85 protein-coding genes and 5 pseudogenes (2 of these 90 cut by a window edge) are annotated in these 115,343 nt (G+C 72.6%); 44 read left to right on the plus strand and 46 right to left on the minus strand.

Annotated features, from left to right (window positions below):
* On the minus strand, positions 1-497 hold the 5' portion of the coding sequence (locus tag AB0F01_RS20180; protein WP_362097330.1) for a LysR substrate-binding domain-containing protein. Its footprint begins 418 nt before the window's first position; the window shows 497 of its 915 coding nt (coding positions 1-497); the start codon lies at positions 495-497; its stop codon lies off the left edge, out of view.
* A gap of 96 nt (positions 498-593) precedes the next feature.
* On the opposite strand from AB0F01_RS20180, the gene AB0F01_RS20185 reads away from it, so the two are divergent.
* Genes AB0F01_RS20185 through AB0F01_RS20195 form a run of 3 tightly spaced genes read left to right on the plus strand, consistent with a single transcriptional unit; the run spans position 594 to position 3,129 of the window.
* Positions 594-1,820, plus strand: a complete 1,227-nt coding sequence (locus AB0F01_RS20185; protein ID WP_362097333.1) for an acetyl-CoA C-acetyltransferase — start codon at positions 594-596, stop codon at positions 1,818-1,820.
* Positions 1,820-2,488: a 3-oxoacid CoA-transferase subunit A gene (locus AB0F01_RS20190; RefSeq protein ID WP_362097336.1), complete on the plus strand. Its 669-nt coding sequence runs from the start codon at positions 1,820-1,822 to the stop codon at positions 2,486-2,488. Before AB0F01_RS20185 ends, AB0F01_RS20190 begins: the two co-directional genes overlap by 1 nt.
* Positions 2,485-3,129 carry a 3-oxoacid CoA-transferase subunit B gene (locus AB0F01_RS20195; RefSeq protein WP_362097339.1) on the plus strand — a complete coding sequence of 215 codons (645 nt, stop codon included), beginning with the start codon at positions 2,485-2,487 and terminating at the stop codon, positions 3,127-3,129. The genes AB0F01_RS20190 and AB0F01_RS20195 overlap by 4 nt, the downstream gene beginning before the upstream one ends.
* Before the next feature lie 243 nt (positions 3,130-3,372).
* On the opposite strand, the gene AB0F01_RS20200 is transcribed toward AB0F01_RS20195, so the two are convergent.
* Together AB0F01_RS20200 and AB0F01_RS20205 are read right to left on the minus strand one after the other, a co-directional pair.
* Positions 3,373-4,995 (minus strand): transporter, encoded by a 1,623-nt coding sequence (locus tag AB0F01_RS20200; RefSeq protein ID WP_362097342.1) that lies wholly within the window; start codon positions 4,993-4,995, stop codon positions 3,373-3,375.
* Positions 4,992-5,360, minus strand: a complete 369-nt coding sequence (locus AB0F01_RS20205) for a hypothetical protein (RefSeq protein WP_362097345.1) — start codon at positions 5,358-5,360, stop codon at positions 4,992-4,994. The genes AB0F01_RS20200 and AB0F01_RS20205 overlap by 4 nt, the downstream gene beginning before the upstream one ends.
* Before the next feature lie 821 nt (positions 5,361-6,181).
* Between AB0F01_RS20205 and AB0F01_RS20210 the strand changes: the two genes are divergently transcribed.
* From AB0F01_RS20210 to AB0F01_RS20235, 6 genes and pseudogenes are all read left to right on the plus strand, one after another.
* A complete protein-coding gene (locus AB0F01_RS20210; RefSeq protein ID WP_362097347.1) occupies positions 6,182-9,859 on the plus strand; it encodes a LamG domain-containing protein in 3,678 nt (1,225 codons plus the stop codon).
* A 125-nt stretch (positions 9,860-9,984) separates the two neighbouring features.
* On the plus strand, positions 9,985-16,971 hold the full coding sequence (locus AB0F01_RS20215; protein ID WP_362097350.1) for a polymorphic toxin-type HINT domain-containing protein: 6,987 nt from the start codon (positions 9,985-9,987) through the stop codon (positions 16,969-16,971).
* Positions 16,853-17,362 carry a DUF5958 family protein gene (locus tag AB0F01_RS20220; RefSeq protein WP_362097352.1) on the plus strand — a complete coding sequence of 170 codons (510 nt, stop codon included), beginning with the start codon at positions 16,853-16,855 and terminating at the stop codon, positions 17,360-17,362. Before AB0F01_RS20215 ends, AB0F01_RS20220 begins: the two co-directional genes overlap by 119 nt.
* Before the next feature lie 678 nt (positions 17,363-18,040).
* Positions 18,041-19,242, plus strand: a pseudogene (locus tag AB0F01_RS20225) (IS3 family transposase).
* Positions 19,243-19,273: 31 nt separating this feature from the next.
* Positions 19,274-20,067 (plus strand): annotated as a pseudogene (locus AB0F01_RS20230) ((Fe-S)-binding protein); the annotation flags it as partial.
* Between the two features lie 63 nt (positions 20,068-20,130).
* Complete coding sequence (locus AB0F01_RS20235; protein WP_362097355.1) at positions 20,131-20,484, plus strand: hypothetical protein; 354 nt, start codon at positions 20,131-20,133, stop codon at positions 20,482-20,484.
* 355 nt (positions 20,485-20,839) lie between these two features.
* Here the strand turns inward: AB0F01_RS20235 and AB0F01_RS20240 are convergent, their stop codons facing one another.
* Positions 20,840-22,369, minus strand: coding sequence for a UDP-N-acetylglucosamine 1-carboxyvinyltransferase (locus AB0F01_RS20240; protein WP_362097356.1), 1,530 nt, complete (start codon positions 22,367-22,369; stop codon positions 20,840-20,842).
* Positions 22,370-22,434: 65 nt separating this feature from the next.
* Positions 22,435-22,632, minus strand: coding sequence for a DUF4236 domain-containing protein (locus AB0F01_RS20245; RefSeq protein WP_362097359.1), 198 nt, complete (start codon positions 22,630-22,632; stop codon positions 22,435-22,437).
* Between the two features lie 837 nt (positions 22,633-23,469).
* On the opposite strand from AB0F01_RS20245, the gene acnA reads away from it, so the two are divergent.
* Complete coding sequence (acnA, locus tag AB0F01_RS20250) at positions 23,470-26,193, plus strand: aconitate hydratase AcnA (protein ID WP_362097362.1); 2,724 nt, start codon at positions 23,470-23,472, stop codon at positions 26,191-26,193.
* 598 nt (positions 26,194-26,791) lie between these two features.
* Here the strand turns inward: acnA and AB0F01_RS20255 are convergent.
* Positions 26,792-30,598, minus strand: a complete 3,807-nt coding sequence (locus tag AB0F01_RS20255) for a GH92 family glycosyl hydrolase (protein WP_362097365.1) — start codon at positions 30,596-30,598, stop codon at positions 26,792-26,794.
* 722 nt (positions 30,599-31,320) lie between these two features.
* On the opposite strand from AB0F01_RS20255, the gene ngcE reads away from it, so the two are divergent.
* From ngcE to AB0F01_RS20300, 9 genes are all read left to right on the plus strand, one after another.
* The gene (gene ngcE / locus AB0F01_RS20260; protein ID WP_362097667.1) at positions 31,321-32,661 is read left to right on the plus strand and encodes an N-acetylglucosamine/diacetylchitobiose ABC transporter substrate-binding protein; all 1,341 of its coding nucleotides are present in this window, start codon (positions 31,321-31,323) and stop codon (positions 32,659-32,661) included.
* Between the two features lie 7 nt (positions 32,662-32,668).
* Positions 32,669-33,730, plus strand: coding sequence for a sugar ABC transporter permease (locus AB0F01_RS20265; RefSeq protein WP_362097368.1), 1,062 nt, complete (start codon positions 32,669-32,671; stop codon positions 33,728-33,730).
* Complete coding sequence (locus AB0F01_RS20270) at positions 33,727-34,635, plus strand: carbohydrate ABC transporter permease (protein WP_362097370.1); 909 nt, start codon at positions 33,727-33,729, stop codon at positions 34,633-34,635. Before AB0F01_RS20265 ends, AB0F01_RS20270 begins: the two co-directional genes overlap by 4 nt.
* A gap of 211 nt (positions 34,636-34,846) precedes the next feature.
* Positions 34,847-36,058 (plus strand): ROK family transcriptional regulator, encoded by a 1,212-nt coding sequence (locus AB0F01_RS20275; RefSeq protein ID WP_362097670.1) that lies wholly within the window; start codon positions 34,847-34,849, stop codon positions 36,056-36,058.
* A gap of 134 nt (positions 36,059-36,192) precedes the next feature.
* Positions 36,193-37,296: a substrate-binding domain-containing protein gene (locus tag AB0F01_RS20280; RefSeq protein WP_362097672.1), complete on the plus strand. Its 1,104-nt coding sequence runs from the start codon at positions 36,193-36,195 to the stop codon at positions 37,294-37,296.
* A 173-nt stretch (positions 37,297-37,469) separates the two neighbouring features.
* Positions 37,470-38,261 (plus strand): ATP-binding cassette domain-containing protein, encoded by a 792-nt coding sequence (locus tag AB0F01_RS20285; RefSeq protein WP_362097373.1) that lies wholly within the window; start codon positions 37,470-37,472, stop codon positions 38,259-38,261.
* Positions 38,258-39,547: a sugar ABC transporter permease gene (locus AB0F01_RS20290; RefSeq protein ID WP_362097376.1), complete on the plus strand. Its 1,290-nt coding sequence runs from the start codon at positions 38,258-38,260 to the stop codon at positions 39,545-39,547. Before AB0F01_RS20285 ends, AB0F01_RS20290 begins: the two co-directional genes overlap by 4 nt.
* A gap of 210 nt (positions 39,548-39,757) precedes the next feature.
* On the plus strand, positions 39,758-41,683 hold the full coding sequence (dxs, locus tag AB0F01_RS20295; RefSeq protein WP_362097379.1) for a 1-deoxy-D-xylulose-5-phosphate synthase: 1,926 nt from the start codon (positions 39,758-39,760) through the stop codon (positions 41,681-41,683).
* A gap of 144 nt (positions 41,684-41,827) precedes the next feature.
* Positions 41,828-43,354: an amino acid permease gene (locus tag AB0F01_RS20300; protein WP_362097381.1), complete on the plus strand. Its 1,527-nt coding sequence runs from the start codon at positions 41,828-41,830 to the stop codon at positions 43,352-43,354.
* 161 nt (positions 43,355-43,515) lie between these two features.
* On the opposite strand, the gene AB0F01_RS20305 is transcribed toward AB0F01_RS20300, so the two are convergent.
* The 6 genes from AB0F01_RS20305 to AB0F01_RS20330 all read right to left on the minus strand — a co-directional run bounded on the left by AB0F01_RS20305 (position 43,516) and on the right by AB0F01_RS20330 (position 49,833).
* A complete protein-coding gene (locus tag AB0F01_RS20305; RefSeq protein ID WP_362097383.1) occupies positions 43,516-44,742 on the minus strand; it encodes a beta-ketoacyl-[acyl-carrier-protein] synthase family protein in 1,227 nt (408 codons plus the stop codon).
* Positions 44,739-45,029 (minus strand): acyl carrier protein, encoded by a 291-nt coding sequence (locus AB0F01_RS20310; protein ID WP_362097386.1) that lies wholly within the window; start codon positions 45,027-45,029, stop codon positions 44,739-44,741. The genes AB0F01_RS20305 and AB0F01_RS20310 overlap by 4 nt, the downstream gene beginning before the upstream one ends.
* On the minus strand, positions 44,993-46,069 hold the full coding sequence (locus tag AB0F01_RS20315) for an NAD-dependent epimerase/dehydratase family protein (RefSeq protein WP_362097388.1): 1,077 nt from the start codon (positions 46,067-46,069) through the stop codon (positions 44,993-44,995). The genes AB0F01_RS20310 and AB0F01_RS20315 overlap by 37 nt, the downstream gene beginning before the upstream one ends.
* Before the next feature lie 223 nt (positions 46,070-46,292).
* Entirely contained in the window at positions 46,293-47,870 is a 1,578-nt protein-coding gene (locus AB0F01_RS20320; protein ID WP_362097391.1) for an AMP-binding protein, read from the minus strand.
* Positions 47,867-48,808, minus strand: coding sequence for an alpha/beta fold hydrolase (locus AB0F01_RS20325; protein WP_362097394.1), 942 nt, complete (start codon positions 48,806-48,808; stop codon positions 47,867-47,869). The genes AB0F01_RS20320 and AB0F01_RS20325 overlap by 4 nt, the downstream gene beginning before the upstream one ends.
* The gene (locus tag AB0F01_RS20330) at positions 48,805-49,833 is read right to left on the minus strand and encodes a 3-oxoacyl-[acyl-carrier-protein] synthase III C-terminal domain-containing protein (RefSeq protein ID WP_362097396.1); all 1,029 of its coding nucleotides are present in this window, start codon (positions 49,831-49,833) and stop codon (positions 48,805-48,807) included. Before AB0F01_RS20330 ends, AB0F01_RS20325 begins: the two co-directional genes overlap by 4 nt.
* A gap of 153 nt (positions 49,834-49,986) precedes the next feature.
* On the opposite strand from AB0F01_RS20330, the gene AB0F01_RS20335 reads away from it, so the two are divergent.
* The gene (locus AB0F01_RS20335) at positions 49,987-57,357 is read left to right on the plus strand and encodes an SDR family NAD(P)-dependent oxidoreductase (protein WP_362097399.1); all 7,371 of its coding nucleotides are present in this window, start codon (positions 49,987-49,989) and stop codon (positions 57,355-57,357) included.
* A 205-nt stretch (positions 57,358-57,562) separates the two neighbouring features.
* Here AB0F01_RS20335 and AB0F01_RS20340 read toward each other — a convergent pair whose 3' ends face one another.
* On the minus strand, positions 57,563-57,934 hold the full coding sequence (locus AB0F01_RS20340) for an NTP pyrophosphohydrolase (protein WP_362097401.1): 372 nt from the start codon (positions 57,932-57,934) through the stop codon (positions 57,563-57,565).
* Positions 57,935-58,014: 80 nt separating this feature from the next.
* Between AB0F01_RS20340 and AB0F01_RS20345 the strand changes: the two genes are divergently transcribed.
* On the plus strand, positions 58,015-59,100 hold the full coding sequence (locus tag AB0F01_RS20345) for a hypothetical protein (RefSeq protein WP_362097404.1): 1,086 nt from the start codon (positions 58,015-58,017) through the stop codon (positions 59,098-59,100).
* 146 nt (positions 59,101-59,246) lie between these two features.
* On the opposite strand, the gene AB0F01_RS20350 is transcribed toward AB0F01_RS20345, so the two are convergent.
* The 5 genes from AB0F01_RS20350 to AB0F01_RS20370 all read right to left on the minus strand — a co-directional run bounded on the left by AB0F01_RS20350 (position 59,247) and on the right by AB0F01_RS20370 (position 66,227).
* Entirely contained in the window at positions 59,247-61,376 is a 2,130-nt protein-coding gene (locus AB0F01_RS20350; protein ID WP_362097406.1) for a 3-hydroxyacyl-CoA dehydrogenase NAD-binding domain-containing protein, read from the minus strand.
* On the minus strand, positions 61,373-62,590 hold the full coding sequence (locus AB0F01_RS20355; protein ID WP_362097409.1) for an acetyl-CoA C-acyltransferase: 1,218 nt from the start codon (positions 62,588-62,590) through the stop codon (positions 61,373-61,375). Before AB0F01_RS20355 ends, AB0F01_RS20350 begins: the two co-directional genes overlap by 4 nt.
* Before the next feature lie 232 nt (positions 62,591-62,822).
* Positions 62,823-64,112 carry a ribonuclease D gene (locus AB0F01_RS20360; protein ID WP_362097412.1) on the minus strand — a complete coding sequence of 430 codons (1,290 nt, stop codon included), beginning with the start codon at positions 64,110-64,112 and terminating at the stop codon, positions 62,823-62,825.
* Between the two features lie 209 nt (positions 64,113-64,321).
* The gene (locus tag AB0F01_RS20365) at positions 64,322-64,984 is read right to left on the minus strand and encodes a response regulator transcription factor (protein WP_006130493.1); all 663 of its coding nucleotides are present in this window, start codon (positions 64,982-64,984) and stop codon (positions 64,322-64,324) included.
* A gap of 568 nt (positions 64,985-65,552) precedes the next feature.
* Positions 65,553-66,227, minus strand: coding sequence for a DUF3000 domain-containing protein (locus AB0F01_RS20370; protein WP_362097415.1), 675 nt, complete (start codon positions 66,225-66,227; stop codon positions 65,553-65,555).
* A 179-nt stretch (positions 66,228-66,406) separates the two neighbouring features.
* On the opposite strand from AB0F01_RS20370, the gene hemE reads away from it, so the two are divergent.
* The 8 genes and pseudogenes from hemE to AB0F01_RS20410 all read left to right on the plus strand — a co-directional run bounded on the left by hemE (position 66,407) and on the right by AB0F01_RS20410 (position 72,107).
* Complete coding sequence (gene hemE / locus AB0F01_RS20375; RefSeq protein ID WP_362097418.1) at positions 66,407-67,474, plus strand: uroporphyrinogen decarboxylase; 1,068 nt, start codon at positions 66,407-66,409, stop codon at positions 67,472-67,474.
* A gap of 230 nt (positions 67,475-67,704) precedes the next feature.
* Positions 67,705-68,157, plus strand: coding sequence for a nitroreductase family deazaflavin-dependent oxidoreductase (locus AB0F01_RS20380; protein WP_362097421.1), 453 nt, complete (start codon positions 67,705-67,707; stop codon positions 68,155-68,157).
* 293 nt (positions 68,158-68,450) lie between these two features.
* Positions 68,451-69,011 carry a PadR family transcriptional regulator gene (locus AB0F01_RS20385; RefSeq protein ID WP_362097424.1) on the plus strand — a complete coding sequence of 187 codons (561 nt, stop codon included), beginning with the start codon at positions 68,451-68,453 and terminating at the stop codon, positions 69,009-69,011.
* A 193-nt stretch (positions 69,012-69,204) separates the two neighbouring features.
* Positions 69,205-70,191: pseudogene (locus tag AB0F01_RS20390) on the plus strand (ATP-binding cassette domain-containing protein).
* A complete protein-coding gene (locus AB0F01_RS20395; protein WP_362097426.1) occupies positions 70,188-71,018 on the plus strand; it encodes an ABC transporter permease in 831 nt (276 codons plus the stop codon). Before AB0F01_RS20390 ends, AB0F01_RS20395 begins: the two are co-directional and overlap by 4 nt.
* Before the next feature lie 349 nt (positions 71,019-71,367).
* Positions 71,368-71,490, plus strand: a complete 123-nt coding sequence (locus AB0F01_RS20400) for a hypothetical protein (protein ID WP_362097429.1) — start codon at positions 71,368-71,370, stop codon at positions 71,488-71,490.
* Between the two features lie 52 nt (positions 71,491-71,542).
* Positions 71,543-71,902: pseudogene (locus AB0F01_RS20405) on the plus strand (excinuclease ABC subunit UvrA); the annotation flags it as partial.
* 55 nt (positions 71,903-71,957) lie between these two features.
* Positions 71,958-72,107 carry an excinuclease ABC, A subunit gene (locus AB0F01_RS20410; RefSeq protein WP_362097431.1) on the plus strand — a complete coding sequence of 50 codons (150 nt, stop codon included), beginning with the start codon at positions 71,958-71,960 and terminating at the stop codon, positions 72,105-72,107.
* On the opposite strand, the gene AB0F01_RS20415 is transcribed toward AB0F01_RS20410, so the two are convergent.
* Positions 72,092-72,934 carry a rhomboid family intramembrane serine protease gene (locus AB0F01_RS20415; RefSeq protein WP_362097434.1) on the minus strand — a complete coding sequence of 281 codons (843 nt, stop codon included), beginning with the start codon at positions 72,932-72,934 and terminating at the stop codon, positions 72,092-72,094. The two genes, AB0F01_RS20410 and AB0F01_RS20415, sit on opposite strands and share 16 nt — an antisense overlap.
* Positions 72,935-73,074: 140 nt before the next feature.
* On the opposite strand from AB0F01_RS20415, the gene AB0F01_RS20420 reads away from it, so the two are divergent.
* Positions 73,075-73,431 carry a hypothetical protein gene (locus AB0F01_RS20420; RefSeq protein WP_362097437.1) on the plus strand — a complete coding sequence of 119 codons (357 nt, stop codon included), beginning with the start codon at positions 73,075-73,077 and terminating at the stop codon, positions 73,429-73,431.
* Between the two features lie 350 nt (positions 73,432-73,781).
* On the opposite strand, the gene AB0F01_RS20425 is transcribed toward AB0F01_RS20420, so the two are convergent.
* Both AB0F01_RS20425 and AB0F01_RS20430 read right to left on the minus strand, forming a co-directional pair.
* Complete coding sequence (locus AB0F01_RS20425) at positions 73,782-75,182, minus strand: FAD-dependent oxidoreductase (protein WP_362097440.1); 1,401 nt, start codon at positions 75,180-75,182, stop codon at positions 73,782-73,784.
* Between the two features lie 248 nt (positions 75,183-75,430).
* Positions 75,431-76,489: a DUF4349 domain-containing protein gene (locus AB0F01_RS20430; RefSeq protein ID WP_362097442.1), complete on the minus strand. Its 1,059-nt coding sequence runs from the start codon at positions 76,487-76,489 to the stop codon at positions 75,431-75,433.
* Between the two features lie 155 nt (positions 76,490-76,644).
* Between AB0F01_RS20430 and hemG the strand changes: the two genes are divergently transcribed.
* Together hemG and hemQ are read left to right on the plus strand one after the other, a co-directional pair.
* Entirely contained in the window at positions 76,645-78,102 is a 1,458-nt protein-coding gene (gene hemG, locus AB0F01_RS20435) for a protoporphyrinogen oxidase (RefSeq protein WP_362097445.1), read from the plus strand.
* 5 nt (positions 78,103-78,107) lie between these two features.
* Positions 78,108-78,836 (plus strand): hydrogen peroxide-dependent heme synthase, encoded by a 729-nt coding sequence (gene hemQ, locus AB0F01_RS20440; protein ID WP_362097675.1) that lies wholly within the window; start codon positions 78,108-78,110, stop codon positions 78,834-78,836.
* Here the strand turns inward: hemQ and AB0F01_RS20445 are convergent, their stop codons facing one another.
* The 15 genes and pseudogenes from AB0F01_RS20445 to AB0F01_RS20515 all read right to left on the minus strand — a co-directional run bounded on the left by AB0F01_RS20445 (position 78,837) and on the right by AB0F01_RS20515 (position 92,313).
* A complete protein-coding gene (locus tag AB0F01_RS20445; protein ID WP_362097446.1) occupies positions 78,837-80,474 on the minus strand; it encodes an alpha/beta hydrolase in 1,638 nt (545 codons plus the stop codon).
* A 305-nt stretch (positions 80,475-80,779) separates the two neighbouring features.
* A pseudogene (locus AB0F01_RS20450) lies at positions 80,780-82,149 on the minus strand (DUF692 domain-containing protein).
* 306 nt (positions 82,150-82,455) lie between these two features.
* Positions 82,456-83,754, minus strand: a complete 1,299-nt coding sequence (locus tag AB0F01_RS20455; RefSeq protein ID WP_362097448.1) for an ArsB/NhaD family transporter — start codon at positions 83,752-83,754, stop codon at positions 82,456-82,458.
* A gap of 494 nt (positions 83,755-84,248) precedes the next feature.
* Positions 84,249-84,545: a gas vesicle protein K gene (locus AB0F01_RS20460; protein ID WP_362097450.1), complete on the minus strand. Its 297-nt coding sequence runs from the start codon at positions 84,543-84,545 to the stop codon at positions 84,249-84,251.
* Positions 84,542-84,751 (minus strand): gas vesicle protein, encoded by a 210-nt coding sequence (locus tag AB0F01_RS20465; protein ID WP_362097677.1) that lies wholly within the window; start codon positions 84,749-84,751, stop codon positions 84,542-84,544. Before AB0F01_RS20465 ends, AB0F01_RS20460 begins: the two co-directional genes overlap by 4 nt.
* 74 nt (positions 84,752-84,825) lie before the next feature.
* Complete coding sequence (locus tag AB0F01_RS20470) at positions 84,826-85,725, minus strand: GvpL/GvpF family gas vesicle protein (protein ID WP_362097453.1); 900 nt, start codon at positions 85,723-85,725, stop codon at positions 84,826-84,828.
* On the minus strand, positions 85,718-86,065 hold the full coding sequence (locus AB0F01_RS20475) for a gas vesicle protein (RefSeq protein WP_362097456.1): 348 nt from the start codon (positions 86,063-86,065) through the stop codon (positions 85,718-85,720). Before AB0F01_RS20475 ends, AB0F01_RS20470 begins: the two co-directional genes overlap by 8 nt.
* Positions 86,062-86,379, minus strand: coding sequence for a gas vesicle protein GvpG (locus tag AB0F01_RS20480; RefSeq protein ID WP_362097458.1), 318 nt, complete (start codon positions 86,377-86,379; stop codon positions 86,062-86,064). Before AB0F01_RS20480 ends, AB0F01_RS20475 begins: the two co-directional genes overlap by 4 nt.
* Before the next feature lie 4 nt (positions 86,380-86,383).
* Positions 86,384-87,139 carry a GvpL/GvpF family gas vesicle protein gene (locus AB0F01_RS20485; RefSeq protein WP_362097460.1) on the minus strand — a complete coding sequence of 252 codons (756 nt, stop codon included), beginning with the start codon at positions 87,137-87,139 and terminating at the stop codon, positions 86,384-86,386.
* A gap of 2 nt (positions 87,140-87,141) precedes the next feature.
* On the minus strand, positions 87,142-87,732 hold the full coding sequence (gene gvpJ / locus AB0F01_RS20490) for a gas vesicle protein GvpJ (RefSeq protein WP_362097462.1): 591 nt from the start codon (positions 87,730-87,732) through the stop codon (positions 87,142-87,144).
* 35 nt (positions 87,733-87,767) lie between these two features.
* Positions 87,768-88,088: a gas vesicle protein gene (locus AB0F01_RS20495; protein ID WP_362097465.1), complete on the minus strand. Its 321-nt coding sequence runs from the start codon at positions 88,086-88,088 to the stop codon at positions 87,768-87,770.
* A 482-nt stretch (positions 88,089-88,570) separates the two neighbouring features.
* Positions 88,571-89,284 (minus strand): peptidyl-tRNA hydrolase, encoded by a 714-nt coding sequence (locus AB0F01_RS20500; protein ID WP_362097468.1) that lies wholly within the window; start codon positions 89,282-89,284, stop codon positions 88,571-88,573.
* A 33-nt stretch (positions 89,285-89,317) separates the two neighbouring features.
* On the minus strand, positions 89,318-89,542 hold the full coding sequence (locus tag AB0F01_RS20505; RefSeq protein WP_362097471.1) for a hypothetical protein: 225 nt from the start codon (positions 89,540-89,542) through the stop codon (positions 89,318-89,320).
* Between the two features lie 17 nt (positions 89,543-89,559).
* Complete coding sequence (locus AB0F01_RS20510; protein ID WP_362097473.1) at positions 89,560-90,441, minus strand: polysaccharide deacetylase family protein; 882 nt, start codon at positions 90,439-90,441, stop codon at positions 89,560-89,562.
* A gap of 348 nt (positions 90,442-90,789) precedes the next feature.
* Positions 90,790-92,313 carry an FAD-dependent oxidoreductase gene (locus tag AB0F01_RS20515; RefSeq protein WP_362097475.1) on the minus strand — a complete coding sequence of 508 codons (1,524 nt, stop codon included), beginning with the start codon at positions 92,311-92,313 and terminating at the stop codon, positions 90,790-90,792.
* Between the two features lie 146 nt (positions 92,314-92,459).
* Between AB0F01_RS20515 and AB0F01_RS20520 the strand changes: the two genes are divergently transcribed.
* Positions 92,460-92,630 carry a hypothetical protein gene (locus AB0F01_RS20520; RefSeq protein WP_362097478.1) on the plus strand — a complete coding sequence of 57 codons (171 nt, stop codon included), beginning with the start codon at positions 92,460-92,462 and terminating at the stop codon, positions 92,628-92,630.
* 86 nt (positions 92,631-92,716) lie between these two features.
* Here AB0F01_RS20520 and AB0F01_RS20525 read toward each other — a convergent pair whose 3' ends face one another.
* The 3 genes from AB0F01_RS20525 to zapE form a co-directional block, all read right to left on the minus strand.
* A complete protein-coding gene (locus AB0F01_RS20525; RefSeq protein WP_362097481.1) occupies positions 92,717-94,141 on the minus strand; it encodes a PhoX family protein in 1,425 nt (474 codons plus the stop codon).
* A 91-nt stretch (positions 94,142-94,232) separates the two neighbouring features.
* A complete protein-coding gene (locus tag AB0F01_RS20530) occupies positions 94,233-95,021 on the minus strand; it encodes a slipin family protein (RefSeq protein ID WP_362097484.1) in 789 nt (262 codons plus the stop codon).
* A gap of 421 nt (positions 95,022-95,442) precedes the next feature.
* Positions 95,443-96,597, minus strand: coding sequence for a cell division protein ZapE (zapE, locus tag AB0F01_RS20535; protein WP_362097487.1), 1,155 nt, complete (start codon positions 96,595-96,597; stop codon positions 95,443-95,445).
* Between zapE and AB0F01_RS20540 the strand changes: the two genes are divergently transcribed.
* The 4 genes from AB0F01_RS20540 (at position 96,596) to msrB (ending at position 100,355) form a co-directional block, all read left to right on the plus strand.
* Entirely contained in the window at positions 96,596-97,444 is an 849-nt protein-coding gene (locus AB0F01_RS20540; RefSeq protein ID WP_362097490.1) for a pyrimidine reductase family protein, read from the plus strand. The genes zapE and AB0F01_RS20540 overlap by 2 nt on opposite strands.
* Before the next feature lie 516 nt (positions 97,445-97,960).
* Positions 97,961-98,434, plus strand: a complete 474-nt coding sequence (locus AB0F01_RS20545; RefSeq protein WP_362097494.1) for an indole-3-glycerol phosphate synthase — start codon at positions 97,961-97,963, stop codon at positions 98,432-98,434.
* A gap of 110 nt (positions 98,435-98,544) precedes the next feature.
* Complete coding sequence (gene murC, locus AB0F01_RS20550) at positions 98,545-99,933, plus strand: UDP-N-acetylmuramate--L-alanine ligase (RefSeq protein ID WP_362097497.1); 1,389 nt, start codon at positions 98,545-98,547, stop codon at positions 99,931-99,933.
* Positions 99,934-99,947: 14 nt separating this feature from the next.
* Positions 99,948-100,355: a peptide-methionine (R)-S-oxide reductase MsrB gene (gene msrB, locus AB0F01_RS20555; RefSeq protein WP_362097500.1), complete on the plus strand. Its 408-nt coding sequence runs from the start codon at positions 99,948-99,950 to the stop codon at positions 100,353-100,355.
* A gap of 53 nt (positions 100,356-100,408) precedes the next feature.
* Here the strand turns inward: msrB and AB0F01_RS20560 are convergent, their stop codons facing one another.
* Positions 100,409-101,866: a HAMP domain-containing sensor histidine kinase gene (locus AB0F01_RS20560; protein ID WP_362097503.1), complete on the minus strand. Its 1,458-nt coding sequence runs from the start codon at positions 101,864-101,866 to the stop codon at positions 100,409-100,411.
* Complete coding sequence (locus tag AB0F01_RS20565; protein ID WP_362097505.1) at positions 101,863-102,552, minus strand: response regulator transcription factor; 690 nt, start codon at positions 102,550-102,552, stop codon at positions 101,863-101,865. The genes AB0F01_RS20560 and AB0F01_RS20565 overlap by 4 nt, the downstream gene beginning before the upstream one ends.
* 499 nt (positions 102,553-103,051) lie before the next feature.
* Here AB0F01_RS20565 and AB0F01_RS20570 point away from each other — a divergent pair, with 499 nt between their 5' ends.
* The 4 genes from AB0F01_RS20570 to AB0F01_RS20585 all read left to right on the plus strand — a co-directional run bounded on the left by AB0F01_RS20570 (position 103,052) and on the right by AB0F01_RS20585 (position 106,702).
* Entirely contained in the window at positions 103,052-104,203 is a 1,152-nt protein-coding gene (locus AB0F01_RS20570; protein ID WP_362097507.1) for an ABC transporter ATP-binding protein, read from the plus strand.
* The gene (locus AB0F01_RS20575) at positions 104,200-104,925 is read left to right on the plus strand and encodes an ABC transporter permease subunit (RefSeq protein WP_362097510.1); all 726 of its coding nucleotides are present in this window, start codon (positions 104,200-104,202) and stop codon (positions 104,923-104,925) included. The genes AB0F01_RS20570 and AB0F01_RS20575 overlap by 4 nt, the downstream gene beginning before the upstream one ends.
* Positions 104,922-105,587 (plus strand): ABC transporter permease, encoded by a 666-nt coding sequence (locus tag AB0F01_RS20580; RefSeq protein WP_362097513.1) that lies wholly within the window; start codon positions 104,922-104,924, stop codon positions 105,585-105,587. Before AB0F01_RS20575 ends, AB0F01_RS20580 begins: the two co-directional genes overlap by 4 nt.
* Before the next feature lie 158 nt (positions 105,588-105,745).
* The gene (locus AB0F01_RS20585) at positions 105,746-106,702 is read left to right on the plus strand and encodes an ABC transporter substrate-binding protein (RefSeq protein ID WP_362097516.1); all 957 of its coding nucleotides are present in this window, start codon (positions 105,746-105,748) and stop codon (positions 106,700-106,702) included.
* Between the two features lie 53 nt (positions 106,703-106,755).
* On the opposite strand, the gene AB0F01_RS20590 is transcribed toward AB0F01_RS20585, so the two are convergent.
* The 5 genes from AB0F01_RS20590 to AB0F01_RS20610 all read right to left on the minus strand — a co-directional run bounded on the left by AB0F01_RS20590 (position 106,756) and on the right by AB0F01_RS20610 (position 111,914).
* Complete coding sequence (locus AB0F01_RS20590; protein WP_362097519.1) at positions 106,756-107,352, minus strand: ATP/GTP-binding protein; 597 nt, start codon at positions 107,350-107,352, stop codon at positions 106,756-106,758.
* Positions 107,339-107,698 (minus strand): DUF742 domain-containing protein, encoded by a 360-nt coding sequence (locus AB0F01_RS20595; protein ID WP_362097522.1) that lies wholly within the window; start codon positions 107,696-107,698, stop codon positions 107,339-107,341. The genes AB0F01_RS20590 and AB0F01_RS20595 overlap by 14 nt, the downstream gene beginning before the upstream one ends.
* 1 nt (position 107,699) lies before the next feature.
* Entirely contained in the window at positions 107,700-108,131 is a 432-nt protein-coding gene (locus AB0F01_RS20600) for a roadblock/LC7 domain-containing protein (protein ID WP_362097525.1), read from the minus strand.
* Positions 108,132-108,170: 39 nt separating this feature from the next.
* A complete protein-coding gene (locus AB0F01_RS20605; protein WP_362097528.1) occupies positions 108,171-110,780 on the minus strand; it encodes a nitrate- and nitrite sensing domain-containing protein in 2,610 nt (869 codons plus the stop codon).
* A gap of 123 nt (positions 110,781-110,903) precedes the next feature.
* Positions 110,904-111,914: a substrate-binding domain-containing protein gene (locus AB0F01_RS20610; RefSeq protein WP_362097531.1), complete on the minus strand. Its 1,011-nt coding sequence runs from the start codon at positions 111,912-111,914 to the stop codon at positions 110,904-110,906.
* Between the two features lie 780 nt (positions 111,915-112,694).
* Here AB0F01_RS20610 and AB0F01_RS20615 point away from each other — a divergent pair.
* From AB0F01_RS20615 to cyc2, 3 genes are all read left to right on the plus strand, one after another.
* The gene (locus AB0F01_RS20615) at positions 112,695-113,342 is read left to right on the plus strand and encodes a ScbR family autoregulator-binding transcription factor (RefSeq protein ID WP_362097533.1); all 648 of its coding nucleotides are present in this window, start codon (positions 112,695-112,697) and stop codon (positions 113,340-113,342) included.
* Between the two features lie 47 nt (positions 113,343-113,389).
* Positions 113,390-114,571, plus strand: a complete 1,182-nt coding sequence (locus AB0F01_RS20620) for a damage-control phosphatase ARMT1 family protein (protein ID WP_362097535.1) — start codon at positions 113,390-113,392, stop codon at positions 114,569-114,571.
* A 137-nt stretch (positions 114,572-114,708) separates the two neighbouring features.
* Positions 114,709-115,343 carry the 5' end (the start) of a germacradienol/geosmin synthase Cyc2 gene (gene cyc2, locus AB0F01_RS20625; RefSeq protein WP_362097538.1) on the plus strand. The gene runs 1,663 nt beyond the window's last position, so the window shows 635 of its 2,298 coding nt (coding positions 1-635); its start codon is at positions 114,709-114,711; its stop codon lies off the right edge, out of view.

Here is a 115,343-nt window from a genome sequence, read left to right on the forward strand (position 1 = left end):
TCGGACCGCAGCCGGGTGACGACGACACCCGCCCGGTCGGCGGGGGGCCGCATCAGCCCCAGGTCGACGGTGCCGTCCCGCAGCGCAGCGATCTGGTCCGCGGTGAGCATCTCGCCGCGCACGGCCAGATCGACCGAGGTCAGCTCGGCCCGCAGGGCACGCGCGAAACGCGGCAGCAGCGAATACGTGGCCGACCCGACGCAGCCGACCACCAGACGCCCCTCCAGCCCCGCCTCGATGCGGCGCGCGTCCCGCTTCGCCCGCTCCACGCGCGCCAGCACGTCCCGCGCGTGCCGCAGGTACGCCTCTCCGGCCGCGGTCAGCGCCACCCGCCGGGTCGTACGCTCCAGCAGCCGGGCCCCCACCGACTCCTCCAGCCCCCGGACGGCCTGGCTGAGCGGCGGCTGCGCCATGTGCAGCCGCTCGGCGGCCCGCCCGAAGTGCAGTTCCTCCGCGACGGTCACGAAGTAGCGCATGCGCCGCAGCTCATCGGTCATGTCCGCCAGGATAGCCACCACTCATATCCAGGCAGATATCAATCAACGCGATTTTGATATTTCCCCTACCGATGGCCGCTGACTACCGTTCCCGGTATGAAGTCTGCTTCCGACGTGGTCGTCTGCCACCCGCTGCGCACCCCGGTGGGCCGCTTCGGCGGCGCGTTCGCCGGACTCCCCGCGACCGAACTGGCCCGGCAACTGCTCCGCGCCCTCGCCGACCGCGCCGGACTCGGCGAGGGCGACGTCGACGACGTGGTGCTCGGCAACTGCTACCCCAGCGGCGAGAACCCCGCCATCGGCCGCATCGCCGCCCTCGACGCCGGACTCGGCACCGCGGTCACCGGACTCCAGCTCGACCGCCGCTGCGGATCCGGCCTCCAGGCCGTCCTGTACGCGGCCGGAACCGTCGCCACCGGCGCCGCCACCACGGTGGTCGCCGGGGGAGTGGAGTCGATGAGCCAGGTCGAGCACTACGCGCTCGGCGTCCGCCAGGGCGTCAAGGCCGGCAGCCTCGAACTGTGGGACCGGCTCGACCGGGCCCGCCAGACCGCGGGCGGACGCGACCACCCCGTCCCCGGCGGCATGATCGAGACGGCGGAGAACCTGCGCCGCGAGTACGGTCTCACCCGCGAGGAACAGGACGCCCTCGCCCTCGCCTCGCAGACCCGCGTCGGCCGCGCGCAGGCCGAGGGCCGGTTCGCCGACGAGATCGTGCCGGTCACCGTGCCCGCCACCCGCCGCACCCCGGAGCGGGTCGTCGACACCGACGAGCACCCGCGCCCCGGCACCACCGCCGAGGACCTGGCGAAGCTGCGCCCCGTGCGGGCGAAACTGGACCCCGACGCGACCGTGACCGCGGGCAACTCCAGCGGCCAGAACGACGGCGCCGCGATGTGCCTGGTCACCACCCGCGCCGAGGCCGAACGCCGCGGCTGGGAACCCCTGCTCGCGCTGCGCGCCTGGGCGGTCGCCGGCGTCGGCCCGGAACGGATGGGCATCGGCCCCGTCCCGGCCACCGCCGCCGCGCTCCGACGCGCCGGACTCACCCTGAACGACCTGGACCTCATCGAGCTGAACGAGGCGTTCGCCGCCCAGGTGCTCGCCTGCCTGCGCGAGTGGGACATCCCGGCGACGGACGAGCGGCTCAACCCCAACGGCTCCGGCATCTCCCTCGGCCACCCGGTCGGGGCCACCGGCGCCCGCATCCTGGCCACGCTGGCGCACCAGCTGCGCCGCAGCGGCGGCCGGTACGCGCTGGAGACGATGTGCATCGGAGGCGGTCAGGGCCTGGCCGCCGTGTTCGAAAGGGCTGACGCGTGATGCCGACCTTCCACACCGACCCGGCCGAGGCCGTCCGCTGCGTCCGCGACGGCGACGTCGTCATGGTCGGCGGGTTCGGCGCCGCCGGACAGCCCGTCGAACTCATCGACGCGCTCATCGCCTCCGGCGTCGGCGACCTCACCATCGTCAACAACAACGCGGGCAACGGCGACATCGGCCTGGCCGCGCTGATCGCCAAGGGCAGGGTCCGCAAGGTCGTCTGCTCCTTCCCCCGCCAGCACGACTCCTGGCACTTCGACGCCGCCTACCGGGCCGGCACCATCGAACTCGAACTGGTCCCGCAGGGCACCCTCGCCGAACGCATCCGCGCCGGCGGCGCCGGCATCGGCGGCTTCTTCACCCGCACCGGCTACGGCACCGTCCTCGCCGAGGGCAAGGAGACCCGCGTCATCGACGGCGTGGGATACGTCCTGGAACAGCCGCTCACCGCCGACGTCGCCCTCGTCAAGGCCGACACCGCCGACCGCACCGGCAACCTCGTCTACCGCAAGACCGCCCGCAACTTCGGCCCCGTGATGGCCACCGCGGCCGCCACCACCGCCGTCCAGGTCCGCACCGTCGTCGACACCGGGGCCCTCGACCCCGAGCACGTCGTGACCCCCGGCATCTTCACCGACCACGTCGTCACCCTCGGAGGCCCGGCATGAGCAGCACCGCACCCCTGCGCGACCGCGACGCGCTCGCCGCGCTGATCGCGGCCGACATCCCCGCCGGCTCGTTCGTCAACCTCGGCATCGGGGCGCCGACCCTCATCTCCAACCACCTGCGTCCCGAGCAGCGCGTCACCCTGCACACCGAGAACGGCATGCTCGGCATGGGCCCGCTCGCCGCCGACGACGAGGTCGACGCCGACCTCATCAACGCCGGCAAGCAGCCCGTCACCGAACTCCCCGGCGCCTCCTACTTCCACCACGCGGACAGCTTCGCCATGATGCGCGGCGGCCACCTCGACTACTGCGTCCTCGGCGCCTATCAGGTCTCCGTCCGCGGTGACCTCGCCAACTGGTCGACGGGCGCCCCGGGTTCCATCCCGGCCGTCGGCGGCGCCATGGACCTCGCGGTCGGCGCCCGCCGCACCTTCGTGATGATGGACCTCTTCGCCAAGGACGGCCCCCCCAAGCTGGTCGAGGAGTGCACCTACCCCCTCACCGGCCTGGCCTGCGTCTCCCGCATCTACACCGACCACGGCATCTTCGACATCGACACCGACGGCGTCCGTGTCCGCGACCTCTTCGGCACGAACCGCGAGGACCTGGAGGAGCGGCTGGGGCTGCGGTTCGTGGGGTGAGTGCGGAGAGGCAGAGGTCGGGGGCAGGGACCGGGACCGGGACTGAGGACCGGGGGTCGGGGGAGGGGGCGCGAAGGGGGCGGGGATGGCTCCGACGTCCCCGCCCCCTCACGCAACGAGCCCCCTCACGCAACGAGCCCCCTCGCGCACGCCGGCACCGACCGCGCGGCCACCCGGCCGACCGGCCGAACGGCCCGACCCGGGGGCGGCCGGGGCGGGACGGACCGGCCCGCAGCGTCGGCCTCAGCCGGCGGCGCGCGTCCGAGCGGGACGCTCCGCGTGGGGTTGCCGGCCCTCTGCCTCCCCCTGCTGTCCGCCCCGTCCCGAGCCACCCGGAGCCCGCCGCCGGTCCGTGACGCTGCCCAGCCAGCCCAGCAGGAACCCGGCCGGCACCGTCACCAGGCCGGGGATCGTCACGTCCCACACCCTGAAGTCGTAGGCGGGGAACAGCGATTCGGGCGTGCCGGAGGTGTACGGCGACAGCCCGAGCGCCGCGACGCACACCGCCGCCGCGCCCCACAGGCACCACAGCGCACCGCGGGCGGTGAACCCCGGCCAGTACAGGGCGTACAGCAGTACGGGAGCCAGGGCGGCACCGCAGATGGCCAGCCAGAGCGTGGAGAGGACCACGAGGTTCCAGTCGGCGGCGACGACCGAGGCGAGCGTGGCGACCACGCCGGTGGCCGCCGCGGCCCACCGCGAGGCGGAACCGTCCGCCCGGCCCGTCGGGCGGGTCCCCGCGAGTTCGCCGTACGCGCCCCGCACGTCCCGGCCCAGGGCGATGCCGGCGGCGAGCGTCACGTCCACCACGGCCGCGAGCGCGGTGAGGAAGAGGACGCAGGCCAGGGCGGCGACGAGCACCCCACCGCCGTCGAGGACCTGCCCCAGCAGCAACGGCGTGGACACCTGCGCCGCCGGACCGGCCTCCCGCAGCACCTCACCCACCAGCGCCGCCGCCCCCACGCCCACCACGGCCAACGCGGCGTACAGCAAGGTCAGTTCGCCGAGCATCCACCGCCCGGCCGTACGGGCACCGCGCGGGCTCTTCGTCGAGATCACCCGCATCAGCACGGCGGGCATCGCCAGGGTCGCCATCGACATCCCGAAGGTCTGCCCGATCCGGTTCACGGCCCCCACCCACCCGTCACCGGTGTAGCCACCGGGCCGCAGGTACGCCTCACCCAGCCCCGAGCCGTGCGCGGCGGCGCCGAGCAGCCGCCCCAGGTCCCCGTCGAACCGGTGCAGCACCAGCAGGGCGGCGATCACCAGCACGGGCAGGGCGATCACCGACTTGGCGATCATCACCACGCCGGTTCCCCGGATGCCGCCGCTGACGGCCAGCGCCGTCATCACGCACCCGAACACCACGATGCAGCCGGCCCGGATGCCGGGCTGCCCGACCAGCGCGGCGGTGACGTTGCCGACCACCACCAACTGCACGACGAGCAAGGGGAAACAGACGAGCAGGGTCACTGCGCCCCACGACAGCCGCACGGCCGGCCCGCCGCTGCCCCGCGCGTCGAGCAGGTCCACCGCCGTCACCGAGGAGTGCCGCCGCAGCGGCTCCACGACCAGCACGAGGAGCAGCACCACCCCGATCAGGCTGCCCAGCATCACGCCCAGCCCGTCGAAGCCGGACACGGCCACCATGCCCACCAGTACGGTGACCGTCGCCACCGTGGTGGTGTCGCCGCCCATCGCGATGCCCTGCTGCCAGGACCGCAGCCGACGGCTGTCGGACCGCACCAGCGCCCGGTCGTCCTCGTCGGCCCCCGTGATCACGCACAGCATCAGGCAGACGACGACGAACACGGAGACCACGGCGAACACCAGGGACCGCGACGAGGTGTCGAGCAACCCGTTCACGACCACCTCCGCGCACCCGGCCGCCGCCCGGCCACGTCGACCCGCCGCCCATACACCACCAGCGCGTGCACCCCGACGGCGAACGGCACCACGGCCAGCACCACCCCCAGGCTCAGCGCCCCGGCGACACGCACCCCGTACACGTCCGGCCCGAACGCCCCCACCAGCACGAACGCCAGCCAGACACCGACGACCCGCCCTCCGACCCGCAACCCGACACCCAGGGACGTCGACTCGTCGACGGGTCCGGACGCCTCCGCCCCGGGCTCGGACACCGGCGGGGGCGGCGGCGGTGACGGTGGCGCGTCGGCAGCGGGTACGGCGGGGTAGGGCGCCCCGTGCCAGGGCTGTGGTCCGAAGGACATCCGAGCGGCTCCACTCACGTTGGCCCGACACCACGAGCAGGCGGCGCGGGGCGGATGTGGGGGGTGGGTGACTGACCGCGGAGTCAACCAGACCTCCGCGGGACCACGGCTCAGCCGGGCGCAACTCTGTTCCGCCGCCCAATCCGAAGCCGCCCGGACGGTGACCGGGCACTGCGCGATGGTGAGCGGGTGCGGTCGGGACCTTGCGGTCGTGAGCGCGCGCCGGGGACCGACGGCCGGTCACGGCGAGCGCTCCACCGTGCCTGCCCGGTGGGCGTCCGGGCCGCCCACCAGTGGCCGGAGAACGGGGACGACGCGACGCCGCACCACCTGGTTGCCCATGCGCGAGGACCGGTCGAGTCCGCTCGTGCGCTCCTCCTACCAGCGCGCATTCCGCAGGTTCCACCTCGTGAAACACATCACACTGCGGTGCACAGGTCGGAAGGTGAAGGTCAGAGCACAACTGCGTGTTGCACAGCGTCACTTCACCGGAAGTGGAGGCCGTGCCTCACCTGGCCGAGCACAGGTTCGGTCCGGCTTTGCGATGTTATTTCCACGGTGCGGAACGTGCTCGTGGGACGTTCGTGTCTGCCGGTTCCGGCCGGCCGGTGACGCAGAGCTTCCCTTGGGGTGCGGGTGGGGGCGGCGTCAAACCGCACAAACGTACGTGAACTCGTCCGGCCGAGGTCGGGAGGTGCGAGGCCCGGGGTGCGCCAAAGCGCTTGACTCCAAGGAGTGAAACAGCTTTGACTCTGCGCCACTTGTGCAAATTTTGAAACTCTGGGGTAGAGGCTGTGGATTCTAGGGCGGGGGGCACAGTCATGCCCAAACGTCGTCGCGGGAGACGGATGTACCGCGGGGTGTCGGTCATAGGTGCGTCTGTTCTGGCGCTGTTGGCGACGGCGCTGGTGCACCCGCCCACGGCCCGGGCATCGGCGTCGACGGCGGACGCCGTACAGCTGTCAGCGGGGCAGAAGGCGCTCGCGGAGGCCCAGAAGTCCGGTAGCCGGGTCGAGGTGACGGAGCAGCGCTCCGAACGCACCACGGTCTTCGCCAATGCGGACGGACACACCTTCACCTTGCAGGAATCATCGGTTCCGGTACGTGTCTCCCGGCCCGGGGGTGGCTGGGAGAAGCCGGATGCGACGCTGGAGAAGCGCGCGGACGGATCGATCGCTCCGAAGGCCGCGGCTCCGCAGATCGTGTTCTCCAGCGGTGGCGGCAAGGATCCGCTGGCGCGGATCGCCAGCCAGGGCCGCTCGATCGAGCTGAGCTGGCCCGGCAGCCTGCCCGAGCCGCAGCTCGACGGTGCACGTGCCGTGTATGCCGAGGTGCTGCCCGATGTGGACCTGAAGGTCACCGCGACGGTGGAGAGCTTCCAGCACGTCCTGGTGGTCAAGACCCCTGAGGCGGCGGCCGGCGAGGAGCTGAGAAAGCTCACCTTCGGCCTGAAGACGAAAGGGCTCGAGGTCCGGGAAGGCGCATCGGGAAGCCTCGCCGCGGTCGATCCGAATGGCCAGACGGTGTTCAAGGCACCGCCCGCCCGTATGTGGAACTCGGCGGGCCAGGCGCACGCGCAGCCGTCCGCGCTTCACATGACGCGTGCGGCGGCGGACGAGACGGCATCGTCCGACGCGGGCCCGTCCGACCCCGCTGAGTCGGCCCCGTCCGGTTCCGGCCTGGAGCCGGGCCAGGGTGACCAGGTGGCGACGATGGATGTGGAGGTCGGCAAGGGAACTCTGTCGATCACCCCGGACAGCACACTGCTCGCCGAGAAGGACCCTTCTGCCTTTCCGCTCTTCATCGACCCGTCGGTGACCTGGGGCGAGGCGGAACGGACGCTGCTGCGGTCGGACGGCTACGAGTCCTACGGCTGGGGCAACGGCGATGACGGCATGGGCAAGGGCGCCGGCAAGTGCGGTACCTGGAACGGCTACTACTGCGGTCCGGGGTACGTGCAGAGGCTGTACTTCGAGTTCTCGCCCGCGAGCCTCAAGGGCAAGCACGTCCTGGACGCGACCTTCCGGGTCACCGAACCGTGGGCGTTCCAGTGCGCCCCGCGCTGGGTGGATCTGGTCCGCACCAACAACATCTCCTCCTCCACCACGTGGTCCTCGCGCCCCAAGGCGCTGGATCTGATGGGCGATCGGCATGTCTCGGCAGGGCGGGGCGACCTGTGCAGCCCGGGACTGCCGGATGCGGCGATCGAGTTCAACGACAACCCGGAGGAGACGAACGAGAACCTCACCCCGACCGTGAAGAACTTTGCGGCGGGCAAGTTCTCCCGGCTCACGCTGGAGATCCGGGCGCACGACGAGTCGGACACCTCGGCGTGGAAGCGGTTCAAGAACGACGCCGTGCTGGAGGTGAAGTACGTGGCCAAGCCGGCCACGCCCACGCAGGTGGGCATGGTCTCCGGCTCCGGTTACGTCTGCTCCACGGACGCGGCCAACCCCAGCATCGTGTCCGACCCGACCCCGCAGGTGCAGGGGCGCCCCCGGACTGCGGCCGGCGGTGAGAAGGGAGCGAGCCTGCGCATCCGGTGGCGCACCGAAAAGTACAGTGGCTCGGCGTGGACGGTTGCCCACACCGATGTGGACGGCCCGTCCACCGGGTACGTCGGGAATCTGGTCAAGCAGACGCGCAGCCTGCCCACTCTCCAAGAGGGCGTGAAGTACCGGCTGAAGGCCCTGACCCTCTCCTATTACGAGAACGGTGGCCATCGGCAGAACACCGGCTACACCAGCCCGTGCTATTTCGTGATCGACTCGAGCGCGCCCAAGGCTCCGCAGATCACCGTGGGCAGTCCCTACACCGTGTGCACGGCCAACGCCTGCGTGGCCGGTGGTGGCCCGGGGGTGAAGGGCACCTTCACCTTCAAACCCGCCTCGGGGGACACCGGCGTGGTCTCGTATCAGTACACGCTGTCGGGCATGACGACGTGGCCGACGGCCAACGGATCGTCCGCGACGGTGCAGTTGACTCCTCCGCAGACGGGAACGTACACGCTGTGGGCCCGGGCGAAGGACGGCGTCGGCCGTTACGGAGCCTGGACCGCGGTCGACTTCCTGGTCGCCGCCGGGGCGGGGCCGATCGCGCGGTACCACTTCGACGAGACCGAGGGCGTCGCGATCGACGCGGCCACCGAGGACGGCAAGGACGACGCTGTCCTGAGTGCCGGGGCGAGCCGGCCCAACTACGGGCGGCGCGGTCTGATCACGCATGACGCGCAGGGGCAGCCGCTGGAGACTCCGGCCGACGACAGGGGCCTGATGCTGGACGGTGCCGGCGGTCATGCGGCGACCAGCGACCCTGTGGTGGAGACCCGGTCCTCGTACACCATCTCCGCATGGGCACGGGTGACACCGGGGGCGAAGGGAACCCGGACCGTACTGAGCCAGGACGGCGGCAACATCAGCCCGTTCTACGTCTCCTACGGCGCGGACGGGATCAAGGACTGGAGTCTGCGGGTGCTGACCGTGAAGGACGGCTCCTACACCTGGAACAAGGCTCGTGCCAAGCAGACCAGCCCCACCGGTGTCTGGACGCATGTGACGGCGAGCTTCGACGCCGACGCCAACAAGGTCCGCCTCTACGTCAACGGAGTGTTCCAGTCCGAGGTGGACGCCGGCGCACCGTGGTCGGCCACGGGCGGCCTGCAGATCGGCAGGGCGAAGTGGAGTGGCAACTACGTCGACCACTTCGACGGCGTGGTGGACGAGGTCACGGTCTGGCAGCGCACGCTCACACCGGAGGAGATCGCCGATGACGCCAGAGTCCTGGTTTCGGAACAGTTCGCCGGCGTGGAACTGATCGCGGACTGGAACCCCACCCGCGGCGTCGACGGCACCACGGTCAAGGACACCGTCTCCTCCTACGGGAAGAGTCTCACGCTGGCCGGAGGCGCTTCGGTCACCGACGACGAGATCGTCCTCGACGGTGTCGACGACGCCGCCACGGCCGCAGGCCCCGTGGTGGACGGCAGCGGTTCCTTCACGGTGACCACCGGTGCGACCCTCGACGGAGCGAAGCTGCTGACCAAGGACGTCGGTTACATCGGGCAGATCACGGGCCAGCGCACCGCGGACGGCTCCGCATGGGGCCTGTGGTTCGAGCTCACGGGCAAGAAGACCGTGATGGACGAGGACACCATGGAGGAGATCACGGTGCCGGAGGGCAAGTGGCACTTCGGCCGTCTCGAGTCCGACGGCACGTTCTCCTCCGTCACCTCCGAAGAGACCGCGAGCGTGGACAGTGTCGCACGGCTGACGGGCGTCCACGATTCGGTGGCCGGCACGATCAGTCTCTACGTCGGCTACAGCCAGAACGGCGATGCCACGGCGTACACGGCACAGATCGGCAGTGGCGAGTTCGCTCTCGGCAAGGCGTATGCGAGCGGGGGCTGGAAGCACTTCCTGCCCGCTCGGATCTCCGAGGTGCGTCTGTGGGTCGGCGCGATGGCCAGTGCCGAGCAGGTCGAGGCCGCGGTGGGCGACTGACCCGCAATGGACGGTCGGGCAGCCGGTCATGGCGGCTGCCCGACCACCGCGCGGCCGCACAGCGCGGCCGCTGCCCCAGCTTGATTGTTACTCCAGCTCTCGTGAACCGGGTGGGTACGAAACTCATGACATTTGGCATAGGCACCTCAAGAAGAGGTGCGGGTGGTGCTCGGCGGTGGGGGCGGCGCCTTGTCGTACCCGCGGTGGCCCTGGCGCTGCTGGCCCCGGTCGGTCAACTGCCGGTCGCGACGGCCGGGGAGCAGGCCTTGGGGCGCCCTGCGGTGCCCGAACCCCGCGTGAGCAAGGTCGACGAAGTCAAGAGCCTGGGTGCGAAGAAGGCACGCCACCAGGTCTCCGAAACCAAGAAGGCCGGAGAGCAGCGAGCACGCAAGGCCAAGCAGGAACAGACAGCCGCCTGGCCCGAGCCCGACACGGCCTCCACGACACTCTCCGCCGACAAGGCGGCCGAGGTGGACCTCGCGGGAGTCCCCGTCACCGCACAGCCGGTGAAGACCCGGAGCAACGCGGCGGCCGCGGGGCCCGTTGACTTCACGGTCCTCGACCAGAAGGCCGCCCGCAGGACCGGGATCACCGGCGTGCTCTTCACCGCCGGCGCCGACACCGCCGGGACGGCGCAAGTCAGCGTCGACTACCGCACCTTCGGCTCCATGATCGGTGGTGGCTGGTCGGAACGCCTGCGCCTGGTGCAGCTCCCGGCCTGCGCGCTCACGACCCCGCACAAGGCCGAGTGCCGCGAGCAGACCCCGCTCGCCTCGACGAACGACCCCACGCAGCAGACCGTCTCTGCTCAGGTCCGGCTGGCCGAGACGACGTCGGGTACGACCACGCAGCTTGCCTCGGCGAGCGGACCCGCCGGAGCCACCGTGTTCGCGGTGACCGCGCTTGCGGCAGGGGCTGGGGAGTCGCCCAACGGGACCGGTGACTACTCCGCGACCGGACTCGCCGCGTCGTCGTCGTGGGCGGCGGGCGGCAGTTCGGGCTCGTTCACCTGGACGTACGGCCTCACCGTGCCACCGGCCGCGGCCGGTCCCACACCGAGCCTGAGCCTGTCGTACGACTCGGGCAGCATCGACGGACGCACCGCCTCCACGAACAACCAGGGAACCACGGTCGGGGAAGGGTTCACCCTCACCGAGTCCTACATCGAGCGCACCTACGGCAGCTGCGACGACGACGGCCACGACAAGGTCTTCGACCGCTGCTGGAAGTACGACAACGCCCTCCTGGTCCTGAACGGCCAGTCCAGTCGCATCATCAAGGACAACACCACCGGTACCCACCGCCTGGAGAACGACGACGCCTCCACGGTGAAGCGCTCGAGCGGCGCGGACAACGGGGACGACAACGGCGAGTACTGGACCGTCATCACCGGAGACGGTACGAAGTACGTGTTCGGCCTGAACAAACTGGACGGGTCCGCTGACCAGCGCACCAACTCCACCTGGACGACACCGGTCTTCGGCGACGACTCCGGCGAACCCGGCTACGACAAGGGCAGCACCTTCGCCGACCGGTCACTGACCCAGGCATGGCGGTGGAACCTCGACTACGTCGAGGACACCCGGGGCAACGCCTCGACCTACTGGTACGCGAAGGAATCCAACCACTACCCGAAGAACAAGGCCGCCACCGCCAACGCCTCCTACACACGCGGTGGTTATCTGAAGGAGATCAAGTACGGGCTGCGCAAGGGCGCGCTGTTCACCGATGACGCCGATGGGAAGGTGACCTTCTCCCACGCCGAACGCTGCACCGTCGCGGACTGCTCGGAACTGACCGAGGACACGGCCAAGCACTGGCCCGACGTTCCCTTCGACAGCCTCTGCACCAGTGGCGACACCGACTGCAATGCCGCAGGACCGACCTTCTTCTCCCGTAAGCGGCTCACCGGGATCCACACCTACTCCTGGAACGCCTCGGCCCGCACGTACGACCCGGTCGACTCGTGGGCGCTGACCCAGGAGTACCAGGACGCCGGCGACATCGGGGACACCACCGACCACGTCCTGGTCCTCAAGTCGATCAAGCGCACGGGCAAGGCCGGCACAGCGATCGACGTGGACCCGGTGGTGTTCACCTACCAGCTGCGCCCCAACCGGGTCGACGGCACGGACGACATCCTGCCGCTCAAGCGCCATCGCATCGCGACGATCACCTCGGAGACGGGGGCCATCACGACCGTGACGCTGTCGGCGCCGGAGTGCAGGCGCAGCGAGGTGCTCGGCGCCGCACAGGACTCCAACACCCGGTCCTGCTACCCGCAGTACTGGAACATCAACGGTGCCACGGAAGCGTCGGTGGACTGGTTCCACAAATACCGCGTACTCGCGGTCGGTGTCGCCGACCCGACCGGGCAGAACGAGACGGTCGAGAACGCCTACGACTACTCGGGCGCCGCATGGCACTACGCCGACGACCCGTTCACGCCGAAGGACGAGCGGACCTGGTCCCAGTGGCGTGGATACCGTGATGTCACCGTGTACGCCGGTGCGCTGGACATCACTCGTTCCAAGACGGTCTCGCGCTACCTGCAGGGCATGCACGGCGACAGGAAGAAGGACGGCACCACCAGGACCGTCAGTGTCGAACCGCTGATGGACACCGACGTCACCTTCCCCGCCGTGACCGACAGCGACCAGTATGCGGGCCAGTTGCTGCAGAAGGTCGCCTACGACGGCAGCCGGACCGTCTCGGCGTCGTACACCAACTACACATCCAGGACCACCGCCACGCAGACGGTGCCCGGAGCGGCCGCTCACGTCGCACGCTGGACGCGGCCCAACACCTCGTACGCGAGCACCTACCTGACCGCGTCGAAGTCCTGGCGCACCCACGTCGTCACCAACCGCTACGACGACCTGGGCATGGTCAGGGAGGTCGACGACTACGGACAAAAAGGGCTGGGAGGCGACGAGACCTGCACCCGCACCTGGTACGCCCGCAACGCGGACGCCGGCATCAACAGCCTCGTCTCGCGCACCCGGACCGTCGGCAGGGAATGCTCCGTCGCCGACACCGCACTCGACCTGCCCGCCGACGACAAGCGCCGCGGTGACGTCCTGGCCGACTCAGCGGTCGGCTATGACGGTGCGAGCACGTGGTCGGAGTCGATGAAGCCGGCCAAGGGCCTGGTCACCTGGACCGGCCGTGCCAAGAGCTACGCCTCCGGCAGCCCGAGCTGGCAGACGATGACCAGCAGCGCGGTCACGGATTTCGACACACTCGGCCGCCCCACCAAGGTGAGCGACACGGACGGCCAGGCCATCACCACTGCCTACACCCCGGCCGCCGCCGGGCCACTCACCAAGACCATCAGCACCAACCCACTGGGGCACAAAGCCACCAGCTTCCTCGACCCGCGCCGGGGCCAGCCGTTGCGTCTGTACGACGCCAACCTGAAGAAGACCGAACTCGCCTACGACGCCCTCGGCCGGCTCACGTCCGTGTGGCTCCCCAACCGCTCGAGCGCCAGCCAGAGCCCCAGCTCCAAGTTCGCCTACCACATGGACAACAAGAAGCAGTCCTGGGTGTCCTCCTCCACCCTGAGGAGGGACGGCGAGACCTACACCACCAACTACGCCATCTTCGACGCGCTGCTGCGCCCCCTGCAGACCCAGTCGCCGACACCCCAGGGCGGCCGTCTGCTGACCGACACCCGCTACGACACCCGCGGCCTCCCCTACGAGTCCTACGCGGACATCTTCGACACCACCAGCAGCCCCAACGGCACCTACACCCGCGCCGAGTACGGCGAGGCACCCAAACAGACCGGAACGGTCTTCGACGGGGCCGGCCGGGCCACCAGGACCACCCTGCACGTCTTCGGCGTCGAGAAGTGGTCCACCACCACCACCTACACCGGTGACTCCACCGCCACCACGGCCCTGGACGGCGGCACGGCCACCCGCACCATCACCGACATCCGGGGCCACACACTCGAAACCCGTGAGTACGCCGGTGCCACCCCGGCCGACCCCCAGTACGGCGACGGCCCCGGCACCAGCTACGCGTCCACCAGGTTCGACTACACCCGGGACGGGCTGCAGACCCGCATCACCGGCCCGGACGACGCCAAGTGGTCCTACGGTTACGACCTGTTCGGCCGGCAGATCACGGCGACCGACCCCGACCGGGGCAAGAGCACCACCGAGTACGACGCGCTCGACCGGGCCGTCAGGTCCACCGACTCCCGCGGCAAGGCGATCCTGACCGCCTACGACGTCCTCGGCCGTTCGACCGGGACCTGGACCGGGTCCAGGAGCGACGCCAACCAGCTCACCGCCACCAGCTACGACTCCCTGCTCAAGGGGATGCCGGACAGCAGCACCCGTTACGTGGGCGGGAAGAACGGCCGGGCGTACACCGACACGGTCACCGAGTACGACACGTTGTCCCGCCCGGTGGTCAGCACCCTGCGTCTCCCCGCCGACGATCCGTTCGTGAAGGCCGGTGCGCCGGCGACGCTTGAGTTCGAGACCGCCTACAACCTCGACGGCACCCTCAAGCACACCAAGGAACCGGCTCTGGGAGGCCTGCCCTCCGAGATCGTCGACTACGGCTACAACAAGCTCGGGCAGGTCACCTCGGTCGGCGGTTCCACCGGATACCTCCTGAACGCCGACTACTCGGCGATCGGCCAGCCCACCCAGCTCACCCTGGGCACCGCCAACACGGCCGACCACAAGAAGTCCTACCTCAACAACCGCTACGAGCAGGGCACCGACCGTCTGATCCGCAGCTTCGTCACGGACGACACCCACGGCTACATGCTGCAGGACCTCAACTACGGCTACGACGAGGCCGGCAACGTCACCTCCATCGCCGACCCCACGACACTGGGCGGCACCAGTAGCGCCGAGACCCAGTGCTTCGCCTACGACGGCCACCGCCGGCTCATCGAAGCCTGGACGCCCAGCTCCCAGAAGTGCTCCGACCCCCGTAGCGCGGGCAGCCTGTCCGGCCCGGCGCCGTACTGGAACAGCTACACCTACAACGACGCGGGCCAGCGCACCACGGAAACCACGCACGAGCCCGCCGGCGACACGAAGACGACCTACTGCTACACCAGAACCGATCAACCACACTTCCTGACCGGCACCACCACCAAGGGCGACTGCGCCGGCCCGGAGAAGACCTACACCCCCGACGCGACCGGGAACACCGTCAAGCGCCCCGGCGCCACGGCGGTTCAGGACCTCGCGTGGTCCGAGGAGGGCAGGCTCGCCAAACTCACCGAGAGCGGCAAGGCCACCGAATACCTCTACGACGCCTCGGGCGAACTCCTGATCCGCAACACCGCCGGAGGGGAGAGGGTGCTGTACGCCGGCGCCACCGAACTTCACCTGCGCGCCGACGGCACCACCTGGGCCCAGCGTCATTACACCGCCGGTGGCCAGACCATCGCCGTCCGCTCCAACGAAGACCTCAGCAACAGACTCACCTACCTGGCCGGCGACCGCCACGGCACGATGTCCCTGGCCATCAACGCCGACGCCGCCCAGACCCACAGCAAGCGCTACACAGGCCCCTTCGGCGCCGAACGGGGCAAGCCCACCGGTGCCCCCTGGCCCGACGACAAGGGATTCCTCGGCAAGACCGACGACAGAACCACCGGACTCACCCACATCGGCGCTCGTGAGTACGACCCGGCCATCGGTCAGTTCGTCAGCGTCGACCCCCTCCTCAGCCTCGACCAGCCGCAGTCCCTCAACGGCTACAGCTACGCCAACCAGCACCCCGCCACGGCCTCGGACCCGACGGGCCTGCGAGAAGGCTGCGGCGCCACCTATGTCACCAGCACCTGCGCATCACCGGTGACGTCGGGAGTCAACAACGCGGTCAGCGGCGGCAACCCCGGAAGCCCCGGGAACTCCGGCAGCAAGAAGCCGTACGGCGGCGCGATCGGCGGATACCACGACGTCGGATACGGCCCTTCACAGGTGCGGCATAAGTCGCCCTACACGCCGCCCCCGCCGTCCTACTTCGAAGTCCTTGCCGCACCGGGGCCCGAGCCCGATCAGTTCGAGAAGGCGTTCTCCACAGCCCTCGCGTATCTGCAGGACGACCGGATGTACAACTACCTGCCGACCAGCGAGCTCATGGCACTGGCCGGCGCGGCGGTGTGCGAGCAATACATCGACTGCTCTGAGGAGCTGCACAGCTACTTCGTCTGGGACCTCAAGTTCTCGCCGGAGTACATGGAATCAGTGGGCCCCCTGATCGGAAGCATGGGCGGAAGCCCGTACAGCCTCCGGGGCAAGGGCAACCCTCCGGCGAGCGGGCCGTGGAAGGAGATGCGCGGCATCGGGTGCAAGAGATGCTTCCTCGCCGGAACCGACGTTCTCATGGCGGACGGCTCCACGAAGAACATCGAGGACGTGGAGCTGGGCGACGAGGTACTGGCCGCCGACCCACTGACCGGCGAGCTGGGCCCGCGTGAGGTGACTCGCCTCATCCGCACCGAGGACGACAAGCATTTCAACACGCTCTCCCTCGTCACCGAGGACGGCACGGAAGAGCTCACGGCGACACACGAGCACCCGTTCTGGTCGCCCTCCCAGCAGAGCTGGATAGCAGCCGGCGACCTCGCCTCGGGCATGACCCTGCTCACCGACGACGGCCACACGGTCATCGTCACAGCCAACAAGCCCTTCACCCGGCACGCTCGCACGTACAACCTCACTGTCGACGAACTCCACACTTACTATGTGCTGGCGGGCGGGACGCCGGTACTCGTTCACAACTCCAACGGGTGGTGTGGGCCTGGCCTGAGAACGGCATCGGAAGCTGGTATCAGCCCGAATGATGCCAAGCGAATTCAGAATGCCGCCGATAAGGCGGGGCAGCCAATCATCGTGGTCGGAAGCCGCGCAAACGGAACCCCCAACCCGACGTCAGACTGGGACTACATCCTGTCTGGCCCGTCCAGAACTCGTCACAGCGTCAAGAATTCACTGCCAAGAGGGACGGGTGATGGTGAAGGGAGCGGGCGCGGTCGAGACTTCTGGCAAAGCTATAATTCGAACCGCCCCGACTACGCAGAGCTGGATCGGAATAGGCCGTACGTGGTATTCGAGCCCCGGAGCAGGTGAGGACTTGAGAGCGTCAGAGCGCGTCATCAACGAGGTCGCTCAAGGGCTCCGCGCCCTGGACGATGCTGTGGCCTGGTTCTCCTCGTTGGAGCAGGCGCAGCAGAAGGCGGTACTGCACGAGGTTGTTCGTTACGCCATGCAGGCCCACACAACGGTGAACGACGCGCGTGAGGGGCTACCGCGATCAGGTGTCAAGCCGACCATGACCCCGGCAGTGCTGATTGTGCGGGAACCGATTCTCGAACAGATGGGAAAGATCATAAATCTGCCTCCCAGTGAGTACGTGAAATCATTTCGCGTACTATTGTCCGTGTTCGCAGTAGCTGACACGCGACGAAGAGAAACGGAGTGCCGAGGAGCTTGTAGCCACGCCTGGCACAACCTGTCGTAAGCGTCGACGCCACCGGCGCACCGAGGGGTAGATTGCCAAGGGTTTCAGAGTTCACTTGGGCGCACATTGGGAGCCCCCGCCGAGTTGGTAATCGGCGGGGGCTCTCGGGCGTTTGACGGCAACGTTATCGGACGAGCGTTGCGGCAGGCAGTTCGTCAGGGGGTTCCTCGGCGTGGCCGCCTGACGTGCTCTGAGACGTCTCGGAAGAGACCAGGCAACCCCGTGGCCTGCCACGAAGGGGAGCTGCGAGCCTTTGACCCGGGCAGATGGTGTTTCGGCTCTTTCTCGGTCATGCCCGTTGATGCGGCCGGAAGTCCCAGAGAAGTCCCAGAGGGATCCCACAGGGGATGGTCACCAGGATCTTTGAGAAGTGCCGAGGTGGGCGGGTTCGCCTGCTGAGTGTCGGATGTGGCGGCTTGTCGACTTCTGTCGGCGGCGACCCTGGACGCAGAACAGGCATGGCCGCTGGTGATCATGTGGGTGTCGAGTCCGTATGAGCACCGAGCGAGTCCATGCCTGCGAACCCATCTTCCCGCATGCCGTCATGCCTCCGGCAACTGGGGGACGCTTCCGGCCCAGCCTTGCTGGAGACAGCCGCTGACCTGCGGAGTTGGGTCTTGACCCTTGATCCTGGACACACGAGACACTGGATCCTGAGGATCTGAGAACGGACATCTCGTGGTCATGAAGGACTATCCGCCGCAGTTCAAAGCGGACGCGGTCGCGCTGTACCAGTCGCGGCCCGAGGCGACGATCCGGCAGGTCGCCGCCGATTTGGGGATCAACCCCGAGACCCTACGGAACTGGGTCCGGGCGGCCGGTGCGAGCCGGCCCCGGGGGCGCCGGGCGGAGGTGCCTGCCGAGCCGCCGACACCGTAGGAGGCGGAGAACGCCGCTCTGCGGAAGAAGGTCCGTGAGCTGGAGGAAGAGCGCGAAATCCTGCGGAAGGCGGCGAAGTATTTCGCCGGGGAGACGCGCTGGTGAACCGCTTCCAGTTCGTCGCCGACCATCAGCGCCGTTACGGCGTGAAGCGGCTGTGCACCATCGTGGGCATCGCCCGCTCCAGCTTCTATTACTGGCGTCGGACGGCCGCGGACCGGGCCGTCCGGCAGGCGGCCGACGCCCGCCTCGCCGCACGGATACGGGCCGTGCACCGCGAGTCGGACGGCACCTACGGCGTTCCCAGGATCACGGCCGAGCTCCGCGAGTCGGGCGAGCGCGTCAACCACAAGCGGATCGCGCGGTTGATGCGGGCCGCCGGACTGGCGGGCGTGCGCTTGCGCCGCAGGCACCGCACCACGGTCGCGGACCCAGCCGCGGCGAAGGCCCCGGACCTCATCGGCCGCGACTTCACCGCGCGTGAGCCGAATACGAAGTACGTCGGCGACATTACCTATCTCCCGCTGGACGGCGGGAAGTTCCTCTATCTGGCCACCGTCATCGACCTCGCCTCACGCCGCCTGGCCGGCTGGTCGATCGCGGACCACATGCGCACCGACCTCGTCACCGACGCCCTGTCCGCCGCCGAACAGACCCGCGGCGGCCTCGCCGGGGCGGTCCTGCACACCGATCACGGAGCCCAGTACACCAGCCGGGCCTTCGCCGACGCCTGCCGCAAGGCCGGCGTCCGCCAGTCCATGAGCGCGATCGGCAGCTCGGCGGACAACGCGCTCGCCGAGTCCTTCAACGCGACGTTCAAACGCGAGACTCTTCAGGGCCGAAAGCACTGGTCCAGCGAACACGAGGCCCGTCTCGACACGTTCCGCTGGCTGCACCGCTACAACACCCGACGCCGTCATTCCCACCTCGGGCAACGGAGTCCCATCGCCTACGAGGCAGCACTCGACACAACTTCAACTACCCTGGCCCAAGCCGCATAGCCCGTGTCCAACATTCCGGGTCAAGGCCCCCAAGGCCTTCGCCGAGCTGCTGCACATCGCGGGCGTCAAGTTCGCGATCATGGGCGGCGACGAGAAGTGCACCGGTGACTCCGCCCGCCGCCTCGGCAACGAGCCCCTCTTCCAGGAGCTCGGCATGGAGAACGTCACCGCGCTGAACATGCCTTCGGCGAGGAGATCGACGACGAGGGCAACGTCACGCCCGAGTCGAAGAAGCCCAAGTCGGCGAAGAAGATCGTCGCCACCTGCCCGCACTGCCTCAACACCCTCGCCAACGAGTACCCGCAGCTCGGCGGCGACTACGAGGTCATCCACCACACCCAGCTGCTCCAGCACCTGGTGGACGAGGGCAAGCTCATCCCGGTCACCCCGGTCGAGGGCCTCATCACCTACCACGACCCGTGCTACCTGGGCCGCCACAACAAGATCTACACGCCCCCGCGCGAGATCATCGGCAAGGTCCCGGGCCTGCGCAACGAGGAGATGCACCGCCACAAGGAACGCGGCTTCTGCTGCGGCGCCGGCGGCGCCCGGATGTGGATGGAGGAGCGGATCGGCAAGCGCATCAACAACGAGCGCGTCGACGAGGCCCTCGCCCTCAACCCGGACATCGTCTCCACCGCCTGCCCGTTCTGCCTCGTCATGCTCACCGACTCGGTGAACGGCAAGAAGAACGACGGCAAGGCCAAGGAGTCCATCCAGGTCGTCGACGTCTCCCAGCTCCTGCTGGAGTCCGTCAAGACCACGGTCGACCCGGCGGGCGAGGCGGAGCAGGAGAGCACCCCCGAGTCGGAGCCGGTGCAGTAGGCAGCTGTCCGGGCTACGTCCAGTGGTCCAACTGGGCGTAGCCCGTAAGGAAAAGAGGAGTCGATGTCCCGGGCCCCCGAACGGTCGAAGCGGACCCGAAGTGGATATGCGCAGGACTGGATCGTCTGGTCGAGATTCTGCGCCGAGACCGACCTGCCTCAGCTGTCCGTGACGTCGGGTGCCCTGGTCCGGTTCGTGGAGTGGCTGTGGGTGCAGCCGGGCTGGAAGAAGGGCACCCGGGCGGCCCCGTCGACCATCGACCGCCGTATCTGGGGGACCGTGGTAACCGCCCGCACCGAGCACGGACTCGTGCTGGACAGGAGCGTCGCGCGTGGGGCCCGGGAGCGGCTGAAGCAGTTGGTGGAGCTGACCGGGGATGACATCGAGACGCGCGGTCGCGGACCGTGGCCCGCGTAGCCGCGCGGGTACGAGTCGTCGGACCATCAGGAACATACGGACGCCGCCGGCTCAAGTTGCAGCCGATGTGCGCGATGACCGAGATGGCACCGCAGTGGTCGAGGAACTGATGGCCGACGCCCTGTTGGCAGATCAGATGAAGTGACTCGGTAGGGACGCTGTTCTGACGGGTCGTGACGCTCCGAGCGCCCGAAGGGGCCCCTCGGCGGAGTCCCAAGTATGGAGTGCGTGGCGACCGGAAGTCTTCGGTCCCAGCCGAAAGTCCCAGAAAAGTCCCACAGGCGCCGCCACGCCCCCTCTCGCCTTGCATTCATACAGGTCAGGAGGGGTGCGACGGCAGTTTTTCTGAAGGCGCTCAGATGTCCCGGAAGATCTCGATCTGCGCCCCGATCGAGTTCAGCCGTTCCGCCAGGTCCTCGTAACCCCGGTTGATGACGTAGACGTTGCGCAGGACCGACGTGCCGTCCGCCGCCATCATCGCCAGCAGGACGACCACGGCGGGGCGCAGGGCCGGCGGGCACATCATTTCGGCGGCGCGCCAGCGGGTGGGGCCCTCGACCAGGACGCGGTGCGGGTCGAGCAACTGGAGCCGTCCACCGAGGCGGTTGAGGTCGGTCAGGTAGATGGCCCGGTTGTCGTAGACCCAGTCGTGGATGAGGGTCTGGCCCTGGGCGGACGCCGCGATGGCCGCGAAGAACGGGACGTTGTCGATGTTCAGGCCGGGGAACGGCATCGGGTGGATCTTGTCGATCGGCGCCTCCAGCTTGGAGGGGCGCACGGTCAGGTCCACCAGGCGGGTACGGCCGTTGTCGGCGAAGTACTCCGGGGTGCGGTCGTGGTCGAGGCCCATCTCCTCCAGGACCGCGAGTTCGATCTCCAGGAACTCGATGGGGACGCGGCGGACGGTGAGTTCCGACTCCGTCACGACGGCGGCGGCCACCAGGCTCATGGCCTCGACCGGGTCCTCGGAGGGGGAGTAGTCCACGTCGACGTCGATGGTGGGCATGCCGTGGACGGTGAGGGTGGTGGTGCCGATGCCCTCGACCTTGACGCCCAGGGCTTCCAGGAAGAAGCACAGGTCCTGGACCATGTAGTTGGAGGAGGCGTTGCGGATGACGGTGACGCCGTCGTGCCGAGCAGCGGCGAGCAGCGCGTTCTCGGTGACCGTGTCCCCGCGCTCGGTCAGCACGATCGGGCGGCCGGGGCGGACGGACCGGTCCACCACCGCGTGGTACTGGCCCTCGGTGGCCGCGACGTCCAGGCCGAAGCGGCGCAGGGCGATCATGTGCGGCTCGATGGTGCGCGTGCCGAGGTCGCAGCCGCCCGCGTAGGGCAGCTTGAAGCGGTCCATGCGGTGCAGCAGCGGGCCGAGGAACATGATGATGGAGCGGGTGCGGCGGGCGGCGTCCGCGTCGATGGCGTCCAGGTCCAGCGCGGCCGGTGGCACGATCTCCAGGTCGACGCCGTCGTTGATCCAACGGGTGCGCACGCCGATGGAGTTCAGGACCTCCAGCAGGCGGTAGACCTCCTCGATGCGGGCGACGCGACGCAGCACCGTGCGCCCCTTGTTCAGCAGCGAGGCGCACAGCAGGGCCACGCACGCGTTCTTGCTCGTCTTCACGTCGATGGCGCCCGACAGGCGCCGCCCGCCCACCACGCGCAGATGCATCGGACCGGCGTAGCCCAGAGAGACGATCTCGCTGTCGAGGGCTTCGCCGATCCGGGCGATCATCTCAAGGCTGATGTTCTGGTTGCCGCGCTCGATGCGGTTGACGGCGCTCTGGCTGGTGCCGAGCGCCTCGGCCAGCTGCGCCTGCGTCCAGCCACGGTGTTGCCGTGCGTCGCGGATGAGCTTGCCGATGCGTACGAGGTAGTCGTCTGCCATGAGGTTGAGGCTATCTCAGATATGAGATGGCACCTCCTGGGGGGGTCCATCCGGGTGATGTGGCGTCAGTGTCGCCTGCTCCGGCTGGTGCGACGCCACCCGAAGGGTCCGGGCAAATCCATCGATGTCGTACGGCGTCCGGTGCTGCTCCGCGTGTACCGCGGGCCCTTCGAGCTGCCCGTGGTGATGGACCAGGACTTCTTGTTGATGTTCAGCCGCACCCCCGGAAGGATCCGAAAGCTCTTGCGAAAGGTAAGCGGCATGCCTGCCTCCGTTCAAGTCGGGGGAGTTGAGCGCCTTCCCGGCTCGGATACCCCGAGGAGGCTTCCTGATGGCTTTCGTTGGGCTCCGGGAGGTCGTTTCGCCCGTTCCGCTCGGTTCATCCCATTCATTCCGTCCCGTCTCCGTCTCCGTCCCGCTCTCCGTCCCGTTCGTCGCTGCTTGGCCTGTTCGCCTGTTCGTCTTGGTTGGCGTGGTCGGTATCGCTCGGCGTCACCGCAGGCGCGCTGCCGCCACCGGGCCACGCACTGCCGCAGCGTCCGACGGCTCGGTGTCTCTCCTGTGGAGGTGGCGCCTGCGGTGGCCGTGGGCCCGGCCCTGCCGACCCCGGCCGGGCTTCGCTCGGGCGGCGTCCGGCCGGTCGCCGGACGGAGGCCGGCGAGGGTCGGCGGCCCGGTCGGTGCCTGGGCCAGGCTCAGGCCCGGGCGATGGCCGGGAAATGCCTCCGGAGCCCCCGGTGCCCGGCGCCCGGCGCCCGGCGACGCGGAAGCTGCCGCCAGGGAGGGTGGGATGCCTCCGCTGTGCGGCGGCTGTCCGAATGTCGGCCCCGCAGTGCGGTGGGGGCCGCCCGATGGGGGCACTCGGATCGGAGCGTATGAGAGGGCGCGCCGGGGCCCGCGCATGACCATTCGGCCCCGGTGTACTAGAGTTATCTCGACATCGAGATATCTGCCGAGGAGCACTGCACCCGCCGTGGCGGTAAGGCGTACCTAACTTAGCCTTACCTTAGCGGATTGGTCGAGACGTCGTGGCGGCGCCACGCGGCGGCAGCCGCGGGGAGTCGCGGTGTGGTGGTACGCACATCAATGAAGGAGACTGTCGTGTCGGCGAACAGCTTCGACGCCCGCAGCACGCTGCAGGTGGGCGACGAGTCGTACGAGATCTTCCGGCTGGACAAGGTCGAGGGCTCCGCGCGCCTTCCCTACAGCCTGAAGGTCCTGCTGGAGAACCTGCTCCGTACCGAGGACGGCGCGAACATCACCGCCGACCACATCCGCGCGCTCGGCTCCTGGGACTCCCAGGCGCAGCCGTCGCAGGAGATCCAGTTCACGCCGGCCCGCGTGATCATGCAGGACTTCACCGGCGTGCCCTGCGTGGTCGACCTCGCCACCATGCGTGAGGCCGTCAAGGAGCTGGGCGGCGACCCGGCCAAGATCAACCCGCTGGCCCCGGCCGAGCTGGTCATCGACCACTCCGTGATCGCCGACAAGTTCGGCACCCCCGACGCCTTCAAGCAGAACGTCGACCTGGAGTACGGCCGCAACCGCGAGCGCTACCAGTTCCTGCGCTGGGGCCAGACCGCCTTCGACGAGTTCAAGGTCGTCCCCCCGGGCACCGGCATCGTCCACCAGGTGAACATCGAGCACCTGGCCCGCGTCGTGATGACCCGCGAGGGCAAGGCGTACCCCGACACCCTGGTCGGCACCGACTCGCACACCACCATGGTGAACGGCCTCGGCGTCCTCGGCTGGGGCGTCGGCGGCATCGAGGCCGAGGCCGCGATGCTCGGCCAGCCGGTCTCCATGCTGATCCCGCGCGTGGTCGGCTTCAAGCTGACCGGCGAGCTGAACCCCGGCACCACCGCCACCGACCTGGTGCTCACCATCACCGAGATGCTGCGCAAGCACGGCGTCGTCGGCAAGTTCGTCGAGTTCTACGGTGAGGGCGTCGCCGCCACGAGCCTCGCCAACCGCGCCACCATCGGCAACATGTCGCCGGAGTTCGGCTCCACCGCCGCGATCTTCCCGATCGACGGCGAGACGCTCAACTACATGCGTCTGACCGGCCGTTCCGCCGAGCAGGTCGCGCTGGTCGAGGCCTACGCCAAGGAGCAGGGCCTCTGGCTGGACCCGAAGGCCGAGCCGGACTTCTCCGAGAAGCTGGAGCTGGACCTCTCCACGGTCGTCCCGTCCATCGCCGGCCCGAAGCGTCCGCAGGACCGCATCGTCCTCGCCGAGGCCAAGCAGCAGTTCGGCCAGGACGTGCGCAACTACGTCAAGGACGGCGGTGACGTCGACGAGGCCAGCAAGGAGTCCTTCCCGGCCTCCGACGCCCCGGCCATCTCCAACGGCGCCCCGTCCCACAAGGTGCAGGTCACCGCCGCCGACGGCACCGAGTACGAACTCGACCACGGCCACGTCACCGTCGCCGCGATCACCTCCTGCACCAACACCTCCAACCCGTACGTCATGGTCGCCGCCGCCCTGGTGGCCAAGAAGGCGGTGGAGAAGGGCCTGACCCGCAAGCCGTGGGTCAAGACCACCCTCGCCCCGGGCTCCAAGGTCGTCACCGACTACTTCGAGAAGGCGGGCCTGACCCCCTACCTCGACAAGGTCGGCTTCAACCTGGTCGGTTACGGCTGCACCACCTGCATCGGCAACTCCGGCCCGCTGCCGGAGGAGGTCTCCCAGGCGGTCAACGAGCACGACCTCGCGGTCACCTCGGTCCTCTCCGGCAACCGCAACTTCGAGGGCCGGATCAACCCCGACGTCAAGATGAACTACCTGGCGTCCCCGCCGCTGGTCGTCGCCTACGCGATCGCCGGTTCCATGAAGGTGGACATCACCCGCGAGGCCCTCGGCTACGACCAGGACAACAACCCGGTCTTCCTGAAGGACATCTGGCCCTCCGAGGCCGAGGTGAACGACGTCGTGGCGAACGCCATCGGCGAGGACATGTTCTCCAAGTCCTACTCCGACGTCTTCGCCGGTGACGCCCAGTGGCAGGCGCTGCCCATCCCGACCGGCGACACCTTCGAGTGGGACGCCGAGTCCACCTACGTCCGCAAGCCCCCGTACTTCGAGGGCATGCAGATGGAGCCGACCCCGGTCGAGGACATCTCCGGCGCCCGCGTGCTGGCCAAGCTGGGCGACTCGGTCACCACGGACCACATCTCCCCGGCCGGTGCCATCAAGGCCGACACCCCGGCCGGCAAGTACCTCACGGAGCACGGCATCGAGCGCCGCGACTTCAACAGCTACGGCTCGCGCCGCGGCAACCACGAGGTCATGATCCGCGGCACGTTCGCCAACATCCGCCTGCGCAACCAGATCGCGCCGGGCACCGAGGGCGGCTACACCCGCGACTTCACGCAGGACGGCGGCCCGGTCTCCTTCATCTACGACGCCTCGCAGAACTACCAGGCCGCCGGTATCCCGCTGGTCGTCCTGGCGGGCAAGGAGTACGGTTCCGGCTCGTCCCGCGACTGGGCGGCCAAGGGCACCGCGCTGCTCGGCGTCAAGGCCGTCATCGCCGAGTCCTACGAGCGCATCCACCGCTCCAACCTCATCGGCATGGGCGTCCTGCCGCTGCAGTTCCCGGAGGGCCACACCGCCGACTCCCTCGGCCTGACCGGCGAGGAGACCTTCTCCGTGACCGGCGTGACCGAGCTGAACGACGGCACCACCCCCAGCACGGTGAAGGTCACCACCGACACCGGTGTCGAGTTCGACGCGGTCGTCCGCATCGACACCCCGGGTGAGGCCGACTACTACCGCAACGGCGGCATCCTGCAGTACGTGCTGCGCGGCCTGATCCGTAAGTAGTCAGGCAGTGCTCCGGCGGTAGCCCGGCGGTAGTCCGCCGAGTCCGGCGCCCGGCCCGCGAGGGCCGGCGCACGGCGGGCCGATCGAGGGCCGCATCCCCGCACCGGGGATGCGGCCCTTGCCGTCGGCGGACGGAGGACGGACGGCACGCATGGACGCGGGCGGACGGACGAACGGACGGACGCGGGCGGTGCGTTCGCCATGCGACGGACGGACGTGGGCGGTGCGTTCGCCATGCGACGGATGGACGGCGTGCGGTGCGTTCGCCGTGCGGCGGGCGGGCGGACGGACACGGGCATGCGACGGGTATCCCCGACGCCTCGCCGATGTACAACCCGGCCGCCCGGCGCTATCGTCGCCTCACGGGGTGTGGGAGCGCTCCCAGTGTCCGCGGTGTCTCGCAGCCCCGCGGCACGGCGGACCGGAACCCGCCACGGGGGCGCTCCCGCCCACCGGTCGCCGCACTGCGGTCCCCCGCTCCGGCCCGCCGGTCTCCCGCCCCCCGACCCCACCGCGAGCAACCGAGAGGGCGGGCCCCGGCCCCAGGCCCGAACCCGCCCCCGAACGTGCCCCGCGCCTGTCACCGGCGCCGGCGCCGTCAGCCGAGCAGCTCCACCTCCGTCAGCGCTGCCTCACCCGAGAGGACCAGCCGGTAGCGTTCGTACCCGCCCGGCTCGGCCACCGTGAAGGCCCGGGTCTGGCGGTCCCAGCGGAAGGACTCGCCCGAACGCCGGTCCAGGTCGGTCCACTCGGTGCCGTCCCTCGACCCCTGGAGCACCCAGCCGGTGGGCGCGTCGGCGTGCTCGCCCGAGGTGAGCGTGTACTGCACCGCCCTGGTCCTTCCGTCGACCGGCAGGTCGACCTCGGTGACCGTGGCCCCGGTCGCCGACGTGTCGTCGAAGAGGGCGCCGTCGCCCTTCAACACGTCCTTGCGCGGCGAGGGCACCTTGTCGTCCTGGGTGATCGACACCGGCGCGGCGTTCTTCCCGGTGCCCCAGGTCGAGGGCCGCGGGCCCATGTCGAACTCCAGGACCCCGCCCCGGGCGATCGCCGAGTGCGGCAGCGCCGTGGAGTTCCACTTCTTGCCGTTCACCTTCAGCCCCTGGACGTAGACGTTCTTCGCGCTGTTCTTCGGCGCCTTGACGACCAGCTTGCGGCCGTTCTCCAGCTCCACGGTCGCCTTGGTGAACAGCGGGGAGCCGATGGCGTACTCGCCGCTGCCCATCACCAGCGGGTAGAAGCCGAGCGCGGAGAAGAGGTACCAGGCCGACTGCTCGCCGTTGTCCTCGTCGCCGTGGTAGCCCTGCCCGATCTCGCTGCCGGTGTAGAGGCGGGAGAGGACCTCGCGCACGTTCACTTGTGTCTTCCAGGGTTGTCCGGCCGCGTCGTACATGTACAGCGCGTGGTGGGCGACCTGGTTGGAGTGGCCGTACATGCCCATCCGGACGTCCCGTGCCTCGGTCATCTCGTGGATGACGCCGCCGTAGGAGCCCTTGAACTCGGGGGAGGCGGTCTCCGGGGTGGCCAGGTACTCGTCGAGCTTGTCCGCGAGGCCCTTGCGTCCGCCGTAGAGGTTGGCCAGGCCGCGGCTGTCCTGGGGGGCGGTGAAGGCGTAGCCCCAGCCGTTGGTCTCGGTGTAGTCGTGGCCCCACACGCGCGGGTCGTACGTCGAGGACTCGACGCGCCAGTCGCCCTCGAGGTTCCGTCCCTGGAAGAAGCCGGCCTCGGAGTCGAAGAGGTTGACGTAGTCGCGGGCGCGGTTCAGGAAGTAGGCGGACTCCTCCTGGTACCGCTTCTCGCCGGTCTTCTTGTACAGGGCCTCGCCCATCTTCGCGATGCCGTAGTCGTTGAGGTAACCCTCCAGGGCCCAGGACAGGCCCTCGTGGGTCTCGGTGCTGGTGTAGCCGAGGAACGGGGAGGTGGCCATGCCCTTGCGGCCGACGCCGGAGGACGGGGGCACCACGGTGGCGTTCTTCACGGCGGCGTCGTAGGCGGCCTTCGCGTCGAAGCCGTCGACGCCCTTGACGTAGGCGTCCGCGAAGGCGACGTCCGAGGAGGTGCCGGTCATCAGGTCGGCGTAGCCGGGGGAGGACCAGCGGGAGGTCCAGCCGCCGTCCTTGTAGTGCTGCACGAACCCGTCGACCAGCTCACCGGCCTTGGAGGGGGTCAGGAAGGAGTAGGCGGGCCAGGTGGTCCGGTAGGTGTCCCAGAAGCCGTTGTTGACGTACACCTTGCCGTCGACGATCTTCGCGCCCGTGTGCGTCGGCGTGTCCGGCTTCGGCATCTTCGAGAAGGGGGAGGCGTACTTGTACGTCCCGTCGACCTTCTCGAAGCCCGAGTTGGGGTACAGGTACAGGCGGTACAGGTTGGAGTAGAGGGTGGTCAGCTGGTCGGGAGTGGCGCCCTCGACCTTCACCTTGCCGAGGATGCGGTCCCACTGGCGCTGCGCGCTCTTCCGCACGGCGTCGAAGGAGCGGCCGGCGGGGATCTCCTGGCGCAGGTTGTCCTTCGCCTGGTCGACGCCGATCAGGGAGGTGGCCAGGCGGAGGGTGACGGTCCGGTCCTTGCCCGCGTCGAAGCGCAGGTGGCCCCGGACGCCCTCGGCACCGCCGCCGGTCACCGGCTTGTCGAACTCGCCGTACACGAACAGCCGGGTGGCGCCCGTGGACAGACCCGACTTGACGTCGGAGTAGCCGGTGAAGGTGCCGTTCTCCTGGTCGAGGGTCAGCCCGGCCTGGTCGGTGACGTTGTCGAACAGCACGCTCGCGTCGTCGCCGGGGAAGGTGAAGCGCATCGCCGCCGCGTGGTCCGTGGGCGTCATCTCGGCCTTGAGGCCGTTCTCGAAGCGCACCCCGTAGTAGTACGGCCGCGCGGTCTCGTTCTCGTGCCGGAAGGCGAGTTCCCGTGCCTCACGGCCCAGGTCCGGGTCCCCGGAGGCGGCGGACGGCATCACCTGGAAGGTCTGCCGGTCACCCATCCACGGGCTCGGCTCGTGGCTGGCGCTGAACGCCTGGAGGGTCGGCAGGTTGTCCGCGTTGTTGCCGCGCGCGTAGTCGTAGAGCCAGCTCAGCGAGCCCGCGTCGGTCACCGGGGTCCAGAAGTTGAAGCCGTGCGGCACGGCGGTCGCGGGGAAGGTGTTGCCGCGCGAGAAGCCGCTGCTGGAGTTGGTGCCCCGGGTGGTCACCGCGTAGTCCGACAGGTGCGCCTTGGGCCGCTCGGGCGCGACCTGCTTCAGGGCGACGTCGTCCAGCCAGCCCCGGAACTTCGCCGGGCCCTTGGGGGAGTCGTACGCCACCAGGATGCGGTCGACGGTCTTGCCGCGGGCCACCGAGCCGATCCGGGAGACCACGTTGTTCCACTGGTTGACGTAGAGGACCTTGGAGTCGCCCTGCCCGCGCGGGGTGAGCGGGAAGCCGTGCTGGTCGGTGGCGTGGAGGTCGCTCAGGTAGGTGCCGTCGGTGAAGGCCAGGTCGACCGAGACGTGGGTGGCGTCGTAGTCGAGGTCGTCGTTGGCCATGGAGGGGAAGACGCGGTACGACAGCTGGGTGTCGCGGCCGACGGCCACGTCGACGTCGAAGATCTTGTTGTACGAGTAGGCGCGCCCGTCGGCGGTGTGGCGTCCGGCGTACCGCAGGGCGCGCTTCCCGGTGAACCCGGCGCCCGCCTTCGCCGTGGGCGAGCCGCTGGGACCGCGGTCGACCAGGGAGAGCATGTCCTCGGGGACGGGCGTCTCGGTGTCCCCGGTGGAGAACTGGACGTCGGCCAGCTGGAGGATGCTGCCGCTGCCGTTCCTGGTGAACTCGATGCGGAAGTGCCGGTACCCGGCGACCACGGACGCGTCGAGGTCGTAGGTCTTCGTCTGGAAGCGTTCGGTGAACGACTCGCCCGAACGGGTGTCGAGGGTGGTCCACTCCTCGCCGTCGGCGGAGCCCTTCAGGGTCCAGTCCCGCGGGTCCCGTTCGGCGTGGTCGTTGGCCGAGGTGAGGGCGTAGCGCACCGCCTTCACCGGCTCGTCCAGGTCGAACTCGGCCCAGCCGGTGGGTTGGAAGGCCAGCCACTTGGTGGTCGGTTCGACGTCGACGAGGTTCTCCTTCACCTCCCCGCCCGCGGTGTTCTCCGCGCTGACGCGGACGTCGGTGATCCGGTGGGTGACGTTGCCCGGTATGCCGTTGCTGTACCCGCCGTCGACGCCCTGGGCGCGCTTGCCGCCGCCCGGGGCGGTGTCGACGGTGCTGACCCAGTCCGGGGCGGGCTCCCCGGACTCGAACGACGAGGTGAACTCCCGGTCCGCCTTCGACGGCGCGCCCGGCAGGGCGACCGCGACACCCGGCGAGCCCGCTGCCAAGGCGAGGGCGGTCGCCGTGACGACCGCCCTTCCCCATCCGTGCCGAACTCCGTGCTGCATGCGCGAGCACCCTCCTGCGCTTGGACAACGTTGTCAATTGCGTGGCGCAAGGACCAGTAGTGGGTCAAGTGGCCTGTGGTGTCAAGGGTGTTGAATGCGGCATTCGAGTTCAACGGAGCGGATTTCCACCATCCGACAACGTGTCGGGGGCATGTATTTCCGTGAGGTCTCAACATGGAAAAGACCGAAGAGGAACCTTGCATTCGATCTTGCTCCGTCGGCGGGAAGTGGACTATACCTGTCGGCACTCCGGGGCATCTTCACCGCTCCCGACCATCACCGACGCAGTACCGAGAACGTCCCGCACACCACTGATGCACCCGCATCGGCAGCACTTCCTGCACGACCCAGCTTGACCCGAACGCGGTGCCGGCAAGGATCCGGTTCACCGCCTGAGTCCTGGAGAAGGCGAGGACTTGAGCATGGGATCCACCACCGGCGTACGCCATCGCGATCTGTTCTGGCGGAGTGCGACCGCCGCTCCGGCCCCGGCGACTGTTGTGCCGGCATCGCTCAGCTGATCATCGGCGCCGCACCGCGGCTCCGAGACGACGGCGACAACGCCCGATGCGCGGCCGGCGCAGGACCGGTCCGGTCGCAGCGGGCGCCCACGCAGCACACCCGTACAGAGCTCATCGATCAGTGAGGATGCAGAGATGACCATTCGTGCCGGTTCTCTTGACAGGCGGACGCTCCTGCGCGGGGCCATCGCCACCGCGGCGGTGGGCTCGTTCGCGGTAGCGTGCAGCTCTCCCTCCGGCAAGGACAGCGGCGGCAGCGGCCCGAAGGGCGAGAAGAGCGCCACGAACCCGTTCGGCGTCGCCGCGAACTCCACGGTCGAAGCAGCCATCTTCGACGGCGGCTACGGCACCGACTACGTCGACTACACCAACCAGGTGCTGGGCAGCCAGGTCAAGGGCCTCAAGGTCAAGGTCGACCCGGTCGTCGACATCGCCCCCCAGCTCCAGCCCCGCTTCGTGGGCGGCAACCCGCCGGACCTCATCGACAACTCCGGTGAGGACCAGATCGGCTTCCTGGGCATCCTCGACCAGCTGGAGGAACTCGACGACCTCTTCGAGGCCAACACCTACGAAGGCAAGAAGATCGCCGACATCGTCTACCCCGGTGTCAAGGCCCCCGGCACGTTCAGGGACAAGTTCGTCGCGCTCAACTACGTGATGACCGTGTACGGCGTCTGGTACTCGAAGACGCTCTTCGAGGAGAACGGCTGGGCCCCGCCGAAGACCTGGGACGAGGCGCTCGACCTCGGCCAGGAGGCGAAGAAGAAGGGCAAGTACCTCTTCGTCCACGGCAAGGAGGCGGCGACCTACTACCGCACGCTGTTGATCGACTCGGCGATCAAGGAGGGCGGCGACGAGGTCCGGCTCGCCCTGGAGAACCTGGAGAAGGGCTGCTGGTCGCACCCGGCCATCCAGGGAGTGATCAAGGTCATGGAGACCATGGTCAGGCAGAAGATGTTCGTCCCCGGCGGCTCCGGCACCCAGTTCCAGAAGGCGCAGGCGATCTGGAGCAACGACCAGAAGGCGCTGCTCTACCCGTCCGGTGGCTGGATCGAGAACGAGATGAAGAAGGCCACGAAGGCGGACTTCCAGATGACCGGATTCCCGTCGATGACGCTCACCGACAAGCCGGCGCTGCCCTGGGAGTCGCTCCGCGCGGCAGCCGGTGAGCCGTTCATCGTGCCCAAGCAGGGCAAGAACCCGGCCGGCGGCAAGGAAGTGCTGCGGGCGATGCTGTCGGAGAAGGCGGCCGCCAACTTCTCGAAGTCGAAGCTGGCCCCGACGATCGTCAAGGGCACCGTGCCCGCCGACGGTTACGGATCGACGGCCCTCGTCTCGCAGACGACGATGCTGGAGGCCGCGGGCACCAACATCTTCAACTACATGTTCGTCGAGACCTACGGGATGAACACCGACCAGCTGGTGCCGTGGAACTCCTTCCTCGCCGGTGACCTCGACGGCAAGGGGCTGACCTCGGCCCTGCAGAAGATCTCCGACAAGGTCCGCGAGGACGACTCCGTCGACAAGGTCAAGGTCAGCTAGCAACGCGATGAAGGACACGACCCCCACTGCCGGAACCGCGAGCCGCCGGCCCGAGCCGGCCGCTCGCGGCGGGCGGCCACGGCGCCGCAAGCTCACGTTCGACCGGGCGACGTTCTTCCTCGCGTTCCTCGGTGTCCCGCTGGCCATCTTCGTGATCTTCGTCCTGATCCCGTTCGGCCAGGCGATCTTCTGGGCGATGACCGACTGGCGCGGCTTCAGCCCGGACTACAACTTCGTCGGCTTCGACAACTTCACGAAGATGTTCCAGGACGACATCTTCCTGAAGGCGTTGCGCAACGTCGCACTCCTCGCGCTCTTCGTGCCGCTGGTGACGCTGACGCTCGCGCTCGGGGTCGCCGTGGCCATCACCCTGGGCGGGCCCGGCAAGGGCCCCGTCCGGGGGATCCGGGGAGCGTCGTTCTACCGGATCATCTCGTTCTTCCCCTACGTCGTGCCGGCGATCATCGTCGGTCTGATCTGGGCCCAGATGTACGACCCGAACGCCGGGCTGCTCAACGGCGTCCTCACGGGTCTCGGTCTCGACCGGTTCGAGACGTTCGCGTGGCTGGGCGAGAAGACGACGGCGATGCCGTCCCTGATGTTCGTCATCGTCTGGGGGCTCGTCGGCTTCTACGCGGTGCTCTTCATCGCCGCGATCAAGGGCGTCCCCGCCGAGCTGTACGAGGCGGCGAGGATCGACGGAGCCGGCCGGCTGCGCACCACGGTCTCGATCACCCTGCCGGCGATCCGGGACAGCGTGCAGACGGCGTACATCTACCTGGGCATCGCCGCCCTCGACGCGTTCGTCTACGTCCAGGCGATGGTGCCGAACGGCGGCCCCGACAACTCGACCCTGACGATCAGCCAGCGTCTGTTCAACGTCGCCTTCGCCAAGCAGCAGTTCGGCTACGCCACCGCGATGGGCGTCGTCCTCGCCGTCGTCACCCTGGTGTTCGCGGCGCTGGTGTTCCTCGTCAACCGCCTCACGGGCGGCGGCGAGGGCGAGGGCAGGAGGAAAGCACCTGGGTCCAGAGCTCGGCGTGCCGCAGCCGAAGGAGGTGCCGGGTGAGCGTCATCACCGCCGACCGGAAGACGGCCAGTGACCGTGAACCGGCGAGAGACCGGAAGCTGACGCGCGTCGCCGTGAGCAGCGACCGCAGATTCGCGACGATCTCGCACTTCCTGCTGATCCTGTGGTCCGTGATCGTGATCGTGCCCATGCTGTGGGTGCTGATGTCGTCGTTCAAATCGACCGGCGAGATCCTTTCGTCGCCGTTCTCGCTGCCGGAGCACTGGCGGTTCGAGAACTACGCGAACGCGTGGACCGACGCGAACATCGGAAGATATTTCCTGAATTCCGTGATCGTCGTGGTCTCGGCACTGATCCTGGTGATGCTGCTCGGCTCGATGTGCGCCTACATTCTCGCCCGGTTCGAATTCCCCGGCCGTCGGCTGATCTACTACGTCATGCTCGCCGGGCTGACGTTCCCGGTCTTCCTGGCGATCGTTCCGCTTTTCTTCCAGTTGCAGAACTTCGGGCTCCTGAACACGCGTCCCGGGCTGATCCTCACCTATGTCGCGTTCGCGCTGCCGTTCACGATGTTCTTCCTCTACTCGTTCTTCCGGTCGCTGCCGCACGACGTGTACGAGGCGGCGCTGATCGACGGTGCCGGGGACTGGCGGGCGTTCTTCCAGGTGATGCTGCCGATGGCCAGTCCCGGCATGGCGGCGGTGGCGATCTTCAACTTCCTGGGCCTGTGGAACCAGTTCCTGCTGCCGGTGGCGCTCAACACCGACCAGGACATGTGGGTCCTCACCCAGGGCATGGCCGCGTACGCGTCCTCGCAGGTCTACGACATCGACTACGGCGCGCTGTTCGCGGCTATCGTGATCACGGTGGTGCCCGTACTGATCGTGTACTGCGTCTTCCAGCGGCGGATCGCCGGTTCGGTGTCGCAGGGCACCTTCCGCTGACGCCGACCGCCGCTCCACCCGTCGTACGCAGGGGTCCGGCCCCGGAGGGACAGCTCTCCGGGGCCGGACCCCTGCGGCGTACGTGCGTGTGTTCCTGCCCCCGGAAACCGTTCAACCTCTTGACGGGAGCGGACCCGAACGGCTCAGCTTAGAGTTCACTAGTTGGATGGACGGGGTCTCGCCGAAGCGGCCCCGCGCGCAGGAGGTCGTCGTGGAGACTCCGGGGTCGCAGTCGTCGCTGCACCGAGCCAACCTGGAGCGGGTCGTCCGGGCAGTACGTCTTGCGGGTTCGCTCACGCAGGCGGAGATCGCCAGGACGACGGGTCTGTCCGCGGCGACGGTCTCCAACATCGTCCGGGAACTGAAGGAGGCCGGCACCGTCGAGGTCACCCCCACCTCGGCGGGCGGACGCCGGGCCCGCAGCGTCTCGCTCAGCGAGGACGCCGGCATCGTCATAGGGGTGGACTTCGGGCATACGCACCTGCGCGTGGCCGTCGGCAACCTCGCCCACCAGGTGCTGGCCGAGGAGTCCGAGCCGCTGGACGTGGACGCCTCCGCGACCCAGGGCTTCGACCGGGCGGAACAGCTGGTCAACCGGCTGATCGAGGAGACCGGCGTGGACCGCTCCAAGATCACCGGGATCGGGCTCGGCGTGCCCGGGCCGATCGACGTGGAGTCGGGCAGTCTCGGGTCGACCTCGATCCTGCCGGGCTGGACGGGCACCAAGCCCGCCGAGGAGCTGCGGGGGCGGCTCGGCGTGCCGGTGCAGGTGGACAACGACGCCAACCTCGGCGCCCTCGGCGAGATGGTCTGGGGCAGCGGCCGGGGCGTGCGCGACCTGGCCTACATCAAGGTCGCCAGCGGTGTCGGCGCGGGGCTGGTGATCAGCGGGAACATCTACCGCGGCCCCGGCGGCACCGCCGGGGAGATCGGGCACATCACGCTGGACGAGTCGGGGCCCGTCTGCCGCTGCGGCAACCGCGGCTGCCTGGAGACCTTCACGGCGGCCCGCTACGTGCTGCCGCTGCTGCAGTCCAGTCACGGCACCGATCTGACCATGGAGGGCGTGGTGCGGCTCGCCCGGGAGGGCGACCCGGGCTGCCGCCGGGTCATCGCCGACGTCGGCCGCCACATCGGCAGCGGTGTCGCCAACCTCTGCAACCTCCTGAACCCCAGCCGGGTGGTCCTCGGCGGGGATCTGGCGGAGGCCGGAGAGCTGGTCCTGGGGCCCATCAGGGAGTCCGTGGGGCGCTATGCGATCCCCAGCGCCGCCCGCCAACTCTCCGTGCTTCCAGGGGCCCTTGGGAGCCGCGCGGAGGTGCTGGGGGCGCTCGCCCTCGCGCTGAGCGAAATGGGCGATTCGACCCTGCTTGACGGTGCCGCCGCACGCCGTCCGGCCGTGGCCACCCCTGCCTTCACTTAGAGAACGGATGACACCGTTGCCATCTCGTTAAGGATTTACTCCTTGACGTCGCACGCGTGGCCGAGTTGACTTCCAGCCACCTCGGCCGCAGCGACGCGGCCTCGTCAGGGAGGTTTCTGAAAGTGAACACGCGTATGCGTCGAGCCGCTGTTGCCATCGCCGCCGGTGCGATGGCCGTCTCGCTGGCCGCCTGCGGCAGTGCCGCGGAGTCGGGCGACAAGAAGGACGACGGCGGTTCGGCCGCCGCCAAGGGTGACGACATCAAGGTCGGTCTGCTCCTGCCGGAGAACCAGACCGCGCGCTACGAGAAGTTCGACAAGCCGCTGATCGAGAAGAAGATCAAGGAGCTGACGAACAACAAGGCCGAGGTCGTCTACGCCAACGCCAAGCAGGACGCCAGCCTGCAGAACCAGCAGGTCGACACGATGATCACCAACAAGGTGGACGTCCTGATCGTCGACGCGGTGGACGCCAAGGCGATCGCCGGCTCGGTCAAGAAGGCCAAGGACGCCGACATCCCCGTCGTCGCCTACGACCGCCTCGCCGAGGGCCCGATCGACGCCTACACCTCGTTCGACAACGTGACCGTCGGCAAGACGCAGGGCGAGGCCCTGCTGAAGGCGCTGGGCGACAAGGCCAAGGACGGCCAGATCGTCATGATGAACGGTTCCTCCACGGACCCGAACGCCGCCCAGTTCAAGGAAGGCGCCCACTCCGTCCTCGACGGCAAGGTCAAGATCGGCCGCGAGTACGACACCAAGGAGTGGAAGCCGGAGAACGCCAACGCCAACATGGAGGGCGCCATCTCCGCCCTCGGCAAGGACAAGATCGTCGGCGTCTACTCCGCCAACGACGGCATGGCGGGCGGCATCATCACCGCCCTGAAGTCCGCCGGCATCGACGACATCCCGGTCACCGGCCAGGACGCCGAGCTCGCGGGTGTGCAGCGCATCGTCACCGGTGAGCAGTACATGAGCGTCTACAAGCCGTACGCCCCGGAGGCCGACGCCGCCGCGGAGATGGCCGTCGCGCTCGCCCAGGGCAAGTCGCTCGACTCCATCGCCAAGGACAAGGTCGACAGCCCGACCACCAAGGGTGTTCCCGCCGTGCTCGTCCCGGTCGTCTCGCTGACCCAGGACAACATCGCCGACACCGTCGTCAAGGACGGCGTCTACACCGTCCAGGAGATCTGCGCCGGCAAGTACAAGGCCGCCTGCGACAAGATCGGTCTGAAGTAAGCAGCACCCAGGTCCTGAGGTACGGGAGCCCGCACCGGGCCCCCGTACCGGACCGGCTGCCATGAGCTCCGCCGGCGCCCCGCACACCGACAGCCCCGCAAGCTACGCGGGGCGCCGGCGGAACACCCCCCAATCTGCTGCACAACCTCCCGCCGGGTCAGGCGGCGAAGGAGATGGTTCTTGTGTCCGCTACGCCCGTGCTGGCGTTGCGCGGGGTCTCCAAGCGGTTCGGTGCCGTCCAGGCGCTCACCGACGTAGAGCTTGAGGTCCACGCCGGTGAGGTGGTCGCCCTGGTCGGCGACAACGGTGCCGGAAAGTCCACGCTGGTCAAGACGATCGCCGGCGTGCACCCCATCGATGAAGGCGCCATCGAGTGGGAAGGCCGTCGCGTGACGATCAGCCGCCCCCACGACGCCCAGAGCCTGGGCATCGCGACGGTCTACCAGGACCTCGCGCTGTGCGACAACATCGACGTCGTCGGCAACCTCTACCTGGGACGGGAACTGCGCAAGCGCGGCGTCCTGGACGAGGTGGAGATGGAGCGCCGCTCCCGCGAGCTCCTCGACACCCTGTCGATCCGCATCCCCAGCGTCCGCATCCCGATCGCCTCGCTCTCCGGCGGTCAGCGCCAGGTCGTGGCGATCGCCCGTTCCATGCTCGGCGAGCCCAAGCTGGTCATCCTCGACGAGCCGACCGCCGCCCTCGGCGTCGAGCAGACCGCCCAGGTCCTCGACCTGGTCGAGCGGCTGCGCGAGCGCGGCCACGCGGTCATCCTCATCAGCCACAACATGGCCGACGTCAAGGCCGTGGCGGACAAGGTGGCCGTCCTGCGCCTGGGACGCAACAACGGCGTCTTCGAGGTCAAGTCGACCTCCCAGGAAGAGATCATCTCCGCGATCACGGGCGCCACGGACAACGCCGTGACCCGTCGTGCGGCGCGCACCAATGGGGAGATCAACAAGTGAGCACCGACAAGACCTCCACCACCAAGACCGACGCCGTCGACAACACCGAGGCGGCCGCCGCCGCGGTGACCGTGGTCGACCCGCGGCTGCTGGTGCGCGAGCAGGGCCTGGCCGGCTACGTCGGCGAGTTCAAGCGGAAGATGAAGGCCGGTGACCTCGGCTCCATCCCCGTGGTCGTCGGCCTGCTGGTCATCTGGGCCATCTTCACCGGCCTGAACTCCAACTTCCTGACCGCCGGCAACTTCTCCGACATGTCCGTCGCCATGGTCGGCACCGGCATGATCGCCGTCGGCATCGTGTTCGTCCTGCTGCTCGGCGAGATCGACCTGTCGGTCGGCTCGGTCAGCGGTGTCGCGGGCGCCACCTTCGCGGTGCTCAGCGTCACCCACGGCATGAACGAGATCCTGGCCCTGGTGCTGGCGATCCTCACCGGCACCGCGGCCGGTGCCATCCACGGCTTCTTCTTCGCCCGCATCGGCGTCCCGGCCTTCGCCGTGACCCTCGCCGGACTGCTGTTCTGGCAGGGCTTCATGCTGCAGATCCTCGGCAGCAACGGCACGATCAACCTCGACTCCGACGGCCTGGTCGTCAAGCTGACCAGCCACTACTTCACGGACGTGGCCGCCGCCTACGGCCTGGCCGTCGTGGTGACCGCCGTGTACTTCCTCACGGCGTTCTTCGACAACCGCCGCCGCGAGGCCGCCGGGGTCCCCTCCCGGCCGCTGAACGAGATCATCGTGCGGACCGTGCTGCTCGCGATCCTGGCGTTCGCCGTCGCGATCGTGTTCAACCAGTACAAGGGCCTCCCGCTGGCCGTCGTGATCTTCCTGGCCTTCCTGGTGCTCACGGACTTCGTCCTGCGCCGCACCGCGTACGGCCGCAAGGTCTTCGCGCTCGGCGGCAGCGTCGAGGCCTCCCGGCGCGCCGGCATCAACGTCGAGCTGGTCCGGATCTCGGTCTTCGCGATCGCCGGCACCTTCGCCGCGATCGGCGGCCTCTTCGTCGCCTCGAAGATCGCCTCCGCCAACCAGGGCGCGGGCACCGGTGAGTTCCTGATGAACGTCATCGCCGCCGCCGTCATCGGTGGTACGTCCCTCTTCGGTGGCCGCGGCCGCACGTGGGACGCCCTGCTCGGTGTGATGGTCATCGTGTCCATCCAGTACGGCCTCGCGCTGGAGGGCATCGCCTCCCCGGTGCAGTACATGATCACCGGTGGCGTGCTGCTGGCGACCGTCGTCATCGACGCCGTCACCCGCAAGACGCAGAAGACGGCCGGGCGCGCCTGACACCCCGCCCCCGTCCCCAGCCGTTGCCCGGTACCGCTCGGCGGTGCCGGGCAACGGTCGTGCGGACGGGCTGTCGTAGGACCCCCCGATCCTGGGTACAGCCGATCGCGTGACCCATCACGCACCGCCCGGAGTCCGCGGGCCCGAACGGAACATTAGACTCGACGAGCCCGGCAACAGCTCGATCAGCTCTACTGCAAGGAGGCACGGGTGCCGCTGCTGACCCGTATCGGGGGACCGCGCGATCTGGACCGGCTCACCCTGGAGGAGCTGAACCAGCTGGCCGAGGAGATCCGGACCTTCCTGGTCGACGCGGTCTCCAAGACCGGCGGCCACCTCGGCCCCAACCTGGGCGTCGTGGAACTCACCATCGCCCTCCACCGCGTGTTCGAATCGCCCCGGGACAAAGTCCTGTGGGACACCGGACACCAGTCGTACGTGCACAAACTGCTGACCGGCCGGCAGGACTTCTCCAAGCTCAAGATGAAGGGCGGCCTGTCCGGCTACCCCTCGCAGGCCGAGTCCGAGCACGACGTCATCGAGAACAGCCACGCCTCCACGGTGCTCGGCTGGGCCGACGGCATCGCCAAGGCCAACCAGATCATGAAGCGGGACGACAGCCACGTCGTCGCCGTCATCGGCGACGGCGCGCTGACCGGCGGCATGGCCTGGGAGGCGCTGAACAACATCGCCGCCGCCAAGGACCGCCCGCTGGTCATCGTCGTCAACGACAACGAGCGCTCCTACGCGCCGACCATCGGCGGCCTCGCCGACCACCTGGCGACCCTGCGCACCACCGACGGCTACGAGCGCTTCCTGGCCCGCACCAAGGAGGTCCTGGAGCGCACCCCGGTCGTCGGCCAGGCCCTCTACGACACCCTGCACGGCGCCAAGAAGGGCCTGAAGGACTTCATCGCCCCGCAGGGCATGTTCGAGGACCTCGGCCTGAAGTACGTCGGCCCCATCGACGGCCACGACATCGAGGCCCTGGAGTCGGCCCTGGCCCGCGCCAAGCGCTTCGGCGGCCCGGTGATCGTGCACTGCCTCACCGAGAAGGGCCGCGGCTACCAGCCCGCCCTCGCCGACGAGGCCGACCGCTTCCACGCCGTCGGCAAGATCCACCCCGACACCGGCCTGCCCATCGCGTCCTCGGGCGCCGACTGGACCAGCGTCTTCGGCGAGGAGATGGTCAAGCTCGGCGAGGAGCGCGAGGACCTCGTCGCCATCACCGCCGCCATGCTCCAGCCGGTCGGCCTCGACAAGTTCGCCAAGCGCTTCCCCGACCGGGTCTACGACGTCGGCATCGCCGAACAGCACGGCGCCGTCTCCGCGGCCGGCCTCGCGCACGCCGGGGTGCACCCGGTCTTCGCGGTGTACGCCACCTTCCTCAACCGCGCCTTCGACCAGGTCCTGATGGACGTGGCCCTGCACAAGTGCGGCGTCACCTTCGTCCTGGACCGGGCCGGGGTCACCGGCACCGACGGCGCCTCCCACAACGGCATGTGGGACATGTCGATCCTCCAGGTCGTCCCCGGCCTGAGGCTCGCCGCCCCGCGCGACGCCGACCAGGTCCGCGCCCAGCTGCGCGAGGCCGTCGCCGTCGACGACGCGCCGACCGTGGTCCGCTTCTCCAAGGGCGCCGTCGGCCCGGCCGTGCCCGCCGTGGGCCGGGTGGGCGGCATGGACGTGCTGCGTGAACCCGGCACCGACACCCCGGACGTGCTCCTGGTCTCCGTCGGCGCGCTGGCCCCCATGTGCCTGGAGATCGCCTCGCTCCTCGACCGGCAGGGCATCTCCACCACCGTCGTCGACCCGCGCTGGGTCAAGCCGGTGGACGAGGCGATGGCACCGCTCGCCGACAAGCACCGGGTGGTCGTCACCGTCGAGGACAACTCGCGCGTCGGCGGGGTCGGCTCCGCGATCGCCCAGGCCCTGCGCGACGCCGGGGTGGACGTGCCGCTGCGCGACTTCGGCATCCCGCCCCGCTTCCTGGACCACGCCTCCCGCGCCGAGGTGCTGGCCGAGATCGGGCTGACCGCCCCCGACATCGCCCGCCAGGTGACCGGCCTGGTCGCCCGGCTGGACGGCCGGTACGAGCGCTCCGCCGTCGGCCCGGTCGAGGCGGCACGCGACTGACCGGTCCGGGTACCGGACACGGGCCGCCCCCGCCACCGCGACGAGTGGCGGGGGCGGCCCGTCCGCGTGAAGATGCCCACGCCGGGGCATACGACCTACGCCCCCTCTCGAGCAGGTCGAGGACACCATGCGTGGGAGGTACCCGTGAGCAGCTCTCTCTTCCGGACGAAGAACGTGGAGCAGTCCATCCGCGACACCGAGGAACCCGAGCACTCGCTCAAGAAGTCCCTCTCCGCGCTGGACCTCACCGTCTTCGGTGTCGGTGTCATCATCGGTACCGGCATCTTCGTCCTCACCGGTACGGTCGCCAAGGACAACGCCGGACCGGCCACGGCCCTGGCGTTCGTGGTGGCCGGTGTGGTCTGCGCGCTCGCCGCGCTCTGTTACGCCGAGTTCGCCTCCACCGTGCCGGTGGCGGGCTCCGCCTACACCTTCTCCTACGCCTCCCTGGGCGAGCTGCCGGCCTGGATCATCGGCTGGGACCTGGTCCTGGAGTTCGCGCTCGGCACGGCGGTGGTGGCCGTCGGCTGGTCGGGCTACATCCAGTCGCTCATGGACAACGCGGGCTGGCAGCTGCCCGCGGCCCTGGGCAGCCGTGAGGGCTCCGACGTCCTCGGGTTCGACATCCTCGCCGCCGTCCTGGTGCTGGTGCTCACCGGCATCCTCGTCCTCGGCATGAAGCTGTCCGCCCGCGTCACCTCGGTCGTCGTCGCCATCAAGGTGACCGTGGTCCTCGTCGTCATCATCGCGGGGGCCTTCTTCATCACGGCCGACAACTACGACCCGTTCATCCCCGAGTCCCAGCCCGTACCGGCGGGGGACAGCCTCGACTCCCCGCTCATCCAGCTGATGTTCGGCTGGGCCCCGGCCAACTTCGGCGTGATGGGCATCTTCACGGCGGCCTCGGTGGTGTTCTTCGCCTTCATCGGCTTCGACATCGTCGCCACCGCCGCCGAGGAGACCCGCAACCCGCAGCGGGACATGCCGCGCGGCATCCTCGGCTCGCTGTTCATCTGCACCGTGCTGTACGTCGGCGTCTCCATCGTCGTCACCGGAATGCAGCACTACAGCGAACTCTCCGTGGACGCCCCGCTGGCCGACGCCTTCAAGGCCACCGGACACCCGTGGTTCGCGGGCTTCATCAGCTTCGGGGCCGCCGTCGGCCTGACGACCGTGTGCATGATCCTGCTGCTCGGCCAGACCCGCGTCTTCTTCGCGATGAGCCGCGACGGACTGCTGCCGCGGTTCTTCTCCCAGGTCCACCCCCGGTTCAGGACCCCGCACCGGCCGACGATCCTGCTCGGCGTCGTCATCGCGGTCCTCGCGGGCTTCACCCCGCTGAACGAGCTCGCGGCGCTGGTGAACATCGGCACCCTGTTCGCCTTCGTCGTCGTCGCGATCAGCGTCCTCATCCTGCGCCGGACCCGGCCCGACCTGCCCCGGGCCTTCCGCACCCCCTGGGTGCCCGTCCTGCCGATCGTGTCGGTCGCCGCGTCCCTGTGGCTCATGCTCAACCTGCCCGCCGAGACCTGGATCCGCTTCGGCATCTGGATGGCGGCCGGCATCGCCGTCTACTTCCTCTACAGCCGCAGGAACAGCCGGCTGGCACAGGAGGGCGGAAGGGAGCCCGGGGCGCCCCTCGGACGGTCCGGCGGCACGGGTTCCGGCTGAACCGGCCGGGTCCGTCCGCCCGGGTGCGGCCCGCACCGGGGCCGCGGCCGGGGGCGACCCGGGGGCCGGTCTCCCGGCGGGTGCCGGCCCGCTCCCTCACGGGCCCCCTGCGAGCAGCCCCGGCTGCCGGCAGGGGGCCCGTCGCGTGGCCCGGCGAGCCGTCAGCCCGCCCGGGTCAGGGCGAGGACGACGTTGTGCCCGCCGAAGCCGAAGGAGTGGCTGACGGCGACCCGCACGTCCTGTCGCCGGGGGCTCTTGGTGACGCAGTCGATGTCGAGACCGGGCGCCGGTGCGTCCAGGTTCGCGACCGGCGGCACCGTGCCGTGCTGAAGGGTGAGCACGGTCAGCGCCGCCTCCACGGCGCCCGCCGCACCGAGGCTGTGGCCGAGCACGCCCTTGGGCGCGGTCACACTGGGCCGGTGCGGCAGCACCCGGGCGATCAGGGCCGCCTCGCCCGCGTCGCCCAGCGCTGTCGAGGTGCCGTGGGCGTCGACGTGGTCGACGTCCGACGGGGCCAGGCCCGCGTCCGCCAGGGCGGTGCGCAGGGCGGCCTCCGCGCCCCGGCCGTCCGGGGCGGGCGCGGTCGGGTGGTGGGCGTCGGAGGTGCTGCCGCAGCCCACCAGCCGGGCCCGTACCCGCGCACCCCGGGCCGCCGCGTCCCCGGTGCGTTCCAGCACGAGGACGCCCGCACCCTCCGCCATGACGAAGCCGTCACGGTCGGCGGCGAACGGCCGGGACGCCTCGGCGGGCGCGTCGGCGCGCCGGGACAGGGCGCCCGCGCGCCAGAAGCCGGTCGTCGTCAGCGGGGTGACGGCGGCTTCGGTGGCCCCCGCCACGGCGATGTCGCACTGCCCGGAGGCGAGGAGGTCGCGGGCCACGGCGACGGCGGTGGCACCGGAGGCGCAGGCGGTGGCCGGGGCGAGGCCGGGCCCGCGCGCCCCGAGGTCGATGGACACCTCACCCGCCGCCATGTTCGGGATGAGCTGGGGGATGGTGAGCGCCGAGACCGTGTCGGCACCCCGTTCCGCCAGCCGTCCGGCCTGTTCCTCACGCATCGCGTCCGCGCCGAGCCCGCAGCCGATGACGACCGCGACCCGGTCGCCGTCCCACGTGTGCGGATCGAGGCCGGCGTCGCGCACCGCCTCCCGGGCGGCGAGCACCGCCAGCGCGGCATTGCGCGCCATGCGCCAGGCGGCGCGTCCCACGCGCCGGCCGAGGGCGTCGGGGGACAGCGGGACCCGGCAGGAGAAGTCCACCGGCAGCCCGGCCAGTGCCGGATCGCGGGTCGCGGTGCCCGTGCCGCGGCAGACGGTGTCCCAGGTGGTGGCGGCGTCCTCCCCGGCGGGGGTGAGCAGACCGAGGCCGGTCACGGCGACGGGTGCGGTCACGAGTGTGCCGCCGTCACCGGGCCGCCCGTGGCGCCCGGTGCCCCGTCCGCGGCGTTCGCCCGCAGGGCGTCGAGGTGCTCGACGATCCGCGCGAGGGTCGTCTCGCGGGAGGCGTGCTCGCCGTCGATCCGCACTCCGAGGCGTTCGTGGAGGACGAGCACCAGCTCCGTCAGGGCCAGCGAGTCCAGGTCCAGCTGGGCCAGGGTGAGTTCGGGCCGGATCTCCTCCTCCGGGACGCGGAACGCGCCGGTCAGGACGGAACGGAGGGTGTCGTAGGTGTCGGGCACGGCTTCTCCTCGCAGTCGTTCGGGTCGTTCGGGTCGTTCGGGTCGTTCGGGGCGGCCGCGGCGGGACGGGCGAGCTCCGCGATCCCGGCGTCGAACCCGACCGGTGGTTCGAAGCCCAGGTCGCGGCGGGCCGCGGTGAGGTCGAAGTGGTGCGGGTGCAGCAGCTCCGCGACCAGGAAGCGGCTCAGGGCATGGGTGCGGGCACTGCGGACCGCGCGCAGCAGGGTCTCGACGACCGCGGCTCCGGCGATGGCCGGCCGGGGCGGTACCGGGCACCAGCGGGCGTCGATACCGGCGGCCCGCAGGAAGTGGCGGGTGATCTCGCGCAGCGGGCGGGGGTCGCCCTGGGCGATGAAGTAGGCGCGGCCGCCCGCGGTCCGAGGTGACTGCCGCAGCCGGTCCAGGGCCAGCAGGTGGGCGTGGGCGGCGGTACGCACGTGGGTGGTGTCGACGAGGTTGCCGCCGTCCCCGGGCATCGGCAGCAGGCCCGCCCGCACGGTGCGCGCGAGGGCGGGGGCGAAGTGCGGGTCCCCGGGCCCCCAGATGATGTGCGGGCGCAGTGCGACCGTGGCCAGCTCCGGACCGTGGGCGGCCAGCACCAGGGCCTCGGCGCGGGCCTTCGTGGCGGGGTAGGCGGCCAGATGGCAGGGTGCGGGGGGCAGGCCCTCGTCGACCCCCTCCAGGCCGCCGGGCCGGAAGACGACGCTGGCGGTCGAGGTGTACACGAGCGTGCGGACGGCGTGCGCACGGCACTGCTCGATCACATGGCGGGTGCCGACGACGTTGGTGACCCAGTAGGGCCGCGGCGGGCCGCTGACCCCGGCCAGGGCGGCGTTGTGCACCACCGCATCGCACCCGGCCACGGCACGGGAGACCGCGGCGGGGTCGGCGAGGTCCCCCAGGTGCTGGCGGACGCCCAGCGCGGCCAGCGCGGTGCTGGGACGGCGGCCCAGGGAGCAGACGACGTGGCCGCGCGCGCTCAGCTGCCGGCAGATCTCCAGACCGAGGAAGCCGCTCCCTCCCGTGACCAGTACGTTCATCGGAGCCGGCCTTTCCTGCGGGTGCGCTGCGTGTGCTCTTGGGGCGTTCTCGGGGCGTTCTGGGGGCGTTTCGTGCGGGGTGCGGCGGACCGGGTGCGGTCGCCGGGGGCGGCTGTGGTCGGGGGCGGGTGCGCCCGGTGCCGGGGGCGCGGGGGGCGGGTGACGGACGCCCCGGTGCGGGCCGCCGCTCCGACCGGTGAGCGGTGACCGGTGACCGGTGCCGTCACCGGGTCCGCCCGCGCAGGCGTTTCGCCGCCCAGCCGGCCAGCCGCATGCGGTCGATCTTCGAGTTGTGCCGGGGGTCGGTGGGGAAGCCGCCGCGGATCAGCACGGCACCGACGCGGTGCCCGTCCGGGTGGTCCCTCAGGACCGCCCGCACCGCCGCCAGCGCGGCGGCGCGGGGCGTGGAGGGGAGGGGTTCCACGCACAGCACGGGCAGTTGGCACACCGCCGTGCCGACCCCGACGAGGGCGGTGCGGCGGACTCCGGGCGCGGTGTCCGCGGCGGCCTCGATGTCCTCGGTGGCCAGGGTGAAGCCGGTCCCGGTCACCAGGTGGGCCCGGCGGCCGAGGAACCACAGCCGGCCCTCGTCGTCGAGCCGGCCGAGGTCACCGGTGCGGTGCAGCACGCCGTCGGCCGTGTGGCTCTTGGTGACGGCGTCGGCGTCCGGGCGGGCGTGGTAGGCGGGGCTGACGGTGGGGCCGGTGACGGCGATCTCGCCGGCTCCGGTGGCGTCGGCGTCCAGGATGCGGGCGCGGATGCCGGGCAGCGGCCGGCCGAGGCAGGTGCCGGAGTGACCGGCGGGCGGCCGGACGCGCGCGGCCCGCAGGTCGTGGTCGCCGATCGCGGAGACCGGCAGGCACTCCGTGGCGCCGTAGACGCTGAGGATCTCGGCGTCCTCCGGCAGGGCGCCGCGCAGGGCGTCGACGAGGCCCAGGCGCAGCGGGGCGCCGAAGGAGAGGACCTGCCGGACCGAGGGCAGGGTGAGGGCGTGGCGGGCGCAGTGCCGGGCGATGAGGGTGAGCACGGCGGGCGAGGCCAGGACGACGGTGACCCGGTGCCGCAGGATCGGCCCGACGAGCTCCTCCGGCGCGGTGCGGGCCGGGGCCAGGTGGTGCACGGCCGGGGCGACGGTGGCCGGCCCGAGGAGCGGGCCGAGCAGGGCGACCGGGAGGAAACCGGCGAGGAGCACGTCGTCGTCCCGGGGGCCGATCAGCGTGGTGAGCGCGTCGAGCTGGCCGGCCAGGGTGGTGTGGCGGTACTCCGCGCCCTTGGGCCGTCCCGTGGAGCCGGACGTGAAGGCGATGAGGGCCGGCCCGTCGCCGCCCGGCTCGCCCACCGGCGCGGGCGGGCCGCCGCCGGCCGGGACGCGGGTGGCCAGCCGCCGTCCCGCGGGGAGCGGGGCGCTGCCGGTGACCAGGGAGATCCTGACGTGCGGACGGCCCCACCCCAGGATCCGGCGTCCGAGGTGGGCCGGCGGTTCCCCGACGAAGACGTCCGGGGCGATGTCCGCCAGGCAGCGGCCCACCTCGGCGCGCGGTTCGATCAGTACGGGGACGGCGCCGAGGAGGCCGAGGGCGTACGAGACGGCGGTGAGGTCGTGGGCGTCGCGGGTCATCACCACGGCCTTGTGACCGGGCCGGACGCCCGCCTCGTGCAGGGCCCCGGCGATGTGGTGGCAACGGCCCACCAGTTCACCGCGGCGGGTGGTCCTGGAGGCCCCCCTGCGGGTCTCGACGAGGGCGATCGCGTCGGGCCGGCCGGCCAGGCGGGCGGCGATGCCGGGAACGGTCGCGGTCACGGTGTCTCCTGGAGGAAGTCACGGATGAGGCCGCCCAGTTCGGCCGTGGCGTCCTCCATCACGAAGTGCCCGGCGTCGGGGAAGCGGTGGATCTCGGCGTGCGGGTACCGGCGCGCCCATTCCCCGAGCAGGGCCGGGGTGAAGACGGGGTCGCGCATGCCCCAGCCGACGAGCAGCGGGAGACCGGCCGGAACGGCCCCGCCCCCGGGCGGTTCGAGCAGCTCCCAGGCGGGGTCCGCGGGCCCGCGGGGGATGGCCCGTACGGCGTCGGTGACCGCCCGCCGTTCCGCGCGGCGGGCGCAGGGCCGCAGGAGGGCCCGGCGTTCGGCCGGGAGCAGCGGGCGGTGGACCCCGGCCCGTGCGGCGACCCGGGCGAACGCGTTGGTGGCGTGGACGAGTTCGGCGACCGGGCGGTGGTCGCGGATCCACCGCAGGTACCACGGCAGCCGGAAGCCGTCGGGGAAGGGGAAGCCCACGGTGTTGCAGACGACCAGCCGGGCCACCACGTCCGGGTTGCGCCGTGCCCAGGCGATGCCGAGCGGGCCGCCCCAGTCGTGCAGCACGAACGTCCAGCCCCTCTCGGGCAGGCCCGCGTCGCGCACCAGGTGGCGGTGGAGGATGTCCAGGTGCTCCAGCTGGGCCTCGTAGGGGTCCGGCACCCCGTCCGCCGGCCTGAGGTGCCGGGAGAGCCCGAAGCCCGGCAGGTCGGGGGCCAGGCAGCGGGCGTGCGGGGAGAGCAGGCGCAGCAGCCCCCGCCAGACGTAGCTCCACGACGGGTTGCCGTGCAGGAACAGCACCGGCTGCCCGGAGCCGACGTCGAGGTAGTGCTGGCCGGTGACCGGGACGCGCCGCCAGTGCCGGGGCGCGGGATAGCCCGGCATCAGCCGTTCCAGGAGGCCGGGGTTCGTCGCCGGGGCGTGGCCGGCTCGCGCGCTCACCACCGGACGAGGGCCAGGCCGAAGCTGAAACCGCTGGCCAGGCCGATCATGCCCACCAGGTCCCCGCTCTCGATGCGGTCGTCCGCCCGTGCCTTGACCAGTTGCAGGGGGAGCGAGGCCGCCGCGCAGTTCCCGTGTTCGGCCACCGCGGGCAGGCACCGGTCCTCGGGGAGGGAGAAGGTGTCGATCACCTCGCGGTACTGGGGCATGGTGATCTGGTGGAAGGCGATGAAGGCGTAGGCCCCGGCCTGCGCGGCCTTCAGCTCCTCCCCGGCGGTGTCCAGGATCCGGGGGAGCACGGCGAGGGCACCCTGGCGCAGGTCCCCGTTCAGCCGCAGGGTGGTGTGGTCGTCGTGGACGGAGAGGTGGTGCATGCTGCCGCCGCCGGCCACCGTGCAGGACTGCCAGGCGGCGGAGTTGCTGACGAACCGCAGGGACAGCAGGCCGGGGTCGCCCTCGCCCGCCGGACCGGCGGTGAGCACCATCGCGGCGCCCGCGTCGGAGGCGGTGTAGCCGGGCAGGGCGCGCAGCAGGTTCTCCCGGTCGGGGGCGTGCCAGCGGGTGGCCAGGGTGGAGGGTTCCCCGCAGGCGATGAGGACGGTGCGGTAGCGGCCGGTCTCGATGAAGGAGGCGGCCACCTCCATGGCGTTGAGGAAGCTGTTGCAGGCGTTCTTGATGTCGAACACCGGGCAGGTGGCGCCCAGTTTGACCGCCACGAGGTGGGCCGTCGCCGGTTCGATCAGGTCCTGGGAGGTCGAGGCGAACAGCAGCAGACCGATGTCCTCGATCGTCAGACCCGCCTCGTCGAGCGCTGAACGGGCGGCCGTCACGGCGAGGTCGGAGGCGTTCTCGCCGTCCTCGTGGACATGGACTCCGCGCACCCCGGTGAGGTCCTCCAGCAGACCGGGCGGCGGGGCGTAACCACCCGTCTCGGTGATCTTGACCCGGGTTTCCTCCAACGTCCGGTAGCGGGACGGAAGATGAGCGGACACGGCGGCGATACGGGCACGGATGGCTTCGGACACCGCGTCACCGTAGCCAGCCCTTCGGCCGGATTGCCGACTGTGCCTGGGTTTACACCCCAACGGGTGAACTATGCGGAATTTACCGCCCTGTTGACCCTTTCCGTCCGCTTCAATCCGCTGGAAGCTCGGCAATCGGTGTAAAGGGGCGGGAACTTGGCGACGCAGCAGCATGAACGGGCCGTGGCAGTGGTGGGCGTGGGCTGCCGGCTCCCCGGAGGGATCACGGACCTGGACGGGCTGTGGTCCGTGCTGCGCGACGGACGGGACATGGTCGGCGAGATGCCCGCCGACCGGCTGCCCCGGGACCGGATGGTCGACCCGGGGACGGTCCGGCCCGGCCGCAGCTACACCGCCGCCGGCGGCTTCCTTCAGGACGTCGCCTCGTTCGACGCCGCCTACTTCGGCATGTCCCCGGCGGAGGCCCGGCACATCGACCCGCAGCAGCGACTGCTGCTGGAGATGGCCGCCGAGGCCCTGGACGACGCCGCCCTCCCCGCCGGGTCCCTGGCCGGCTCGGACACCTGCGTGTACGTGGGCATCTCCGACCCCGGCTACGGCGTGAGCCTGTCGATGATGCAGAACCACACGAGCCCGCACACCATGCCCGGCGCCACCCTGTCCATCGCGGCGAACCGGCTGTCGTACGCCTTCGACCTGCGCGGGCCGAGCATGGCCGTCGACACGGCCTGCTCCTCCGCCCTGGTCGCCCTGGACCGGGCCTGCCGCACCCTGCGCGAGGGCCCCGGCCGCGTCGCCCTGGCGGGCGGCGTCAACGTGCTGTCCAGCCCTCACTCCTTCGCCGGGTTCTCCTACGCGGGCATGCTGTCCCGGCGCGGACGCTGCGCGGCGTTCTCCGCCGACGCCGACGGCTTCGTGCGCGCCGAGGGCGGCGCCGTGCTCGTCCTCAAGCGCCTCACGGACGCGCTGGCGGACGGCGACCGGATCCACGCCGTCCTGGCCGCCACCGGCAACAACACCGACGGCCGCAGCACCGGCATGGTCGTGCCCAGCGCCGAGACCCAGGAGGCGCTGCTGCACACGGTCTACGCGGAGGCCGGCATCGACCCGGACGACCTGGTGTACGTCGAGGCCCACGGCACCGGCACCCAGGTCGGCGACCCGGCGGAGGCCGAGGCCATCGGCCGGGCGCTGGGCCGGCCCCGCCGCGGCGGCCCGCTGCCGATCGGCTCGGTGAAGTCGAACGTCGGCCACCTGGAACCCGCCTCCGGGATGGCCGGCCTGCTCAAGGCCATCCTGGTGCTGCGCCACCGGCTGGTGCCGGCGTCCCTGCACGCCCGCCCCCTCAACCCCGGGATCGACTTCGACGGACTCGGACTGGCCCCGGCCGTCGACCCCGTGCCGGTGGAGGTGGGGGAGCGGTCCGCGGTGGGAGTGAGCGCCTTCGGCTTCGGCGGTGCCAACGCCCACGCCGTCCTCACCCCGCCCCCCGCCGCCCCGCGGCCCGGCCCGCGACCGGTGCCGGACGGGCGCCCGCTGCCCCTGGTCGTGACCGCGCGGTCCCCCAAGGCCCTCCAGCAGATGACCGCCCGCATGGCGGACCGGCTGCGGCGGACCGGACCCGAGGAGTTCTACGACCTCGCCCACACCGCCACCGTGCGGCGCACCGCCCACCCCCACCGCGCCGCCGTCCTGGCCGCGGACCCGGGGGACGCCGCCCGGCAGCTGGACCGGCTGTCCGCCGCCGAACCCGCCCGCGGGGCCACCGTGCGCGCCGGCGAGCGGGACGGCGTCGCCTTCGTGTTCTCCGGCAACGCCTCCCAGTGGCCGGGCATGGCCGCCGACCTCCTGGAGGGGGAACCGGCCTTCCGCGAGGCCGTCGAACGGGCCGACGCGGCCCTCGCCCCCCACCTGGGGTGGTCGGTCGCCAAGGAACTGGCCCACCCGTCACCCCCGAAGTGGCGGCGCACCGAGGTGGCCCAGCCCGCCCTCTTCGCCGTCCAGGTGGGCCTGACCGCACTCCTCGCCTCGCACGGAGTGCGCCCGCGGGCGGTGGCCGGGCACAGCGTCGGCGAGGTCGCCGCCGCCCACGCCGCCGGCGTCCTGACCCTGGAACAGGCCGCGCTGGTCATCGCCGAGCGCAGCCGCACCCAGGGCGCCACGGCGGGCCGGGGCCGCATGGCCGCCGTCGGCCTGCCCGAGGCGGAGGCCCGCGAGGAACTGGCCCGCCACGGCGGCGCACTGGAGATCGCCGGCATCAACAGCGAGAGGGACGTGACCGTCGCCGGGGACGCCGACGCACTGGCCGCCTGGGGCGCCGAACTCGCCGGTCGGGGCGTCTTCTTCCGCGAACTGGACCTCGACTACGCCTTCCACAGCCGGGCCATGGACCCCATCAGGGAGCCCCTGCTCGACGCGCTCGGCGGACTCGAACCCGCCCCCGCCGCCGTCCCGTTCCTCTCCACCGTCACCGGCACCGCGCTGAACGGCCCGGAACTCGACGCCGCCTACTGGTGGCGCAACGTCCGCGAACCCGTCCGCTTCGCCGAGGCCGCGGGCCTGCTCGCCGCCGAACACGCCGGTGTCCTGGTCGAGATCGGCCCGCACCCGGTGCTGCGCCCCTACCTGCGCCGCACCGGCGCCACCTGCGTCGCCACCCTGCACCGTGACGGCGACGGCCCCCGCGAGACCGCGGCGGCCGTGGCCGCCGTCCTCGCCGCCGACACCGCCACCGACTGGGGCCACCACTTCCCCCGGCCGGGCCGGGTCACCGACCTGCCCGCCTACGCCTGGCAGCACGAACGGCACTGGCACGGCACCGCGCACGACCTGGTGGCCGGCACCAGCGGCAGCGGCGTGCTCGAGCATCCGCTGGTCGGCGAGCGCATGCCCGCCCCGCACCCCGTGTGGCACGGCACCGTCGAACCGCAGCTCGTGCCCTGGCTGGGCGACCACCGCATCGGCGACGACGTCCTCATGCCGGCCGCCGCCTACGTCGAGATGGCCCTGAGCGCCGGCCGGCGGGCCCTGGAACGGCCGGTCGAGGTACGACACCTGGAGATCGGCCGCCCGCTGTCCCTGCCGTGGCCCGACCCCACACCGGTCGCCCTGCAGACCGCCGTCACCCCCGACGACGGCGCCCTCACCGTCAGCGTCCGCGAGGAACACGGCGGGGAGTGCCTGCCCGTCGTACGCGCCCAGGTCCGCACCCTGCTCGGCACGGCCCCGGCCCCGCTCGACGTCGACGCGCTGCGGGCCCGCTGCGACCGCGCCGTCCACGGCCCGGACTTCTACCGGACGTGCCAGGACATCGGCCTGAACTGCGGGCCCCACTTCCAGCTCATCGACCGCGTCGACGTCGGTGCGGACGAGGTCCTCGTCAGCTACCGGCTGGAGCACGACGCCGACGCCTACACCGCCCACCCCGTCCTGCTCGACGCGCCGCTGCAGGCCACCGTGGCCCTCGCCGGGGCGGAGGCGGAGGCCGCCGCGTTCCTGCCGACCGTCTTCAACGCCGTACGCGTGTGGCGCACCCCCGCGCCCACCGGCCTGGCGCACCTGCGCCGCCGCAGCCGCAGCGCCAACGAGATCTGCTGGGACATCACCTACACCGACCCCGACGGCACGGTCACCGTCGAGATCGACGGCTGCCGCACCCGCCGCGGCCACCTGGGTCAGCACACCCCGCTGACCGTGCAGCGCACCGTGCTGCGGGCCGCCCCCCGCCCGACGGACCCCGCCCCGCCCTCCCCGCTGCCCACGCCCACCGAGGTCGCCCGGGCCGCCGGGCCGCGCATCGCCGCCGCCCGCGCCGCCCTGGAGACCAGCGGCCACCGCCGGTTCACCGACGCCGCCCGACGGGCCGGCGCCCACTGCTGGGCCGACACCCTCCACGGCCTGCTCGCCGACCCGGCGGCCCCCTTCACGATGACCGACCTGGTGGCCGGGGGCCTCCAGCCCCGGCACCGGCGCCTGGTACGGCTGATGCTGCCCCTGCTGGCCGAGCACGGCCTCGCCCGTCGGACAGGGGAGAACTGGCAGCTGACCGGCGAGGAGATCCACGCCGAGGCCGCACTGCGCCAACTGGTGGAGGACCATCCCGCGTTCGGCGCCGAGACGCTGCTCCTCAACCGGCACCTGTGCCGGCTGCCCGAGGTGGTCCGGGGACGCACCGACGCGCGTGAGCTGCTGCCGGCCGGGGACAGCGCCCACGAACAGCTCCACGAGACGGGCCCCGCCCACCGCTTCACCCACCGGGCCGTGCAGGCGCTCCTCGACGACATCGTCGCCCGCTGGCCCGCCGACCGCCCGCTGCGCGTGCTGGAGTTCGGCGCGACCACCACCGCCCTGACGGCCGCCGCCCTGCCCGCCCTGCCGGCCGACCGGACCCGCTACACCTGCGCCGCCACCACCGACGGCGTGCTCGCCCGCGCCCAACACCGCTTCGCCGGCCACGACGTCGTCGAACACCGGATCCTGGACCCGGACGCCGACCCGGCCGGCCAGGGCCTGCCCGCGGGCGGTTTCGACCTCGTCCTCGCGGGCGACGCCCTGCACGCCACCACCGACCTCGCCACCACCCTGCGCCGGCTGCACACCCTGCTCGCACCCGGCGGGCACCTGCTGGCGACCGAACCGCACCAGGCCCCGCTCCAGGCGCTCCTGGCCGGCACCCGGGACGACTTCTGGGAGCGCGGCGACCACACCCTGCGCCCGGTGTCCCGCGTCCTGCCCCGCGAGGCGTGGGCCCCGCTGCTGCGACAGTGCGGCTTCTCCGGTGTGGCACAGACCGGGCCCGAGGACCGTTCCGTCCTGCTCGCCGCGGCGGACCACGACCGCGAGCCGGACGCCGGGCTCCCGCGCCCGCTGCCCGGCACCACCTGGGTCGTCGCCGTCGAGGACGAGACCGAGACCGCCACCGCGCGGGCGCTGGCCGCCCACCTCGGCCGGGCGGCCGTCGTCCCCGCGCCCGACGGGACCGCCGCCTGGCGCGAGGTGCTCCCCGCGGACTCCGCACCGCACGTCGTCCTGCTGCTCGCCGCCCCCGGCCCGCACGACCTCGTCCCCCGGACCACCCGCCGGGCGGCCCTGCTGCGCTCCCTCGCCGCGGCCTGCGACGGCACGGGCGGCGACGCCGGCCCGCGGGTCTGGCTCGTCACCCGCCCCACCGGCCTCTTCCCCGCCCCCGACCAGCCGTCCCACCCGGTCGACGCGGCCGTCTGGGCGGCCTGCCGCACCCTCGCCAACGAACGCCCCGACCTGCGGCTGCGCCGCCTGTCCTGCCACCGCACCGAGGACGCCGACGCCGACGCCCGCCGCCTGGCCGCGGAACTCCTCACCCCCGAGGACGACCAGGACGCCGCCGAGGACGAGATCGTCCTGACCGCCGGCGGCCGGTTCGTCCCCCGGCACGTCCAGCACCCGGCACAGGAGCCGCCCGCCGTCCCCGCCGGCACGCCGTACGTCCTCGAAGCCCGCGATCCGGGCCTGCGCCGGCGGCTGGTCTGGCGGCAGACGGACCCGGGCGAACCCGGGCCGGGCGAGGTGGCCCTGGAGATGCGGGCCGTGGCCCTCAACTACCGCGACCCGATGCGGGCCAACGGCCTGCTCCCGCCCGAGGCCGTGGAGAACAGCCCGATCGGGCGCGGACTCGGCACCGACGGCGCCGGCGTCGTGCGGGCCGTGGGACCGGGCGTGACGCACCTGAAGCCCGGCGACCGGGTGTGCGGCCTGGTGCCCGCCGCCCTCGCCTCCCACGCGACGACCTCCGCCTCCGCCGTCGTCCGCATCCCCGAAGGGCTGGACTTCACGGAAGCGGCGACCTTCCCCGTCGCCTTCCTGACCGTCCACCAGACCCTGGTCCACCAGGCCCGCCTCGCCCCCGGGGAGACCGTGCTGGTGCACGGCGGAGCCGGCGCCGTGGGCCTGGCCGTCCTGCAGTGCGCCCGCCGGCAGGGCGCCCGCGTCATCGCCACCGCCGGCACCGAGACCAAGCGGGACCTGCTGCGCACCCTCGGCGCGGAGCACGTGCTCGACTCCCGCGGGCTGGACTTCGTCCCCCGGGTACGGGAACTGACCGGCGGCAGGGGAGTCGACGTCCTGGTGAACTCCCTCAGCGGCGAGGCCATCAGCCAGGGCCTGGACCTGCTGCGCCCCAACGGCCGCTTCATCGAACTGGGCAAGCGGGACATCTTCCTCAACAACCCCATCACGCTCCGCCCGTTCGACCGCAGCGTCACCTTCATCGGCTTCAACCTCGACACCGTCATCGACTCACCGGAACTGCGTCCCCGGCTCGTGGAGGACTTCGAGGCGGAGGCCGCCGCGGGCACCTACCGGCCGCTTCCCCACACCATCCACCCCGCCGCGCGGGTCGACGAGGCCTTCCACCTCCTCCAGCACTCCCGGCACACCGGCAAGGTCGTCGTCACCTTCGACCCCCTGGACGAGCCCGTCCCCGTGGAGCCCGCGCCCGCCGCCCTCCGCCTCGACGCCGGGGGCACCTACCTGATCACCGGCGGACTGAGCGGACTCGGCGCCGCCACCGCCCGCCACCTCGCCGACCGCGGGGCCCGCCACCTGGCCCTGCTCTCCCGCGGCGGACCCGACGCCCCCGGGGCGCCCGCCCTGCTGCGGGAACTGGCCGACCGGGGCGTACACGCCACCGCCCACGCCGCCGACGTCACCGACGAGGCCGCGCTGCGCCGGGTCCTGGACGCCGTCGCCGCCACCGGGCACCCCCTGCGCGGGGTGGTGCACGCGGCGATGCACCTGGACGACGCGGTGCTGGCCGACCTCACCGACGACCGGTTCGCCGCCGTCCTGGCCCCCAAGGCGGCGGGCGCCGCACTGCTGGACCGGCTCACCGCCGGCCTCGACCTCGACCTGTTCCTCACCTACTCCTCCGTCTCCGCCGGCATCGGCAACCCGGGGCAGGCCGCCTACGCGGCGGCCAACGCCTACCTGGAGGCCCTCACCCGGGCCCGGCGCGCCGGCGGCCGGACGGGTACGGCACTGGCCTGGGGGCCGATCGGCGAGACCGGTTACGTCGCCCGCAGCGGCATGGGCCCCACGATGACCGCGCGCGGCCTGGAACTGCTCACCCCCGCCGAGGTCCTGGCCACCGCCGACCGCCTCCTGTCGGCCGGAACCGACGTCGCCGGCGCGGGCCGCTACCGCTGGGGCGCCGCCCGCCCTCTGCTGCCCGCCCTGGCCACCCCCCGGTTCGCCGGGCTGGTCCCCACGTCCGCCGCGTCCTCCCCGGACGCCCGCCACGAACTCCTGGGCAGCCTCGCGGGTCTCCCCGCGGACGAGGCGGTGCACAGGATCACCGAGACGGTCACCCAGCTCCTCGCCGGTGTCCTGCAGACCGCCCCCGAGGCCCTCGATCCCGCGCTCAACGTCACCGACTTCGGACTCGACTCCCTGCTGGGCACGCAGTTCCTGGTGCAGGCGCGGGAACTCTTCGACGTCCGTCTCGGACCGGCCGACCTGGCCACCGGCCGCACGCTGACCCACCTCGCCCGTCTGATCCACCAGCGCCTGGGCGCGGACACCGACGGTTAGGGCGGCCGCACCAGGCGACGTCCGCCCCGTCGCGACGCCCGGCACGCACGCTCGCCGCACCGGCCGAAAGCCCGAGTACGTCCCGTACGAGGGCTTCCCTCCGGTACACCGGGAGCACCGACCGGACGCCGCTTCTCGACGGGCGGACGTCGACTGCCGCGGCACCAGGGCGTGTTTCCCCGGCGGGCCCCGGGCGCCGCCGGTCTCAGCGGGGCGCGGACCGCGGACCGGCGACGTCCGCGCCCAGCGCGGTCACCCGGCGGCGCAGCTCGCGGTCGGCGGTGATCACCAGGACGGGGCGGTCGCCCGCCCGGGACACCAGCTCGACCATGTGGTCGTCCCCGCTGCCGGGCGCCGATTCCACACGGACGCCCGGCACCGGCTCCACCCCGCGCGCCGCGCCCTCCACCACCAGGACGATCTCCAGCGGCCCGGTGCGGCCGGGCAGGCCGTCGGCGGCCAGACGGTCCCGCAGCCGCTCGGCGGCGCCGCGCCGGTCCCGCCACCAGCCGTCGGGGACGGAACCGACCACGTTCGCGGCGTCGACGATCACGAGCGGAACGGTGCTGTCGTTCATGCACTCAGGGTCCCACGGACACCCCCGCGGGAGCCCGGCCCCCGGCGTCGCGGTCGAACACGCCTGCATAAGGTGAACAGGTGAACGGCGACTGGCTCCTCCGCGGCCGAGACGGCCGCCTCACCGTGTACCTGCCGTCGGACGACGCCGTCCTGTGCCGCGCGGAACTCGCCCCCGGCGGCCCCTGGGAGCCGCCCCGCCGGATCGGCGGCGACCAGCGACTGCTCCCGGGCGCGGCGGTCGGCCGGGGCGCCGACGGGTACGCCCATCTGGCCGCCTGGCGGCCCACCGGGAACGGGCAGGCGGGCCTGGTCCACTCCACCCACTTCCGGCCCCGGCTCGCGCCCCTGGACTGGCAGCCCGTCGGGCACCCCGCCTCCCAGGGCGAGCGCACCGGGACACCGGCCGTCGCCGTCGACGCGCAGGGCCGGGCCCACGTGGTCGTACCCACCGCGTCGGGCGGGCTCGCCCTGCGGGTGCAGAAGGAGAAGGGCGGCTGGGAACCCTGGCGGCCGCCGCGGCGCGCGGACGCCGAGGGCGGCGACGGCGCCGACCGGGACGGTGCCGCCGACGACGCCGACCCGGACGGGTCGCCGGGCGTCCGCGGCGCCCCCGTGGCCGTGACCGCTGGCTCGGGCCGCGTCGAGGTGTACGCGGCCGTGCCGGGCGGCCTCCGGCGCTGGATCCAGGACGAGTCCGCCGGACCGCTCGTCCCGGCGGGGCGCGTCGACGCGCCGGTGCGGCCGGACACCCTGCGGGCCCTGGCCACCTCCGCCGGGCACACCACCTGCTACTTCACCGACGAACACGGCGAGCTGTGCGCCTGGCGGGCGGGAACCGATCCGGTCCCCCTGCTGGCCGCGGCCGGCCCCGGCCCGGTCTCCGCGGTGCGCTGCACCATCCAGGGCCACGACTGCACGGTGCTCGCCCAGCGCTCGGCGAGCGGCCGGGTCGCCTTCGCCGCGTACCCCACCGAGCAGGAGGCGGCGGGCGCCTGGTGGACCGAGTCGGGTCCCGCGCTGCCCGCCGACGCCCGGGTCGCGCTGGCCCTCGACGAGCACGAGGAGCTGGTGGCGGCCACCCTGTCGCCGTCCGCCGGCACCCTGCGGCTCACCCGCCGCAAGGACGAACCGGGGCTCGCGCTGCGGGCCTGGCAGGAGGTCTGACGGGGCGGCGTACCGGCCGGCGGGCTCCGGCCCGCCGGCCCGCGCGTCCGCCGACGACATCCGCCGACGACAGAGGGGCGGGCCGCACGGATCCTCTCCGTGCGGCCCGCCCCTCTCACTGCCGGGTGCGGCTCAGAGGCGTGGGGTCACGCCGGGACGCTCGCGACGCCCGGGGCGAGGAACCGCTTGCCGTTGACCCGCTCGGAGACGCCCTCGCGGTCCAGGTACGGCGTGATGCCGCCCAGGTGGAACGGCCAGCCGGCGCCGGTGATCAGGCACAGGTCGATGTCCTGGGCCTCGGCGACGACGCCCTCGTCGAGCATGAGCCCGATCTCCTGCGCCACCGCGTCCAGCACCCGCGCCCGCACCTGCTCCTCGGTGAGGACGGTGTCGCCCTGCTGCAGCAGCGCGGCGACCTCCGGGTCCAGCTCCGGCTTGCCGCTGTCGTAGACGTAGAAGCCGCGCTTGCCGGCCTCGACGACCCGCTTGAGGTTCGGGGAGACGGTGAAGCGCTCCGGGAAGGCCCGGTTGAGCGTCTCGGAGACGTGCAGACCGATCGCCGGCCCGACCAGCTCCAGCAGCACCAGCGGCGACATCGGCAGCCCGAGCGGCTCGACGGCCTTCTCGGCCACCTCGACCGGGGTGCCCTCGTCGATGACGTTCTGGATCTCGCCCATGAAGCGGGTCAGGATGCGGTTCACCACGAACGCCGGGGCGTCCTTGACGAGCACCGCGGTCTTCTTCAGCTTCTTGGCGACACCGAACGCCGTGGCCAGCGAGGCGTCGTCGGTCTGCTCGCCGCGCACGATCTCCAGCAGCGGCAGCACCGCGACCGGGTTGAAGAAGTGGAAGCCGACGACCCGCTCGGGGTGCTTCAGCTTCGACGCCATCTCCGACACGGACAGCGAGGAGGTGTTGGTGGCGAGGATCGCGTGTGCCGGGGCGACCGCCTCGACCTCGGCGAACACCTGCTGCTTGACGCCCATCTCCTCGAACACGGCCTCGATGACGAAGTCCGCGTCCGCGAAGCCCTCGGCCTTGTCCAGCACGCCGGTCACCAGGGCCTTGAGGCGGTTGGCCTTGTCCTGGTTGATCCGGCCCTTGCCGAGCAGCTTGTCGATCTCGGCGTGGACGTAGCCGACGCCCTTGTCGATGCGCTCCTGGTCGATGTCGGTCAGCACGACCGGCACCTCCAGGCGGCGCAGGAACAGCAGCGCGAGCTGGGAGGCCATCAGACCGGCGCCGACGACACCGACCTTGGTGACCGGGCGGGCCAGGCTCTTGTCCGGGGCGCCGGCGGGGCGCTTGCCGCGCTTCTGCACCAGGTTGAACGCGTAGATGCCGGACCGCAGTTCGCCGCCCATGATCAGGTCGGCCAGCGCCTGGTCCTCGGCGTCGTAGCCCTTCTGCAGGTCACCGTCCTTGGCGGCGGCGATGATGTCCAGGGCGCGGTAGGCGGCCGGGGCGGCGCCGTGCACCTTGGAGTCCGCGATCGCGCGGCCCCGGGCGACGGCCTGGTCCCAGCCCTCGCCGCGGTCGATCACCGGGCGCTCGACCGCGATCTCGCCCTTGAGGACGGCCGCGGTCCAGATCAGCGACTGCTCCAGGAAGTCCGCGCCCTCGAAGATCGCGTCCGCGATGCCGAGTTCGTGGACCTGCTTGCCCTTGAGCTGCTTGTTCTGGTTCAGGCTGTTCTCGATGATCACCGAGACGGCCTTGTCGGCGCCGATCAGGTTCGGCAGCAGCGTGCAGCCGCCCCAGCCCGGCACCAGACCGAGGAAGACCTCGGGCAGGGAGAACGCGGGCAGCGCCGCGGACACCGTGCGGTAGGTGCAGTGCAGACCGACCTCGACGCCACCGCCCATGGAGGCGCCGTTGTAGTACGCGAAGGTCGGCACGGCCAGCTTCGACAGCCGCTTGAAGACGTCGTGGCCGCCCTTGCCGATGGCGAGCGCGTCCTCGTGGCGCTTCAGCAGCTCGACGCCCTTGAGGTCGGCGCCGACGGCGAAGATGAACGGCTTGCCGGTGACGCCGACGCCGACGATGTCGCCGTCCGCGGCCTCCTTCTCGACCTGGTCGATCGCGGCGTCGATGTTCGCCAGCGACTGCGGGCCGAGCGTGGTCGGCTTGGTGTGGTCGTGACCGTTGTCCAGCGTGATCAGCGCGAACCGGCCCGCGCCCAGCGGCAGGTCGAAGTGGCGTACGTGCGCCTGGGTGACGACCTCGCCGGGGAACAGCTCGGCCGCACCCTTCAGAAGCTCTGCGGTGGTGCTCACTTGTCCCCCTCGAAGTGCGGGTTCTCCCAGATGACCGTGGCGCCCATGCCGAAGCCGACGCACATGGTGGTGAGGCCGTAGCGGACCTGCGGCTGCTCCTCGAACTGCCGGGCCAGCTGCGTCATCAGCCGGACACCGGAGGAGGCCAGCGGGTGGCCGAAGGCGATGGCGCCGCCGTACTGGTTGACGCGGGCGTCGTCGTCGGCGATGCCGTAGTGCTCCAGGAACGCGAGGACCTGGACGGCGAAGGCCTCGTTGATCTCGAACAGGCCGATGTCGGAGATCGACAGCCCGGCCTGGGCGAGGGCCTTCTCGGTGGCCGGGATCGGGCCGTAGCCCATGACCTCGGGCTCGACGCCCGCGAAGGCGTAGGAGACCAGGCGCATCTTCACCGGCAGGTCGTGCTCGCGGGCGAAGTCCTCGGAGGCGATGAGGGAGGCGGTGGCGCCGTCGTTCAGACCGGCCGCGTTGCCCGCGGTGACCCGGCCGTGCACGCGGAACGGCGTCTTCAGGCCCGCCAGGTTCTCCAGCGTGGTGCCCGGGCGCATCGGCTCGTCGGCGGTGACCAGGCCCCAGCCGGTCTCACCGGCCTCCTCGTTGGTGCGGCGCACCGAGACCGGTACCAGGTCGGCCTGGATCTTGCCGTTGGCGTACGCCTTGGCGGCCTTCTCCTGGGAGCGGACCGCGTACTCGTCGGCGCGCAGCTTGGTGATGCTCGGGTAGCGGTCGTGCAGGTTCTCCGCGGTCATGCCCATGAACAGGGCGGACTCGTCGACCAGCTTCTCGGAGACGAACCGCGGGTTGGGGTCGACGCCCTCGCCCATCGGGTGGCGGCCCATGTGCTCGACACCGCCCGCGATGGCGACGTCGTACGCGCCGAAGGCGACCGAACCGGCCACCGTGGTGACGGCGGTCAGGGCGCCGGCGCACATGCGGTCGATGGAGTACCCGGGGACCGAGGTGGGCAGGCCGGCCAGGATCCCGGCCGTGCGGCCGATGGTCAGGCCCTGGTCGCCGATCTGCGTGGTCGCGGCGACGGCGACCTCGTCGATCTTCTTGGGGTCGAGACCGGGGTTGCGGCGCAGCAGCTCCCGGATCGCCTTCACGACGAGGTCGTCGGCGCGGGTCTCGTGGTAGATGCCCTTCGGGCCCGCCTTGCCGAACGGGGTGCGGACGCCGTCGACGAAGACGACGTCCCTGACGGTACGAGGCACGATTGGCTCTCCTCCAGGGTGCGGGATGGCACTGCTGCGGCACGCCAGCACTGAGCGCGCGCTCAGGCCCATGCTACTTGTGGGTAACGTAGCTGCCCAGTCCCGCTGCTCCAAGCGGCGAAGGTCACACCCGCCCGGCGGATGCGCCGCGGCCCCGGACGGGACCGCGACGCCTGGACGGGACGGCGGCCCCCGGACGGGACCGCGGCGGCCACGCGGCCTTCGCCCGCGGCTACGCGTCCTTCGCCTTCAGCGCGTCCACCAGGACCGGGGTCACCAGCTCCACCTGCCACGGGCGGGCGCCGTGCCCGGCGAGGGCGGTGCCCACGGTCCCGGCGTCCACGTCCGCCGGGGGCTCCCAGCACACCCGTCGCACCGTGTCCGGCGTGATCAGGTTCTCCTGCGGCAGGTTGAGCCGCTCGGCCAGGGCCGTCACACCGGCCCGCGCGGCGGAGAGGCGGGCCGCGGCGGCCGGGTCCTTGTCCGCCCAGGCGCGCGGCGGAGGGGGACCGTTCACCGGCTGGCCCGGCTGGGGCAGCTGCGACTCGCTCAGCGCCTTCGCCCGGTCGACGGCCGCCTGCCACTGCTCCAGTTGGCGCCGGCTGGTGCGCTGCCCGAAGCCGTTCAGCGCGCCGAGCGCCCGGACGTCGGCCGGCAGGGCGAGGGCGGCCTCGACGATGGCGGAGTCGGAGAGCACTTTGCCTGGCGAGACGTCCCGGCGCCGGGCGATCCGGTCCCGGGCCTGCCACAGCTCCCGCACCACGGCCATCTGACGGCGCCGGCGCACCTTGTGCATCCCGGAGGTGCGTCGCCACGGGTCCTTACGGGGCTCGGGCGGGGGAGCGGAGGCGATGGCGTCGAACTCCTGGCGGGCCCACTCCAGCTTGCCCTGGCGCTCCAGCTCCTTCTCCAGCGCGTCCCGCAGGTCGACGAGGAGTTCGACGTCGAGGGCGGCGTAGCGCAGCCAGGGCTCGGGCAGGGGGCGGGTGGACCAGTCGACGGCGGAGTGGCCCTTCTCCAGGACGTAGCCGAGGACGTTCTCCACCATGGCGCCGAGACCCACCCGGGGGAACCCGGCCAGGCGCCCGGCCAGCTCGGTGTCGAAGAGTCCGGTCGGCCGCATCCCTATCTCGCGCAGGCAGGGCAGGTCCTGGGTGGCGGCGTGCAGCACCCACTCGCTGCCGGCCAGCCCTTCGCCCAGCCCGGAGAGGTCGGGGCAGGCCACGGGGTCGATCAGCGCGGTCCCGGCGCCCTCGCGGCGCAGCTGGACCAGATAGGCGCGCTGGCCGTACCGGTAGCCGGAGGCGCGCTCGGCGTCCACGGCGACCGGGCCGCTGCCGGACGCGAACGCGTCGACCACGTCGGCGAGGGCCGCCTCGTCGGTGACGACGGGCGGGATGCCGTCACGGGGTTCCAGCAAGGGGATCGGCGCCTCCGTCGCAGAAGATCGGCCGTCGTCCGGAGGAGCGCCTCCGGTGGTTCGCAGTGAACTGTCTGCTGCGGTGTCGTGGGCGTCGGTCACCTGTCAAGAGTATCCGGGCCACGCGGGCGCCCGCCGACGGAACGTTCCGTCGGCGGGCGCCGGGGGGTCGTGAACCGGTCAGTTCGGTGAACGGGCCGGTGCGGAGGGGCAGGGGACGGCGGGGGAGAGGTCCGGTAAAGGGAGGACGGGGGGAGTCACGGGAGGAAGGACAGGAGGGAGGGACAGCGGGAGGGACGGGACGGCGGGGGTCAGTGGATGATGCCGGTGCGCAGGGCCACCGCCACCATGCCCGCGCGGTCGCCGGTGCCCAGCTTGCGGGCGATGCGCGCGAGGTGGCTCTTGACGGTCAGCGCGGACAGGCCCATCGAGACGCCGATCGCCTTGTTGGACTGGCCCTCCGCCACCAGCCGCAGCACCTCGACCTCACGGCCGGACAGCTCGCGGTAGCCGCCCGGGTGGCTCGGGGCACCCGGGGGGCGGCGGTGCAGCCGCGCGGCGGCGGCACCGATGGGGGCGGCACCGGGGCGGGTGGGGAGCCCGAGGTTGGTGCGGGTGCCGGTGACGACGTAGCCCTTCACTCCGCCGGCCAGCGCGTTGCGCACGGCGCCGATGTCGTCGGCGGCGGACAGGGCCAGCCCGTTGGGCCAGCCCGCGGCGCGGGTCTCGGAGAGGAGCGTGAGGCCGGAGCCGTCCGGCAGGTGTACTTCGGCGACGCAGATGTCGCGGGGGTTGCCGATGCGGGGACGAGCCTCCGCGACGGACGAGGCCTCGATCACGTCACGGACACCGAGCGCCCACAGGTGGCGGGTGACGGTGGAACGGACGCGGGGGTCGGCCACGACGACCATGGCGGTCGGCTTGTTCGGGCGGTAGGCGACCAGGCTTGAGGGCTGCTCGAGAAGAACGGACACCAGGCCTCCTGGGGTGCGGGACGGGGCCGGCTCGTGGGGGGTGAAGCCGGGACGAACCGTGCTTTCAAGGTCACAGTCGTCTTCGGCATCGAACCCGGTCTCCTTTAGAAAATGATCACTTTTCAGTGAGTAGTAATCCGTTCAATTCGGACACACTGTCGATCATTCGAAGACCGAACGGTTTCGGTCCGCGTCGCAACGCTTCCGAAAGTGGCCGTATCGACAAAGTGACGTGCGCGGAGCGCCCCGGAAGCCTCCACAGGGAAGAGAGGGAAGAGCCGGAGGGAGACCCCCGGGGACGGGGGCGGGGGCGGGGACGGGCTGGGGGAGACCTCAGGGGGTGGTCCGGGGGAGACCCGGGAAGGTCCAGGGGGAGGCTAGGGGGAGGCATGGAGGGAGCCCCCAGGGGTGGTCTGGAGGGAACCCCTCTGGGGCAGACCTGAGGGAAGGAACCCTCTGAGCAACCCTCTGAGGAACCCCCTGGGGACTGGGGAAACCCTCCCGGGGTGGCCGGGGCCAGACCCCCGGGACGGCCTGGGGGTGGACCCCTCGGGGACGGACCGGAGGATCAGTGCGACTGGGGTCCCCTGCGCTGCGGGAGTGTCACCACCGAGGCGTCCCCCGACGCGGCCGGCGGCAGCCCCGCCACCTGTGCCAGCAGGTCGCACCACGACACCAGGTGGGTCGCGGTGTCCGGCACCCCGCCCCGGCCCTCCCACGGGGTCCACGAGGCGCGGATCTCGATCTGCGAGGCCGACGGACGCTCCGACAGACCCCCGAAGTAGTGCGAGCTGGCCCGCGTGACCGTGCCGCTCGCCTCGCCGTACGACAGGCCGCGGGCCGACAGTGCCCCGGTCAGCCAGGACCAGCACACGTCCGGCAGCAGCGGGTCCGCCGCCATCTCCGGCTCCAGCTCGGCGCGCACCAGGGTCACCAGACGGAAGGAGCCCTGCCACGCGTCGTGCCCCGCCGGGTCGTACAGCAGCACCAGCCGCCCGTCCGCCAGGTCCTCCTCCCCGTCGACCACCGCCGCCTCCAACGCGTAGGCGAAGGGGGCCAGCCGCTTCGGCGCGGGGGTGGGGTCCAGCTCGATCTGCGGCCGCAGCCGCGCGTTGCGCAATCCCTCCACCGCCGCCCGGAAGGGCGGTGGGAGCGTGCTCCCGTGTCCGGGGTCGTCCCCGGTGCCCTTCCCTTCGTCCGTTCCGCCAGCGCCGTCCGACAGTCGTCCCTGAGCCGCAGCCATGCCGGGAAGATTAAGGGGAAGCGGGCCCCGGTGCAGGGAGGGACACCCGGCCCGCCGGACGCTGTCCGGATCATGGTCGGCGGGCGGTCCACGCCCCGGCGGGCGGCCGGGCGGGTGACCCCCGCCACCCGGGACGCCCGGCGGCCCGACCGCCCCCGCGACATGGGAGACTGGGCGGTGTGAGTGCCAACCTGCGCCCGACGGGCGACCAGCCGACTTCGACGTACGACAGTGCCTTCCTCAAGGCGTGCCGGCGTGAGCCGGTGCCCCACACCCCGGTGTGGTTCATGCGCCAGGCCGGTCGCTCACTGCCCGAGTACCGCAAGGTGCGCGAGGGCATCGGCATGCTCGAGTCCTGCATGCGCCCCGATCTGGTCACCGAGATCACCCTTCAGCCGGTGCGCCGCCACCGGGTCGACGCGGCGATCTACTTCAGCGACATCGTCGTCCCCCTCAAGGCGATCGGCATCGACCTCGACATCAAGCCCGGCGTCGGACCGGTCGTCGAGCAGCCGGTGCGCACCCGCGCCGACCTCGCCCGCCTGCGCGACCTCACCCCCGAGGACGTCAGCTACGTCACCGAGGCCATCGGCCAGCTCACCCGCGAGCTCGGCAGCACCCCGCTGATCGGTTTCGCGGGAGCGCCCTTCACTCTCGCGAGCTACCTCATCGAGGGCGGCCCGTCCCGGACGTACGAGAACGCCAAGGCGATGATGTACGGCGACCCGGAGCTCTGGGCCGACCTGCTCGACCGCCTCGGGGCGATCACCTCCGCCTTCCTGAAGGTGCAGATCGAGGCCGGCGCCTCCGCGGTCCAGCTGTTCGACTCCTGGGCCGGCGCGCTCTCCCCGGCCGACTACCGCCGCTCGGTGCTGCCCGCCTCGGCGAAGGTCCTCGACGCGGTGGCCCACCACGGTGTTCCCCGCATCCACTTCGGCGTCGGCACCGGTGAACTGCTCGGGCTGATGGGCGAGGCCGGCGCGGACGTCGTCGGCGTCGACTGGCGGGTTCCGATGGACGAGGCCGCCCGCCGCGTCGGCCCCGGCAAGGCGCTCCAGGGCAACCTCGACCCGACCGTGCTGTTCGCCGGCCGGGAGGCCGTGGAGGCGAAGACCCGCGAGGTCCTGGCCCAGGCCGAGGGTCTGGAGGGCCACATCTTCAACCTCGGCCACGGCGTCATGCCGAACACCGACCCGGACGCCCTGACCCGGCTGGTGGAGGACGTCCACACGGCGACCGCCCGGTAGGGCCGCCCGTTCCACGCCCACCGGGCCCGAGCCCGGCACCGCACCGCGCGTCCACGGACCCCGGGCCACCCGGCCCGGGGTCCGTGCCGTCCGCCGGTGCCGTTCCGGGCGGGCGGGGGCCGCCGGGTGAGGGCACCGGTCCCGACAGCGGTGGCCGGGAACCGCTCCTTGGTGCTCAAATTTGAGTGGTCGGTGCTAGGGTCCTCCCTCGCGACGGACGGAGTCAGCGGATGAGGGAAGAGGAGAGCGAGGTCCACGACAGCCCGACCGGCTGGGTGGCCGCGCACATACGCCGCTACGTGGCCGGCGAGGGTTCGAGCGGACACCTGCTGTACGGGAAGCCGACGCTGCTGCTCACCACCCGTGGGCGCAGGTCGGGGATGTTGCGGCGCACCGGGCTGATCTACGCGGAGGACGCGGGGAACTACGTCGTCGTCGGCTCCAACGGCGGATCCGACCAGCACCCCCACTGGTACCTCAACCTGCGGGCGGATCCGCGGGTGCGGGTGCAGGTGATCGCCGAGAGGTTCGTGGCCGTCGCCCGGGAGGCGGAGGGGGAGGAGCGGACGCGTCTGTGGGAGGTGATGACCGCGGTGTTCCCGCAGTACGAGAGCTACCGAGGGAAGACCGGCCGCAGGATCCCCGTCGTCGTGCTGGAGCCGCGGCGGGCCGCACCGGAGTGACGGCGGCGCCGCGTCCCGGGTGGGGCGCCGACGCCGTGGCCCGCCCGAGTGGCGCGGGTGCGGCGGGGGCGGCGCTCTCCGCGCCCGCCGTCGGCCGCGGTGGGCCGGGGCGCGGTCCCGCCGCCCGGTGCCGGCCGCGTCGTGACCGGTCGGGGCGTGACAGCCGGGACGTCACGTGCTCGTGGTCGGCGCCACGCCGTGTACTACCGTGGGGGCCGGCCGGCGGGGTCCGGCCGCGATGCGCGCGGTGCCGTACCGGGTCCGCGCCGTGCGGGAGATTCAGCAGGGAGACGATGTCCGCCACGAGACTGCTCGTCCTGGGTGTCGTGCGGATGCACGGCCGGGCGCACGGCTATCTGGTCCGCTCCGAGCTGGTGTCCTGGGGGGCCGACGAGTGGGCCCACATCAAGTTCGGCTCGATCTACCACGCGCTGCGGCAGTTGGCCAAGGACGGGTTACTGAAGGCGACCGAGATCCCCGACTGGCCCGGCCGGGTCGACTACGAGCTGCAGCCCTCCGGTGAGGAGGAGTTCCACCGGCTGCTGCGGGACGCGTTGCGGCAGGGCGGCAACCGGCCCGACGTGCTGGGCGCGGCGCTCGTCCTGCTGCCCGCGCTCGGCCGCGCGGAGGCGATCGCCCTGCTGCGCGAGCGCGTCGCCTCGCTCTCCGCGTCGCAGGAGGAACTGGTCGCCAAGGTGGACGCGTCGGCGGGCGAACGGCCGCAACGGGCCCACATCCGTGAGCTGTTGGGGTTGTGGGAGCACGGTGCGGTGAGCCAGGTCGCCTGGACCGAGGCGCTGATCGGGCGGCTGGAAGCGGGCGCGTACGTCATGGCGGGTGAAGAGGGCGCCTGACCCTTTCCGGCGCGGTCCTTCCGCGCGCGGGCGTGCGGGGCCGTCGGCCTCCAGTGGCACGTCGACGCCCTTGCCGGTAGCGGTGGTTCGGCCGACGCGCGGGGCCGGATGGCCGAATACTAAAACTTGTATAGTCCCCGGGCCCGCCCTAGGGTGACGTACTCAAACTTGAGTATCAGTGAAGGGGGCGGGCATGGGCGGCGCCGACCTGGCGATCCGGACCGAAGCTCTGCAGTAGAAATACGGCGACAAGGAGGCCCTCGCGGGACTCGACCTGGAGGTACCCCGAGGCGTCGTCTACGGGCTCCTCGGGCCGAACGGGGCCGGGAAGACCACCGCGGTCCGCATCCTCTCCACCCTGCTGAAGTACGACGGGGGAAGCGCCCGGGTGGCCGGCTACGACGTCGCCACCCAGTCGGCCCAGGTCCGCTACAGCATCGGGCTCCTCGGCCAGCACGCCGCGGTGGACGAGGACCTGAGCGGGCGTCAGAACCTCGTGATGTTCGGGCGCCTGTACCACATCGGTAAAAGGGCGGCCCGGAGCCGGGCCGACGAACTGCTGGAGCGCTTCGGCCTGACCGAGTCGGCCGGGAAACCGGCCAAGCAGTACTCCGGCGGCATGCGGCGGCGGCTCGACCTCGCCGCCAGCCTCATCCTGGCCCCGTCCGTGCTGTTCCTCGACGAGCCCACCACCGGGCTCGACCCGCGGGGCCGCAACGACGTCTGGGCGTCCGTCCGCGGCCTGGTCGCCGAGGGCCGCACCGTCCTGCTCACCACCCAGTATCTGGAGGAGGCGGACCAGCTAGCCGACCGGATCGCCCTCATCGACAACGGCCGGGTGGTCGAGTCCGGCACCCCCGACCAGCTCAAGAACAAGATCGGCGGCGACCGGATCGACGTCGTGCTGCGCCGGTCGCCCGACCTCGAACGCGCCTCCCGGCTGATCGGCGCGCTGCTGCGCTCCGAGCCCGGGACGGACGCCGACAACCGGCGGATCAGCGTCGTCGTCGAGAACCGGGTCGCCGCCCTCACGGCCGTCACCCGGGAACTGGACGACGCCGGCATCGAGGCGGAGGACATCGCCCTGCGCAGGCCCACGCTGGACGAGGTGTTCCTGAACCTCACCGGCAACGGAACGGCCACGTCCGCCGAGCAGAACCTCAAGGAGGTCGCCCAGTGACCGCGGTCATCGCCCCCGAACTGCCCAGGGGCCCGCTCGCCAAGCTGGGCTGGGTCCTCGCGGACTCCTGGACGCTCACTCTGCGCGGACTGAGCCACTGGGCCCGCAACCCCACCCAGATCCTGGCCGGACTCGCCTTCCCGATCCTCATGGTGCTCCTCTTCGGCGGCATCTTCGGCAGCGGCATGCAGGTCGAGGGCGGCGGGGACTACATGGAGTTCCTGATGCCCGGCATGTTCGTCATGTCGATGGCCTTCGGCATCGGCGAGACCATGGCCGGGGTCACCGCCGACGCCTCCAAGGGCGTCACCGACCGGTTCCGCTCCATGCCCATGTCCGCCGCGTCCGTGGTCATCGGGCAGAGCATCGTCAACATGCTCTACAGCACGGTCGTCCTGATGATCCTCATGGGGTGCGGGGTCATCGCCGGGTGGGGCTGGAACGACGGCTTCGCTCCGGCGCTGGGCGCCTTCGCCCTGCTTCTGCTGCTCCGCTTCGCCCTGCTGTGGGTGGGCATCTACCTCGGCCTGATCATCAGCACCCCGGAAGCGGCCTCCGCCGTCTACACCCTGCTCTTCCCGTTCGGCATCGTCGCCAACACCTTCGCCTCGCCGGAGATGATGCCGGGCTGGCTCGCGACCATCGCCGAGTGGAACCCGCTGTCGTCGACCGCACACGCCACCCGTGAGCTGTTCGGCAACCCCGGAGTCGGCGGCACCTCGTGGATCGCCGAGAACGCCATGCTCATGTCCTTCGTGTGGCCGCTCGCGATCTTCGCCCTGTTCTTCCCGCTGGCCGTCCGCAAGTACCGGGCCCTGAGCCGGTAACGGCGACCCCGTGCCGGGGGTGTGGGCCGGCCGATCCCCCGGGCCGGCCCACACCCCCTCGTTCCGCCCGACCCCGTCTTCTTTCCGATGTCCGCGGTCGGATGTCCGCGGTCGGATGCCTACGGTCCGATGCCTACGGTCCGATGTCCGCCGTCCGAAGTCCGCCCTCCGCCCTCCGGCAGCCGGTCCGCCGGTCCGCCGGTCCGAGCGCGAGGAGTCCACGAGGCGATGCCGACCGGGAGCACCGCAGGCCGACCTGGCGTGCACCGCATGACCGTCTTCGACATCGCCGTCGCCCCTCCACACGGCCCTGACGCCCTTCGCCGACCCGGAGGGCCACTCCGGCGACGTGCGAGGGAACGTCGAGAAGTTCCTCGTCTCGTCCGCCGGCGCGTGCGGGGGCCGCTTCGGCCCCACGGTCGACCCGCAGGACCCCGAACTGCCGCGCGCCGTCCGCGCGCGGCTGACGTGAGCGCGAGGAACCCACCGCCTCGACGACTCACCCCACACAGAGAGGACCATCCGTGAACCGAACGCCGGTTGACGCGACCGACGAGGGCATTCAGGTCGTCGGTGCCCGAGAGAACAACCTGAGGGACGTCTCCCTCGTCATCCCCAAGAACCGGATCTCGGTCTTCGTCGGCGTCTCCGGCTCCGGCAAGTCCTCCCTGGTCTTCGACACCGTCGCGGTGGAGGCCCAGCGGCAGCTGAACGCCACCTTCCCGTGGAACATCCGGCACGACCTGCCCAAGTTCGAGCGGCCGCACGTGGACGCCGTGACCCGGCTGACCACCCCGGTCGTGGTCGACCAACGGCCCCTCGGCGGCAACGCCCGCTCCACCTTCGGCACGGTCACCGACGTCTACACCGTGATGCGTGTGCTGACACACCGCTCGTGACCACCATCATCGAGACGCTGCGGCAGAGCACGACCTCGCCGTGATCTCCCACGCCGACTGGATCATCGACCTGGGCCCCGAGGGCGGCCACCACGGCGGCGAGATCGTCTTCACCGGCACCCCGGCTGACCTGGCGAAGGCACCCCACTCGCACACGGGCCGGCACCTGAGCCGCTACCTCGCCCCGTAGCCGCCAGGACCCCGCTCCCACCGCGCCCGGCGCCCGTACAGCAGGCCCGGGGGCTCCGGGGGCGGGGGAGTGCCCCGCTTCAGGGGCCAGGCCAGGAGCATGCCGACGACGAAGCCGGCGACGTGGGCCACGTACGCGACGTCGACGGTGGCGGAGACGCCCTGGCCGGCGGAGTAGAGGGCCTGGAGGACGAACCAGGAACCGAGGACGATCCACGCCGGCAGCCTCAGCGGCAGGAAGATCAGGAAGGGCACGAGCACCCACACCCGGGCCCTCGGATACAGCACCAGGTAGGCGCCGAGCACCCCCGCCACCGCGCCCGAGGCGCCCACCAGGGGGTCGTCCGAGCCCGCGTACAGCAGGGCGAAGGCGTAGGAGGCCGCGTAGCCGCAGGCGACGTAGAACAGCAGGAACCGCACGTGCCCCATGCGGTCCTCGACATTGTTGCCGAAGATCCACAGGAAGAGCATGTTGCCCAGCAGGTGCAGCCAGCCGCCGTGCAGGAACATCGCCGTCAGCACGCTCAGTTCGGGTGACTTCGTGTAGTCCGGCGGGCCGATCACACAGCCCGGCCCTTGGGGGCCCACTCCGGCGTCCCCGGTGGGGACCAACTCCGGCAGCCGGTGATGGATCAGCTCCCGCGGCACCACCGCGTACTGGTCCAGGAACGCCTGGAGACGGCAGAACTGCGCCAGCCCGCCCTCGCCGGCCGCCCCCAGTGCCCCGGGCGTGAGGAACACGAAGACGACGACATTGGCGGCGATCAGCGCGTAGGTGACCCACGCGGTGCGCCGGACCGGGTTCACGTCATGGACGGGGATGACCACACACCACCTGTGCCCGGACGGCCGTGGGTGAATCCGGGACGGCGCTGAACACCGCCGTCCGGCGGTGCGTATCCCTCCTCGACCGGCCGCGGCACGGGGAAGGTGCCGTGGGGCCGTTGGCCCGACGTGAGGAACAGACGATGAACGACCGTGGTACGGCTGCGATGCACGCGCTGCCCGACGGCGAGGCGGAGCTCACGCTCGTCGTGCGGCTGCCCTGGGAGGACGTCGCCCGGCTCGGCCAGGAGGCGGGGCGGCTGGCCGCCCAGATGCAGCGGCCGGTGACCCTGGACGAGGCGGTCGGGCACCGCCTGCGGTCCGCGCGGGCCACTGCCGCGCACGCCAAGCCGGCCGGGGAGCAGCCGCCGCCCGCCGTGCCCCCGGCGTCGGCCGGGGCGGCCCCGGTGGCGTCGTCCGGGTCGGTGTCCTCACTGCCGTCCCGCCCGCCGTCCGAGCAGGCCCGGCAGGCCATCGAGCGGATCAACGGCTCGGCGTAGCCGGGCCGCCCGGGCCGCCGCCTCCTTCCCGTCGTCGGCGCGGCCGCTGCGACGGGTGGGCGCGCCACGCCGGTGGACACGCCACGTCGACCGTCGGAAGGGGTGGCCGGCACGGGTGGGGGAGGACACGGTCCGTAACGCCGTCGGGGCGCCCGGCCGGCTCACGCAGTGACGCCGTCCGAGTCGTCGCCGGGGCAGCCGGGTGGTCCGCCCGAGCCGCGGGCGGGCGGACCGCCGGGTGGTCCCGACGGCGCGTCGCACTGACCCGCGCGAGGACGCGAAGCCCGTCACCGTCCCGCGCCGACGCCGCGCCCGGCCGACGCCGCGCCCGGCCGGGGCTGCGACCCCTGTCAGCGCCCCGCGGCCCGCACCTTCGACGTGGCCTTTCTCGCCGCCACCTGCACCGGGTCCCAGGTCGGGGAGAACGGCGGGGCGTAGCCGAGGTCGAGGGCGGTCATCTGCTCCACCGTCATCCCGGCCGTGAGGGCGACCGCGGCGATGTCCACCCGCTTGCCCGCGCCCTCCCGGCCGACGATCTGGACGCCGAGCAGGCGGCCGGTGCGCCGTTCGGCCAGCATCTTGACCGTCATGGGGGACGCGCCCGGGTAGTAGCCCGCCCGGCTGGTCGACTCGATGGTGACGGTCTCGAACCGCAGGCCGACCCGCAGGGCGTCCTTCTCCCGCAGGCCGGTCCGCGCGATCTCCAGGTCGCAGACCTTGCTGACCGCCGTCCCGACGACGCCGGGGAACGTGGCGTAGTCGCCGCCCGCGTTGGCGCCGATGATCTGGCCGTGCTTGTTGGCGTGCGTGCCCAGCGGGATGTGCCGTTCCTGGCCGGAGACGAGGTCGAGCACCTCGACGCAGTCGCCGCCCGCCCAGATGTTCTCCTGGCCGCGCACCCGCATGGACCGGTCGGTGAGGAGCCCGCCGTACCGGCCCAGCGGCAAGCCCGCGGCCCGCGCGAGCTCCGTCTCCGGGCGGACGCCGATGCCCAGGACGACGACGTCCGCCGGGTATTCGGTGTCCCCGGCGCCGACGGCCCGCACCGCGCCGTCGTCGCCGGTGAGCAGGGCGGTGACCTCGGCGTCGTTGACCATGGTGATGCCCATGCCCTCCATGGCCCGGCCCACGAGCGCGCCCATGTCCGGGTCGAGGGTGGCCATCGGCTGCCGGCCGCGGTTGACGACCGTCACCTCGTAGCCGCGCTTGATCAGCGCCTCGGCCATCTCGACGCCGATGTACCCGGCGCCCACGACCACCGCGCGGCGGCCCTCGGTGCGGGACAGGGTGTCGAGCAGGGCCTGGCCGTCGTCGAGGGTCTGCACCCCGTGCACCCCGGCGGCGTCGATGCCGGGCAGGTCCGGGCGGATCGGCCGGGCGCCCGTGGCGATCACCAGCTTGTCGTACGACGTCCAGGACTCCGCCCCGGAGTCGACGTTCCGGGCGCGTACGCGGCCGGCGGCGACGTCGATCTCCGTGACCTCGGTACGCAGGCGGAGGTCGATGTCGCGCGCCCGGTGCTCCTCTGCGGTGCGGGCGATGAGCCGGTCGCGGTCCGGCACGTCGCCGCCGACCCAGTACGGGATGCCGCAGGCCGAGTAGGAGGTGAAGTGGCCGCGTTCGAACGCCACGATCTCCAGCTCGTCCGGCCCCTTCAGTCTCCGTGCCTGCGACGCCGCGGACATCCCCGCGGCGTCGCCGCCGATCACGACCATCCGTTCCCGCGCACCGCGCCCCTGACTCGTGTTCATGCCCCCACGCTACGGCGGCCGGTGCCCGATCCGGACCGCCGGGCTCGGTCCTCCCCGTCGGACCGCCGGGCTCGGTCCTCCGTGCCCCGCCTCGGGCTCCGCCCCCGCCTGACCGGCCGGGCTCAGCCCCACAGGTCCGGCCGCCGGGCTCGGTCCGCCTGCCGCGAACCGCCGAGCGGGCCCCGCTGAACGGCCGAGCGGTCCCCCGCTGAACCGCCGGGCTCGGTCCCCCCGCCGCCCCGCCCGGCTCAGTCCTCCCCGCCCGGCTGCTCCGACCGCTCCGGCTGTCCGCCGGGGCGGGCGACCGGCGGGGCCGTCGGCAGCGGGCCGGGCGTGCCCACGGCGGGCGCGGGGCGCGGGCGGCGCGGCAGGCGCGGGCGCACGGCCCACCGCCACAGCAGCGCGAGCAGCGCGAGCGCCGCCGCGAACGGCAGGACCGCGCCGAGCCCCACGGTGATCCAGCGCAGCAGGGTGAGGAACGCGTTCCAGCCGCCGGCGAGCGCGTCCAGGAAGCCGGGGTCCTCGTCCTTCCCGGCCGGCTCCTCCGCCTGCTTCTCGGACAGGGTCAGGGTGAGGGTGGCCAGGCCGGTGCGGTCCTTCAGGGATGCCTGCTGGGCGAGCAGGGCCTCCAGGTCGGCCTGACGGGTGCTCAGCTCGCCCTCCAGGGTGACCACGTCGCTCAGCTTCGTGGCCCGGTCCATCAGCTCGCGCACCCGGGCCACGCTGGCGCGCTGCGTCTTGATGCGGCTCTCCACGTCCACCACCTGGTCGGTGACGTCCTCGGCCTTCGCGGTGCGCCGCACCAGGGTGCCGGTGCCCTCCAGGGCGGACAGCACCTCGGTGTACTCGGTGACCGGCACGCGCAGCACCACGCGGGTCCGCTCGTGGCCGTCCCGGTCCCGGTGCGTGCTCTCGTCGCCGATGTAGCCGCCCGCGTTCTCGGTGGTGGTGCGGACCTCGTCCAGCGCCTTCGGTACGTCGTCGACCCGCACGGTCAGCGTGGCCGTGCGGATGATGTGCTGCCGGCCGTCGGCGGCGCGCGGCGGGGCGGTCGACCGGGCGGCGTCGGACGTGCCGCCGGGCGCTCCCTGCCTCGCGCCCTCGGGCGCCGCCTTCTCGTTCGCCCCCGCGTCGGCCCCCGCGTCGGCCCTCGCGTCGGCCGGAGCGTCGGCCCGGGCCCCGGCGGCGCTGTCGGCGCCGTTCCCGCCGCCGTCGCCGCTCCCTCCGCATCCGGTGACGGCGAGGGCCGCGGCGAGCAGGACCCCGGCCAGGGCGTGGGCCGGCCGGGCGGACGTGTGGGTGCGCATCTGGTACTCCCCCTGTGGTGATCTCCGACAGTCCTTCGACGCCGCCGGGGGCCGGAACGTTTGCCGTCCCCGGTCCCGAACCGGTCACGGTCGGGACTCGGCAGGGCCACATGGCCCTGGTCGGGGAGCCGGGCGCGTCTGAGAGGGTGGGGGGCATGAGCGCAACGAGTACCGGTCCCCGGCAGCGGGTGGTCGTCGTCGGAGGAGGCATCGCCGGACTGGCCGCCGCGCACCGGCTCCAGGAGCACGGTGCACAGGTGACCGTGCTGGAGGCCGCCGGACGGATCGGCGGCAAGCTGCTGCCCGGCGAGATCGCCGGCGCCCGCGTGGACCTCGGCGCCGAGTCGATGCTGGCCCGCCGTCCGGAGGCGGTGGCCCTCGCCCGCGCGGTGGGCCTCGCCGGCCGGCTCCAGCCGCCCGCCACCGCGACCGCCTCGCTGTGGACCCGCGGTGCCCTGCGCCCCATGCCCAAGGGCCACGTCATGGGCGTCCCCGGCACCGCCGCCGCGCTCGCCGGGGTGCTGTCCGAGGAGGGCCTGGCCCGCATCGGACGCGACGCGGAGCTGCCGCGCACCGAGGTCGGCGACGACGTCGCGGTCGGCGCGTACGTGGCCGCCCGGCTGGGCCGAGAGGTCGTGGACCGGCTGGTCGAGCCGCTGCTCGGCGGCGTGTACGCGGGCGACGCCTACCGGATCTCGATGCGCTCGGCGGTCCCGCAGCTGTTCGAGGCGGCCCGCACCCACACCTCGCTCACCGAGGGCGTCCGCGCGATCCAGGAGAAGGCCGCCGCCGCGCCCCGCACCGACCCGGTGTTCATGGGCATCGAGGGCGGCATCGGCACCCTCCCGCCCGCCGTCGCCGCGTCCCTGCGCTCCGGCGGGGCGGAGATCCGCACCGGGACACCGGTGACCGGGCTGCGCCGGGAGCCCGGCGGCGGCTGGCGCGTCGTCACCGGCGACGGGCACCTCACCGCCGACGCGGTCGTCGTCGCCGTGCCCGCCCCGGCCGCCGCCCGGCTGCTGCGCGCGGAGGCCCCGGCCGCCGCCGCCGAACTGTCGGGTGTCGAGTACGCCTCCATGGCGCTGATCACCCTCGCCTACCGCCGTGACGGGGCCGCCCTGCCCGACGGGAGCGGCTTCCTGGTGCCGCCGGTCGACGGCCGCACCATCAAGGCCGCCACCTTCGCCTCCCGGAAGTGGGGCTGGATCGACGCGGAGAACCCGGAGCTGCTCGTCGTGCGGACCTCCGTCGGCCGGCACGGTGAGACGGAGATCCTGCGCCGCGACGACGCCGACCTCGTCGAGGTCTCCCGCCACGACCTGAAGGCCGCCACCGGCCTGGACGCCACGCCCGTGGCCACCCGGGTCACCCGCTGGGACGACGGCCTGCCCCAGTACCCCGTCGGCCACCACGCGCGCGTGGCGCGCGTCCGCGAACACCTCGCCGCCCTGCCCGGCCTCGCCGTCTGCGGGGCGGCCTACGACGGGGTCGGCATCCCCGCGTGCATCGCGAGCGCCCGGGCCGCCGCCGACCAGATCCACCAGGACCCGCGCGCTGTGCGGGACCTCACCGCCGACCCGGTGCGAAGCCTCCACCCAGGAGCAGGAGAATGAGCAGCATGAGTGACGACGCCACCACCCCCGCCGACCGCATCCCGAACAAGGGCAAGCTGGCCAGGGACCTCAACGAGGTCATCCGCTACACCCTGTGGTCCGTCTTCCGACTGAAGGACGTGCTGCCCGAGGACCGGACCGGCTACGCGGACGAGGTCCAGGAGCTGTTCGATCAGCTCGCCGCCAAGGACGTCACGATCCGCGGCACCTACGACGTGTCGGGGCTGCGCGCCGACGCCGACCTGATGATCTGGTGGCACGCCGAGGACAGCGACCGGCTCCAGGAGGCGTACAACCTCTTCCGCCGCACCCGCCTGGGCCGCGCCCTCGAACCGGTCTGGTCGAACATGGCCCTGCACCGCCCCGCCGAGTTCAACCGCTCGCACATCCCGGCGTTCCTCGCCGACGAGACGCCCCGCAACTACGTGAGCGTCTACCCCTTCGTGCGCTCCTACGACTGGTACGTGCTGCCCGACGAGGACCGCCGCCGGATGCTCGCCGACCACGGCAAGATGGCCCGCGGCTACCCCGACGTGCGCGCCAACACGGTCGCCTCGTTCGCGCTGGGCGACTACGAGTGGATCCTCGCCTTCGAGGCCGACGAGCTGCACCGCATCGTCGACCTCATGCGTCACCTGCGGGCCTCCGAGGCCCGGCTGCACGTCCGTGAGGAGATCCCGTTCTACACGGGCCGCCGCAAGGACCTCTCCGAGCTGGTCGCGTCCCTGGCCTGATCAGAGCGCGGGCCGCGCGGGCTCCGGCCCGCCGGCCCGCCCGGCCGGCACCCTCGGGACCGGCTCCGGGCGCGGCGCGCACGATGCCCGCCGCCCCGGCACCCGGCCGTGCAGCAGGTACGCCTCCAGGTGCCCGTTGACGCAGGCGTTCGGGCCGCCCGCGATGCCGTGGGTGCCCGCGTTTCGTTCGGTCACCAGTGCCGAACCGGCCAGCCGGCGGTGCAGCTCCAGGGCACCCGCGTAGGGGGTGGCCGCGTCCCGTTCGGCGGCCAGGATCAGGGTCGGCGGCAGTTCCCCCGGCCCGGTGCGCACGTCGAGCGGCTGTTGCCGGGGCGCCTGCCAGAAGGCGCACGGCAGGTTGGCCCACACGTTGTCCCACGTCTCGAACGGCGCGGTGCGCGCCAGCCGGGTGTTGTCCCGGTCCCACACCGCCCAGTCCGTCGGCCAGGGCGCGTCGTTGCACTCCACGGCCAGGTACACCGCCCGGGCGTTCTCGTTCTCCGCCGCCGCCTCCGGGTGCGGCTCGGCCTGCTCGGTCAGCGGGCGCGGATCGCCCTTCAGGTAGGCGGACAGGGCGTGCGCCCGGTGCGGCCAGTGGTCGTCGTAGTACCCGGCCTGCAGGAACGCCGCCTGCAACTGCCCCGGGCCGACCGTCCCGCCCGCCGGCTCCCGCGCCAGGCGGGCGCGCACCTCGTCGTAGCTGCGCTGCACGGCGCGGGCGGTGGTGCCGAGCCCGTACACGGAGTGGTGCCGGGCGACCCAGTCGCGGAAGTCCGCCCAGCGGTCCTCGAAGGCCGCCGACTGGGCGAGGTTGTTGCGGTACCAGATCCGCTCCGGGTCCGGGTCCACCGCCGAGTCGAACACCATGCGCCGCACGTGGCCGGGGAACATCGTGGCGTACAGCGCCCCGAAGTAGGTGCCGTACGACGCGCCCAGGAAGGTCAGCCGGCGTTCGCCGAGGGCGGCCCGCAGCACGTCCAGGTCGCGGGCGTTGTTCAGGGACGTGTAGTGGCGCAGCGCCTCGCCCGTCCGCTCGGCGCAGCCCCGCGCGTACGCCCGCGCCCGGGCGACGCGTGCGCGCTTGTACGCCTCGGAGGGGTGGACCGGCGCGGCGGTCGGCCCCTGCACCGAGGACCCGGGCTCCACGCAGGACAGCGGCGCGGAGGGACCGACCCCGCGCGGGGCGTAGCCGACCAGGTCGTAGGCCGCGGCGAGGCGCTTCCACTCGGGGACCATGCCCATGAGGGGGAAGTACAGGCCGTTGCCGCCCGGCCCGCCCGGGTTGTACACCAGGGCGCCCTGGCGGGGCACCGCCCGCCGGTCGTCACCCGGGTCCTTGCCGGTGGCGGGGATCCGGCTGACGGTGAGCTCGATCTGCTTCCCGCCCGGCCGCGCGTAGTCGAGCGGGACCCGCACGGTGCCGCACCGCAGGGCGCGCGGCAGGTCCTCGGCGTCCGGGCACCTGCCGAACGCGACGCCCTCGGCGGCGGCGCGCGCGGCGGCCACCGCGGTGCCGCGCAGCTCGGCGGTGCCCGGGCCGCCGGGTGCGGACGCCGCGGGGGCGCCGCCGGCCGGAGCGGCGGCCAGGGCGGTGAACAGCAGGGTCCCGGCGGCCACATGGACGGCGGCTGGTCTCATCGAGTGTCCCTTCGGCGCACGACGGCGTGACGGGCGGGAGGATCCCGGCCCGTCGGAAGGGATGCTTCGGCCGGGGGCGGCGCGGGGCAAGCACCCGCCCCGGGTGTCGCGGTCAGTGCCCCCGCGCGCCCCCGCCGTACCGTCCGGACACCGTCGGGCGGTGCTCGCGGTGTGCGAAGGCCGCACGCGGGTCCGGTTCGTCCTCCGCCCGGACGCCGTGCATGTCGCGGGACACCCTGCCCCGTTCACCGTCCGGACGGAGGGGTGCCGGTCCGTGACGTTCGTTTCCGGTCCGCCGCCCTCGGTCACGTCCCCGCGCGGGCCCCGGTTCCGCGGCGCAGCAGGACCCGGCGCGTCGCCCGGGCGAGCCGCACCGCCGGGCGGCCGGAACGGGGCCGGGGGCCGGACCGTTCCAGCCACCAGTGCCGCAGTTCGCGGCGCGTCCGGGCGTCCTCGGGGCGTCCGGCCGTCAGGAGCTGCCCGGCGAAGTCCAGGGCGTCCTGCCGGTAGCCGCCGGTCATCGGGTGGGCCTGCGCGTAGGCGAGGAACGCGGGCCGGTACAGCCCGCCCAGCAGCACCGGCAGTTCGGGTGCCACCTTGGCGACGACGTCCGCCCGCTTCGCGGCCAGCGCGCGGGCCTGCACGCCGACCCGCGCCCCGTCGAACCCCTCGGGCGCCGGCGTCCCGGCGACGAGCGCCGACAGCAGGGCGGTCTGCGCCAGTGCGAGCCGTTGCCGCGCGGGCTCGGCCGTCTGCCACCCGGCCGGCTCCTGGGCGGGGGCCGTGGGCGGGGGAACGGGTGCCGGGGGAGCGGGCGGGGTCGGCCGGGCGGCGCGGGACCGCAGGGCCGCGCCGTCGGCCAGGGCACGGCGGATCGCCCCCAGTTCGGCCCGCAGCTCCTCGGGGCGGGGAAGTTCTCGTCCCGTTCCAGCAGCACGCCCGGGGGCGAGGTGCGGGAGGCGAGGTCGGTGAGGATGCCGAGCACCGGCTCCGGGACGGGGTGGGCGTGGCTGTCGTGCCAGACGCCGTCCCGCTCGAAGCCGCCGGCGACATGCACGTAGGCGATGGCCTCCAGCGGCAGCTCGGCCAGGGCGTCGGCCGGGTCCTCGCCGCGGTTGACGTGGTTGGTGTGCAGGTTGGCGACGTCGATGAGCAGCCGCACGCCGGTGCGGTCGGCCAGCTCGTACAGGAACTGGCCCTCGGTCAGCTCCTCGCCGGGCCAGGAGAGCAGCGCCGCGATGTTCTCCACGGCGAGCGGCACCGGCAGCGCGTCCTGGGCGATGCGGACGTTCTCGCACAGCACGTCGAGCGCGTCCCGGGTGCGCGGCACGGGCAGCAGGTGCCCGGCCTCCAGCCGGGGGGACGCGGTCAGCGGTCCGCCCGCCCGGACGAAGGCGATGTGCTCGGTGACCAGCGGTGCCCGAAGGGCGGTGGCCCGCTCGGCGAGCGCGTCGAGCCGCCGCGGGTCCGGAGGTTCGGCTCCGCCGAGGCCCAGGGAGACGCCGTGCGGCACGACGGTCACCCCCCGCTCGCGCAGCCGCGAGAGCGACGCGGGCAGGTGGCCCGGACAGATGTTCTCGGCCACCACCTCGACCCAGTCGATCCCCGGCATCCCCTCGACGGCGTCCGCGATCTCCGGCCGCCAGCCGATGCCCGTCCCCAGGTGCTGCCGCATCGTCCCCTCCTCACCCGGCTCCCCGGTCGTCCGGGGAGCCGGCCCCCGGTGTGTCCCGGCCCCCGCCGGACGCCCGTCGCGGACGTGTCGGGGATATGGCCCCGCCGCGCGGACCCGAACCGTCCCGGGGCGACCTTCAGAGGAACATTTGAGCTTCCCCGCACGGGAAGCAGGCCGGGCCTTCCCGCACGGTCTGCTTCCCGTGAGGGGAAGGCCCGGCTTCCCCCGTGCGGCCGGGCGCCCCCGTGCGGCGGCGGGTGGGCGGACGGGCGGACGCGGCGACCGCGTCCGCCCGCCGCGCCGGCCTCACGCCAGGGCGAAGTAGCGTGCCCACACGTAGACGGCCGCCAGCGACACCGTGACGGCGGTGACGACCAGTCCGTAGCGGCTGAACTGCCAGAACGAGATGTGGTGACCGGAGCGCTCGGCTATGCCGATGACGACCACGTTCGCCGAGGAGGCGATGATCGTCGCGTTGCCGGCGAGGTCCGCGCCGAGGGCGAAGGACCACCACAGCATGCCCGCCTCGGCGGTGCCGCCGGCCGCGTTCACGATCTCCTCGACGATCGGGCTCACCGACGCGACGAAGGGGATGTTGTCGATGAGCGCGGACGGCACCACCGAACCGAACACCAGGGCCATCGAGGTGGCGAACAGGTTCCCGCCGGTGGCCTCGGCCGCCGCTTCGCCCAGGTCGCCGATGACGCCCATGTTCACCATCGCCCCGACCATGACGAACAGTCCGGTGAAGAACGCCAGCGTCTCCCACTCGACGTCCTTCACGACCTCACCGGTGTTCAGCCGGGACACCGCGAGCAGCAGCAGACCGCCGCTGATGGCGATCACCGAGGGCTCCAGGCCCAGCCAGGTGTGCAGCACGAAGGCGACCATCACGACGCCCATCACCGCACCGCTGATGGCGAGCAGCCGAGCGTCCTTGATGGAGTCGCGCGGGTCGAGTTCCATCACGGACGCGACGCGCTCGGGGTCGTAGGTGAACGCTTTGCGGAACATGACGCGCGCCATCAGGATGAACACGATCATCAGCACGATGACGATCGGTGTCATGTGGATCAGGAAGTCGTTGAAGCTCAGACCCGCGCGCGAGCCGATCATGATGTTGGGCGGATCGCCGATGAGGGTGGCGGCGCCGCCGATGTTGCACGTCATCACCTCGGCGATGAGGTACGGCACGACGGGCAGCCCGAGACGGTTGCAGACCAGGATCGTCACCGGCGCGATCAGCAGCACGGTCGTGACGTTGTCCAGCCAGGGGGAGAACACGGCCGTCACCAGGATGAGCAGCACCATCAGCCGGTACGGTTTGCCGCGCGCGCGGCGCGCCGCCCAGATCGCGATGTACTCGAAGACGCCGGTCTGTTTCAGCACCGCGACGATCAGCATCATCCCGAGCAGCAGGACGATGACGTCCCAGTCGATGCCCGCGTCCTTGGAGAAGAAGGCGTGTTCGGGGTCGGTGGCCCCGATGAGCAGCATCAGCACGCCGCCGCCGAGGGCGGCGGCGACCCGGTGGACCCATTCGGTGGCGATCAGTACGTAGACGGCGACGAACACTGCGATCGCCGCCCACGTCAGAACGCTCAACGCGCCACCTGCCCGGCGCCGGCCGGGCCGGGTACGGATCGGAGTGGCATCAGTGGCGACAGCAGCAGGGGTCCGGGAACCGTTCGGGAGTGATCAGGGCGCTGTGGCGCTGCGCGCATGAGTGCGGAGCTCCTCTCGTCGTACGGGCCGCAGCACTGCCGCGTACAGACAGGACCCCACGACGCCGCGTCCCCGAGTGGAGGGAGCGGACGGAACAGTACGGGGCGGCGCTTCGGCTGTCGCAACCGAGGGCGCCGGCAGACCCGCATGACGAGTGTTCGCCCTCACCGCACGACGGTCTGTGCTGGGGCGGTGATGTGGCTCCACCCTCTCCCGCGCGCGGGAATGATGACCATCAGGGTCGGCACCCAGATGGCGTGGGGGAGAACATGTAGTGGCCAATGAGGGTCAGTCCCCATTGACAGAGAAATCCCCTCTTGGCGGCCCGAACGGGCGGCATCCGACCGGACTCAGTGTGGCCCACGGCGGGCCGTTCAGTCCCCCGATTCGTCGGAGAGGAGCATCCCGAGGGGGCCGAGGTCGAGGTTGAGGTCGGCACGGGTCAGGCCGTGCTGCGCGCACAGCTCGTCCATGCGCCGGTCGAGCAGCATCAACGCCGTGCCCAGCCGGTCCTCCTGCTCGGCGCTCAGGGTCCCCTCGTCGAAGCGGCGCACGGCCTGACGCTCCATGAGCTGGCGCAGCAGTTCCACCACGGTGAGCACCAGGGCGGCGAGGTCGTTCGTGACCCGCTCGGGGTCCAGGTCGAGGGTGCGGTCGCGGCGCGCCGTCACAGCGGCCCGCTGTCCGGCCAGGGGGCGGGGACGCGCTCGCTCACCGACGCCAGCAGGGCGTGCAGCGAGATCCGCACCAGGGGCACGTCGGCGATGGCCAGCACCAGGTCCCCGCTGACCACGACCCCGGTCGCCAGGACCCGGTCCAGGAGGTCCACCAGAGGCACGCCGACCGGGGCGTACGGGGCGGGGGCGTCCCAGGGCACGGGAGCCGGGCCGGGGGTGCGCGGGCCGGCGGGGGTCACGGGAGCGGGGCCGGGGGTGCGCGGGCCGGCGGCGGTCATGCGGGGACCTCCCGGTGCCCGGCGGCCGGTCGGGCGGTGCCGACCCGCGGCTCGTGGCCCGCTCCCGGGCCGTCCGGCGGGTCGTCCCAGCGGGCGAAGGAGTACGGGATCCACGGTCCGGACGCCTCGACGCGGGCGCCGCGCGCCGGGCCGTCCGCGGTGAGCCGGGCGAGGGCGGCGGTGAACCGGGCGCGCTCCGCGTCGTCCACCAGGTAGGCGGCGTTGAGGAGTTGGGGGGCGCTGCGGCCGGTCAGCCGCTCGTCCTGCGGGCGGTGCCGCACGGCCGCGACGGCGTGGGCGCGCAACTCGGTGTCGACGGCCTCCGCCGCGGCCAGCGCCCTGCCGTGGGCGTCCTGCCGGTCGCGCTGCCGGGAGCTGGCCCGGCTGAGGTAGGCCCGCCCGCCGGCCGCCGCACCGTCGGGGGCGGGGCCGCCGGTCGCGCCGGGGGAGCGGGGCGCCCGGTCGGCGCCGTGCACCTTCACCGCCCATTCGGTGCGGTGCCGCAGCCGGTCCAGCAGGGCAGCCAGCGGCGTTTCCCGGCGCGCGACGGCCTCCCGGGCACTGCCGTCGCCGCGGTACAGGGTCGCGAGCGGCAGCGGCACCACCGGCCCGCGGCCCGGCCCGTACGCGGCCTCGACGGCGCGGTGGTGGGCACGGGCGCAGCGTTCCAGGACGTCGGGCCGGTTGAGCCGCTCCGTCAACGCCTCCCGGCCGAACAGCGCGGCGGGGACGTCCTGCACGACGAGGCTCAGCTCCCCGGCGCGCAGCACGCGCAGCGGACCGCCCTCCTCGTGGCCGGCCGCGGCGGCCAGCGCGGCGGCGTCCGGCGGGGTACGGGTGACGGCGAACGCGCAGACCAGCAGATCGGGCTCCGGTCCGCCGGGGAGGTCACTCACCGACGGCCTCCGGTGACTGTGCCACGGACTCCTCCAGTGCTTCGAGCCGCGCCCTCAACTGTGCGTTCTCCTCGGCGAGCGCGTCCCGCGCGGCCCGGGACGACAGCGCCGGGTCGGTCTCCCACCAGTCGATGCCCGCCTTCTTCGCGGTGTCCACGGAGGCGATGAACAGGCGCAGCCGGATGGTGAGGAGCTCGATGTCCAGCAGGTCGATCTTGATGTCACCGGCGATGACGACGCCCTTGTCCAGCACCCGTTCGAGGAGGTCGGCGAGGCTGCCGGAGGGAGGGCCGTAGGGCTCGGTCCCGGCGAATGTGTGGCCGTGGTCGAGCGCGGTCATCGCGGCCTCCGCGGACGATGCCGCGCGGCGGCCGAGAGGGCGACGGGATCGGACGCGGTGGTGCGGACGGCCCGGGGGCCGGAGTGGTGGGCCGGGCGTTCCAGGAGCGTCAGCAGGCGCTCCTCCTCCCGTTCGAAGGTGTCCTCGTCGATCTCGCCGGCGTCCAGGGCCCGGTTGAGGGCGCTCAGGCGGGCCTGCACGGCGCGCGGGTCGTGGTGCCGGCGGCGGGCCTCCTCCAGGACGTGGTCGGCGATCCACGCCGTGCCCCGCACGGGCGCCAGCGGCAGCAGCAGCAGTCCGGTCAGGATGCCCACCGCGTCACCGCCCGTCCGGCGCGGGACGCGGCTCGACGAAGCTGTAGCAGGGCAGCGGCCCGGTCACGTGCAGCGTCAGCCGGTCCCCGCAGGCGCGGGCCGCCTCCGCCACCGCCTCCCGGAACCGGGCCTCGTCGGCGGCGGGCAGCAGGAACGAGGTGCTCAGCACCTGCTCGTCGTCGGTGGTGCCGTGCACCGTCCGCTCGGCGAACGGGGTCAGACGGTCGAGCACGTCCCGCGCCGCGCGCCGCGCCTCGCGGCGGACGCCCCGCGCGATCGCCTCGCCGAGCCGGACGTTGGCCTCGTAGTCGGGCCGGCGCCGGGTGCGGCGGGCGAGATCGCGCAGTGACTCGTCGCGCCGCACCAGGTCGGCGAAGCAGCCGGGCACGACCGTGCCCTTGACGTTGAGTTCCACGCGGCCGCGCAGCTCGGCCAGTTGCCGCGTCAGCCGGTCGGCGTCGTCGCGCAGCTGCCCGAGCAGGGTGTCGGAGCCGGGGCTGAGCACCGCGAACCGCATGGGCAACAGCGGTCCCTGGGCGGCCAGTTCCTCCAGGACCGCCTGATGGGCCAGCAGGTCGCGGCGCCGGGGCCGCAGCCGCGCGGGCGCGGCCGACACCGCCGCGCACAGCCCCGCCCCGGTCACCAGCCGCACCGGGGCGCCGTCCACGCCGGGCCGGCGGGGGGCACGGACACCGGCGGGCGCGATGCCGTAGACGTACAGGGTGTCCTCGGCCGTGGTCGCGGCGGTGGTGGTGGGCACGCTCACTCCTCCTCGGTCTCCGTGCGCCGGCGCGGGCGGGAACGCGGACGGTCCTCGCCGTCAGCGTCGGAACGGCGGGCGGCCGGACGGCTCCGGGTGCGCTGCGGGGCACGGGACCGGGAGCGGGGACGCTCCGCCGGCTCCTCCTCGACGGCGCCCTCCGCCTCGTCGTAACCCTCGTGGTCCGCGTAGCCCTCGACGTCCTCGGGCTCCCGGGCGTCCTCCGCGTCCCCGGACTCGTCCGGCGTGAGGGCGTCGCGCACCTTGTCGGTGAGGGAGTGCGCCTTGCGCCGTACCCCGCGGGCGGCGCCCTTGCCGACCGCCTTGGCGGCCGGACCGCCGAACAGCTCGGGCACCGTCTTGGACCGCGCGTCGTGCTCCAGGTCCAGGCGGTTGCACGCCTCCGCGAACCTCAGGTAGGTGTCCACGCTCGCGACCACGATGCGGGCGTCCACCTTGAGGATCTCGATGCCGACCAGGGAGACGCGCACGAAGACGTCGATCACCATGCCGCGGTCGAGGATGAGTTCCAGAACGTCGTAGAGGGTTCCGGCGCGGGGCGCGCAGACGACCTCGTCGTCGTAGGTGATCATGCGGTCGTCCTTCCGGTCACGGGCCGGGGCACCGCTCACTGGTCCTGGGCACCGCGCCGGTAGCGCGCGATCCGCCGGTACTGGAGCAGGTCGCCCGCCGGGTCGAGTCCCACCTCGTAGGTGGCGAGGAGACTGGTGGTGTCGGGGATGCGAGCCACTTCCAGCACGTCCACGTGCACGGTCCAGCCGTCGTCCTCGCCGCGGCGGACCGCGGAGACGCCCTCCAGGCGGTGCCGGATCAGGTCGCCGAGCTGCTCGGCCGCCCGCTGGGCCGCGTCCCGGGCATGACGGACCTCGGGGTCACGTGTGGTGGTCCGCGCGGACGTGCCGCGCCGTCGCTCGCCGGTTTCAGTCACGTTGCTCACTGTCACCCTGCGGTGTGGCGCGCGCACATGCGGTTGACCCGTCCGGGTGCCCGCGGAAGCGGCGGTGAGGCAGGGCGCGCGACCGGGAAGGGAGCCTGCTGCACGGCGGAACGGGGCCTGCTGCACGTGGAACGGGGCCTGCTCCGCGGCGGAACGGGGCCCGCCCGGTGGCAGCGGGCCGCTGGGCCCGGAGGCGATGGGGCGGGGGTGCCCGGGTGCCGGGGCGGGACGGGGCCCGTCGCCGGACGGGCCTCCCGGGGGTGACGTGCGGGGGTGAGGGGGCGGACGGCGTGCGGGGGCGACCCGCGGGGACGGCGTGCGGGGGCGACCCGCGGGGACGGCGTGCGGGGTCGGCACCCGGGCGGACTCCCGGCCCGCGGGACCGGTGCGCGGGGAAGGAAGGCCCCGGGACGGGCAGGGGAGGGAGGGCTCCGCCGAGGCACCGTGGACCCCGGGGCCGCGCGGGCGGGCGGTCAGCCCAGTGCCGGGTGCTCCGCCACGACGGTGCAGGAACCGGGCGCGATCTCCGTGAAGCCGGCGTCGTGGACGCGCGGGAGGCGGCTCGCGAGGAGGGCTCCCCAGCGGGACGGGCCGGGGGTGCGGACGGCGAGGGGGAAGCCCACGGCCTGCCAGGCGGCGCGGGCGTCGGCGCCCAGCTCGTACCACGCCAGCTGGGCCGCGTGGCCCGCCTGGGCCATGGCCTTGCCGGCCGACATCTCCAGGTCCGGGTTGAGCCACAGCACCGGGACGGCCGGGTCCGCGGGTGCGGGCGCCCGCGGATCGTCCAGGTCGGTGCCGGAGACCTGGAGGCGGGCCAGGTCCTTGGGCCACCCGTCGAGCGGGACCGGCGGGAAGACGCGGACCTCGGCCGACGCCCCGGTCACCGTCAGGCCCGGCAGCGCCTCGGCGCGCCGCCACTCGGCGCCGCGGGCCCGGCGCACCACCTTGCGGATCCGGCCGTCCTGCCAGGAACGCATCGCCCCGGCCCATTCGCCCTCGTCCGTCGAACGCTCGTCGGTCAGCATCAGCAGGACGGCGCGGGCGGCCGTCTCCAGGGCGTCGGTGCGGGCGGGCGGCGCCGCCCGTTCGATGCGGACCACGAGGGGCATGACGAACTGCGGCGCGGTGTCGCGGTCGTGCGAGGCGTCACGCAAGGGGCTGTCGGCGGGCTTCTGGTCGGTGCTCACGGACCCAGTCTGCCAAGTCGGAGGACCGCTCCGTCAGCCCGAGCAGGAGGTCCGCTCGGCCTCGCGCCACTCGCAGACCGGGCACAGGGTGATGCCCTTGTAGGACTCGGGGTACTCCGTCGGCTGCCGGCACAGCACGCACTCCGCGAACGGCGGGCCGTCCGCCCGGGGCGGGCGGGAGGCGTCGATCAGGCAGTAGTCCGAGTCGGCCGCGGTGTCCGTGTGCCGGGTCCCGATACGGGTCTCGATGTCGGTCATGTGTCCAGCGTAGGACGTCAGCGGCGGCCGGCCCGGGCGGCGACGAGGTCGGAGACCTTGACGAAGCGGTATCCCTTCGCGCGCAGCGCGGGGACGACCGTCCGGACCGCCCGCTCGGTCGCCGGGGCGGCGCTGCGCGTGCAGTGCAGGACCACGACCGACCCCGGGCGGACGCCCTCCAGCACCTGCCGGGCCACCGCGTCGGGGTCCGTGGCGAAGGCGTCGCCGCCGACCACGTCCCACTGCACGGCCGTGACCCCGGTCGGGGTCAATGCCTTCAGCGCCGCGCGGTCGTAGCAGCCGCCGGGGAAGCGGAAGTACGGCATCGGGTCGGCGACGCCGACCTCGCGGAACGCCGCGTAGGCCCGCTCCACGTCGGCCCGCATCCGCTCGCGGGGGACGGTCGGCAGGCCGTAGCAGTCCTCCGTGAAGGCGTAATGGCTGTAGGAGTGGTTGGCGACCTCGAACAGCGGGTCCCGGCCGAGGGCGCGGGCCTGCTCCGGGTACTCCTCGGCCCACCGGCCGGTCATGAAGACCGTGGCCGGGACCCGGAGCCGGCGCAGCGTGTCGATCAGCGCGGGGTTGTCGAACCGTTCCCCGGCCGCCGCCCTCGGCCCCTGGTCGGCGGTCATGTCGGCGTCGAAGGTGAGGGCGACCGTCCGTCCCGCGGAGCGCGGGGCGTTCTCGAACACCGGCGTGAGTCCCGCCGGTCCGGGGGCCAGGGTGGGCCGCCGGACCGGAGGCTGCTGCGAGGACTCCGCGGAGGTGGAGGGCGAGGAGGCGGAGGGCGAGGAGTGGGCGGGCCGCACCTCGGACGCGGGCGGGGGTCCGGCGCAGGCGGCCAGGGCGGCGGCCAGGACACAGACGGCGGTCACGCGGCGACGTGCTGGTGTGATCACCGTACGAACGTAGGAGCGGCTGCCCGCCGCCCGGGCCGACCCGGGCCCCGCCACGGACGCGGATCACCCGACCGGCCCCGGCCCGGTCCCCGACGACACGGGCGGTGCCCCGCCACCGGGCGGGCGGGGACACCCGCCGGACGCCCACCGGACATCCGCCGGACCACCCGCCCCCTGGCCGGAGGGACGCGGGCCGCCGGACGCCCGTCGGGCGACGCACGGGCGGTCAGTCGGAGGCCCTGTCGGACGCCCGTCAGGCGACGCATCGGACGGGTCCGTCGGACGCTGTGTCGGACGCCCGTCAGACGACCAGCCGGAACCCCGCCGGACGCCCGGTGCAACCTCCCGTCAGATGTCCCGCTGCTCCAGCGGCTTCGTCGCCGGGCCCTGGATCACCTTGCCGTCGGTGCCGAAGCGGGAGCCGTGGCACGGGCACTCCCAGGCGCGTTCCGCCGGGTTGAAGTCGACCAGGCAGCCCAGGTGGGTGCAGCGGGCCGAGACCGCGTGCAGGGAGCCCTCCTCGTCCCGGTACACGGCGAGCCGGTGACCGTCGACGCGGACCACCGCTCCCTCACCCGGCGGCAGGGACTCCACCGGCGGTGAGGGGCGCAGCCGGTCGCCCACGAAGTGCCGGGCCACCTCGGCCTGGGTCCGCAGGAAGGACGGGGCCTCGCGCACCGCCGGAGCCAGCCGGCGCGGGTCGTACAGCCCGCTCCACGCGCACTCCTCGCCGGTGATCTGCGCGGTGAGCAGCAGGCCCGCCATCATCCCGCCGCTCATGCCCCAGCCGTTGAAGCCGGTGGCGACGTACGCATGCCGGGTGCCGTGGTGCAGGGGGCCGACGAGGGGGACGGTGTCGGTGGGCGTGTTGTCCTGGGTGGCCCAGCGGTGGGTGATCTCGGCGTCGGGGAAGTGCTCGCGGGTCCAGTCGGTCAGCCGCTCGAACCCCTCCCGGGTGTCGCCGGTGCCGGGCGTGAAGTGCTCCCCGGTGATCACCAGCAGGCGCCGGCCGCCGTCCGGGCCGTAGGGGGCGGTGCGCACCGAGCGGGTGTTCTCGTCCGGCGTGATGTACATGCCGTCGGGGTCCTGCTCCGTGGGCAGGGTGCCCGCGACGACCAGTTCGCGGCGGGGCGAGAGGCGGGCGAACAGCAGGGCCCGGTCGAAGATCGGGTAGTGCGTGGCGACGACGACGTCGCGGGCGGTCACCGTGGGCCCGTCCGCGGTGGACACCCGGCAGGGGTCGCCCTCGTCCAGGCCGGTCACCGTGGTGTCCTCGAGGATGCGTCCGCCCCGGGCGACCAGGTCACGGGCGAGGGCCAGCAGGTAGGAGCGCGGATGGAACTGCGCCCCGCCGGTCACCTCGACGGCGCCCGCGACCGGGAACGGCAGCCCGGTCTCCGTCACGAACGACGCCGGCAGGCCCGCCTCCCGGGCGGCCCGAGCCTCCGCCTGCAGTTCCTCCACCCGGCCGCGGTCGCGGACGAACGTGTAGGCGCTGCGGCGTTCCCAGTCGCAGTCGATGCCCAGCTCCGCGACGACGTCGGCGGTGTGGTCGATCGCCTCCGACTGCGAGCGGGCGTAGAGCCGCGCCCCCTCGGCGCCCCGCGTGCGGCGCAGCTTGTCGTAGATCAGCGTGTGCTGGGCGGTGATCTTGGCGGTGGTGTGGCCGGTGACCCCGGCCGCGATCCGCCCGGCCTCCAGCACCGCGACGCTGCGTCCGGCCCGGGTCAGCTCCCAGGCGGTGCACAGCCCGGCGATCCCGCCGCCGATCACGGCCACGTCCACCTCGAGGTCGTCGGTCAGTGCGGGGTACCGGTCACCCGGTGCGGTCTCGATCCAGTACGAGCCGCTGACCTGCTGGTTGTCCGTCATGGGCGCCGAGTACCCCGGTGCGGGGAGTTTCAGCGGGTTTCCGTCTCCCGGTGTGTGCCGTGGTGGCCGCGAGCGGGCCGACGGCTTCTCCGACACGGAGGGCCGGCCCGACCCCGAAATGCCGACCCCGAGGTGCCGATCCCGAGATGCTGACCACGGGCGTGCGGATGGCGCTCACCGGGCGGGACGGCGGCTCCAGGACGGAACCGGGGCCGGTCTTCGACACCCGCGAGCGGATGGGGCGGCTCGCCGGGACGGGCGGAGCGGAAGGGCCGCGCGCCTCCGTCGCACAGAGGGACGACGTGCCGGCCGGCTGATCCGCCCGCGCGGCCGCCCGGTCGACCGCCCGGGCGGTCGACCGTCGGTCGGGGCCGGGGCACCGCGCCCCGGCCCCGGCCGGGCGTCACCTCCGCCAGGGCCCCGTCACCGCGAACGTCGTCCCCGGGTCGTAGCAGTTGACGTACATCGTCCGGCCGTCCGGGGAGAACGTGACCCCGGCGAACTCGCCCCACTCCGGATCCTCGGGCGTGCCGGTGTTCTGGCGGTTGCGGGCCAGGGCGTAGACCTCTCCGCGACGGGTCACGCCGTAGACGTGCTGGGCACCGCCGCCGTCCTCGCAGACCATCAGGCCGCCGCTCGGGGCGAGGCAGATGTTGTCCGGGGACTCGCCGGGCAGCTGCACGTCCGTGTCCGGGCCGAAGACGATCACCAGGGTCAGCCGGTGCCGGTCCGGGTCGTACCGCCAGATCTGGCCGTAGTGGTCGCCCGCCGAGCCCTCCGCGCTGCGGGCGAACGACGACACGAAGTAGACCGACCGGTCGCCCCAGTAGCAGCCCTCCAGCTTCTGCGCGTGGGTGATGCCGCCGCGGCCGAAGTCCTGGAACCGGATGGGCGTCTCGGCGGCCAGCGGATCGGGCACGTCGACCCACTCGACGCCGTCGAAGCGGGCCCCGGGCTCCTGGATGGAGGACAGGTCCGGCACGCCCGGCACCCGCATGGCCTGGAGCCGGCCGCCCGCCCGCAGCGAACCGGTGCCGCCCAGCGGTTTGCGGGGCAGGAAGCGGTAGAACAGGCCGAAGGGCCGCTCGAAGGCGTCCTCGGTCTCGTAGACGATGCCCCGCCGGGGGTCGACGGCGACGGCCTCGTGCTGGAAGCGGCCCATCGCGGTCAGCGGCACGGCGCCGGTGCGGCGCGGGTCGGCGCCGTCGACCTCGAAGATGAAGCCGTGGTCCTTGGCGTAGCCGTTGGTGCCGGCCTTGTCCTCGGTCTCCTCGCAGGTCAGCCAGGTGTTCCAGGGCGTCGGCCCGCCCGCGCAGTTGACGGCCGTACCGGCGATGGCGACCCGCTCCGAGCGGACCCGGCCGGCCGCGTCCAGGGTCAGCGAGGTGCAGCCGCCCTTGGCCTCCGGGTCGTAGGTCAGGCCCTCGATCACCGGCACCGGGTGGCGGCCGTTCGCGCGGTTCTCGTGGTTGCGCACGAGGTGCACCCGGCCGTGCCGGCCGGGCAGGGCGGTCATGCCGTCGTGGTTGGAGGGCACCGGGCCCTCACCGGAGCGCAGCGGGTCGCCCTCCCGGGAGAGCACCCGATAGCGGAAACCTTTCGGCAGGTCGAGGAGGCCGTCGGGGTCGGGCACCAGGGGGCCGTAGCCGCCGTGCCCGAGCGCCTGGGCCGCGGCGCTGTCGGTGAACAGTTCGGAGAGTGCGCCGGTGAAGGCGATGCCGACACCCAACGCGCCGGAGCGGGCGAGCAGTTGACGCCGTGTGGAGCCCGCGGGGGCGGACTCGGGCGCGGGGGTGGTACCGGTGCTCGGGGACCCGGTCTCGGTCATGGGGGGAACCTTCCTGCTGGCGGACAGGAACAGTGACCCCGCCGTGTCTATCACCTGGCGCGGGCCGCGGGAACCACGCGCGGCACACGTGTCACGCGCCGGGGGGCGGTGGCGCCTGCCCGCCCTGCGCCCGCTCCACGAACCGCAGGAGTTCGACGGGGAAGGGCAGCACGAGGGTGGAGTTCTTCTCGGCGGCGACGGCCACGACCGTCTGGAGCAGCCGAAGGTGCAGGGCGGAGGGGGTGTCCTCCATCTGCTGGGCGGCCTCGGCGAGCTTCTTCGACGCCTGGAGTTCGGCGTCGGCGTTGATGATGCGGGCCCGGCGTTCGCGGTCGGCCTCGGCCTGGCGGGCCATGGAGCGCTTCATCGTCTCGGGCAGGGAGACGTCCTTGATCTCGACCCGGTCGACGTGCACGCCCCAGCCCACCGCGGGACTGTCGATCATCAGCTCCAGGCCCTGGTTGAGCTTCTCCCGGTTGGACAGCAGGTCGTCCAGGTCGCTCTTGCCGATGATCGAGCGCAGCGAGGTCTGCGCCATCTGCGAGACCGCGAAACGGTAGTCCTCCACCTCCACCAGGGCGTCGGCGGCGTCGACCACCTTGAAGTACACCACCGCGTCCACCCGCACCGTCACGTTGTCCCGGGTGATGCCCTCCTGGGCCGGCACCGGCAGCGTGACGATCTGCAGGTTCACCTTGTGCAGCCGGTCCACGAACGGAACGATCATCGTGAACCCGGGGGTGCGCACCCCGCGGTGCAGCCGGCCCAGGCGGAAGACGACCCCGCGTTCGTACTGCTTGACGACCCGCGCCGCGGCGGCGACGTAGACGACCCCCGCGGCCCCCGTCGCCGCGACCGCGGTGAGCAGTTCCTCGACCATGACGACCACCCGTCCAGAGGTCTGTCCGTGCCGGTACGCGCACGGGTGCCGGTCCGTCCCACGATAGGCACGGGCCGCGGCTCCGGCCATGGCGCGGAACGGCCGGGACGGGCCGGACGGCACGGGCCCCGGCGGGCAGGAGCGGACCGGGCCGGTGACCGGAAGGGGCGGGACGGGCGGGACGGACGCGAGGGGCAGGAGGGGCAGGAGAGACGGAAGGGACCCGAGGGACGCGAGGGACGGGAGGCCGGCCGTGGTGCGGGGCCACGGCGGCTGGACGTGCCCTGTCGACGATGCTGGTGGGCGGCGTCGCGGACGCCTTCGGCGGGACGGACCGCCGCGGCGGGAGCGGGCCGGGCAGGCCCGGGGGGAAGGCCGCGGTGGGTCCGGGAAGGCCGCGGTGGGCCCGGAGGGCCGGGCCTCAGCGGTCCCCGGTGAGGCGTCCGGCGTCCCGGGCCAGGGCGGTGAGCCGTGAGATGGCCCGGAAGTACTTCTTGCGGTAGCCGCCCTTCAGCATCTCCTCGCCGAACAGCCGGTCGAAGGGCAACCCGGAGGCGAGGACGGGGATCTCGCGGTCGTAGAGCCGGTCCGCGAGGACCACCAGCCGCAGCGCGGTCGACTGGTCCGGCACCGGCCGGACGCCGGTCAGGCACACCGCGCGCAGCCCGTCGGTCAGCGCCCCGTAGCGGCTGGGATGGATCTTCGCCAGGTGGTCCAGCAGGTCGGGGAAGGCGTCCAGCGAGGCACCCTCGGTGGCCTGCGCGGTCTCGGTGACCAGTTCGTCGGAGTACGGCGGGGGCGCCTCGGGCAGGCCGCGGTGGCGGTAGTCCTCGCCGTCGATGCGCAGGGCGCGGAAGTGGGCGGACAGGCCCTGGATCTCGCGCAGAAAGTCGGCCGCGGCGAACCGGCCCTCGCCCAGCTTGCCGGGCAGCGTGTTGGAGGTGGCGGCCAGCGCCACGCCCGCCTCGACCAGCTTGCCGAGCAGGGTGGAGACGAGCACGGTGTCGCCCGGGTCGTCGAGCTCGAACTCGTCGATGCACAGCAGTCGGTGCCCGGAGAGGGTGCGCACCGTCTGCTGGAAGCCGAGGGCGCCGACCAGGTTGGTCAGCTCCACGAACGTGCCGAACGCCTTCAGCGAGGGTTCGGCGGGGGTGGCGTGCCAGAGCGAGGCCAGCAGATGGGTCTTGCCGACGCCGTAGCCGCCGTCGAGGTACACGCCGCGCGGTCCTGCCGGAGCCTTGCGGGGCGCCTTGCCGAAACCGAACAGCCGCCGCTTGCCGGAGCCGTCGGAGGGCGTGCCGCCGAGCCCGGCGGCGAACTGCTCCAGGACGCCCACCGCCTCGGTCTGGCTGGGCTGGTTCGGGTCCGGTATGTACGTGGCGAACCGGACCGCGTCGAAGCGGGGTGGCGGCACCATCTCGGCGACCAGCCGGTCCGCGGGCACGTGCGGCTCGCGGGCGCACAGGGACAACGGGGCCAGGCCCGTCGGAGGACCGGACGGGGAGGCGGCGGCGGAGGACGCGGAGGAGGACGACACGGTTCCCCATGCTACGGGGCGTGGAACACTGCACCGCATGCGACGCCTGTTCCCTGTGACCCACGAAACAGCAGCTCCCGACGGTGCGGCCGGTGCCGCCGGCGGTTCCGGCACGCCCGGCGGCGAGGCCGCCCAGGAGGTTCCGGCCGGGGCCGGCCGGGAGTGGAGCCTGGCCGAGCTGGCCGCGGCGTACGCCTACCCGGAGCCGGGACCGGGCGGCCGGGAGCCGTGGCTGCGGGCCAACATGGTGTCCACCCTCGACGGGGCGGCCCAGCACGACGGCCGCTCGCAGCCCATCTCCTGCCCGGCCGACATGCGGATCTTCGGCACCCTGCGGGCGCTCGCCGACGTCGTGGTCGTCGGCGCCGAGACGGTCCGGCAGGAGGGGTACCGCCCGGCCCGCGCGCGGGCGGACTTCGCGGCGGCCCGGCAGGCGGCGGGGCAGGGGCCCGCACCCGCGATCGCCGTGGTCAGCGCGAGCCTGGACCTGGACTTCTCGCTGCCGCTGTTCGTCTCGCCGCTGGTGCCGACGCTGGTGCTGACGGGCGCGGCGGCGCCCGCGGACCGGGTCGCCGCCGCCGAGCGCGCCGGGGCCCGGGTGGTCCTCGCCGGCGAGGGCGCCGGGGCCGATCCGGAGCGCGTGGTGCGGGAGCTGGCCGGGCTGGGGCACACCCGGCTGCTGACGGAGGGCGGACCGCGGCTGCTGGGACAGCTGGTGGCCGCCGGGGTGCTGGACGAGCTGTGCCTGACCGTCGCGCCCCTGCTCACCGCGGGGGACGCGCAGCGCGTCGCGGGCGGGCCGGCGGTGACGGTTCCGCGCCGGTTCGCGCTGACGTCGATGCTGGAGGAGGACGGCTTCCTCTTCACCCGCTACGCGCGGTCCTGACCCGGATCGCGCGTAACGGGAGGCGGACGGCCGGCGCACGGTGCCGCCCGTCCGGCCGGTCGCCCGCTGGTCCGCCCGTCCGGGCGGGGGTCACCGTGCCGCCGCCCGCCGCCCGCCGCCCGCCGCCTGCCGCCCGCCGCCTGCCGCCTGCCGTCCGCCGCCCTCCGTCCGCGGCCCGCGGCCCTCCGTCCGCCGCCTGCCGTCCGCCGCCCCGGGGCATCCGTCGGGCAGGTACGACCGGAAGAGAACCGGAGAACGACCTGAGCACGGGCTGAGAACGACCTGAGCACGGCCGGAGGACGACCCGAAGACGACCCGGCCGTGACCGGAAAGGGGTTCGAGAGGTACCGCGAAACCGTTGATCGAGCGGAATTCGCCGTTCCGCTTGGCCCGCCGACAGGCACACTGAAACCGGTCGTACTCGGGCGATCACGGGGCAGGATGGTTTCCGCAGCGGGCGGCAGGCCCCGCGGAGGAGAGAGGGCCCGACGGTCCTCCGAAGGAGAAGGGGCGCTGGTGTTCACAAGCGTACTGATGATCGAGAAGGCCCTGACGTCCGCCGACGTGGAGTTCGTCACCACCTTGCACGGCGACGAGCCGGTCTCCTTCCACGTCCTGCTCCAGCCACGCGGCGAACAGGCGGACCGGCTCCTGCGGGCCATCGACGACGTCGCCCTCGGCGAGCTCGACGAAGCCGTCCGGGAAGGGGAGACCCCCGAGGGCGAGGAGGCCCGCAGCATGGGCGAGCGCGCCCTGGAGGTGTCCCTGCGGGCCCTGCGCGCCTCCGGCGACCAGGCCCAGGGGCGCCTCGTCAAGGACCACCCGCTGGACGCGCTGAGAACCCTGGTCGACGAGGTCGGCGCGGACGAGGTCATCGTCCTGACCGACCCGCACTACGTGGAGGAGTTCTTCCACCGCGACTGGGCCTCCCGCGCCCGCCACAAGGTGGGCGTACCGGTGCTGAAACTCTTCTCCCACAGCAAGGCATAGGCTGGGGCGGCGCCTTCCCGGCGAGGGCGCGCCCGTCCGTCACGGACGCGCGCCCGGCGCCGGGCGCGCGTCCCGTCGTCCCGCCCGTCGCACCACTGGGGAGAACACGCATGGCACCCGGCCTTCCTACCGCCATGGACCGACCGCACTTCATCGGCATCGGCGGCGCCGGAATGTCGGGGATCGCCAAGATCCTCGCCCAGCGCGGCGCCCGGGTGGCCGGCAGCGACGCCAAGGACTCCGCGACCGCCGAGGCCCTGCGCGCCCTGGGCGCCACCGTGCACATCGGCCACGCGGCGGAGCACCTGGCCGACGACGCCAGCTGCGTCGTGGTGTCGTCGGCGATCCGCGAGGACAACCCGGAGCTGGCCCGCGCCGCGGCGCTGGGCATCCCGGTGGTGCACCGCTCCGACGCCCTCGCCGCCCTGATGGACGGGCTGCGCCCGATCGCGGTGGCCGGCACCCACGGCAAGACCACCACCACCTCCATGCTGGCCGTCTCCCTGACCTCCCTCGGCCGCGAGCCGTCCTACGCCATCGGCGGCGACCTGGACGCCCCCGGCTCCAACGCGCTGCACGGTACGGGCGAGATCTTCGTCGCCGAGGCCGACGAGTCCGACCGCAGCTTCCACAAGTACGCGCCCGAGGTGGCGATCATCCTCAACGTGGAGCTGGACCACCACGCCAACTACGCCTCGATGGAGGAGATCCACGCCTCCTTCGAGACCTTCGTCGGCCGCATCGTCCCCGGCGGCACCCTGGTGATCTCCGCCGACCACGAGGGCGCGCGGGAACTGACCCGGCGGCTGGACGGCTCGGTGCGCACCGTCACCTACGGCGAGTCCGCCGACGCCGACGTGCGCGTGCTGTCGGTCGTCCCGCAGGGCCTGCGCAGTGAGGTGACCGTGGACCTCGACGGCACCCCGCTCACCTTCACCGTGTCGGTCCCCGGCCGCCACTACGCGCACAACGCCGTGGCCGCGCTCGCGGCGGGCGTCGCGCTGGGCATCCCGGCCGAGGAGCTGGCCCCCGCCCTGGCCTCCTACACCGGCGTCAAGCGGCGCCTGCAGCTCATGGGCGAGGCCGCGGGCGTCCAGGTCATCGACTCCTACGCGCACCACCCGACGGAGATGACCGCCGACCTGGAGGCGATGCGCGCCGCCGCCGGGGACTCCCGCATCCTCGTCGTCTTCCAGCCTCACCTGTTCTCCCGCACCCGCGAACTGGGCACGGAGATGGGCACGGCCCTGGCCCTGGCCGACGCCTCCCTGGTGCTGGACATCTACCCGGCCCGCGAGGACCCGATCCCCGGCGTCACCAGCGAGCTGATCATCGACGCGGCGCGGGCGGCCGGCGCGGACGTCACCCCCGTCCCGGACGCGGCCGACGTCCCGGCGGCGGTGGCGGGAATGGCGAAGCCCGGGGATCTCGTTCTCACCATGGGAGCGGGCGACGTCACCGACCTCGGCCCGCGCATCCTGGACCGTCTGTCGAACTGAAGGGCCCCATCCTCATGCCGTACGACGTGGAGAAGCCGGACGAGCAGTGGCGCGCGGAACTGTCGCCGTCCGAGTACGCGGTGCTGCGCCAGGCGGCGACGGAACCGGCGTTCACCGGGGAGTACACGGACACCAAGACCGAGGGCGTCTACTCCTGCCGTGCCTGCGGCGCGGAGCTGTTCACCTCGGACACCAAGTTCGAGTCGCACTGCGGCTGGCCGTCGTTCTACGACCCGCGGGACACCGAGGCGGTGGAGCTGGTCGAGGACCGGTCCCACGGCATGGTCCGCACCGAGGTGCGCTGCGCCCGCTGCGGCTCCCACCTCGGCCACGTCTTCGAGGGCGAGGGCTACGCCACGCCCACCGACCAGCGTTACTGCATCAACAGCATCGCGCTGCGGCTCCAGCCGCAGGAGGGCTGACCGCACCGGCTGACCGCACCGGCTGACGCACCCCCGGCGGAGCCGGGCGCCGGTCAGCCGGGCAGGTCCCGGCGTCCGCCCCGGGGCAGCCGCACGGTGAACACCGTCGCGCCCGGCCCGCCGGCCAGCTCGACGGTGCCGCCGTGCGCCCCCACCAGCGACCGGGCCACCGACAGGCCGAGCCCGCTGCCGCCCCGGTCGCGGGAGCGGGCCTTGTCGACGCGGTAGAAGCGGTCGAAGACCCGCTCCCGGTCCTCCTCGGGGATGCCCGGGCCCGCGTCGGCGACCCGGATCAGCACCTCGCCCGGCCCGGCGGCGACCGTCACCGACACGGGAGTCCCGGCCGGGGTGTGCACGGCCGCGTTGGTGAGGAGGTTGTCCAGCACCTGTCGTATCCGGTCCGCGTCCAGACGCGTCACCAGCGGGCCGGGATCCGCCGACACCGTCAGCGGGTGGCCGGGATGCCCGGCCCGGAACGCGTCGGCGGCCTGCCGGACCAGCTCCACCACGTCCGTCGGCGAGGCACGCACCGGCGCCCCCGCGTCCGCCGCGTCCAGCCGGGCGAGCAGCAGCAGGTCGTCCAGCAGCACCCCCATCCGGGCCGCCTCCGCCCGCAGCCGCGCCAGGTGCCGCTCGCGTTCCCCGGGCGCGTCGGCCGCCGCGTACTGGAACAGGTCCGCGTAGCCCCGCACCGACATCAGCGGGGTGCGCAGCTCGTGCGAGGCGTCCGCGACGAAGCGGCGCAGCCGCTGCTCGGCCTCCGCGCGCACCGCCAGGGAGCGGTCGATGTGCTCCAGCATCGTGTTGAACGCGGTGCGCAGCTCCGCCACCTCCGGCCCGCCGTCCCGGCCGTCGGCGCGCAGCGGCAGCCGGGCCGCCGACTCGGTCAGGTCGTGCGAGGCGATGCCGTGCGCCGTGCTCGCCATGTCGCTCAGCGGTTTCAGGCCCCGCCGCAGCATGTGCCGCCCGGCCACCACCAGGGCCGCGAGCGCCAGCGCGAACACCACCACCTGCACCGTGATCAGCCGCTCCACGGTCTCCTCGACGTCCGTCACGGGCGCCGCGCTCACCAGCACCACCCCCGGCCGGACCTCGCACCCCCGCAGCCGGTAGGTGCCCTCGCCGTCGATCCGCGCGGTGTGCGTCAGCTCGGTGTCGGAGTGCGCCATCGCCCGCGCCAGCGCGGTGAACGCCCCGGTGTCCTCGGGCACGTCGGCCGGCCGTCGCAGCCGCACCGCGTCGTCCGACACGTCGTAGACCGCCGTGTACCAGCCGTAGTACGGCTTGCGCCGCACCGTCCCGTGCGCCGCCGCGTCCTTGGCCTGCACGGTCTGCACCAGCTTGAGCTGGGTCCCCAGCTGCTGCTCCAGGTAGTCCCGCATGTGGGCGGTGAGCGTGGTGCCGACGACCGCGAACACGGCCAGCGACAGCACGCCGAGGCCGAGCGCGAGCCGGGTGCCCAGACGCAGCCGCCGGTGGGCGTGGCGCAGCCGGCCGACGCTCCGCCTCACTCGGCGGCCTCGCGTATCGCGTAGCCGAAGCCCCGCACGGTCCGGATCAACGGAGGGCCGGTGTCGTCCAGTTTGCGACGCAGCCGGCTGACCACCAGCTCCACCACGTTGGACCGGCCGCCGAAGCCGTACTCCCACACGTGGTCGAGGATCTGCGCCTTGGTCTGCACGGCCGGCGAGCGGCGCATCAGGTAGCGCAGCACCTCGTACTCGGTGGGGGTCAGCGACAGCAGCCGCTCGCCGCGCCGCACCTCACGGGCGTCCTCGTCCATCGTCAGATCACCCACCGACAGCACCGGCCGCCCGGGGCCCGGCCCGGCACTGCGGCGCAACACGGTCCGCAGCCGGGCCATCAACTCCTCCACCGCGAACGGCTTGACGAGGTAGTCGTCGCCGCCCCGGGTCAGCCCCTCGACCCGGTCGGCGACGCCGTCCCGGGCGGTGAGGAACACCACCGGCACCATCGTCCCCGAGCGGCGCAGCCGGTCCAGCACGCCGAAGCCGTCGACGTCCGGCAGCATCAGGTCGAGCACCACGATGTCCGGACGGAACGCGGCGGCCCGACGCAGCGCCTGGGCACCGGTGTTGGCGGTGACCGCCTGCCAGCCCTCGTAGCGGGCGACGGTGGCGACCAGGTCGGCGATGGGCGGGTCGTCGTCGACGACGAGCAGGCGTACGGTGTCCACCCGCTCATACTGCGGTACGCGGCGCGCGGCGCCGAGGGGCAGCCGGGCGCCCCCAGGGACATCGACAGGAAAGCGACAGGAACGCGGCCCGCAACTCCCGGCCCTCGCGGGCGTCCCCGGTTCCCCGCGAGATCCGGGGGCGCCGGGGGAGCCGGGGGAACGACGCGGGAGCCCCGGGTGCCGGCCCGGACCGCGGGCGCGACGGGCGACCGGCTGCGACGGACGACCGGGTCCGACGGGCGTCCGGGTCCGGCGGGCGTCCGGGTCCGGCGGACGCCACCGGGTGCGGTGGCCGGGACCGGTGGATGACCGGGTGGCGCGGTCGGAGACGACCAGGGGGTTTCCGGGCGGCCGGGCGGGGCAGGTGGCGTACCGCGCGGGGCACGCGCCGGGGACCTCGCGCGGTCCGGCGTGCTGTCGGTGGCGATGTCTAGACTCGTCCGGCGGCACACCGCGCGACCTTGGTCAGCATTTCCGCCACCGAAGGGCATTCGGCGTCTTGATACGGATCGACTCAGTCACGAAGCGGTACCCGGACGGCACGGTGGCGGTCGACCGGCTGTCGCTGGAGATCCCCGACCGCTCGATCACCGTCCTCGTCGGGCCCTCGGGCTGCGGCAAGACGACCACCCTCCGCATGATCAACCGGATGGTCGAGCCCACCGAGGGAACGATCCTCCTCGACGGCGAGGACATCCGCAGCCGGCCGGTCACCGCCCTGCGCCGGTCCATGGGGTACGTCATCCAGAACGCCGGCCTGTTCCAGCACCGCACCATCGTCGACAACATCGCCACCGTGCCCCGCATGCTCGGCTGGGGCCGGCGGCGCGCCCGGGAACGCGCGGCCGAGCTGATGGAGCGGGTGGGCCTGGACCCGTCGCTGGCCGAGCGGTACCCGTACCAGCTCTCCGGCGGCCAGCAGCAGCGCGTCGGCGTCGCCCGCGCGCTCGCCGCCGACCCGCCGGTGCTGCTGATGGACGAGCCCTTCTCCGCCGTCGACCCCGTCGTGCGCAAGGGGCTCCAGGACGAACTGCTGCGTATCCAGGACGAACTGGGCAAGACCATCGTCTTCGTCACCCACGACATCGACGAGGCGATCACCCTGGGCACCATGGTCGCGGTGTTCCGCGAGGGCGGCCGGCTCGCCCAGTACGCGCCGCCCGCGGACCTGCTGTCCGCGCCCGCGGACGCCTTCGTGGAGGACTTCCTCGGCGCTGACCGGGGCATCCGCCGGCTGTCCTTCCTGCCGTCCGGCACGCTGGAGCCGGTCATGGACGGCGTGGTGCCGCTGCACGCCCCGGCCGAGCGGATCGCCGCCGCGGACGCCGGCGCCGAACACCTGCTGGTCACCGACGAGGACGGCCGGCCGCTGGGCTGGGCCGCCCGTCGGGATCTGCTCGCGGGCGACACCGACCGGCTGTTGCCCCACGGCCGGCCGTTCGTGCCCGGCACCGACTCCCTCCGGGTCGCCCTGGACCGGGCCGTGCTCTCGCCCACCGGCCGCGCGGTCGCCGTGGACGCCGCCGGACGGGTGACCGGCGTGGTCTCCCAGCAGGCCATCGCCGAGGCCGTCCGCGCCGGCCACGCCGCGTCCGGCGACGACCGCCCGGCCGGCGACGGCCGCCTCGGCACGGCCGGAGTGGCCCCGTGACCGGCTTCTTCGACATCCCCAGCGACCTCCAGCACAGCTGGGCCGGACTGATCGGGCTCCATCTGCGCGAGGCCCTGCTGCCGGTCGCCGCCGGACTGCTGCTCGCCCTGCCGCTCGCCCAGCTGTGCGTGCGCTTCCGCCGGCTGTACCCGCCGGTGCTGGGCTTCACGACCGTGCTCTACGCCATCCCCTCTCTGGCCTTCTTCGTGGTCCTCATCGACTACACCGGCCAGAGCGAACTCACCGTGATGATCCCGCTCGCCGTGTACAGCCTGGTGGTGCTGGTCCCGGCGATCGTCGACGGTGTGCGCTCGGTGCCCGACGAGACGCTGGCCGCCGCCACCGCCATGGGCTTCGGCCCCGTACGGCGGTACGTCCAGGTGCAGTTGCCGCTCGCGGTGCCCGCAGTCATCGCGGGACTGCGGGTGGCCACCGCGTCCAGCATCTCCCTGGTGAGCGTCGGCGCACTGATCGGCAACCAGGGCGCCCTCGGCAACCTGCTCGCCGCCGCCCAGAAGTACGACCGCCCCGAACTCGCGGTGAACGCCGTCCTGACCATGGCCGCCCTCGCCATCGTCTGCGACGCCCTGCTGGTGCTGCTCCGCGCCGTGCTGACCCCGTGGATGCCCCGCTCCGGACACGGCGGACGGGGCCGGCCGAAGGCCGCCGCGCGCGGTGCCCGGCCCGCGCCCGGACTGGAGCCCGGAGGTGGGGCCCGGTGAACGTCCTCTCCTTCGTCGAGGCCTTCTTCAGCGACCCCGCCCAGTGGCAGGGCTACGACGGCATCCCGCAACGCCTGCTGGAGCACCTCCAGTACACGCTGCTCGCCCTCGCCGTCGCCGCCGCGATCGGCCTGCCCGTCGGCCTGCTCACCGGCCACACCGGGCGCGGCGGGAACGCGGTCGCCTTCGTCGCCAACGCCGCCCGCGCCCTGCCCAGCTTCGGCCTGCTGGTGCTGGTGGTCCTGCTCATCGGCTTCGGCCTGCTGCCCGTGATGATCCCCCTGGTGGTGCTCGCCGTGCCGCCGATCCTGGTGACCACCTACGAGGCGGTGCGCTCGGTCGACCCCTCGCCGGTGGACGCCGCCCGGGGCATGGGCATGCGGGAGTCGCGGATCCTCTTCCAGGTCGAACTGCCGGTGGCGCTGCCGCTCGTCCTCAGCGGACTGCGGTCGGCCGCCATCCAGATCGTGTCGACGGCCACCATCGCCGCGTACGTCAGCCTCGGCGGCTTCGGCCGGTACATCATCGACGGGCTCTACCAGCGCGACTACACCAAGGTGGTGGGCGGCGCCACCCTGGTCGCCGTGCTGGCGCTGGCCACCCTCGGAGTGTTCTGGGCCGCCGGCCGCCTGGCCGTCTCGCCCGGGGTGCGGCGGCGCTGACCGGCCGCACCCGACGCCCCTCCCGCCCCGCGCAGCGCGGATGGTGACGGGCCGTCATCCCCCGGAGTCCCGGGCTCGGCACCTCCGCCGGGGCGGGGGCCGGAAACCGTGACCACGACGTAGTTGACCGCACCTGAGCGGCTGGATTGGATCGGTGAATGACTTCTACCGCGCAGAGCAGTTGGACGAGGACGAGGCACACCGGCGTGACGACCGTCGCGCTCGCCGCCGCGGCGGCGCTGCTCGCCGGCTGCTCCTCCGGCGACACCGGCGACAACCCCCTGGCGGGGGAGAAGGCGGAGGCCGGGACCGTCGTCGTCGGCTCCAACAACTTCGCCGAGAGCACCCTGCTCGCCGACATCTACGGCGAGGCCCTGCGGGCCCGGGACATCAAGGTCACCTACAAGCACAACATCGGCAGCCGGGAGACCACCTACGGCCTGATGAAGAACGGTTCCATCACCGTCCTGCCGGAGTACAACGGCTCGCTGCTCGCCTACCTCGACCCCGAGGCCGAGCAGAAGACCGCGGAGGACGTCGCCACCGCCGTCAAGGCGAAACTGGACAAGGGCCTGACCCTGCTGGAGTCGTCCCCGGCCGAGAACAAGGACTCGGTCGCCCTCAACGCGCGGACGGCGAAGAAGTACGGCCTCACCGAGGAGTCCACCCTCGCCGACCTCGAGAAGGCGGCACCCGAGCTGGTGATCGGCGGTTCGCCCGAGTTCCAGACCCGCAAGCAGGGGCTGAAGGGCCTGAAGGAGGTCTACGGACTGGAGTTCAAGTCCTTCAAGGCGCTCGACGCGGGCGGTCCGCTGACCCAGGAGGCGCTGATCCGGAACACTGTGCAGGCGGCGGACATCTTCACCACCGACCCGACCATCGTCAAGGAGAAGTTCGTCGTCCTGAAGGACCCGGAGAACCTCTTCGGGTTCGCCAACGTGACCCCGCTGGTCAACGAGGACGGCCTGCCGAAGGAGGGCGTCGACGCCCTGAACGCGGTCTCGGCGGCGCTGGACACCGAGACGCTGCGCGACCTGGACGCCCAGGTGCAGCTGGAGAAGAAGGACCCGCTGGACGTCGCCAAGGCCTGGCTGAAGTCGGCCGGCCTGGACTGAGCCGAAGCGTAGGGAACGACCGGAGCACGCCCGCGCGGGTCCGGGGGCGGGGGTCAGGGTGCCGGGGCGGCTGCCGCGATCAGCCGGTCGATCAGGGCGATCAGCACGTCCCGGCACGACTCCCGCTCCCGCGCGTCGCACAGCAGCACCGGCACGCCCGACGGCAGGGTCAGCGCCTCCCGGATGTCCTCCACGGGGTAGGGGTGCTCACCGTGGAAGCCGTTCACGGCGACGACGAAGGGGATGCCCCGGCGCTCGAAGAAGTCGATCGCGGCGAAACTGGACCGCGGCCGGCGCACGTCCACCACGACCACCGCCCCCAGCGCACCGAGGGCCAGGTCGTTCCACATGAACCAGAACCGCTGCTGGCCCGGCGTGCCGAAGAGGTACAGCACCAGGTCGTCCGAGACGGTGATCCGGCCGAAGTCCAGGGCCACCGTGGTGGCACGTTTCTCCTCGATGCCGTCCAGGTCGTCGACGTCCAGCCCGGCCAGGGTCAGCGGCTCCTCGGTGCGCAGCGGCACGATCTCGCTGACCGAACCGACCAGGGTGGTCTTCCCCACGCCGAAGCCGCCGGCGATCAGGATCTTGACCGTGTCGGGTGCCCGGCGGGGGCGCGGGGCCTCGGCGGTGGCGTCAGAGGCGGCCAAGTCCGTCCCTCACTTTCTGCAGCAGGTCCAGGTCCGGGGTGGTGCGGGTGACCGGGTGCGGGGGCCGCGCGGTGATCCGGCCCGCCTCCAGCAGGTCGCACAGCAGGATCACCACCACGCTCACCGGCAGGTCCAGCCGGGCGGCCACCTCCGCCACCGCGACCGGCTCCGCGCACATCCGCAGGATCCGCGTGTGCTCCGGCTGGGGGCGGGCGCCCGTACCGGGCTGCGGATCGACCGCCGTGACCGTGGTGATCAGCGTGAAGTCGGCCCGGCTGGGCCGGGTCCGGCCGCCCGTCAGCGTGAACGGGCGTACCAGTCGGCCCGCCGGATCGCCTCCCCCCACCTCACACGCCGGGGTCGACGGCGGGCCCCGCGGTGCCCCTCGGCGCCGCGCTGAGGTGCTCACCGATCTTCTTCACCAGCATGTTCATCTGGTACGCCACCACCCCGACGTCCGCGCCCGGACCGGTCAGCACCACCAGGTGCGCCCCGGGACCGGCCGCGGTGAGGATCAGGTAGCCGTTGGCCATCTCGATGAGCGCCTGGCGCACCGGCCCGCCCCGGAAGTCCATGCTGACGCCCTTGCTCAGGCTCATCAGGCCGGAGGCGGTCGCCGCGAGGCGTTCGGCGTCGTCCCGCAGGAAGCCGGTCGACTTGCTCACCACCAGCCCGTCCTCGGAGAGCACCACGGCCTGGTTGACGTCGGCGACCCGCTCCACGAGTCCGGTGAGCAGCTGGTCGAGCTGGGTGTGCGTGGCGGGGATGGGGCGTGTCATGGCGGTGTTCCTTCGTGAACGGTGGTCGGCGATCGTCGGTCAGCGATCGGCGGGAGGGGTCGTGAACTCGGGGGTGGCGGCGGCCGGGTGCTCCGCCGCGGGGTCGGTGTCACCCGGGCGCGTGCCGTCGGTGTCGATGGTGCCGTCGGTGCCGTCGACGGCTCCGGTGCCGGACGAAGCGCCGCCGCCGGCCGTACGGCCGTCACCGGAGGTATGGCCGTCGTGGCCGTTCGCGTGGTGACGGTCCTGCCGGTCGTGCCGGTCGGCCTGGTGGTCCGGGCCGGCTCGGTCCGGGCGGTCGGCCCGGTCCGGCATGTCGTCCCGGTCCCGCCGGGCGCGGGACGTGCCGTGCTGGAACCCGGACAGGGAGGAGGCGGCGCGTTCCGCCGTGAAGTCCTGGTCGGCGGAGGCCTCGCCGGGCTCCGGTACGGCCTCCTCGCGCAGTTCGGCGGCCAGGCTGGTCTGCGGCACCCGGCGGGGGAGCGGGGTGAGCCCGCCGGGGCGGTCGGCGCCACCGGTCCCGTCGGCGCTGCGCGCGGGAGCCGGGGCGGCGGCACGGCGGGACGGGCCGCCGCCGGGAGCGGGGCCGGGCTCCCCGGAGGCGGCGTCGCCGTCCGCGTCCGGCGCGTCCGGCGCGTCCGGTCCCTCCGAGGACCGGGACGGCGCGTCCGGAGCCGTCGTGGTCGTCCCCGGGTCCGGGGCGGCGGAGCGGTCGTCCGGGGCCTCCCGCACCACGACGTCGTGCGGGACCAGCACGATCGCGGTGGTCCCGCCGTAGGGCGAGGGGCGCAGGGTGACGGCGATGCCGTGCCGGTGCGCGAGCTGGGAGATCACGAACATGCCGAGCCGCAGGTCGTCCGCGAGGGCCACCACGTCGAACTGCGGCGGGGTCGCCAACTGGGCGTTGAAGGAGGCGTAGTCCTCCTCCGACAGCCCGAGCCCCCGGTCCTCGACCTCGACCGCGAGGCCCTTGGCCACCATGGCCGCCCGCACGGCGACCGGGCTCGGCGCCGGCGAGTAGGCCGTCGCGTTGTCGATCAGCTCGGCCAGCAGGTGGATGACGTCGGCCACCGCGGGCGGGGCGATCGCGATGTCCTCCTCCTCGGTCTGCACCTCCACCCGCTGGTACTCGGCGACCTCGCCGACGGCGCTGCGCAGGATGTCGATCAGGGCGACCGGCCGGCTCCAGGTGCGGCCCGGCCGTTCCCCGCTGACGATGACAAGGTTCTCCTCGTAGCGGCGCAACTGGCTGGCCGTCGAGTCGAGTTCGTACAGGCCCTTGAGGACGTCCGGGTCGGTGTGCCGGCGTTCCAGCGCGTCCAGCTTGCTCAGCTGGAGGTTCACCAGGTTCTGGCTCTGCCGGGCGATGCCCAGGATGATCTTCTGGAAGCCCCGCCGGGCGTCGGCGAGTTCGACCGCCGTGTGCACGGCCGTGCGCTGCGCTGTGTTGAACGCCTGTGCCACCTGGCCGAGTTCGTCGTGGCCGTAGTCCAACGGCGTCGTCGCGGATTCCGGGTCGACCTTCTCGCCGCGCTCGAGCCGGGCCACCACGTCCGGCAGTCGCTCCTCGGCCAGGCTCAGCGTGGCCATCCGCAGCCCGCGCAGCCGCCGGGAGAGCGAACGGGTGATCCGCCAGGACATGCCCACGCACACCAGCAGGGCCGCCAGCCCGCCCGCGCTCAGCGCGGCGGCCGTCAGCAGCAGCCCGCGGGCCTCGTCGGCGCTGCGGGTGAGCAGTCCGTCGGTCTCCTCCCGGATCAGCGCGGTGTACCGCGCCGACACCTCCTCCCAGGCCGCGTCCCACTGGCGCTGCGCGTCCGGCAGGGCGACGCGGCCGTCCTTGCCGGTGGCACGCGCGGTGAGCACCTGGTCCTCGATCTTCTCCAGGGTGCGCCACTCGGGGCTCGCCAGGATCTGCTCCGTCCGGGTCCGGGCACCGTCCCGCAGCGACGGCAGGATCTGGTCCCGCACCAGCCAGCGGCGGGTGCTCACCAGCGTCGCGAAGTCGGCCCGTTCCCCGCTGTCCAGGTGCCCGGCCGGCCACGCCAGCGTGAGCAGCGTGTCGCCCCGGGACATGAGTTCCGCCGCCTGTTCCATCGACACCAGCGGTCCGGCCTGCGAGGTGAGGTCGCCGTCGTCGACCTGGGACAGCTGCCGGAAGGCGTGGATCTGCTCGTCGATGATCGACGTGTAGTGGTCGAGCGCCTGCTCGGGCGTGATGTCACCGGGATCGTCGATCTGGTCCCGGTAGTACTCCAGGCTGCCCACCGAACCCAGCACCGAGTACATCCGGTCCGACACCCGCGCCGGTGCCCCGGCGATCGCGTCCGCCCGGCCGGCGAGCTCGGCCACCGCCCGGTCGGTCCGTTCCCGCTGGGCGTCGAGCGCGCCGCGGGACGCCCGGGGCGAGGACAGCCAGGCGGCGGTCAGCCCGCGCTCCCGCTGCAGGGCGAGCGCCGCCTCGGTGCCCATCGCGCCCGTCGACCGGCTCAACTCCGTCTGTGCCCGCAGCCGCAGCCCCTCCGAGAACATCTGCGTCGTCGTCACGCCCCACATCGCGGCGAGGGTGACGCCCGGCACCAGTGCCAGGAGCACCAGCGAGAGACGTATGGAGCCGAGTCGGCGCCGGGCACCTGTCCGTGGAGACATCGTCGTCCTAGAGCGGTCGGGTCGAAGGGGGCGGAGGCGGTGCGCAGGATGCTATCCGCACGGGTGGGCGCGCGTCCCGGGCGGTACCGAAAACTTTCGACACGTCCCGGCGGACCCGGGGGGTCAACGGGTGCCGTCGGCCGCGAACTTCGCGACCGAGGCGACGTTGTCCCTGGTGACGAACGCCGGACCGGTGAGCACGGGCGCCGCTCCGCCTCCGCTGATGTTGCCGTTCGTCCGGTACAGCCACAGCGCGTCGACGGCCAGGTAGCCCTGGAGGTAGGGCTGTTGGTCCACGGCGAACCGGACGTCGCCGCGACGCACCGCGTCCACCAGCTCCTCGTTGACGTCGAACGTGGCGACACCGGCCTTGCTGTCCGCCTCCTCGACCGCGTCGACCGCGGCGACGGCGTACTGGGCGCCCAGGGTGACGACGTGGTCGATGGAGGGGTCCTGGCGCAGCCGGGCGGCGACGATGCCGGAGAAGGCGCGCATGTCGGTGCCGTCCACGTAGAGGTTGTCCGTCGTCCCGGCGAACGTCTTCCGCACGCCGGCGCAGCGCGCCTCCAGGGCGACGTTGCCGCGTTCGTGGACCACGCACAGGGTGTGCCGCGCCTTCAGGCCGTTCAGCTTCTCGCCGACCGCCCGGCCGGCGACGCTCTCGTCCTGCCCGAAGTACGCGAGCAGTCCCGCCGGCTTCCAGGCGTCGATACCGGAGTTGAGGCCCACGACGGGGAGACCCGCGGCCCGTGCCTCCTTGACGGGTCCCTTCATCGCCTGCGGCTTGGCCAGGGTCACGGCGATGCCGTCGACCCCGTCCTCGACGGCGTCGCGCAGCAGCCGGGCCTGGCCGGCCGGGTCCGCGTCGCTCATGTACGTCAGTTCGATGCCGTCCTTGGCCGCCGCCGCCTCGGCGCCCTTGCGCACCAGGTCCCAGAAGGCGTCGCCCTCGCCGCCGTGCGCGATCAGGGCGACCTTCATCTCTCCCTCGCCGCCCGCCCCGTCGGCGCCCCGGGAGTCCTCCCCGCCCCACGCCGAGCAGCCCGCCGCCAGCAGGACGACGGCGACGGCCAGAACGGCGAGGCGGGCGGGGCGTCTTCCCGGGGTTCGGTGGAACCGGGAGGGAGTGTTCATGGGAACGCGGACCTCGCTGTACGGCAGAGCAAGAGCAGGGGGAGAGTGCGGTCGGAGCAGCACGGACGTACCGGCCGGGTGACTCTCGCTGGCCCGGAGCCAACCCTGTACCGCCACCGGTCGTCAAGTGACCGGCCACGGGAAGTGAGGCGCCGCTGCCGCATTGTGATGAACCGTGACATCCGAGGTGGGAGGCGGTACGGGCGCCCCGGGAGAAGGAACCGCGCGGACGGTACGGTCCGGTGGGTGCGCCCCGGGCGGGCTCGGCGGCGAGGGCCCGGTGGCCGCGGTGACGTGGGGGGGAGGCCCCCGTGGGGGAGGGCCCCGTGCGGGAGGGGCGGTCCGGTGGCCGCCCCTGCGTGCCCGCCGGCCGGCGCCGCACCGAGGGTGTCCCGGGGGCGGAACGAGGGTTTCCCCCGTATCCCCCCGGCCCCCGGGCTGCCTATCGTTCGAGCGCGGCCGAACCGGCGGGTAACCCCGACGCGGTTCCCGGCGCCCCGCACGGCGGGGTCCCGGTCCGGGCCGCCAACGGTCCGGCGGGCCGGCCGGGCGCGGATGGGGCCCCGGCCGGCCCGCCGTTTCACGTGCGCCCTCCCGGATCCGGCCGTTGAAGACCGGACGTGCTGTTTCCTCTCGTCACTTCCCTCCCGGTCTGCCGGATGTGTGCCAGGTCGGACCCGACAGGGGTGACTCCCGCCGCCTGACGGTGAGTTATCGTGTACACCGGGTGAGAAACAAACGGCATGACCCGTTCCTTTTTCCGGCTCAGGAGTGCAGTCGATGGCCAGGCAGGTACGCGCCGAGCAGACACGTTCGACGATCATCACGGCGGCCGCCGAACTGTTCGACCGGCAGGGCTACGAGTCGACCAGTCTCAGCGACATCGTCGAGCACGCCCATGTCACCAAGGGGGCCCTGTACTTCCACTTCGCGGCCAAGGAGGACCTGGCGCACGCGATCCTGGAACTGCAGTCCCGCACCTGCCGCACCCTGGCCCGGGAGACCGAGGCGCGGGGGCACACCTCGCTGGAGGCGCTGATGCGCCTCACCTTCTGCATAGCCAGGCTCTCCGCCGACGACCCCGTCCTGCGCGCCGGACTCCGGCTCGCCACCGGCGGCACCCGGCCCCGCCCGCCCCTCACCCACCCCTTCACCGAGTGGCTGGACATCGTGACGGCCCGCCTGCTCGGCGCGGTCAAGGAGGCCGACGTCCACCCCGACGTCGACATCGACGTGGTCGCCCACTCCCTCGTCTGCTTCTTCATCGGCACCCGCGTGGTGGGCCGCTCCCGCGAACCCGTCGCCCGGCAGCCGCGCCGCACCGCCGAGATGTGGCAGATCCTCATCCGCGGTCTGGTGCCGGTGACCCGCCGCGCGCGGTACCTCAGCCTGGCCGCCCGCCTGGAACGCGAGATCGCCCCGGTCTGAGACCGGCCACCGGGCCCGGTGCCGCCGTGCGCGTTACGGTGAGGCACATGCCCCACACCCCCGCCGCCGACGTGATCCTCGGCAACGAACCCGGCTCGTTCCCCCATGGCGTGCTGGCCGAACGGCACCCGGCGATCATCCGGCAGGTGCGCGAGGCCTTCCCCTACGAGCACGAGCAGCACCGCGCCCTCGACGCCCTGCTGGCCCAGTGCACCGAGGGCGTCATCGAACCCCTCCCCGCCGATGCGCACGACCGGCACCACTGGCTCGCCTGGGGCATGGAGAAGCACGCCGGGCAGTCCTGGTTCGACGTGCCGTGGCTGTGGTCGGAGAGCTGGTTCTACCGGCAACTCCTCGAATCCGTGGGCTGGTTCGGCCCAGGCCCCTGGCAGGGCATCGACCCCTTCCGGCCGTCCAAGCTGGCCGAACTCCGCTCGCCCGCGACGGACGAGGAACTGGCCGCCCTCGACGACCTCGCCGACCGCACCCCCGCCGAACGCGACCGGGCCCTGCTGCACGGCTCGTTGTGGGGCAACCGCGCCGACCTCGGCTTCCGGCTGTCCGCCGAGGGCGCCGACCCGGCCGACGCCGCGCCCGGCCTGGTCGCCGACGACAGCGACCGCCTGTGGGCGCTGCTCGACGCCGCCTCCGGCGCCGGCACCCTCGCCCTGATCGCCGACAACGCGGGCCGCGAACTCGTCCCCGACCTGCTGCTGGTGGCCCACCTCCTCGCCCACGGGCGCATCGGCCGCGCGGTCCTGCACGTCAAGCCGTACCCCTACTACGTCTCCGACGCCACCACCGCCGACGTCGTCGACGCCGTCCGCCGGCTGCGCGACGCCGGGGGAGCGGCGGCGGAGTACGGGCGCGAGCTGTGGGCCGCGCTCGCCGACGGCCGCCTCCGGATCGGCGCGCACGCCTTCTTCTGCTCCCCGCTGCCCTACGCGGAGCTGCCCGGCGACCTCCGTGCCGAACTGGCCGCCGCCGACCTCACCGTCGTCAAGGGCGACCTCAACTACCGTCGCCTGGTGGGCGACCGGCGGTGGCCGCCCACCACACCGTTCGCCGACGTCACCGCCCACTTCCCCGGACCGGTGGCCGCGCTGCGCACCCTGAAGTCCGACGTGATCACCGGTCTGGACCCGGCCACCGAGGACGCCCTGGTCGCGGCGGAGGACCAGCGGTGGCGGACCAGCGGCACCCACGCCCTCATCCAGGTACGGGAGTAGCGCGCGAAGGGGAGGTCCGGGCACGGGAGTAGGGCATGAAGGGGCCCTGAACCGCCGCATCACCACCGGTTCACGCGATGGTGTGATCATGTCCGGGCCGGTGGATGCCGCTGGGAGGCCACGGGTAGGGCCCGGCCATGACGCAGCCGTTCGAACTCCCGCACTTCTACCTGCCGCACCCCGCGCGGCTCAACCCGCACGTCGACGAGGCCCGGGCCCACTCGACGGCGTGGGCGCGCGAGATGGGCATGCTGGAGGGCTCCGGAGTCTGGGAGCAGGCCGACCTCGACGCACACGACTACGGCCTGCTCTGCGCCTACACCCATCCCGACTGCGACGGACCCGCGCTGTCCCTCATCACCGACTGGTACGTGTGGGTCTTCTTCTTCGACGACCACTTCCTGGAGAAGTACAAGCGCACCCAGGACCGCCCCGCCGGCAAGGCCCACCTCGACCGGCTCCCGCTGTTCATGCCCGCCGACCCCGCGACGCCGGTCCCGGAGCCGGAGAACCCGGTCGAGGCCGGCCTCGCCGACCTCTGGGCGCGCACCGTGCCCGCCATGTCCGCCGACTGGCGCCGCCGGTTCGCCGTCGCCACCGAACACCTGCTCAACGAGTCCCTCTGGGAACTGTCCAACATTAACGAGGGCCGGATCGCCAACCCCGTCGAGTACATCGAGATGCGCCGCAAGGTGGGCGGCGCGCCCTGGTCGGCGGGACTCGTCGAGTACGCCACCGCCGAGGTGCCCGCCGCCGTCGCCGGGACCCGGCC

It is taken from the genome of Streptomyces sp. NPDC029526 (assembly GCF_040637405.1).
Lineage (GTDB): Bacteria > Actinomycetota > Actinomycetes > Streptomycetales > Streptomycetaceae > Streptomyces.

Coding starts and splice junctions, on each gene's coding strand:
- AB0F01_RS20185 (WP_362097333.1), top strand. CDS start 594: ATGAAGTCTGCTTCCGACGTGGTCGTCTGCCACCCGCTGCGCACCCCG.
- AB0F01_RS20190 (WP_362097336.1), top strand. CDS start 1,820: ATGCCGACCTTCCACACCGACCCGGCCGAGGCCGTCCGCTGCGTCCGC.
- AB0F01_RS20195 (WP_362097339.1), top strand. CDS start 2,485: ATGAGCAGCACCGCACCCCTGCGCGACCGCGACGCGCTCGCCGCGCTG.
- AB0F01_RS20205 (WP_362097345.1), bottom strand. CDS start 5,360: ATGTCCTTCGGACCACAGCCCTGGCACGGGGCGCCCTACCCCGCCGTA.
- AB0F01_RS20210 (WP_362097347.1), top strand. CDS start 6,182: ATGCCCAAACGTCGTCGCGGGAGACGGATGTACCGCGGGGTGTCGGTC.
- AB0F01_RS20215 (WP_362097350.1), top strand. CDS start 9,985: ATGACATTTGGCATAGGCACCTCAAGAAGAGGTGCGGGTGGTGCTCGG.
- AB0F01_RS20220 (WP_362097352.1), top strand. CDS start 16,853: ATGGTGAAGGGAGCGGGCGCGGTCGAGACTTCTGGCAAAGCTATAATT.
- AB0F01_RS20235 (WP_362097355.1), top strand. CDS start 20,131: ATGTCCCGGGCCCCCGAACGGTCGAAGCGGACCCGAAGTGGATATGCG.
- AB0F01_RS20240 (WP_362097356.1), bottom strand. CDS start 22,369: ATGGCAGACGACTACCTCGTACGCATCGGCAAGCTCATCCGCGACGCA.
- AB0F01_RS20245 (WP_362097359.1), bottom strand. CDS start 22,632: ATGCCGCTTACCTTTCGCAAGAGCTTTCGGATCCTTCCGGGGGTGCGG.
- AB0F01_RS20255 (WP_362097365.1), bottom strand. CDS start 30,598: ATGCAGCACGGAGTTCGGCACGGATGGGGAAGGGCGGTCGTCACGGCG.
- AB0F01_RS20265 (WP_362097368.1), top strand. CDS start 32,669: ATGAAGGACACGACCCCCACTGCCGGAACCGCGAGCCGCCGGCCCGAG.
- AB0F01_RS20280 (WP_362097672.1), top strand. CDS start 36,193: ATGCGTCGAGCCGCTGTTGCCATCGCCGCCGGTGCGATGGCCGTCTCG.
- AB0F01_RS20285 (WP_362097373.1), top strand. CDS start 37,470: ATGGTTCTTGTGTCCGCTACGCCCGTGCTGGCGTTGCGCGGGGTCTCC.
- AB0F01_RS20315 (WP_362097388.1), bottom strand. CDS start 46,069: ATGAACGTACTGGTCACGGGAGGGAGCGGCTTCCTCGGTCTGGAGATC.
- AB0F01_RS20340 (WP_362097401.1), bottom strand. CDS start 57,934: ATGAACGACAGCACCGTTCCGCTCGTGATCGTCGACGCCGCGAACGTG.
- AB0F01_RS20370 (WP_362097415.1), bottom strand. CDS start 66,227: ATGGCTGCGGCTCAGGGACGACTGTCGGACGGCGCTGGCGGAACGGAC.
- AB0F01_RS20380 (WP_362097421.1), top strand. CDS start 67,705: ATGAGGGAAGAGGAGAGCGAGGTCCACGACAGCCCGACCGGCTGGGTG.
- AB0F01_RS20385 (WP_362097424.1), top strand. CDS start 68,451: ATGTCCGCCACGAGACTGCTCGTCCTGGGTGTCGTGCGGATGCACGGC.
- AB0F01_RS20420 (WP_362097437.1), top strand. CDS start 73,075: ATGAACGACCGTGGTACGGCTGCGATGCACGCGCTGCCCGACGGCGAG.
- AB0F01_RS20425 (WP_362097440.1), bottom strand. CDS start 75,182: ATGAACACGAGTCAGGGGCGCGGTGCGCGGGAACGGATGGTCGTGATC.
- AB0F01_RS20430 (WP_362097442.1), bottom strand. CDS start 76,489: ATGCGCACCCACACGTCCGCCCGGCCGGCCCACGCCCTGGCCGGGGTC.
- hemG (WP_362097445.1), top strand. CDS start 76,645: ATGAGCGCAACGAGTACCGGTCCCCGGCAGCGGGTGGTCGTCGTCGGA.
- hemQ (WP_362097675.1), top strand. CDS start 78,108: ATGAGTGACGACGCCACCACCCCCGCCGACCGCATCCCGAACAAGGGC.
- AB0F01_RS20445 (WP_362097446.1), bottom strand. CDS start 80,474: ATGAGACCAGCCGCCGTCCATGTGGCCGCCGGGACCCTGCTGTTCACC.
- AB0F01_RS20475 (WP_362097456.1), bottom strand. CDS start 86,065: ATGACCGCGCTCGACCACGGCCACACATTCGCCGGGACCGAGCCCTAC.
- gvpJ (WP_362097462.1), bottom strand. CDS start 87,732: ATGATCACCTACGACGACGAGGTCGTCTGCGCGCCCCGCGCCGGAACC.
- AB0F01_RS20505 (WP_362097471.1), bottom strand. CDS start 89,542: ATGACCGACATCGAGACCCGTATCGGGACCCGGCACACGGACACCGCG.
- AB0F01_RS20515 (WP_362097475.1), bottom strand. CDS start 92,313: ATGACGGACAACCAGCAGGTCAGCGGCTCGTACTGGATCGAGACCGCA.
- AB0F01_RS20520 (WP_362097478.1), top strand. CDS start 92,460: ATGCTGACCACGGGCGTGCGGATGGCGCTCACCGGGCGGGACGGCGGC.
- AB0F01_RS20525 (WP_362097481.1), bottom strand. CDS start 94,141: ATGACCGAGACCGGGTCCCCGAGCACCGGTACCACCCCCGCGCCCGAG.
- AB0F01_RS20530 (WP_362097484.1), bottom strand. CDS start 95,021: ATGGTCGAGGAACTGCTCACCGCGGTCGCGGCGACGGGGGCCGCGGGG.
- AB0F01_RS20540 (WP_362097490.1), top strand. CDS start 96,596: ATGCGACGCCTGTTCCCTGTGACCCACGAAACAGCAGCTCCCGACGGT.
- zapE (WP_362097487.1), bottom strand. CDS start 96,597: ATGCGGTGCAGTGTTCCACGCCCCGTAGCATGGGGAACCGTGTCGTCC.
- murC (WP_362097497.1), top strand. CDS start 98,545: ATGGCACCCGGCCTTCCTACCGCCATGGACCGACCGCACTTCATCGGC.
- msrB (WP_362097500.1), top strand. CDS start 99,948: ATGCCGTACGACGTGGAGAAGCCGGACGAGCAGTGGCGCGCGGAACTG.
- AB0F01_RS20585 (WP_362097516.1), top strand. CDS start 105,746: ATGACTTCTACCGCGCAGAGCAGTTGGACGAGGACGAGGCACACCGGC.
- AB0F01_RS20600 (WP_362097525.1), bottom strand. CDS start 108,131: ATGACACGCCCCATCCCCGCCACGCACACCCAGCTCGACCAGCTGCTC.
- AB0F01_RS20605 (WP_362097528.1), bottom strand. CDS start 110,780: ATGTCTCCACGGACAGGTGCCCGGCGCCGACTCGGCTCCATACGTCTC.
- AB0F01_RS20610 (WP_362097531.1), bottom strand. CDS start 111,914: ATGAACACTCCCTCCCGGTTCCACCGAACCCCGGGAAGACGCCCCGCC.
- AB0F01_RS20615 (WP_362097533.1), top strand. CDS start 112,695: ATGGCCAGGCAGGTACGCGCCGAGCAGACACGTTCGACGATCATCACG.
- AB0F01_RS20620 (WP_362097535.1), top strand. CDS start 113,390: ATGCCCCACACCCCCGCCGCCGACGTGATCCTCGGCAACGAACCCGGC.